Raw genomic sequence first — 110,401 nt, forward strand, 5'->3', positions numbered from 1 at the left:
CTCGGCCAGGCGCGTACGGGCCTGGGTCAGGGCTTGTCGGTGGCCATCAAGGGCTTCGCGCAGCTCGGCTAGTTCGGCTGGATCTGTGACCTGCGCGCTGTCGCCCGGATCGGTGGGCGGCACGAACTCGGCGACTGTCCGGCGGCCCTCGATCGCATCGTGGAACCAGAGACCGAGCTTGTAGCAGATCCGTACGGCGGCCAGCGCACGTGCGGTGTCGAAAAGGTGCCGGTGGGCGGCCGTGTTCCGGTCGCGGCGCAGTTGGTCGAAGTCCTCACGAATTCCGCTGATGAGAACGCCGGCCCTGGTCAGCGCATTGAGACGGTCGACCTGGCGATCGCCCTCGACCTGCATGCCGATGCGTGCGACAAGTTCTTCGGCAAGGACCTCGCCAAACTGGCCTGCCTGGACCAGAGACGAATTTGGATTTGTGAAAACGGTCGTCTCAGCGAGCGCGCCATAGATCGACAGCAGTGCATGATGGCGGTACAGGAGTCCAAAGTTCGGGGATCCCTTGCCGAAGTCACGAAGCCGGTCGTCCACGTGGTCCCTTCCTGCCCCGTATGAGCGCCAACCTGAACCTACGGAGGCTATCTAGACGCCGTGCTGGTACCTAGATGGGTGAACCGTAGGGGTGTTCGATCTTAGTCAAGTGATCGGTCCACAGGCGGAGCTTCGTTACGGATTGCCGCTGAGCCAAATGGTTTCGTACTCCACGAAGCCTGTCTCGCAGTGTCTGAGACGAGTGCTCACCGCACACTGCATCGACAGCACCCTGCTGGGGCTCAAGTGGGGCTCCACTGTCTTTAGATGAGCCTCTAGTGCTGAAGTCGAACTGTCTACTGGCTCACTACTCGCAACCGCAGTAGAAAACAAAAGAGACGGCTGGCTCGGGAAGTCAAACCTTGTAGGTGTCTTCGAGTACCAACCGTCTGGATGTTGATGTTGCCTTGGTGTGTGCCCCCGGCAGGATTCGAACCTGCGACACCCGCTTTAGGAGAGCGGTGCTCTATCCCCTGAGCTACGAGGGCATGTACTGCCAGGCGCAGCCTACCGGGTGACGCGAGCCGCCCGAGCGCGAGGTCGCAAGTCACACCCGGGCGGACCAAGCGGCCGGCCCCGAATGCCCCGAACGGCGGTTGCGCGCCAGGCGCTCCAAGATCGGCGGCCGGACAGCGACAGTGGCCGTCCAGTGACACTCGACCTGCGGATCCGACAGGGAGCGGCGACACTCGACCCAGGCAAAACAGGGTCTGAATCGACGCCTAGATCGACACAGATGACCCGCGTGGGTCACTCGTACGTGTCTGGTTTCGAAACCCTGAACAACAGTAGGTAATCTTCGTTAACGGGACGCGAGACGCCGCTCCCCCGGCTGCCGGAGGGCTTCGTTGATCAAGCTCATGTTCGCCGACGACGAGGAACTGGTCCGTTCGGGCCTGCGTGCCATGATGTCGGGCGCTGCCGATATCGAGATCGTGGGCGAGGCGAGCGACGGGAGATCAGCGGTCGAGGTCGCCCGGAGGTACCACCCCGACGTCGCGTTGCTCGACATCAAGATGCGGGCGCCTGACGACGGCATTCGCGCGCTGCGGGCCATCCTCGCCCTGCCGGATCCGCCGACCGTGGCCATGTTGACCACGTTCGACATCGACGACTACGTCAGTCTCGCGCTCAGGCTCGGGGCCAACGGCTTCCTCCTCAAGGACATCGACCCGGCGGCTCTCCTGCGAGCAGTGAGGGACCTGGCCCGCGGCGGCGCGGTGCTCGACCCCGGCGTCGCGGCGCGCATGGTGCAGTCGCACCGGGACGAGCAGCGGGCCGCGCAGCCGGCGCGCAAGCTGCTCGCGTCGCTGTCCGAGCGGGAGCGCGAGGTCGTCGGGCTGATCGGGCAGGGGCTGTCCAACGCCGAGATCGGCGGCCGCCTCCACCTGTCCGAGGCCACGGTCAAGGGCTACGTCTCGGCCGTCCTGTCCAAGATCGGCGCGGCGAACCGGGTGCAGGCCGCGCTGCTGGCCTACCGCGGTGGCCTGCTCGACCAGTAATGATCCTCACCGCCCTCGAGTTCCTCGGCTTGATCGCGTTCGCCGCTTCGGGGGCGCTCGCGGCGGTGCGGTCCAGGTTGGACGTCTTCGGGGTCGTGGTCGTCGGGTTGACGACCGCGCTCGGTGGCGGGGTCATCCGCGACGTCCTGCTCGGGATCACGCCGCCCACGACCCTGCGGACCTGGCCTTATCTCGCGGTCTGCGGCGGGACCGCGCTGCTCGTGTTCGTCTTCCATCCGCAGATCGCGAAGCTGCGGCGTGCCGTACTCCTCGCCGACGCGCTCGGGCTCGGGGTCTTCGCGACGGCGGGGACCACCATCGCGTTGAACGCGGGCGCCACTCCCTACGCGGCGTGCCTGATCGGCATGACGACGGGTATCGGCGGCGGTGCGGTGCGTGATCTCCTGCTGCGGGAAATCCCGCTCGTGCTGCGGAAGGAGATCTACGCGGTCGCGGCGCTCGCGGGGGCCGTGCTCGTCGTGATCGGTCACGCTCTGCGACTGCCGCCGGGGCCGGTGACGGTGGTAGCAGCCGCCGCCGTCGTGGGGGTCCGGATGCTCGCTTTGTGGCGGAGATGGAACGCACCCGTTGCAAAAGGCCCTGAGACCGGCTGAAACGTCTTCTGGACTGCCGGATTTCCTTTGTTGGTTCTGTGTGTGTTCTTAGGCGAGTCTCAGCACTCTGCGTAAGACTGTCGCCATGCGCATCCTCGTAGTGGACGACGACAGGGCCGTCCGTGAATCACTCAGGCGATCCCTTGAGTTCAACGGGTACCAGGTGGAACTGGCCGGGGACGGCGCGCAGGCCCTGGAAGCGATCATCGCCAACAGACCCGACGCGATGGTCCTCGACGTGATGATGCCGCGGCTCGACGGCCTGGAGGTCGCCCGGAGGCTGCGAAGCACCGGCGACGACCTGCCGATTCTCGTGCTGACCGCGCGGGACACCGTGTCCGACCGCGTCTCCGGCCTCGACGCCGGCGCGGACGACTACTTGCCGAAGCCCTTCGCGCTCGAAGAGCTGCTCGCGCGCCTTCGCGCGCTTCTGCGCCGTGCGATCCCGGATCCGCAGGCTGCCCAGAACGCCGAGGTCCTCTCGTTCGCCGACCTCACCTTGGACCCGGGGACGCGCGAAGTGCGCCGCGCCGGGCGGGAGATCAGTCTCACCAGGACCGAATTCGCCCTGCTGGAGCTGTTCCTCTCGTACCCGAAGCACGTGCTGACCCGCAGCCGGATCCTGGAGGAAGTGTGGGGATACGACTTCCCGACGTCGGGCAACGCGCTGGAGGTCTACGTCGGCTACTTGCGCCGAAAGACCGAGGCTGGGAGCGAACCGAGGCTGATCCACACGGTGCGGGGAGTGGGCTACGTCCTGAGGGAAACCCCGCCGTGACGGAGCCGGTGCCGGTCGTCGACGTATCCGAAAAGGATCCGCGCGGCGACCGCTGGGGCACGCGGCGCTTCTCGCTCCGCGGCCGGGTGACGCTGCTCGCGGCCGCTTCGGTGGCCGGTGCGGTGGCGCTGGTGTCCCTCGGCGCGTACCTCGTCGTGCGCGACAACCTCTACCAGCAGGTGGACGACAACCTGCTGGCCCGCGCGCAGGCCGCGGTCGAATCGCCGCAGGTGCAGACCGAGCTGCAGCAGGTGCCCGGTGCCTTCCTGGCCAGCGCGGACCTGCAGATCGGCCAGCTGACGGTGGGGCAGAAGGTGCGGCTGACCTATCCGCAGTCCGGCAGCCGCCCGCCATACGGCGACGACGAGATCGCCGTCGCCTCCGGGGACAAGGCGTTCTCCCTGCGCACCGACCCGAAGACCGACAGCCGGGTCGTCGCCCTCCCGCAGGGCGCCGGTCAGGCGATGGTGCTCGCGCAGTCGCTCGGCCCGACCAAGCGCACCCTGAACGAGCTTTCCGTGGTCCTGTTCCTGATCGGCGGCGCCGGGATCCTGGTCGCCGCGGCGGCGGGAACGGCCGTCGCGAGAGCGGGGCTGAGGCCGGTCGACCGGCTCACGTCGGCGGCGGAACGCGTCGCCACCACGGGTGACCTGCGGCCGATCCCGGTCAGCGGCGACGACGAACTCGCCCGCCTTACCCAGAGTTTCAACACGATGCTGGGCACGGTCGCCGAATCGCAGGAACGCCAACGACAACTCGTCGCGGACGCCGGACACGAACTCCGCACCCCGCTGACGTCGCTGCGGACGAACCTGGAGCTCCTCCTGTCCGCGAGCAGGCCGGGCGCGCGGACGCTGTCCGACGAGGACCGCAGCGACATCGAGGCCGACATCCGCGGCCAGCTCGACGAGCTGACCCAGCTGATCGGCGACCTCGTCGAACTCGCGCGCCAGGACGAGCCGCGGATCGAGCACGAGCGGGTCGAGATGGTCGACGTCGTCGAGCGCGCGCTGGACCGGGCGCGCCGCCGCGCGGGCGAGATCGAGTTCGACGTCTCGCTCCAGCCGTGGGTGCTGACCGGCGACACCAGCGCACTGGAGCGTGCGGTGCTGAACCTGCTGGACAACGCGGTGAAGTTCTCGCCGGAGGGGTCGACGGTCGGGGTCCGGCTGTACCCGGTCGGCGACGGCACGGCGGTGCTCGAAGTCGAGGACTCCGGGCCGGGGATCGCCGACGAGGACCTGCCGAAGGTGTTCGACCGCTTCTACCGCTCGTCGGAGGCGCGGACGCTGCCCGGTTCCGGGCTCGGTCTGGCCATCGTCCAGCACGCGGCGCAACGGCACGGCGGTGACGTCTACGCGGGCCGCGCGGCCACCGGTGGTGCGCTGATGACCTTGCGGCTCCCGGGAGCCCCGGCCTGACGGGTGATTACTCTGACGGGTGATGAGCACCGAGAACGCGCCTGAGATGCCGCCCCGCCGTCTGCTGTGGACACTGCTGGTGGCCGCGGTGCTGCTGGCCGCGGACCAGCTGACCAAATGGTGGGCCGTCGACGCCCTCACCGGACACGCGCCGATCCCGGTGATCGGCGACTTCATCCGGTTCCGGCTGCTCTACAACCCGGGCGCGGCGTTCTCGCTGGGCGCGAATTCCACCTGGATCTTCGCGATCCTGGCCGCGGTCGCGGTGGTCGCGCTGCTGTGGATCTCGCGCAAGGTCCGTTCGGCGGGCTGGGCGATCTCGCTCGGGCTGCTGCTCGGCGGCGCGACGACGCACCTGGGCGACCGCCTGTTCCGCGAGCCCGGTTTCGCGCGCGGTCACGTCGTCGACTTCATCGACTACAACGGCTGGTTCGTCGGCAACGTCGCCGACATCGCGCTGTTCTTCGGCGCGGTCTCGCTTTTCGTGCTGAGCTTCCGCGGCGTCCCGATCGAGGGCGTCAAGGAGACGGCCGAGGAGTAACGAGACAGAACTCGTTCCCTTCGGGATCCGCGAGCACGACCAACCCGTCTTCGGGTTGTGCGAGTACGCGCGCGCCCAAGGCGACGAGCCGTTCGACGCTGTCTCCCGTCAGGTCCAGATGCACGCGGTTCTTGACGACCTTGGATTCCGGCACCAGGTTGAAGAAGAGCCGCGGCCCCGACGCCGCTTCGACCAACACCGAAGGGTCGTCTTCAGGGCCGGAAAACCCCAGCGAACGAAGGCGATCAAGCTCCTCTTCGTCATAGGGTGCGACTTCGTAGCCGTCGAGCGCGGCCGCCCAGAAACGGGCGAGCGAAGCCGGATGCCGGCAGTCGAAGACGACGTCGCGAAGCCTGGCCATGGCCTCATGGTGGCAGGCTGCACGGCTCGTCGCGCCATGTTTGATCGCGTAGGATTTTGTGTGGTTGAACTAGTGTAGTCATCGGAGGATTCGTGCTCGCGCGGCAGCGACAGGCGGTGATCCTCGAGGAGGCGCGCCGGACCGGGGCGGTCCGGGTCAGCGATCTCGTCGTGAGGCTCGGCGTTTCCGATATGACGGTGCGCCGCGACCTCGACGTGCTCGCGAGCCGCGGCCTGGTCGAGAAGGTCTACGGCGGCGCCACCTCCGTCGTCGGCAAGAGCACCGACGAACCCGGTTTCGAGGCCAAATCCGTGCGCCAGCGCGTGCAGAAGGAGGCCATCGCCGCCCTCGCGGCCGGGCTGGTCCGGCCGGGCACCGCGATCGGCATCTCCGCGGGCACCACCACTTGGACGCTGGCCAGGGCGCTCGACGATATCCCCGGCCTGACGATCGTCACGAACTCCATCCAGGTCGCCGACGTGCTGCGCGGCGCGAACCAGCCGGATCGCACGGTCGTCCTCACCGGCGGTGTCCGCACCCCGTCGGACGCGCTGGTCGGTCCGGTCGCCGTGCAGAGCCTGCGGTCGCTGCACCTGGACGTCGTGTTCCTCGGCGTACACGGGATGGCCGACGGCCCCGGCTTCACCACGCCGAACCTCACCGAATCCGAGACCGACCGCGCGCTGGTCGAAGCGGGCCGCAAACTGGTCGTGCTGGCCGACCACACCAAATGGGGCATCGTCGGGATCTCCACCATCGCCGGGCTCGAAGAGGCCGACGTGGTCGTCTCGGACGACGGTTTGTCCGACAACGCAAGGGAAACGCTCGCCGAGCAGGCGGGTGAGCTGATGATCGCCGAAACGGCGGAGACGGCTGAGGCCGAAGAAGCCTGATAAGCAGCGCGCCACCCGCCGATGGGGCCATACTTCATGTGCGATGCACAGCTTTGGCTCAGGAACTTCTCAGGACCATCCCGCAAGGTGAAGACATGACCGAGAACGACGCCGAGAAGGCGCGGCCCGCCGGCGATCGGCCGGACGCGGAGCAGAGCGCGAACTGGGCGGCTCAGCCCGCGCCGCAACAGCCTGACGCGACCGGCCTCGGCGGCCATGCCACTCCGCACACCGGAGCGCAGCAGGCCTACCCCGCGGAGCAGCAGCAGTACAACCCGTGGTCGCCTCAAGCCCAGCAGACACAGGCCCAGCAGACGCAGGAGCACCAGGCGCAGGGACAGTACACCCAGGGCCACCAGATCCCCGGCCAGCAGACGCCGTTCACCCAGCCGGGTCCGTCGGTCTACGCGGTCCCGCAGCAGCGCCAGGCGCAGAAGTCCACCTCGGGCAAGCTGCTCGCCGGTGTCGCGGCGATCGCGCTCGTCGTCGGCGGCGTCGCGGGCGGCACGGTCGGCTACCTGACCGGTGACGGGTCCGGCGGTTCCGCCGTGAACGCGCTCGACGCGCCGAAGCCGGCCCAGCAGACGGGCAACCTGCCCGCCGGTTCGGTCGAATCCGTGGCGCAGAAGCTGTCGCCGAGCGTGGTCGAGCTGCAGGTGTCCGGCCGGTCGGGTGCGGGCGAGGGCTCCGGCTTCGTGCTCAGCACCGACGGTTACGTGCTGACCAACAACCACGTCGTCGAGGTCGCCGCCGGTGGCGGGCAGATCCAGGCGGTGTTCCAGGACGGCAAGAAGGGCACGGCGACGGTCGTCGGCCGCGACCCCACGACGGATATCGCCGTGGTGAAGGTCAGCGGTGTCAGCGGCCTGACCCCGGTCGAGCTCGGCCGCTCCGACGACCTGCGGGTCGGCCAGCCGGTGGTCGCGATCGGTTCGCCGTTCGAGCTGACGGGCACGGTCACCTCGGGCATCGTCAGCGCGCTGAACCGGCCGGTGAGCGCCGGTGGCAACGGCGACCAGACCACGGTGATGTCGGCGGTGCAGACCGACGCGGCGATCAACCCCGGCAACTCGGGCGGCCCGCTCGCGAACATGGCCGGCCAGGTCATCGGCATCAACTCGGCGATCTACAGCCCGAAGTCCGCGCAAGGCCAGGGCGGTGAGACCGGCGGCAACGTCGGCATCGGCTTCGCGATCCCGATCGACCAGGCGCGCCGCACGGCCGACGACATCATCAACACCGGCCAGGCGACGCAGACCTTCATCGGCGCGCGAGTGCAGACGGCGCCGACCGGCGGAGCGCAGCTCGGTGAGATCTCGCCGGGCAGCCCCGCGGAGAAGGCGGGCCTCAAGTCCGGCGACGTCGTGACGAAGCTGGATGACCGGTCGATCCCCAACGCGGACGCGCTCGTCGCCGAGATCCGCACCAGGGCACCGAACGACAAGGTGAAGTTCACCCTCAGCGGGGACAAGGTCATCGAGGTGACCCTCGGCGGCCAGCCCGTCACCCCGAACTAAGAGACGCTCGGCCGCAGTGCGCGGCCGAGACCAGCTCCGGCTCGAACCCCCAGCGGGCCGGACCCAAGAGGCCACGTGCGACCGGCTGCCAATCCCGGTCGCGCGTGGCCCCTTTTACTGCGTCTTACGCCTGAGGAACACGGCCAAGAGCACACCGAGCCAGACGACCGCCAGGGTGACGAGCAGGCCGGTGACGGTGTCGGCGTCGTGCAGGCCAGGGTTCCGCGCGCCGCCGAACGGCCGCCACAGCAACGGGAACGCGAGCAACGTCAGGACACCGGTGAGCACCGCGCCCGTTTTGACCGGGGTTTTCCAACGGTCCGGGAGGAATCTGCTCAGCGTGAAACCCACGGCTCCGACCAGCGGGGCGACCAGCAGGTCGTGGACCAGCGGACCGCCGGCGAGCCAGCCGAGCGTCCCGAAGACGTCCGGGCGCAGCGGGAAAGCGTACTCGGAGAACAGCACCGCGCCCCACGCGAGCGCGGCGAGGCCGGGCAGGAACAGCAGCAGCCGCAACGTCTTCACAGCGTCTCCAAGCGGGTGACCCATTTCGTCTGCAGGACACCGGGCCGGTTCGGGGCGATGATCCGGCACGGGAAGCCATGGTCGGCGTCGAGTACTTCACCGTTGAGCTCCAAAGCCAGCAGGGTGAGTTCGTCCGCGGTGTGCTCGCCGGGGAGATCGCTGATCCCGTACGGCCCAGCCTTCTCCAGGGAGAACACGCGGACCGGCGTGCCCGGTGTGCTCCCGGCGTGCCGCAGCAGGTCCGGCAGGGAGACGCCGCTCCAGTGCGCGGATTCGCTCCATCCCTCGACGCACGCGATCGGCAGTTCCGCCGAAGTTCTCGGCAGGGCACGGAGTTCGTCCAGCGAATAGGTATTCGTGCCGCTCGGCGTCACCACCGTGAGCCGCCAGTTCGGGTCTCTCGCCGTGGCCAGGACACCGGCCGCCTCGGCGGTCCGGTTCACCGGCAACCCTTGCGGTCCCTTGCCGCTCCGCCAGGACAACCCGGAAACGTTACGCAGCAACGGAACCGTCGCTCCAGCCGTCGCCACGACGGCGACGCCTGCGGCCAGCCAGGTCGTCCGGAGGAAGGCTCGCCGCGATGGTTCTGGCTTCGTTGTGAGCGAGCGGCGAACGATGGGGAGCTTCACCGCGATGTGCACCAGGATCGAGCCGATCGCCACCCACGCGACCGCGTAGTGCAGCTGCGGGAAGTAGAAGTTCCACGGATAGTTCTGCGCGACGTTGAACAGGCCGGTGACGAGTTCGAAAAAGGCGGCCGCGGAAAGCACGAGGATCGACAGGCGTTCGAGCGCGTGCGGCAGCGACCGGATCACCGGACGCTCGAAGAGTTTCGGGTAGACACTCCAGAGTTTGGCCAGCAGCAACGGAATCGACGCGATCCCGGAGACCACGTGCGTGCCCTGGGTGACCCGGTACAGCCAGACCGGACGGCTCGGCCAGCCGAACCACGACGGCGGATGCTGGATGAGATGGCTGAGCAGGCCGGTGACGAAACACAGGGTGAGGGTGACGGCGAGGGCGAGCCCGATCCGGGACGTCACGCGCTCCGAAGGCGTGTTCATGCTTTCTCCAGGCAAGCGAACCAGCGGTGACCGTGGCTGGTGGACCAGGCGACGCGGAACGCGGTGCGGGCGGCGAGGTCCGCGATCGCCTCGACACCGACCCACGCCCAGGTGAACCACGCGCCGTCCTCGGGCCGCAGCCGGACCCGGTCCTGGCGGAGGCCGCGGCCGGGCGGGTCGAGTTCGACGAGCACGGTCCCGCTCTCGGTGAGCAGTTCCGCCATCCGCGTCAGGAGGCGGTGCGGATCGCCGCCGATGCCGATGTTCCCGTCTGCCAGCAAAACGTGCCGCCAGCGTCCTTCGCCGGGAAGCCGGTCGAAGACGTCTCGATGGAGCGCGGCGGCGCCCCGGTCGTGGGTGAGCCGCACGGCGGTGGCGGAGATGTCGACGCCGAGCGCGGCGACCCCGCGTTCGGACAGCGCGGCGGTGAGCCTGCCGGGGCCGCAGCCGACGTCGAGAGTCGGGCCGTCGCAAGCGTCGAGGAGGACTTCGTCGCCCTCGCAGGGGATGGCCGTCCAGCGGTCCACCGGCAGGTCGACGCGTTCGCCGGTCGCCAGTTCCAGCCAGCAGCGGTGGCCGAGCAGGCCGCGGTCGAAGGCGGTCACCGGACTTCGGCCACCGCTCGGGCGAACCGGCCGTGTGGTGCCACTTCGGCGACCCGGCGTGCGTCCGCGATCGTGTCCACATCGGACAGTATGGGTAGGTGTCCTGGAGAAAGCCCTGCTTCGGTCAGCGCGCGCAGGGTCTGCCGCCCGGTGTCGTCACGCGACATCGGGACCCCGGCCAGAGCTTTGGCGTGTAATGGGTCCTTGAGTCCCAGAGCCCACCAGCCGCCGTCTTCGGCAGGCCCGAGCACCGAGTCTTCGGTCCGGCTCGCCGCTTGAGCCAGGAGTGCCGGGGTGACCTGCGGGGTGTCCATCCCGATCTGCAGCACCGATTCCCCGGGGCGAGGGGCGTCCGCGTGCGCGTTGACGAGCCGCATGTCGAAACCTTCACCGCGCTGGGGGATCACCTCCGCTTTTCGGAGTGCCGCGGCGATTTCCTTGCCGCGGGCGGCTTCGCCGAGTTCGCCGGTCATGGCGACGACCACGCGCGCGTCCGGGGTCGCGAGGGCGGCGTCGAGGGTGTCGAGCAGTGAGGCGGCCGCGATCCCGGCTGCCTGTTCCGCTGTCGCGGACGGGCACAACCGCGTCTTCGCGAAACCGGGCACAGGCGCTTTGGCGACGATGAGCAGGCAGAAGGTCATCGGCTCAGCACCCGCCCGAAATCCCGTGCGGCGCGCAGGGTGCCCCGCAACGAGCCGGAGACCTTCGACTTCGTGCCTTTCGCGCGTTCGCCGTACGACACGTCGAATTCGGTGACCCGCCAGCCCGCGCGCCTCGCCTTGATCAGCAGTTCGAGCGGGTAGCCGAAGGCGCGATCGGTGACGCCGAGATCGAGGAGCGCCTGTCGCCGGACGGCCCGCAGCGGCGCGATGTCCCGGACCGGCAATCCCTTGTACCGCAACAACGACGAGATCAGCGCGTTCCCGGCTCTCGCGTGCCATGGCCAGACTCCCGGCCCGGACGACACCCGCCGCCCGACCGCCAGATCCGCGTCCGCGAGGCCGCGGACGAGCATCGGAAGTTCGGCGAGATCGAGAGAGCCGTCGGCATCGGCGAAGCAGACGACGTCCGCCGTCGCCGCTTCCAGCCCGGCGTGCACCGCGGCGCCGTAGCCGCGCCGGGATTCGTGGACGACCTTCGCCCCGAGCCCGGCCGCGATCTCGGCGGAACCGTCCGTGGAGCCGTTGTCGACCACGATCGCCCGATACCGCTCGGGCAGCGCCGCCAGTACGCCGGGCAGGGCGCCGGCCTCGTCGAGACAGGGGAGCACGACGTCAACCTGGTCATCGTTCACGCAACGCACGTTAAATCCGGGATGGACGGACGAAAACCCTTGCCGTGCTTACCGAATCATGACGTCGGCGAAGTCCTTACCGAGTTCTGACGGATCCCGCGTTCAGCCCGATGGGCGCGGGGAACGCGGTTATGGTGCCGGTGATGTCCACTGTCACCGCCCCTTCACGTACCGGTCGCCGGGCCGATCTGATCGCCGTGGGGCTGGCGATGCTCGTGGTCGCCGCCGCGATCGGCGTCGGCCTCTACTACAACCGGCCCGGTTCCGGCGTGGTGATCTACGCGTTCGCGCCGCCGCTGTTCGGTTTGTGGCTGCCGCATGTGGGGCCGGGTTCGGTCGCCGCCGTCGTGCTCGCGCTGCTGGTCGTCACCAAAGGTCCCTCGCTCGCCGCCCGGCTGCGATGGCGCCCGCTGCTCGCACTCGGCTACGTGACCGCGCTGGCGTGGACGTTCTCGCTGGCGATGATCGACGGCTGGGCGCGCGGTTTCACCGGCAGGCTCACCACCGAACACGAGTACCTGCACGAGGTCCCGGGGATCACCGACATCCCGAAGATGCTGAACGAATTCTCCTCGCGAATCCTGGACTTCCAGCCGGCTTCGTGGACGACGCACGTTTCCGGGCATCCGCCGGGCGCGACGCTGGTCTTCGTCTGGCTCGACAGACTCGGCCTGCAGGGCGGCGCGTGGGCGTCGACGGTCGTCGTGCTGGCCGGTTGCCTGGCCGTGGTCGCGGTGCCGGTGACGCTCGCCGCGCTGGGCCGGGAGGACGCCGCCAGGACGGTCCTGCCGTTCGCGGTGCTCACTCCGGGCGCGATCTGGATCGGGGTGTCCGCGGACGGGCTCTTCGCGGGGGTCACGGCGACCGGGATCGCGCTGCTGGCGCTCGCCAAGCGACGGCGGATCCTCGCGCTCCCCGGTGGTCTGCTGCTCGGGTTCGGGCTCTTTCTCTCCTACGGTCTCGTGCTGCTGGCCGTGCTCGTGCTGGCCGTTGTCATGCTCACCCGCGAGTGGCGGATCCTGCTCCTCGCCACGGCGGGTGTGGCCGTGGTCGTCGTGGCGTTCGCGCTGGCGGGTTTCTGGTGGCTCGACGGCTATCACCTGGTCGTCGAGCGCTACTACCAGGGGATCGCCACGCTGCGCCCGTACTCCTACTGGGTGTGGGCGGATATCGCGGCGGTGTTGATCGCGATCGGCCCCGCCGTGATCGCCGGGACGCGACGGGCCGGCGCGGACTTCCTCGCCGAGCCGAAACGGTCGTTCCGTGAGCCGGTCACGCTGATCGTGCTGGCCGCGGTGCTGACGATCGCTTTCGCCGACCTGTCCGGCCTGTCGAAGGCCGAGGTCGAACGCATCTGGCTACCGTTCGAGGTGTGGCTGCTGCCCGCGGTGGCGCTGCTGCCGTCGAAGGGGCGGCGGTGGTGGCTCGCCGCGTCGGCGGCCACGGCGCTGGTGGTGAACCATCTGGTGCTGACGAGCTGGTGAGGTGGATGGCATGACAGAGCAGGGCCGGGTGCTCGTCGTCGACGACGACGAGACCGTGCGGGACGTCGTCCGGCGGTATCTGGAGGTCGCGGGCTTCGAGGTCGACGTCGCCGGGGACGGCACCGAGGGGCTGCGGCTGTTCTCCACGACCGGGCCGGACCTCGTGGTCCTCGACGTCATGATGCCCGGGCTCAACGGGCTCGAGGTCTGCCGTCGGCTGCGGCAGGTGAGCCAGGTGCCGGTCGTGATGCTGACGGCGCTCGGCGAGGAGGAGAACCGGATCGCCGGACTCCAGCTCGGCGCCGACGACTACGTCACGAAACCGTTCAGCCCCAAGGAACTCGCGTTGCGGGTGGCGTCGGTGCTGCGGCGGGCGCGGATGCCGCGGCCCGAACCGGCCGCCCGCGTGATCACCGACGGAGACCTCGCGTTGCAGATGTCGGCGCGGCAGGCGGCCCTCGGCGGCGTGGAACTTCCCCTGACCAGCCGGGAATTCGATCTGCTCGCGTTCTTCCTCACCCATCCCGGAGTGGCGTTCTCCCGCGCCGACCTGCTGGAGAAGGTCTGGGGCTGGGACTTCGGCGACCAGTCCACGGTGACCGTCCACGTCAGACGGTTGCGGGAGAAGATCGAGAAGGACCCGGCGAAACCCGTCCGCGTCGCCACCGTATGGGGCGTCGGCTACCGGTACGACCCGGTGCGGCGATGATCGGCTCCGGGGAGTCGCTCGGCGAGATGCTGGCCCACGCCTGGCACATCCTGCCGTTCGCGCTGATGTTCGCGCTGCCGGTGGTGCTGCTCGGCGGGCTGGCGTTGTACCTGCTCCGGCACGGTTCGCTCGCCAGCACGATGACGATCCTCGTTTTGATCCCGGTGTTCGCGACGCTGATCGCGGTGCTCGGCATCAGCGGGTTCATGTTCACCCCGGCGCTGACCACGATGACCCTGGTCTGTCTGCTGGTCGCGCTCGTGACCGTGCCGGCGGCGCTCGTGCTCGGCCGCGCGATCGCGCGCCGCAGTGTGTGGGAACGGGAGGCACGGGAACGGGAGCGCGCGGCCGAGGCGTCGCGGCGCGAACTGGTCGCGTGGATCAGCCATGATCTGCGGAGCCCGCTGGCCGGGATCCAGGCGATGGCCGAGGCCGTCGCGGACGGCGTCGTCGCCGACCCGATCGAGGTCACCGGCTACGCGCGGCGGATCAGCGGGGAGACCACGCGGTTGTCCGGCATGGTCGGCGACCTGTTCGAGCTTTCGCGGATCACCGCGGGCGCGCTGCAGCTGACGATGGCCGCGGTGCCGCTGCGCGACGTCGTGAGCGACGCCGTCGCCGCGCAGGCGCCGCTCGCCGAGCAGAAACGCGTACGCATGATCGAATACGCCAACGTGTGGCCGGTCGTTTCCGGCAGCGACCCGGAACTGGCGCGGATCGTGCGCAACCTGGTGTCCAACGCGGTGCGGCACACCCCGCCGGACGGGACGGTGGCCGTCCAGATCGGCATCGAGGGCGGAGAGGCGCTGCTCGCGGTTTCCGACGGCTGCGGCGGGATCCCCGACGACGAAATCGGCCGCGTCTTCGACGTCGCGTTCCGCGGGACGAGGGCTCGGACGCCCGAACGAGGTGGGCTGGCGAGCGGCGGCGGACTCGGCCTCGCGATCGCGAAAGGCCTGGTGGAAGCCCATCGCGGCCGGATCGGCGTCCAGAACCACGGACCCGGCTGCCGGTTCGAGGTCCGGCTTCCGCTCGCCATGCCCTGACGTGTCAGCGGCGTGTCACCGCGGTGTCAGCGTGGACGGCGATCGTTGCCGCCATGACCACTTCAGCGAAGCGATTCTTCCGACGGGCGACGATCACCGCGGTGGCGGCCGCGCTGCTGGCCGGCGTCACCCCTGGCCTCGCCGCCGCGGACAGCGGACGGGACCGGCCGGACCTGCGGGCGATGGCCGAGGAGATCGTCGCCTCCGGTTTCGCCGGCGCGCAGCTGCGGGTGCACGACCCGCGAGGTGACTGGACCGGCAGCGCCGGGGTGCGCGAGCTGGGCTCGGCCGCCAAGCCGCCGACCAACGGACGGTTCCGGATCGGCAGCAACACCAAGACCTTCGTGGCCACCGTCGTGCTGCAACTGGTCGGGGAGGGCAAGATCGGCCTGGACGCGCCGGTGGCCGGGTACCTGCCCGAGTTCGGCCTCGACCGGCGGATCACGGTGCGGATGTTGTTGCAGCACACCAGCGGCTTGTTCGACTACACCGGCGCGATGCTGCCCGACGGCACGATCGTGCCGGGAATCCCCTTGACGGGCAAGGAGTTCCTGGACAACCGGTATCACACCTACCAGCCGGAGGAGCTGGTGCGTTTCGGCCTGTCCAAGCCGCCGCTGTTCGCGCCGGGCACGGACTGGACGTACACGAACATCAACTACGTCCTGGCCGGGCTGGTGATCGAGAAGGTCACCGGCCGTCCGTACGGCGACGAGCTCCAGCGGCGGATCTTCCGGCCGCTCGGGCTCCGGGACACCGTGGTTCCCGGCACCTGGCCGGGCATCCCCGGGCCGCATGCCCACGGCTACTACCGCTACGAGGAGAAGCCCGGCCAGTGGAAGACGGTCGACATCACGAACCAGAACCCGTCGTGGGCGTCCAGCGCCGGTGAGCTGATCTCGACCACGAAGGACCTCCACACGTTCTTCTCCGGGCTGCTGGACGGAAAGCTGCTGCCCGCCCCGCTGCTCGCCGAGATGCGCAAACCGCACCCGAAGGGCGGCTACGGACTCGGCCTGTACGTCCAGGAAGCGAGCTGCGGCACCGTCCTCAAGGGAATGGGCGGTTTCCACGGCTTTGGAACGGTCATGGCCGGCACGGCCGACGGCAGCCGGACCTTCGAGCTGTCCATGACCTACGGCGACTCGGCGGCCGATCTGGGGCAGGCCTACAACAAGGCGGACCAGCTGCTCACCGACAAGGTGCTGTGCGGCAAGTAGGTCAGAGCCGCAGGAACCCCATGTCCGGGAAGTGGGCCGGCGCGATGATCGCGCCGGTCTCTTCCGCTTCGGCGAGAAAGCGTTGCCGGGTACGGAGAGCGAGATCGGGGTCGACGTCGCCGAGGAAACCGACCCGCGAGTCCGTCAACTGCGCGGGAGTGTGCAGGACGTCGCCGAGCAGCAGCAGACGCTCGTCGTCCGCGGTGATGTCGAGGACGTAGTGGCCGGGCGTGTGTCCCGGAGCGTGCCGCGCCACGATCCCGGGCGCGATCTCGACGGCGTCGCCGCTGATCGCCTCGGTCAGCCCCGCGCCGCGGGCGGTCTCCATCCCGACGCGGCTCCATTCGCCCGTCCCGGCGGGCGCGATCAGCGCGTCCCAGTCGAGCCGGCCGAAGACGACCTGGGCACCGGGGAAGGTCAGGTCGCCTTCGGGGGCGATCCAGCCGATGTGGTCGTTGTGCAGGTGGGTGAGGAAGACGGTGTCGATCTCGTCCACCGGGCATCCGGCCTTGTCCAGCGCGGCGGCGAGGTCGCCACCCGTGCCCATCGGCGGCGTCGGATCGCCCTTGGCGGGCGTCATCCCCGGCGGAAAGGCGAATTCGCGCGGGCCGAGGCCGGTGTCGACGAGGATCGTGCGGCCGTTGCCGCGGATCAGGTACGCGCCGGTCGGGACGTGCACGGTGCCGTCCTCGTCGAAGACGTCCCGGTGGGCTTCGGGGTCGAGACCGGGGAAAAACGCGAGCGGCAGCCGGATCAGGCCGTCCCCGATCGCTTCGATCTCGATGTCTCCGACGGTGATGCCCACCAAAACCCCCAAAAAAGTCGATTCCGTTGCCGGGAACGACAACCGGCCGGGGGCCCGGTCTGTTCCCGGTTTCAGTAACCGACCGGTTCCCGCAGCTCAGCGGTGGCGAAACCGGCGATGCCTTCGGCGAAACCCGTTCGCGCGGTGAAGCCGAGCAACCGCCGGGCACGGGCGGGATCCGCGACGACATGCCGGACGTCGGCGGGCCGGGCCCCACCGGCGATCTTCGGGGCAGGCCCGGCACAGGCCTTCGCCAGCTCTTCGGCGAGTTCGCCGACGGAGTGGGGTTGCCCGGAGCAGATGTTCAGCGGAGTCAGGTCGCCTTCGGGCCCGTCGGTGCTCAGCGCCAGGACGTTCGCCCTCGCCACGTCGTGGACGTGCACGAAGTCGCGCTGCTGCTTGCCATCCTCCAGCACGATCGGCGCTTCGCCGCGCAGAAGCGAGGAACGGAACAGCGACGCGACACCCGCGTACGGCGTGTTCTGCGGCATCCGCGGACCGTAGACGTTGTGATAGCGCAGGGCCCAGACCGTTCCGCCGGTCTGACGGGCCCACGCCGCCGCCAGATGTTCCTGCGCGAGCTTGGTGGCCGCGTAGGTGCTCCGCGGCCGCAGCGGCGCGTCTTCGGGGACCAGCCGCCAGCCGAGCTCGGCGCCGCAAGCCGCGCACGTGGGCTCGAAGTGTCCGCCATCCACATCGGACTGTTTCCGCGGCGACGGCGCGACGATGCCGTGGACGGCGCACTCGTAGCGACCCTCGCCGTAGACGACCATCGACGAGGCGAGCACCAGTTTCCGGACTTTCGCCCGGTGCATGGCCGCGAGCAGCACGGCGGTCCCGTAGTCGTTGTTCAGCGCGTACGACGGGGCGTCGGACGGATCGACCCCGTGCCCGACGACGGCCGCCTGATGGCAGACCGCGTCGACACCGTCCAGCAGTTCCGCGACCAGCTCCGTGTCGGTGACGTCGCCCCGAAGGAACCGGTGACGGCCGGTGTACCCGGGCGGGCGCGGCGAACCGTGCGCGGTGCCGAGGAGGTTGTCGAGGACGACGACCTCGTGGCCTTCGTCGGACAGCAGATCGGCCACGTGGGAGCCGATGAACCCGGCCCCGCCGGTTATCAGTGTTCGCACCACTCCGACGCTAGGGGCGTTTTCCGGCGGTGGACCCGGATCACCGGCTCACGTCAGGGAATCGTCACAACTACGCGGCACCGCCGGAGCGAAGATCAGCCGAAACCGGATACGGTGTGCCTATGGAACGGAGCGCACAACGGCTGGGCCGCGCACTGGTGGTCATCGTGGACGATCGCGTCGCCCACGGCGAACACGAGGACAACACGGGACCGTTGGTCACGGAGCTGCTCGAAGAGGCCGGGTTCATCGTCGACGGCGTCGTCGTGGTCGAGGCCGAGACGGCCGCGATCCGCAACGCGCTCAACACCGCGGTGATCGGCGGCGCCGACCTGGTGATCACCGTCGGCGGCACCGGGGTCTCCCCGCGCGACCGCACACCCGACGCGACGGCCGGTGTGCTCGACCGCCCGATCCCGGGCATCGGCGAGGCACTGCGCGCGTCCGGTCTCGCCGCCGGCGCGGTGGACGCGGGCATCTCCCGGGGGCTCGTCGGCGTCTCCGGCAGCACGCTGGTGGTCAACCTCGCGGGTTCCCGCGCGGCCGTCCGCGACGGCATGGCGACGCTCTCGTCGCTGGTGCCGTACGTGATCGACGAGCTGTCCGGGCTCGAAGAGGCCTAGTTCTTCGGGGCGGGTCCGGGCTCTGTCCCGGGCTCGCCCTTTTTGTCGTGGTGCAGCACTCCTTCCACCTTTTCGGTGACCTGGCCGATCTTGTCCTCGAACCGGCCACCGGTGACCTTGTTCGCCCCGGCCGACGCCGCCGAGACACCCTTGGCCGCGACGTCGCCCGCCTTCTCGGCCAGCGGCCCGGCCTTCTCGCGGACTTCGCCCGCGACCTCTTCCGCTTTGTGGATGGCCTGCGCGGCCAGCCCCTTCGCTTTGTCGACAATGCTCATGCGCTGATGGTCCCACCGGTCGGGGTACCTCGCGACCGGTGCGAAAATGGACGTCATGCCAGGTGAAGACGAGGACAAGCGCTCCGCCGCGGCGGCGAAACGACGGGTCGACGAGATCTTCGGCGACGTCCTGCCGGACACGACCTCCGACGAGCGAGAGCCGGGGCAGCGCACCCCGGACTCCGACTCGTGGTTCTTGGAGAACCGGCCGCCTCATCACGACCGGTGAACCGGGTCAGCTCTGGCGGTTCTGCTGCGCGCGCAGCAGGTCCCGGATTTCGGTGAGCAGTTCGACGTCGGTCGGCTCTGCCGGGCCTGCCTCCTCGCCGCGCTTGCGCCGCTCCTGGACGTGCTTGACCGGCAGCACGATCACGAAGTAGACGACGGCCGCGACCAGCACGAAGTTGATCGCCGCGTTGATCACGCCGCCGAAGTCGAGGAACGTGGCGTCGTTCTCGGCCAGGATGTTGAACCCCAGCCCCTTGGCGGCGTCCGACCCGCCGATGGTGTTGATCAACGGTTTGATCAGGCCGTTCGTGAAGGCCGTGACGATCGCGGTGAACGCGGCGCCGATGACCACCGCGACCGCGAGGTCGACGACGTTCCCGCGCATCAGGAAGTCCTTGAAACCCTTGAGCAAGTCGCTCTCCTCTTCACCTGGGACGGTTCGCCGACCGTCCCTTTCCATACCGGGGGGACGCAGGCGCCCGCCGCCATAGGGCAGGCGCGAGCTAGCGGAGGGTAACCGTTATGGACCGTTCCAGCGAGGTGGCCGCGACTCGTGTCGCGATCGCGGAAGGCAGGGAAAGCAGCACCAAAGGTCCCTTGCTCCCGGCGCCGGGAGCGGTCGGATCCCGGGCACCCTGTTCGCCGACGGCGGCCACGACGGCCATGCTGGCCAGCACAGATGCTTCGCGTCCGGCTTCGGCAGCCGCGACGACGTCGACGCGCTGGCCCGGCCTGAGCAGTTCCGAGACGCCGGCGTCGGCGAGCCGCACTGGGACAGTTGAACTCTCGGGATCACCCGATCCGGGGATGTCCGCGTCCAGCAGCCGGACGTCGGTCAGCGGTTCACCCGCCCTCGCGGCACCGACGAGCAGCCGTCCCTCCACGGAGGCGGGCAGGCCGGTGGCGCCCTGTGGACGGACGTCGTCCGGGAAGTCGACGAGTTCGAGGTCGGTGGCGCGCAGCACCGACCCGGCCGGGAGGTCATGGGCGGAGACCACGGTCGCGGTGCCGGGCGCGCCGCGTGCGGACTCCGGCAGGAAGAGCGCGACCAGGCCGCTGAGCAGCAGGGACAGGGCAAGCCAGCGGCGCATCAGCCGCGCGGGCCTGCCGCGGAGTCTTCGCAGGACGGGCAGATCGTGGAACACGGGATTCCCCCTCGTCGATCGGTGATGATCTCGACGCTAGGGGCGACACGCGGCCCTGGAAAGAACGAAAACCCCCGGCTGTGGATAACCGGGGGCCTGTGGACAACTCGGGACGTCAGGAAGCGGCGGCGGCCGTTTTCGTGGTACCCGTGGAGGAGGATGCCGGGCTCTTGGTCTCCGACTTGGACTCGGTCTTCGACTCCGACTTCGTCTCGGTCTTGGTCGGGGCCGCGGTCGTGTTGGCCTTCGAGTCGCGCGAATCGTTGCGGTAGAACCCGCTGCCCTTGAAGACCACGCCGACCGAGCTGAAGACCTTGCGAAGCGGGCCCGAGCACTGCGGGCACACGGTCAAGCTCGCGTCGGAGAACGACTGCACGGCCTCGAAAGCGTGGTCGCATTCCTTGCAGGCGTATTGGTAGGTGGGCACTGCTGCTCCTTCGTGCATTGGCACTCAGCCGACAAGAGTGCTAACGCCTAACGGTACCGGGGCATTCCGACGCAGGTCAAACAAGGTTTCCCAAGGTCACATGACGCCCTGGTCACGGCCTATCGTCCCGAAGGCCTTTCGAGGCAGGATGGCGTGAAGACCATCGTGGAGGAGCGCGTCCGGATGAGTGAGTTGCGAGATCTGCTGGCCGGCGTCGCCGCCCGCGTCGCCCACTACCGCGAAAACGTCGCCGACGCCCCGGTCTTCCCGGACGACACGACGGGCGTCCGGGAAAAACTCGGCGAACTGCCCGAGAAACCCGTCCTGCCCGCCGACGTGATCCGGCGGCTGGCCGACGCCGTCGAGCCGGCGCTGGTGGCGAACACCGGGCCGAGGTACTTCGGTTTCGTCACCGGTGGCGCGCTCGACGCCGCGACCGCGGCCGACATGCTGGCGACCGGTTGGGACCAGCCCGCGTTCAACCAGGTCACCTCGCCCGCCGCCGCGATCGTCGAGGAAGTGGCGGGCGAATGGCTCAAGGAGGTCCTCGGCATCCCGGCCGGTGCCTCCTTCGGCTTCGTGACCGGCGGACAGGGCGCGAACACGGTCGGCCTCGCCGCCGCCCGGCATCACGTGCTGGCGCGGGCCGGATGGGACGTCGAGCGCCGGGGGCTGCAGGGGGCGCCGCCTCTACGGGTCGTCGCCGGAGAGGAGCGGCACGCGTCGATCGACCGGTCGCTCCGCTTGCTCGGCCTGGGCACCGACGCCGTGCGGTCGGTGCGCGCGAACGGACAGGGCGCCATCGACATCGCCGATCTCGAGCGGACGCTCGACGGGCCCGCAATCGTTTGCCTTCAGGCCGGGAACGTGAACACCGGTGCTTTCGACGATTTCGCCGCCGCGACGGAGATCGCCCACCGGCACGACGCGTGGGTCCACGTCGACGGCGCGTTCGGGCTCTGGGCGGCCGCCGCTCCCACACTCAGGCGATGGACCACCGGACTGGCGGCGGCCGACTCCTGGGCGGTTGACGGGCACAAGTGGCTCAACGTCCCGTACGACAGCGGCTACGCTTTCTGCGCCCACCCCGAGTCGCACAGGGCCGCCATGGCGGTCACCGCCGCATACCTGACCGGTCAGGGTGACGGCGGCGTGAGAGCGCCGGGTGACTTCGTGCCGGAGTCGTCCCGCCGGGCGCGAGGATTCGCGACGTGGGCCGCGCTCAGCGAACTCGGCCGGGAGGGGATCGCCGAGATGGTCGAGCGGTGCTGCGCGCTGGCGAGGAGGTTCGCCGAGAAACTCGAAGCGTGCGAAGGCGTCACCGTCGTGAACGACGTGGTGCTGAACCAGGTGCTCGTCGCCTTCGACGGCGAAACGGACCGCGTCGTGGGAACCCTCCAGCGATCCGGCGAGTGCTGGATGGGCGCGACCACCTGGCGCGGACGGCGCCTGATGCGCATCTCCGTGTCCAACTGGAGCACGACCGAAGCGGACGTCGATCGCAGTGTCGAGGCGATCAAGGCGGCCTGGAAGAGCGATCAGGAATCGAGAAGCGTCGAGAACCGGTCTCACCTAGCGTGACCGTCATGGACATCGCCATTCACGGGAGCTTCCTCCCGCAGACCGACCCCGAAGCCGCACTGGCCTTCTACCGCGACCTCCTCGGCTTCGAGGTGCGCAACGACGTCGGCTACGACGGCATGCGCTGGCTCACCGTCGGCCCGCCGGGACAGCCCGTGTCGATCGTGCTGCACCCGCCCGCCGTCGACCCGGGTATCACCGACGACGAACGCCGGGTGATCAGCGAGATGATGGCCAAGGGCACCTACGCGGGGATCCTGTTCTCCTCCGACGATCTCGACGGCCTCTTCAAGCACCTGCAGGAGGCGGGCGCCGAGATCATCCAGGAGCCGACCGACCAGCCGTACGGCCTGCGTGACGGGGCCGTCCGTGACCCGTCCGGGAACCTGATCCGTATCCAGCAGCGCGTCTGAATTCACCGGGTGCGGGCGCGGACGTGGATCCGCTCGCCCTGTTCACCGAAGAGGCTGAGCACCTCGACCCGCCCGCGGCCGGTGGCGCCGAACCAATGCGGCGTCCGGCAGTCGAATTCGGCGGCCTCGCCGGGGCCGAGCACGACGTCCTGGTCGCCGAGCACGAGCCGCAACCTGCCTCGCAGCACGTAGAGCCATTCGCGGCCGCCGTGCGTTCGGGTGCGGGGCTCGTCGTCGCTCGCCGGGATCGTCATCTTGTAGGCGCGGGGCCCGTCCTCATGCCGGGTGAGCGGGATGAGCACCCGGCCGTCCGAAGGCGCTTCGAGCACCCTCGGTGAGGCGACGATCTCGTCGACGCGCAGGCCCAGCGCGGCGATCACCGGCAGCAATAGTTCAAGGCTCGGCTTGCGCTGTCCGGATTCGAGGCGGGACAGGGTGCTGGTGGAGATGCCGGTGGCGCGGCTGAGCTCCACCAGCGTCGTGCCCTTCTTCTCCCTGGCGCGGCGCAGCCGGGGCGCGATCAGTTCGATCGCCGCGGTGACGGCGGGTTGGCTCTCCATACGGCCAGCACAGCAGCTCGTCCCGGTTCTGGCAAAGTTCTTTGCCGAAACAGCCAGAATCTCCCGATGCTGGCGCCATGATCGAGACGAAACGCCTTCCCGCCGGGGTCTACCTCCTCGCCTTCAGCCTGTTCGCGATGGGGAGCGCCGAGTTCCTCATGGCCGGGGTCCTGCCCTCGGTTGCAGCCGATCTCGGCGTCTCCCTGTCCTCCGCGGGCGCGCTCATCACCGCGTTCGCCCTCGGTGTCGTCCTCGGCGGTCCGCCGTTCGCCGTGCTGAGCCTGAAATGGCCGCGGCGTACGGCGTTGATGACCACACAGGCCGTCTTCGCCGCCGCCATCGCCGTCGGCCTGCTCGCCGACGACTACTGGCTCCTCCTGGTCACCAGGTTCGTCGCCGGTCTCGCCTACGCCGGCTTCTTCGCGGTCGCAGCCGTGACCGCGATCAGCCTGGTGACGCCTGACCGCAACGCCCGCGCCTCCGGCGTCGTCGTCACCGGGCTCAGCATCGCGATGGTGGCCGGGGGGCCGGCGGGAACCCTGCTGAGCAACCTCACCGACTGGACCGGTGGCTTCTGGGGCGTCGTGACGCTGACCGTCGTGGGCGTGATCGCGTGCGCCGTCGGCCTGCCCGCGACCGCGCCTTCGGCGGAACCCAGCCTTTCGGGGGAGCTGCGCGCCATGCGGACGCCACGCCTTTGGGGCGTCTACGCGATCACCATCCTGAGCACCGCCGCGTACATGGTGTCCTTCAACTACCTGGCGGCGATGCTCGCGGACGTCGTTCCCGCGGTCTGGATCCCCGCGGTCCTCGCCTTGTTCGGGATCGGCGCCTTCGCCGGACTGTCGATCGGTGGCCGGATTTCCGACCGTCGTCCGCACCACGCGTTGCTCGGCGGCGGCGCCGGCATCGCGGTCTTCTCGGTGATGCTCGCCCTGTTCGCCACTTCCGTCTGGGTCGTCGTGCCGACGGTGTTCCTGCTGGGCGTCGTGGCCTTCGTGCTCAATCCGGCGCTCTACGGGCGGGTGTTCACGATCGCTGCTTCCGCCCCGACCCTCGCCGGTGCGACCACGGTCTCGGCCTTCCAGCTGGGCATCAGCCTCACCCCGGCCTTCGCCGCCGGGGCGCTGAATCTGGGTGCTTCGCTGGCCGCCATCCCGTGGATCGGTGCTGGTTTGGCGCTGATCACGGTGGCGCTTGTGCTCGTTTGCTAGCATGCGAGCATGGCTCAGGTCGGGAAACGGCAATTCAACGTCTATCTGCCGCCCGACCTCATCAAGCGGGTGAAGCACGCCTCCGTCGACGCCGACGAGTCACTCTCGTCGTTCGTCGAACGGGTGCTGGAGGAGTACCTGTTGCGGACCAGTGAGGAACGCGAGCGATGAAGATCATGCCGATCCGCTACAGCGCGGACGTCGAGGCCATGACGCGGTTCTACGAGGTGCTCGGCCTGCGGACCGGGCCGGTGTCGCGCCCCGGAGGCTGGGTCGAGATGCCCGCCGAGGCCGGGATGCTGGCCATCCACCGGTCGTCCGGCGACGACGTGGGCCGCTGCGAGCTGGCCTTCGAGGTCGACGAGCCGCTGGAAGACGTGGCGGAACGCCTGCGGACAGCCGGATTCGATCCTGGGCCGCCGATGGACGAGGGCTTCGGTCACTCTCTGCGTGTCCAGGATCCGGACGGGGTCTGGGTGCAGCTGAACCGGTACGACCGAGATCTCTACACATGACGGGAGTCCGGCTGGCGGTCGGCATCGTCGCGCTGGAGTTCGCGGCCGCCGTCACCGGTTTCGTCGCCTCCACCTTGCTGCCCGTCGTCGCCGCCGATCTCGACGCGAGGAACGACCTCGGACTCCTGATCGCCGGCTCGACGCTGGGCCTGTTCGTCGCGCTTCCCTTGGCGAGCAGGGTTCTCGCCCGGCTGGGCCCTCGCGGCACGCTCGCCGCCGGGATGATCGCCTACCTCGGCGGGCTCGGCTTGGCCGCGTCGGCGCGGACGGCGTGGATGTTCGCCCTCGGCCAGTTCTCCGCCGGGCTCGCCAGCGGGTTGCTGGCGATTTTCGGTGTCAGCTCGGCGATCCGGCATCTCGACGACCGGCTGCGGATCCGCGTGATCGCGGCGTCTTCGGCGATGTGGATCCTGCCCGCCCTGATCGGTCCGGCCGCGACCCTCGGCCTGGAACATCTCGTCGGCTGGCGGTGGACCCTGCTGCTGCCGGTGCCGTTCGTCCTTTTCGGACGGTTGCTGATCGTGCGCGCCGCCCGCGGTGACGCCCCCGATGCCGCTTCACGGCCCTTGCTGTGGACGCTGTCGGTGCCGCTGGGAGCCGCGATCGTCGTGTTCAGCGCGGGTTTCTGGCCGTTCGCGCTCGCCGGGGCGGCGATCACCGTCGTCGGGACGGTCGCGATCCTGCCGCCGGGCACCGCGCGGCTCCGGCCGGGAACCCCCGCCGCGCTCGGCGCGATGGTGTTGTTCGCGATCGGCTATTTCGGCGCGGACAGCCTGATCACCGTCCTCCTGACGAGCGTTTTCCAGGTGAGTCTCGGGCAGGCGGCGATCGTCCTGAGCGCCGCCCCGCTCGGCTGGGCGGTGACCAGCCTCGTGGCGGCCAAGTTCCCCTCGGCACGCTTCCCTGTCGTAGGCCTGAGCCTGACCGCCCTCGGCACCGCGGCCGTGGCCTTCGGTGGTTCGTTCGCCACGGCCCTCGTCGCCTGGGTCGTCGCCGGAATCGGCGTCGGGCTCGCGTACCCGGGCCTGTACCTCAGGGCCACGACGGCGGACGCGAGCGGTTTCACCGCCGCGGAACTCGCGACCGCCGTCATCACCGCGGAATGCGTCGGGCAATTGCTGGGCAGGGCCGTCGGTGGCGCTTTGAGCTCATCCGGCACCGGTTTGCTGGCCTCGTACGGGCTTTTCGCGGCCGCCCTGGCGGCGGCCGCGTTCGCCGCGAGCCGTCAGTCGATAAGGACGTTCTTGTAGAACAGGTTCGCGTAGCGGTTGATGTTGTCCATGCTGCTCCGCGACCCGAAGCCCATGTACAGCCGGGTTTCCCCGGCCAGGCTCCGGTAGATCCCGAGCCCCTCCGGCTCGCGGAACACCAGAGACTGGCCCGCCTTGGTCAGCGCGCGGCTCTTCACCGTGCCCGTGTTCATGTCGATGCAGGTGACGTAGGAGTTGATGTCGGCGGGATCCGCGTGGCCCGTACCGTCCAATGTGTACAGATACTGGCCGTAGATGGTGTACCCCTGGAAGGTCACCGGCACGGTGGACAGCGCGGGCTGAGCGAAATGCGCCAACGGCGAGCTGAAGTTCCCGGCGGCCGCGGAGGCGAGCGGGTAGACGCTGTAGAACATCTTGCCGCCCTCCTTGCGGCGGACTGCGATCCGCTTGTTGATCGGATCGGTGGCGCAAGTGATCGTGTCGCTGCCGGTGAGGAACTTCTTCACCGATGGCGTGCCACCGTTGACGAACTTGAACCGGGCCAGCGCCGTCCCGCGCCCTGCACTAGTCGGTCCGTCCGAGTCGCATTCCATCCAGATGTAGGAGTCGGTACCCACCGGTTCGACGCCGATCGACACCCCGTGCCCGGCGTTGTTCAAATGCATCGAACCCTGGATCTCGCCGGAGAAGTTGACCTGGGTGATGCACAGGTCGTCACCGGTCCCGCCGTTGCGGGCGTTCACGATGAAGATGCGCACGTTCTGGTTGTCGAAGGCGAAACCCTGCATCACGTGGTGCGACTCGTGCAGGATCTTGCTGCGGAACTCGTCGTAGGACGGCTTGGTGAGGTCGAACCGCTTGGACGCCGGCACGGCGGCCGAAGCAGGCGCGGCGAACACCGCGCCGGTACCGAGCAGCGCCGTCGTCGCGGCGAGACCACCGCCGGCGCGCAGCAGCGAACGCCGGGAGAACGGGGATCGGACGGGATCCGGGGGCACCTGCTCGGACATGGGCGCTCGCCTTCGTCGGGTTTCGCGGTCCGATCGAAGGTTCTTCACGCTCGTACAAGATTCGTACAAGCCGACTGCGCGACAACTAAAAAGGGTCTTCCCAATTCCTTGGGAAGACCCTTTCGAACTGTGGAGCTGAGGGGAATCGAACCCCTGACCTTCTCGATGCGAACGAGACGCGCTACCAACTGCGCTACAGCCCCTGGTGAAGCTTGCCCCTGCGTTTGAGGCTCCATGAGCTTAGCAGTGGCTCTGGAGGCTCAAACGCAGGGGGGTCACTCTCCGGAGGCCCGCCGGAAAGGCCTGGTCCCGGGCTCGTCGAGCTCGTGGAAGGCCGGGTCCTCGTCGTCGAGGTCGACGACGACGGCTTGGCGCCGGAGGCGGGACATCGGGGACGGCTTGCGTTCCACGACGGCCGGGCGTTCGGTGGCGACGACCTCGATGTCCTCACGGGACTCGTGCGCATCGTGGTCTTCGTCGATCGCCGGGCGGCGCGGGGCGCGGGTGTTGTTGAAGCGGGCGAGGCGGCGCTGCCGGATCTCGTTCTCGATGCGGACCTGGCGGCGGAGGTACACGAGGTAGCCGATGAGGACGGCGTCGACGACACCGTTGGCCCACCAGACCGTCGGGGTCAGGAAGCCGGCGACGGCCGCGGTGGTGACCACCAGCACCAGGAGCGCGATGACGACCCGCTGCCGGAACGCGTACTTGGCGCGGGCGGCGATGTCCGCCGCTTCCGGGTCGAATCCGCCCCGGCCGGGCCGGTAGCCCGTGCCTTGGCGTTCTCTTTCCGGGCGAGCCGTGTGCGAGGGCTGGGGAAGCGGTTCGGCTTCCGGTGCCTCGTCTTCGAGGTCGGCGTCGAGCTCCGCCTCGAGTTCGGCCAGGTCGTCTTCTACCGATGGTTCCGTGTTTTCCGCCATCGCGAACTCCTCCGGTCCCTCGTGGCGTGTGCTCCCGCTCCGCACGACTCGCGCCGCCAAGGCCGAGTCCGTCGTCCGTGCGACCTGCTGGCGCTTGCGGGCGACCATGGGCACGAGAACGACGAGCCATGCCGCTGCGAGCGCGACGATGATCAACGAACTGGGCATCTCCCGTCACCTCCCCCGATCCACTGCTGTAGTCACGCTAGCCACAACAGTCACACACGCCGCGCAGACTCGCCGGTTTCGATCACGGAAAATGCATCACCAAATTAGGTGAATCTCACAGCTTGTGGTAACGCGGTCACCGGAACGGCCCCGTAACGGGGTCAAACGCGCTCCGCGAGGCCCTTCGAGACGAGCCGTGAGACCAGTCCGTCACCGGTCTCCTCCTTGGTGACGGCGTAGCAGAAATGGTCCCGCCAGCCACCCGCGACGTCGAGATAACGTTCGAAAAGTCCCTCTTGCCGATAGCCCGCTTTGGCGAGAACCCGCAGGCTGGGGGTGTTTTCGGGACGGACGGTCGCCTCGAGGCGGTGCAGTCCGCCGAAGTCGAAGACGTGGTCGGTGACGAGGGCGACGGCGCCGGTCGCGACGCCGCCGCGGACGATGTCCGATGACACCCAGTAGCCGATCCAGGCCGATCGGAGCGACGCCCGGATGACGTTACCCACAGTGATCTGTCCGGCGAAGCGTCCATCCACCGTGATGGTGAACGGGAGACATTGACCGCGCCTGGCCAAGCCGCGCAATGCCAGCCACTGGGACGGCCATGACCAATACGCGTTGCGGTCCGGCCATGGCCCGATGCCGGTCGGTTCCCACATTTCCAGGTGCTCGCGGTCGCGCAGCCGGACGCGGCTCCACTCGCCGGCGTCACGGAGGCGGACCGGCCGGACGGCGAGGATCCCGGCGGGCACCCGGAGCGGGCCCAACTTCGCGGGCCAGCCCGGATGCCTGCTCTCGATCGGATACGCGACGCCGGAAATCGGTGCGCCCATTACGCCCGCTGGGCCAGGAAGGTCACCTTGACCTGCTCGCCCGCGGCGACCTCGGTGAGGTCTTCGTCGATGTTGATCAGACAGTTCGCTTCGGCCAGCGACGCGAGCAGATGCGCGCCGGAGGTGCCGAGCGGCTGCACCAGGTACTCGCCGTTGCCCTCGTCGCGCAGCAGTTGCCCGCGCAGGAACCCTTTCCGGCCCTTGGTCGAGGTGATCGGGGAGAGCAGCCGCGCGCCGACGATCCGGCGGTGCGGGTTGCGGGTGCCGCGCGCGGCGCGGATCAGCGGGCGGACCAGCACCTCGAACACGACCAGCGCGCTCATCGGATTGCCGGGGATCAGGAACGTCGGGACCGAGTCGGGACCGAGCCTGCCGAAACCCTGCACGGAGCCGGGGTGCATGGCGACGCGGGTCATGTCGATGTGGCCGAGATCGGACAGCGCGGCGTGCACTTCGTCACCCGCGCTCCCGCCGCCGCCGCCCGCGACGACGACGATCTCCGACATCAGCAGACGGCCTTCGACGACCTCTCGCAGGCGTTTCGGGTCGCCGGGGACGATGCCGACGCGGCTCACCTCGGCGCCCGCGTCCCGAGCGGCCGCGGACAGCGCGTAGGAGTTGACGTCGTAGACCTGCCCGACCGACGGGGTGCGGTCGATGTCGACCAGTTCGTCGCCGACGGAAACGATCGAAACGCGGGGCCGCGGGTAGACCAGCACCTTCGCGCGGCCGACCGCGGCGAGCAGGCCGACCTGGGCCGAGCCGATGGTGTCGCCCTTGCGCACGGCGACGTCGCCGATCTGCACGTCTTCACCGGTCCGGCGCACGTAACCGGCCGACGGCACCGACCGGTGCACGGTAACCTTGGCCTGGTGGCCGTCGGTGTAGGCGGTCGGGATGACGGCGTCGGCGAGCGTGGGCAGCGGCGCGCCGGTGTCGACTCGCACGGCCTGTCCCGGCTGCAACCGCCGCGGCTGGCGGGAACCGGCGGCGATCTCGCCGACCACCGGCAACTGCACCGGCTCCTGGCCCGCGGAGCGGACGTCGACGCTACGCACCGCGTAACCGTCGACGGCGGCTTGGTCGAAACCGGGCAGCGCGTGCTCGGCGACGACCTCTTCCGCGCACAGGAGGCCCTGGGCCTCGGAGATGGCGACCCGGACCGGACGCGGGCGTACCGCGGCGTCCAGCGTCAGGGAGATCTGATCCTCGACGGAACGGAACTGTCCCGCGTCTTCGGTCTCGGCCGCTTCGGCGATGGGTTCCGTCATGGCTGGGGGAGCTCGATCCGTTCGTTCGACCAGGCACACGTCGAAGGCCCGTCGGTGAACTGAAGTTCACCACCGTTACCAGGAGTGATGCGGTCCGAAGCCGCGGAAATCGCCCGATCGGGCAAGCTCCTCGTGGTCCGTGCCGCCGGGGTGGTCGCTGCGCCTGTCATAGGCGTGAAGCCTAACCTGACCACGTGGTCGAGCCCGGCAATGAACACCTGAGCAAAACGGAGTGGCGTTCCCGGATAACCGCCGAACGACGTTCGCAGGTGTCGGAAGAGCATGCGCGGGAGGCGGTTGCACTCGCCGTGGCCGCCGCTCGGCTGCCCGGTGAGGTCGTGTGCGCCTATGTTCCGTTCGGCACCGAACCGGGGTCGACGTCGCTGCTTGATCAACTTCTCGACCAGGGCAAACGGGTACTGCTGCCGATCGTCCCCGACGTGCCGGGCCCACTCGAGTGGGCCGCCTACGAGGACTCGTCGAGCCTCGGGCCGGGACGGCTGCGGGGGTTGCTCGAGCCGACCGGGCGCCGCCTCGGTCCCGACACGCTGGGGACGGCCGATCTGGTGCTGATCCCCGCGCTCGCCGTCGACGACGCGGGCGTCCGGCTCGGCCGCGGCGCCGGGTACTACGACCGGTCGCTCTCCTTCGCCGCGCCCGGCGCGGCGCTGATCGCCGTCGTCCGGGACGCCGAACTCGTGCGCGAGTTGCCCGCGGAACCGCATGACGTCCGCATGACCGGGGTACTGACCCCGGAGCAGGGCCTGGCGCCGCGCCCGGTAATAGACTGACGCCCCGACGCAGTGGTTCAGAAAGGGCACAATGAGCTCTGAAGCGCACCTGTCCGATCATTTCGCCGAAACGCTGTCGAAAATGCGTTCCGCGGGCGCCCACCCCATGGAGCTGGCCGCCCTGCGACGGCGTCTCGAGCAGCTGACCGAACCCGGCGCCGGTGAATTGCCGGGAAACGAACTCGAACCTCTCGATGACATCAGCAGGCTCGTGGATCTGCCGGAGCCGGACGCCGAAGAAGCGCGCCGGGTGCTGGACCGCACCGCCGTCCTGAAGCTCAACGGCGGGCTCGGCACGAGCATGGGGCTCACCGGGCCGAAATCGCTGCTGGAGATCAAACCGGGGAAGACGTTCCTCGACGTCATCGCCATGCAGGTGCTTTCGACCCGGGAGAAGTACAACGCGCGGCTCCCGCTGATCCTGATGAATTCGGCAGGCACGCGCGAACCTTCGCTCGAGTTGTTGAAAAAGTATCCCGATCTCGCCGACGACGTCATCCCGGCCGACTTCCTGCAGGGACGCGAACCGAAGATCACCGCCGACGGACGGCCCGCCGACTGGCCCGCGAACCCGGAGCTCGAATGGTGCCCGCCGGGACACGGCGACATCTACGTCGCGCTCGCGGTGAGCGGGATGCTCCAAACCCTGCTGGCGGAGGGAATCCGCTGGTGTTTCGTGTCCAACTCCGACAACCTCGGCGCGCTCCCGGACGCCCGGATCGCGGCGTGGCTCGCGAAAGAGGACATCCCGTTCGCGATGGAGACGGTGCTCGGCACCGCCGCCGACCGCAAGGGCGGGCATCTCGCGCGGCGCGCCGGCCGGATCGTCCTGCGTGAATCGGCGCAGGTCCCCGACGGGGACGACTCGTTCGGCGATGTCGGCAAATGGCGGTTCTACAACACGAACAACATCTGGGTCGACCTCGAACGGCTGAAGGCGCTCCAGGACGCAGACCCGGCGGCGCCGCATCTGCCGCTGATCGTGAACCGGAAGACCGTCGATCCCGCCGACTCCGCCAGCACGCCGGTGATCCAGCTCGAAACGGCGATGGGCGCGGCGATCGGCTCGGTCGAGGGGGCGCGGGCCATCGAGATCCCGCGGACCCGGTTCGCGCCGGTCAAGACCACCGACGATCTGCTGGTCGTCCGGTCCGACGCGTACGTGCTCGACGACGGCGGGGAGATGGTCCCGGAGTTCACCACCACCCCGCCGGTCGTGTCGCTGAGCAAGGAGTTCTACAAGCTCCTTCCGGACTTCGAGGAGCGCATCCCGGCCGCGCCTTCGCTCAAGGAGTGCACGAGCCTCGCGGTGGACGGTGATGTCACCTTCGGCAAGAACGTCGTCGTCCGCGGCGATGTGAAGATCACCGGGCCGAAAACCATCCCGGACGGCGAAGTCCTCTAGTCCCGCTGGGCGATGAACACGTACTCGCGTCCTGGACGGTCGGGGGCGTCCCGGACGTCCAGGACGCGAAAACCGTGTTCCGCCAGCAAGGACTCCAGGTCTTCGCGTTCGCGGAACCACAACGTCGAGTCCGAGGTGACGACCTCGCCGTCGGAGAACCGATAGCTGTACCGGAACGACACGAACGGGAGGTTCACCTCGGTGACCTCGCGCCACTGCTCGACCTCGCCGACGCCCGGGACGTCGATGGTGTCGTGTGCCGTGTCGGCCGCCCAGTCCTCCCATGCCCGGCGTCCGGGGCGCCGGATCTCGAAGACCAGATGACCACCCGGCACCAGCGCGGCGTGGATGCCTTCGAGGGTCCGGCTCCATTCGTCGTCGGTCAGGAAGACCTGGGCCACGTTCCCGGTCATCACCGCGAGATCGGCTCCCACGTCACCCGCCGCCTTCGCGTCACCATGGATCCAGGTGATCTTCCCTTCCGGGTCCTTGGCCTTCGCGACGTCGAGTGACGCCTTCGCGGGATCGACACCGACGACCTCGATCCCGCGCTCAGCCAGGAGAACGGCCAGACAGCCGGTGCCACATCCGACATCGAGCACTCTCTTCGCCCCGAGTTCGCCGATGATGGCGAGGTAGTGGTCCAGGTCGTCGCGAGCGCCGTCGAAGGCGTCGTAGATCGGGGCGAGCCGGGCGTGGGCGAAGAGCGCGTCAGGCATTCGGCGACGATAGTTCCGGTACGCGTTCCGGAGCCACGGATTTACGGCCGCGCCGCCAGGCCCGTTCTCCCAGCAGCGCCAGGAAAGCGGGCAACAGTACGCCGCGGACCAGTGTGGCGTCGATCAGGACGGCGACCGCCATCCCTACCCCCATCATCTTGTACTCGATCGCGCTCAACGTGATGAAGACGCTGAACACGCCGACCATGATCACCGCCGCGCCGCTGACCACGCCGGCGCTCGTGCCGGTGCCGCGGACGATCGCGGCGATGGCGCCTTCCGCCCGGCGTTCACGGATCCGGCTGAGGATGAAGATGTGGTAGTCCATGCTCAGCCCGAGCAGCAGGACGAACATGAACATCGGCAGCCAGCCGACGACCCCGCCGTACGGGGTGAATCCCAGCAGGGAAGCGAAATGGCCGTCCTGGAAGATCCAGGTGAGCACGCCGTAGGCCGCGCCGATCGACAGCAGGTTCAGCACGATCGACACGATCGCCACCGGGACCGACCGGAAAACCAGCAGCAGCAACACGAACGCCGCCAGCAGGACGAACCCGAAGACCAGCGGCATCCGTTCGATCACCCGGTCGGCGAAGTCGCGGGCATTCGCCGTCCGGCCGGACACGGCGTACTCGACGCCGTCCACCTTCCCGATCGTCTCGGGGAGTACTTCGGTGCGCAGTTTCGCGAGCGCCGCATCGGAATCCGCGTCGCGGCCGGCGCCGGAGAGCGGGACCCGGACGACCACGGCCTCGTCGACACCGCCGACAGCGATGGGTTTGTTCAGCACGCCCGATGTTTCCCCGATCCGCCGTTCGAGATCGGTGATCGCCGACCGCAGGGCCGGGCTGTCGACCGGGCCGCCGTTCTGGGCCGTCAGCACCACCGTGGCGGGGTAGACCACGCCCGGGAAGGCCTCCTGGGTGCGGACGGCGGCGTCGATCGTGGGCATCGACTTCGGCAGGCTCTCCGCCGGTGTCGGGTCCTGCAGGCGCATGCCGAGCGCGGGCAGCGTGAGCAGGATCAGCAACGCGGCTCCCAGCCCGCCCCACAACGCCGGCCGCCGGGTGACCACGCGGGCGGTCGCGGACCAGAACCGCGATTTCTCCGCCGTGGTGCGCCGTTTGCCGGGCCAGGGAATCCGGCCGCGATCGACCTTGTCGCCCAGCAGCGAGAGCAGCGCGGGCAGCACGGTGACCGAGCCGAGGACGGCGAGGCCGACCACGAACGCCGTGCTGATCGCGAGACCGGTGAAGTTGTCGAGCCCGGTGAGCACCAGCCCGCTCACACACAGGACGACCGTGAGCCCGGAGACGACCACGACGTGCCCGGACGTCCGTGCCGCGATGCGGGTCGCGGCGTCGATCGAGTGCCCGCGCGCGCGTTCTTCCCGTTGCCGCCTCAGGAAGAACAGCGAGTAGTCGACGCCGACCGCCATCCCGATGAGCAGGGTGATCACCGTCGTCGCGCTGTTGATCGGAGTGAAGTCGTCGACGACCGACAGGAAGCCGAACGTCGCCGCGACACTCGTGCCCGCCAGCAGCAACGGGACCGACGCGGCGACCAGCGCCCCGAAGACGACCAGCAGGATCACCAGCGTCAGCGGCAGGGAAAGGAGCTCCGAGCGTTTGACGTCCTCCCGGATGCCCTTGTCGACCACGGACGACAGGCTCAGATCCCCGGACTGGCTCAACCGGACCGAAGGATGCCGGGCGACGACCTCGGCCACTCGCGCCGTCGCGGTCTCGAAGTTCGGGCGGATGTCCTTCTCCCCGCCCGCGATCGAAAACCCGACGAGCCCCGACGTGCCGTCCGCCGAGATCCGCTCGGCGCCTCCGTCGGCCAGCGGTGAGCGGACGTCGGCGACCGAGCCGCCCGTGGTGAGCGTGGTGACCAGGTCTTCGGTCGCCCGCCGGAGTTCTTCGTTCGCGGCGAACGGCGGCGAGCCGGGTTCCTTCGCCTCGACGAGGACGTTCTCGCGCAACGGGTCGAAGGTGTTCTGGGTGTTCAAAGCGGTCTGGGCGCGGCCGGACTCGCCGGGATCGGTGCTCCGGCGGCTTTCACCGTCCAGCAGGATTCCCGACAGCAGGGCGACGGCCACGAGGGCGACCCAGCCGACGAGGGTGACCGCGCGATGCCGGATGGACCAGGCGGCGGTCTTTTCGGGCAGCATGAACTACAGTCCTTTACGTGAAGGAGTGAGATGCCTCGGGCGAGGTTTTTGCTTCTTCTTTCCTGGGCCGTCGAGTTGCCGCTCGGCGGCCCAGGGTCTTTCACCGGTGGTCAGTCGACCTCCTTGAGGATCCGCTCGACCGTGCCCACGCTCTTCTGGAGATCCGCGAGACGTCCGTCGAGTTCGGTCAGCTTGCGTTCGGCCTCTTCCTGCGCCTGGACGGCTTTCTCGGCGAGCCTGCGGTATTCCTGCTCGCGCGCGAGCGCGCCCCTGGCCCGGATGGTCGCGCCGAACTGCCACACGACCACCGTGATCACCACGGTGAGGAACACGAAGATGCCGATCAGCCCGGCGACCTCCTGCCATTGATGCCAGTTCACGATCGTTCCCCCTCGTCACCCGGTACCGGTGTGCTCAGCGTCGTCGCCGCGGCGGCGATGGTCTCCGGGCTCAGCTCGACCAGGAACGGTTTCACCTCGTAGAACTTCATCGCCTTCCCGTCCTCCGACAGCTCCAGTTCGGCCGACACGAGCCCGGCCGCCTCCAGTTTGCGCAGGTGGAGCTGCAGCAGCGCCCGGCTGATGCCGAGCTCTCGCGCCAGCTGGCTGACATACGCGCGCTCCGCACGCAGTGCCGCGACGATCCGCAGCCGGTGCGGATTCGCCAGCGCCCCCAGCAGCCGCAGCAGCTCGTCGCCGGACGGTCCGGTGGCGGTCATGCCGAGCTCCTGCACATGCCAAAGAAATCTAGCAGGTGCTGGCTTCGTCTACCAGGTGCTCGAGCCAAGCGTTCGGCTCCGTGTAGACGCCGACGTCCAGCGCCGAGGAGGCGAGCACCGGCGCGATCCCACCCGGCACGGCCGTGAGACCGTCCTGGAGTTCGACGCCGGTCCACGCCTGCCACTGGGCGAAGGTGCCGGTGACCGTCATCGCGAACGGCGCCACCTTCACGAACCGGGCGCCGAGCCGTTCGTGCGTGCGCAGCCACGGATCCTCTGGCAGCCCATCCGCGCGACGGCGGGCGACGTAGTCCTCAAAGGACAGTTCTGGTTCGTTCTCCTTCCCGGCCGGACGAACCGGCACGACGAGTTTGCGCATACCTGTCTCCGAAGCGCGCTTCTTCAACGCTTCCAAGGCTTTTGTGGCCAGGCCGCCGCCACGGCGGCCTGGCGCGACCATCACTTCGAGTGCGATCAACGTATTCGTCTCACGGGAGCTCAGCAGGTCTTCCGCGGCCCAGATCAGGGCGGCGTCCCAGCCGTGGTCCGGCAGCTCCGGGCGTTCGGCGGTCGGGAAGCCGACCGGGACGGCGGCGGTTCTCGCGACGGGAACACCGTCTTCCAGCAGTACGAGGAAGTATTCCGGCCAGCGGGCGGCCAGGTGGGACGACTTCGCCAGCAGGCCCGCCAGGCCGTGCTGGAGGAATTCGCCGCCGACGCCGCCGAGGGCGAGCGCGGGCTCGCGCAGTTCGGGACGGGTGGCCAGGTCTTCGATCACGATCATGTCCTCAGTAGACCCGAGGACACGCGATTCTCACGAGGCGGTTTTCCGGCAGGGGAAGACGACGATCACGACGCCGAGGTGGGCCCGACGGTGCCCTGTCACTTACGGTGGTTCGGCGGAACTTCGATCTTCACGGTGCCTGCGAAGGTCAGGCGTGTGCAGCGGATGCGGTACTGATCAGCGCACCGGCAGCGCGCGGCGCCGTCCGGCGATTCCGGTGGTGTTGAGGTTGGCGCGCTCGCCGGCGGAGTGACCGTCGAGGTAGCCGCTGCCGGACAGCCGCCTCGGCGGAGCTGAGCGCAGATCGCCGTATTGCTCATCGTACGCCTGTTTGACCATCGCCGTCCGATCCCGGATCACCAGTTCGGCCGAGCGGTGACCGGCGGCGGCCGTATGGGTCCTGGCCGCGGTGTCCTCACTGTTGCGAAGCCGTTCGTAGACCGCGCCGGAGAATCCGTGCAGCCACGTCCGCCGGTACGCGGCCAGCGATTCGCCCGCGAACACGCGGTTCTCCGGACGGACCCTGGTCAGCTGGGTGGTCGCCTGCAGCAGCAGGCTCGTGTACAGCAGTTCCGTCCGCTCCAGATCGGAGCGGAAACCGAACACCGTCACCGCGGTGACCGATTGGCCGAGCCGGTGCAGGAGGGCCCGGCAGCGCAGCGGATGCGCGATGTTGGTGAGCAGCCCCGCCTTGTCCCGGCTGTACGGGTTGTCGATCGGGATCTTGACCTGGGTGATCTCGTCGGCGGTCGCCCCGGAGGCGGCCAGCAACGCCTGATCGATGCCGTACCTGGCGATCAGTTCGGCGGCCTTGGTGTTGTACGACTCGGCTTCGGCCTCGGTGACCGCCGGGTCCTCCGCCTTCGCGAGGAGTTTCCGGACGCGCGCGAGCAGCGTGTCATGGTCGGGCATGGTCCTCCTTCCTGATTGGGTTGGAGCGGATCAATCTAGGAGAGAGGTCCGACAATATTCGGGCGATCGGTCCGGATCCCGGTGAGGGGGCGGTATGTCGGTCGACGTGTCGGTGGTCGGTTCCGGCCCGAACGGGCTCGCGGCGGCGGTCCTGCTGGTCAGGGTGGGACTGACGGTCGAGGTGCACGAGGCGGCGGACGAGATCGGCGGCGGGACACGCACGGCTGCGCTGTTCGACGACGAGGTCCGTCACGACATCTGCGCGACCGGGCATCCGCTGGCCGCGGCGTCTCCGTTCTTCCGCTGGTTCGGCCTCGCCGAGCACGGTGTCGACCTTCTGCGGCCGGAGATCGCGTACGCGCATCCCCTTGGCGGTGACCGGGCCGGTCTCGCGTACGAAGACCTCGACCGGACCTGTGACGCCCTCGGCGCGGACGGCCCCCGGTGGCGCCGCCTGATGGGTCCGCTGGCCGAACGCAGCCGCGAAGTGGCCGACCTGATGCTCGGCGACCTTCGCCATCCGCCTCGCGATCCGCGAGCGGCCGCCCTTCTCCCGGCCAGGATCGCGTTGCTCGCGTCCGGTTCGGAGTGCCGCCTGTTCACCAGTCCGGAAGCGCCCGCGCTGCTCGCCGGGGTTTCCGCGCACGTGATGAGCCGCCAGCCCTCACTCGCCGCGGCCGGCGCGACATTGCTGCTCAGCCACCTCGCGCACGCGACGGGCTGGCCGATCGCCCGCGGTGGAAGCCAGGCCATCACCGAGGCACTCGCCGCCGATCTCCGTGCGCGCGGCGGACGGATCCACACCGGCAGCCGGATCACCGACCTGCGGCGATTGTCGAAGTCGCGCACGGTGATCCTCGACATCGCCCCGCGTGGTTTCCTCGAAATCGCCGGCGATCTGCTGCCGCCGCGATACCGGAAGGCGCTGGAGGCCTATCGCTACGGACCCGGCGCGGCGAAGGTCGACTTCCTGGTGTCCGAGCCGGTTCCGTGGGCGGCGCCGGAGGTCGGCAAGGCGGGCACCGTCCATCTCGGAGGCCCGCGAGACGCGGTGTACGCCGCCGAAAACGCCATCGTGCGCGGGGAAGATCCGGACGACCGGTTCGTGCTCGTGTCGGATCCGATGGCGATCGACCCGTCCCGCGGGTTGCCGGGCAAGCGACCGGTGTGGGCGTATTGCCATGTGCCGCATGGGGATCCGCGAGACGTCACCGATCTCGTCCGGCGGCGCATCGAACGGTTCGCGCCCGGATTCTCCGACACGATCCTGGCGAGCCGTTGTGTCACCGCGCCGGAATTGGCGGCTTACAACGCGAACTACCCCGGCGGCGACGTCGCGGCGGGCGCGGTGAATCTGCGGCAGGTGCTCGGCAGGCCGGTGGCCCGGTGGAATCCGCATCGGACTCCGCTCGGCGGTGTCTTCCTGTGCTCGGCCGCGACGGCCCCTGGCCCCGGCGTGCACGGGATGGGCGGCTGGTACGCCGCGAAATCCGTGCTGGGGAAGGATTTCGAACGCGTGGTTCAGGCCAGGTAGGCGTCCAACGTGACGGCCAGCGCCCGCTCCGGTGACGGCGCGAAGCTCGCGCCCGCCAGCCCGCCCCAGAGCCACAACTGGGCGAGGCCGTGCAGCGACGCCCATAGCGACGACGCGAGCAGCCGCGGATCGGTCGCGGGATGCCAGCCGCCTTCCTGCACGTCCTCGACCAACGCGGCGAAGAAGTCGAACACCGCGCTGCTCACCCGCGTGAGCTCGGGATCGTCCGGATCGATGAGATCGCGGCGGAACATCAGCTCGAACATCGCCGGATTGGCCAGCGCGAAATCGAGATAGCCGTGGCAGGCCGCGATGAGCCGCTCTCGGGGTGTCCCGGCCGGCAGGTCGGCGCCGCGTTCCAGCAGCTCGACGTAGCCGCGGGTGGCGACCGCTGAAAGCAAGGCCGCGCGGCCGGTGAAATGCCGCAGCGGCGCGCCGTGCGAGACGCCCGCGGCCTTGGCGATCCCGCGCAGCGTCACGGCGCCGACGCCTTCCTCGGCCAGCAGGGTCGCCGCGGTGTCGATCAGGCGGGTTCGGGCGCCCACGACCGGGTCTCCTCGAGAACGGGCAGGAGGTCGGGACGTTTCGGCAGGAAGCCGTCGCCCGGCTGGCGGCCGATGAGCCGGTTGCGGAACCGGCTGACCGCGACCGGGAAGACCTCCCTGGTCAGCCAGCGCACATCCGCGCGCAGGCCGGGACGTCCGGCCGAACCGGGCAGCGGCGCGAGCCAGGCCGGGTCGTGGGTGACGTCGAGCTTGCCGAGCACGTGCCCGGCCAGACGCCGGTGACCCTGTTCGGACAGGTGCAGCCGATCCGGGCCGAAGTAGCGGGAATCGTGTGCCGCGTCGTCCGGCCAGAGGTCGACCAGCGTCGCGCCGTAGCTGACGGACGCCTCGCGGACGGCGTCGTTCAGCGCGACGATGCGCGGGCGCATGCGGTGCCCCATCGGCATGCGGTGGGAGATGTCGCTGAGGGTGAAGGTGACGACCCGCGGCGCGATCTCGGTGCAGGCGCGGATGGCCGTGTCGACGCGGCGGGCGACCGTGCGCGCGTCCCAGCCCCGGCTCATCACGTCGTTGCCGCCGCCGAACAAAGCGATCAGATCGGGCTGGAGCCTGGTCGCCGCCGGGGTCTGCTCGGCGTGGATCTGGTCGAGCCTGCGCCCGCGGACCGCGAGATTGGCGTAACGGAAACCGGGCTCTTCCTCGGCGAGCCGATGCGCGACGAAGTCGGCCCAGCCTCGGTAGAAACCGCCCGACGGATGCGGATCGGCCAGCCCTTCGGCGCAGCTGTCGCCGAGCGCGACGAAACGTTGGTAGCCCATCCAGATCTCCGTAACCGCGAGTTCACCTTGTAGACACTGTCTATCAAACTGATGTAGACGCTGTCTACTAGCGGTCGAGACGGTTCCGATGGGTGAAGGCGACGGCGCGCCGCGGATCGCCGTCCGGGAGCACCCGGCACAGCGCGTCGACGATCTCCAAGTCGTCGGCGCCGCACGGGGTCTCCCAGTACGACCACAGCGCCGCCGCGTCCCCGCTGCCGAGCACAACCCGACGGACCGACGCGGTGACGGCCTCACGCTCCTCGCGCACGGCGGGCGACTCCGATTCGGCCAGCAGCGGACCGCGGAACGCCTCCGCCGCGGCCGTGACGTCGCCGCGTTTGAGTGCCGCGCGGACCCGCAGGAAGTCGGCGTCCACGTCGGCGGACAGCCGGTACGGCCGCGTCTGCACGATGTCCGAGCCGAGTTGCGTCCGAAGCCGGTGGATCTCCGCGCGCACGGTCACCGGATTGCCGCTCTCGCCGTAGAGCAGCAGGGCCAGACGCTCCGCCGAGAGGCCGCCGGGGTTCAGTGCGAGCAGCGTGAGGATCTCCGCGTGCCGCAAGGTGAACGGCACCTCGCGACCGTCCACTGTGGTCGATGGTGGGCCGTCGGTGAGGAACTCCAGCGCCAGCCGCGGACGCCGCGAAGCACCCCGGTTCCGCAGGCGCAGCAGGTAGCCCTCGCTCAACGGCTCGACCGTGCCCAGCCGCCCGTCGGGCAGGGTGACCGCGCCGCCGCCGGGCCGGATGTCCACAGTGGAGGGAAGGTCGCCGCAGGATTCGGCCGCCAGCACGCGGCCCTTCGCCGAGAGGAGGGCGCCCGGCGCGCCGCGCAACGCTTCCAGATGAGTCATGTTCGCGGCCCGCAGCCGCTCGTCGCGCATCGCGAGCCGGGCCCGCAGCTGGCCTTCGGCGAGCTGGGCTGCCGCCGTGACCAGCGCGAGCATCGCGGGATGGACCGTCCGCAGCGGACCGCTGACGTCGATCGAACCGAGCAGCGCGCCGGTCTCCGGATCGCGCACGGGCGCCGCCGCGCAGGTCCAGCCGTGATAGGTCCGCACCAGGTGCTCGGCCGAGTAGATCTGCACCGGCTCCCCGGTGGCGAGCGTGGTGCCCATCGCGTTCGTCCCGATGACGTCCTCGCTCCAGCGTGTGCCTTCGGCGAGCATCACGTCGTCCGCGCGCCGGAGCACGCCCGCGGCGCCTTCCCGCCACAGGATGTGCCCGGCCGCGTCGGTCACGATCATCATGTGCTCGGCGTCGTCGGCGATGCTCACCAGCGTCTGCCGCAGGATCGGCAGCACCGGCGCCAGCGGATGCTCGTCGCGCAGCCCGTTCACCTCGCCGGAGTCGTAGACCAGCGGGGCGACGCCGGTGTCCGGATCGACGTGCGCGGCGAGCGAGCGATTCCACGAGGCGGACACGATCGACCTGGGGGAACGCGGCGCGGGAACCCCGGAGAGGACGGCGTCGTGGACGTCCTTCAGCAGCCGCGCGTACGCCTGAGGGTCACGCGGCGACGACTCTCCAGCGGGCCGCTCTGCCACGTTTCCGAGAATAGGTGACCGGGCTCACTTCGTTGCAACGTGCGTGCAACCTCACCCGCCCTAGCTTCGCCGTCATCCGTCACCCCTAGCGATGAGGCAGGAAAGATGGCCAAGTACGCGGCACCGAACACCGAAGGCAGCGTCGTCAGCTACGAGTCGCGCTACGACCACTACATCGGAGGCGAGTACGTACCGCCCGCGAGCGGTCAGTACTTCGAGAACCCGACCCCGGTGACCGGACAGGTGTTCACCGAGGTCGCCCGCGGCACCGCCGCCGACATCGACCGCGCGCTCGACGCGGCCGAGGGAGCGGCCGCGGCGTGGGGCCGGACGTCGGTGGACGAGCGCGCGAACGTGCTGCTCCGGATCGCCGACCGGATGGAGCAGAACCTCGAAGCGATCGCCGTCGCCGAATCGTGGGAGAACGGCAAACCGGTCCGCGAGACCCTCGCGGCCGACATCCCGCTGGCCATCGACCACTTCCGTTACTTCGCCGGTGCCCTGCGCGCCCAGGAGGGCGGCATCTCCCAGATCGACGACAACACCGTCGCGTACCACTTCCACGAGCCGCTCGGCGTCGTCGGCCAGATCATCCCGTGGAACTTCCCGCTGCTGATGGCGGTCTGGAAGCTCGCGCCCGCGCTGGCCGCCGGCAACGCGATCGTGCTGAAGCCCGCCGAGCAGACCCCGGCGTCGATCCACCTGCTGATGTCGCTCATCGGCGACCTGATCCCGCCGGGCGTGCTGAACATCGTCAACGGTTTCGGCGTCGAGGCGGGCAAGCCGCTCGCGTCGAGCAATCGGGTGCGGAAGGTCGCGTTCACCGGCGAGACCACCACCGGACGGCTGATCCTGCAGTACGCCAGCGAGAACATCATCCCGGTCACCGTCGAACTCGGCGGCAAGAGCCCGAACATCTTCTTCGATGACGTCGCCGCGGCCAACGACGCGTTCTACGACAAGGCGCAGGAGGGGTTCGCGCTCTTCGCGCTGAACCAGGGCGAGGTCTGCACCTGCCCGTCACGGGCGCTGATCCAGTCCGGCATCTACGACCGGTTCCTCGGCGACGCCGTCGAGCGGGTCAAGAAGATCAAGCAGGGGCACCCGCTCGACACCGAGACGCAGATCGGCGCACAGGCCTCGAACGACCAGCTGGAGAAGATCCTTTCCTACATCGACATCGGTCAGAAGGAAGGCGCGAAGATCCTCACCGGCGGTGAGCGCAGCGACCTCGGCGGCGAACTGTCCGGCGGGTACTACGTGCAGCCGACGGTCTTCGAGGGCGACAACAAGATGCGGATCTTCCAGGAGGAGATCTTCGGCCCGGTCGTCTCGGTGGCCAGGTTCGACGACTACGCCGACGCGCTGAAGATCGCCAACGACACGCTGTACGGCCTCGGCGCCGGTGTCTGGTCGCGCGACGGCAACACCGCCTACCGCGCCGGCCGTGACATCCAGGCGGGCCGGGTGTGGGTCAACAACTACCACGCGTACCCGGCGCACGCGGCCTTCGGCGGCTACAAGGCGTCCGGGATCGGGCGCGAGAACCACAAGATGATGCTGGACCACTACCAGCAGACCAAGAACATGCTGGTGTCCTATTCGGACAGTGCGCTCGGGTTCTTCTGATGGCCGAGCGGGTCGGCTTGACACCGGCCGCCGCGGATCTGCTGCGGCGGCTGGTGTCACGCAGGGGACCGGTGATGTTCCACCAGTCCGGCGGATGCTGCGACGGGAGCGCCCCGATGTGTTACCCGGCGGGCGAATTCCGCACCGGGGCGTCCGACGTCCACCTTGGTGACCTGAGCGTCGACGGAATCGACGACGTTCCGGTGTGGATGTCGGGTCCCCAGTTCGAGTACTGGAAGCACACGCATCTGACCATCGACGTCGTCCCCGGCCGGGGGAGCGGATTCTCCTTGGAGGCGCCCGAAGGGGTCCGCTTCCTGGTCCGGTCGAGGTTGTTCAGCGACGAGGAGTCGGCTGAGCTGAACGGCCCAGCAACGCGATGAGCCGTGCGCCCGGCCCGGCGTCCGGCGGTGCCTCGACAGCGTGGTCGAAGGCGCCGCCGGGCCCGCGCACCGGTTCGACGTCGGGATAGCGGCTCGCCACCTTCAACGCGGCCGTCGCGAGTTCGTCGTCCCAGCGGTGCTCACGGCCCAGGGCGGTGTTGAGATCCCAGTCGTGGGTGAGCGTGTCGACGAACAGCACGGCCATCGCGTTCTTTCCGGGGAGCGGGCCGAAGTTGCCGAAATCGAAGGTCTTCTCCAGCGCTTCGGTGTCGAAGGCCGCGAGGAACTCGGCGGAGCTCTCTTCGTAGGACTTGGCGAGGTCGTCGTCGGCCGACGGCCGGGTCTTCATCGGGTGGCCGGTCGCCTCCGCGGTGCGGGAGTCGTGCCCCTCGATCAGGTGTTTCACGATGTCACGGACGGTCCACTCGGCGCAGGGGGTCGAGCGGTCCCAGTCGTCCGCGCCGATTCCGGCGATCGTGTCCTTGGTTGCTTGATGGGCCCGGGTGGTGAGTGCGATGAGATCCATGGCGGCAATGTATACGAACGGTCGTGCTATCTTCTAGGTGTGAGCACTCTCGAAGTGAACGAGGTCTTCGTCGGGCGTCCGTCCGTGCTGGGGACGAAGCGTGACGTGCCGGTGTACAGCGCCATCGCGAAATCGCGGGTGGAGACGCCGTTCCTGGAATTGGACGAGATCAATCTGGCCGGCGACGACCAGGCCGATCGCACCGTCCACGGCGGTGTCGACAAGGCGGTGTACGTCTATCCGGCGACGCACTACGCGGCCTGGGCGGAGCAGGGGTTCCCGGTGTCGGCGGGGATTTCGGGGAGAACGCCTCGGTGACGGGCGCCGACGAGTACGACGTCCGGGTCGGTGACGTCTGGGCCTGGGGAGACGCGCTGGTCCAGGTCTCGCAGCCGCGGACGCCGTGCTTCAAACTCGCGATGAAGACCGGGCGCAAGGACGTCATCCCGGCGATGATCGATTCCGGTCGCAGCGGCTGGTACCTGCGGGTGCTGCGGACGGGCGTGGTGCCCACGTCGGGACGCATGACGCTCGAAGAACGCGATCCGGTGAATCCGACGATCGCCGAGGTGTACGTCGCGTCGTTCACCAACGTCGCCCAGCTCGACGACGAGCGCCGGGACGCGTACTGGGCGCTGCTGGACCGGGTGCTCGCGGCGCCGGCGCTTTCCCGGCAGTACCGTGACGGCCTGGCATCGGCGAAGAGGCGGCGAGAGGAACGGAATGCCGGTTGACGGCCGGGTGGCCCGCGGTGACGCGACGAGGCGGATCGTGCTTCGGCGCGCCGTCGACATCGCGTCCGTCGAGGGGCTCGACGGGTTGTCCCTCGGCAGGCTCGCCACCGAACTCGAATTGAGCAAATCCGGGGTGTTCGCCCTGTTCGGTTCCAAGGAGGAGCTGCAGCTCGCGGCGGTCGAGACGGCGAGCGCGATCTTCGCGGAGAACGTCGTCGAGCCGACGCTGGAGGTCGAGCAGGGGATCGCGCGGTTGCGCGCGTTGTGCGCGAACTGGCTCGACTACTCGGAACGCCGCGTGTTCCCGGGCGGCTGTTTCTTCTTCAACACCGGCGCCGAATTCGACGCGCGGACCGGCCGGGTGCACGACGCGGTCGCGAACGCGAGCCGGGCCTTCGCCCAGTTCATCCGGTCCACCGCGATCGAGGCGCGGAAGGCCGGGCACCTGCGTGAGTCCGTCGACGTGAACCGGCTGGCCTTCGAACTGAACGCGCTGGGGCGGGCCGCGAACGCCGATTCGGTGATGTTCGGCGGTACCGAGCCGTACGCGCTCGCTCGGGCCGCCATCACCGCCCGCCTCGACGCCGCGGCCGTGCAATGAACGGTCCGTTCCTTGCAAATTTCGCGAGGAACGGACCGTTCATGGCGCGCTACTTCCAGTCGACCTGCGCGGACCGGTAGAAGTCGATGCCCTGCTGAACCCACCGCGGGCTCTGCTTCGCCAGCCGGAGCCGATAGGCGTCCCAGGTCCGGGAATCCTTCGGCGACCACCCGATCTCGGCGTAACCCGGCAGCCTCGGGAACGCCATGAACTCGATGTGGTCACTGGTGATCAGCGTTTCCGACCACAACGGCGCCTCGACGCCGATGACGTTCTTCTCCGTCACACCCTGCAGGTACGTGGCCGGATCCCAGTCGTACCCGGTCTTGACCTCGATCAGGCCGGCCCAGCTGAGCCCGAGCGGCGTCCCGGCGTGGTACTTCATGTCCAGGTACGCCTTGTTCGCGGGCGACATCAGGATCTTGTTGCCCCGGGCCGCGGCCGCGGCGACGTTCGCGTCGGTACCCGTCGTGCCCCAGAACTGCGGGACGGCCGAAACCGGCGGGTTCGTCTTGGCGATGTCGTGCCAGCCGGTGATCGTCTTGCCGTACTTCGCGACGATCGGGTGCACCTTCGTGGCGAAGGTCTGGTAGTCCTCCGGGGAGGTCGAGTGCGCCTCGTCGCCACCGATGTTGATGTACTTCCCAGGGGTGATCGCCGACAGTTCGCGGATGACGTCGTCCACGAACTTGTAGGTGATGTCCTTGCCGATGCACAGCGAGCTGTAGCCGACCTCGATGTCCGTGCGCGGCGGTATCGGCTTGCCGTCGCAGTTCAGTTCGGCGTAGGAGTGCTGGGCCGCGTTGGTGTGCCCCGGCATGTCGATCTCGGGAACGATCGTGATGTGCCGCGAAGCCGCGTAGCGCACCAGGTCCTTGTACTGCTCCTGCGTGTAGTAGCCACCGGGAGCGCCGCCGACGGCTGTCTGGCCGCCCACGGTCGCCAGCTTCGGCCAGCTCTTGATCTCGATCCGCCAGCCCTGGTCGTCGCTCAGGTGGAGGTGGAGATTGTTGATCTTGTACTGCGCGATCTGGTCGATGTACAGCTTGACCTGATCCGGCGTGAAGAAGTGCCGGGCGACGTCGAGCATCGCGCTGCGGTAGCCGAAGCGCGGGTAGTCGAGCACTGTGCCGCCCGAGACCACCCACGAACGCTTCTTGACGGTCTTCGACTCGATTTCGGACGGGAACAGCTGGCGTAGCGTCTGCACGCCGAGGAACAGGCCCTCGTCGGTGTTCGCCTTCAAGGTCACGCCGGAGGGCGACACCTTGAGCTGGTAGCCCTCGCTGCCGACGCGGCCGCTCGCGTGACCGGTTTCGAGCGAGATGGCGGGGCCGCCGCCGCGGTGGCCGCTGACGACGGGCAGCCGGTAGCCGGTGGCCGGCCGGAGCAGGCCTGCCAGGTACTCGGCGACCTGCTTGCCTTCGCGGTCGGTGCGGATGACGGTCGCGGGGCTGAGGCGGAAGTTCGCGCGGGGGTCGGGTTTCGCGTCGACCGGCGCGGGGACGACGTCGGTGACGGTCCGTTCGGCCTTCGCGTGCTGTCCCGCGCTCGCCGTGGCGGGCAGCCCGAGCGTCACGAGGCTCAGGACGGCCACGCCGAGCACGGTTCTGGACAGGCGTTTACTCATGGAGCACCTCCGGTCGGGGTACCTGGAGACTCTCTGCTTCTAGAGGTATAGACCAATAGGGCAAACACGACAACACCCGATCGGACCAGTACGCCGTACCGATCACCGGTCACTCGCCGCGCAGAACCGCTTTCAGGGCATCGAGAACGCTCGCGTCCTCGATCGTCGAGGGCACCTGTTCGTCGCGGCCGTCGGCGATCCCGCGCATGGTCTTGCGCAGGATCTTCCCGGACCGCGTCTTCGGCAGCGCGTCCACAATGGACACGTCGCGGAAGGCGGCGACCGGGCCGATGTCGCGCCGCACCAGCGCGACCAATTCGGCCTTGAGGGTCTCGGCGTCGACGTCGGTTCCCGACTTCAGCACCACGAAACCGCGTGGAAGCTGCCCCTTCAGCTGGTCCCGGACCCCGATCACGGCGCATTCGGCGACGGCGGGATGCGACGCCAGCACGGCCTCCATCGAACCGGTCGAAAGCCGGTGCCCCGCGACGTTGATGACGTCGTCGGTGCGACCCATGACGAACAGATAGCCGTCTTCGTCGACGTATCCGGAGTCACCCGTCAGGTAGTGGCCTTCATACCGCGAAAGGTACGCCTCGCGATACCGCTCGTCGTCCTGCCACAACGTCGGCAGCGATCCCGGAGGGAGCGGCAGTTTGATGGCGATGGCGCCTTCGCGCCCGGCGGGCAGGGGGTCGCCCGCCTGGTCCAGGATCCGCACGTCCCAGCCCGGCACCGGTTTCGTCGCGGAACCGGGTTTCACCGGCATCGGTTCCAAACCGCGTGGATTCGCCGCGATCGGCCAGCCGGTCTCCGTCTGCCACCAGTGGTCGATCACCGGCACGCCGAGCTTGTCGTGCGCCCAGTGATAGGTCTCCGGATCGAGTCGTTCACCGGCCATGAACAACGTCTTGAATCCGCTGAGCTGGTATTTTCCGATTTCGATGCCGTCCGGATCGACCTTCTTGATCGCTCGTAGCGCGGTCGGCGCGGTGAACAACGCCTTCACCTCGTGATCGGAAATGACGCGCCAGAACGCGCCGGCGTCCGGGGTTCCGACCGGTTTGCCCTCGTACATGACCGTCGTCGCCCCGATCAGGAGCGGCGCGTACACGATGTAGGAATGGCCGACGACCCAGCCGACGTCGGACGCCGTCCACCAGACGTCGCCGGGCTGGATGTCGTAGATCGCGCCCATCGACCAGGCCAGCGCGACCGCGTGCCCGCCGGTGTCGCGCACGACGCCCTTCGGCTTCCCCGTGGTGCCGGAGGTGTAGAGGATGTACAGCGGGTCGGTGGCCGCGACCGGTACCGGATCGGCGGGGGAGGCCTTCGCGACCAGCTCGGCCCAGTCGGCGTCGCGCTCACCCAGCACGGCGCGGGCGCGCTCCCGCTGCAGCACCACGACCTTGTCCGGCTGGTGGGCGGTTCCAGAGAGCGCCTCGTCGATGATCGGCTTGTACTCCACGATCCGCGTCGGTTCGATTCCGCACGACGCCGCGACGATGACCTTGGGTTTCGCGTCCTCGATCCGCGCCGCGAGCTCCTTCGGCGCGAAGCCGCCGAAAACGACCGAATGCACCGCGCCGAGCCGGGCGCACGCGAGCATCGCGACCGCCGCTTCGGGGACCATCGGCATGTACACGATGACGCGGTCGCCCTTCCCGACGCCGAGGGAGGCGAGGGCGCCGGCGAAGCGCGCGACTTCGTCCAGCAGTTCCGCGTAGGTGAACCGGCGAACCGAATCGGTGACGGGCGAATCCCAGATCAGCGCGGGCTGCTCGCCGCGGCCGTCCCGCACGTGCCGGTCGAGTGCGTTGAACGCCGTGTTGAGCTCGCCGTCCGGGAACCAGCGGTAGAAGGGCGCCTTCGACGCGTCGAGTGCCTGCGTCGGCGTGCGGGTCCAGTCGATCGCCTGCGCGGCTTCGAGCCAGAAACCCTCCGGGTCTTCGAGGCTCCGCTGGTACGACTCGGCGTGCATCGAATGCTCCTTCGCGTTCGGGTACCGGACCATCATGGACTTCCGGACCGGCCGATGCCTGGTGGTAACGGCGGAGAGACGCCCGCGACAACCCGGCAACCCTGTGAGGGCATGGAGCGTCCTAAGCTGGACTAGGGGGAAAACCGCCGGAAACGGCCTCGACGAGCGAGGGGAGCAGGGTCCATGGGACTAGCGAGCGCGCTGCTTTCGTTCGCGCACAGCCTGTTCGGGCCAGGGATCTGGCCTGGGGACTGGGTGTGGGCGACGAGCACCGCGGGAGCGCTGGTCGCGCTGCTGCCCGCACTGGGAGCGATGATCGTCGCGATCATCCGCAAAGGCACCGGCAACCGCTACGACGTGGTGACCCTGTCGGTCTTCGGCGGGATCGGCGTCGTCGCCGTCTTCCTGCTGCCGTGGCTGCTGGCCACCGGGGTTTCGCAGACGTACCAGGAGGCCGCGTCCAAATCGGGCGGTCAATCCGGCTTCTCCGCCAGTGATCTGGCGACCTACAACGCCGACTACAGCCCGCTGATCGGCAAGCAGAGCGAGTACCTCGGCCGCGGCCAGAACGTGTACGAGGTCCTGTTCTACCCGAACGGGATGCAGCTCAGTTACATCTTCTACCTGATCCTGCTGGTCGGGCTGCCCGCGCTGTCGCTGCTGTTCGTGATGCTGCAGGCACGCACCGCGTTCCGCCGCGGCCCGAAGTGGCCTTCGCGGTTCTTCTGGATCCCGTTCGTGCTGATGGTGCTGGCGAGCGTCGGCATGGGCGCGAACACGGCCGTGCACTTCTGGCTCGGGTTCCTGCCGTTCAGCGTGCTGGGCCTGATCCCGGTCGCGCTCGTCGGTCCGCCGCCGTGGTCGGTGATCAACCGGCCCGACCCGCAGCCCCGGCAGAAGGTGGAGCCGTACCGCCCGGAGCCGCCCGCCCCGAAGCCGCAACCGCAACTGCCGCCCCCGCCCGCCAAGCAGTACCCGGCGACCGCGCTGGCACAGGCGCCCGAACCTCCCGCGCTGGCCGCGGCCCCGGGCCCGATCCCGCCGCCCCCTGGTTCGCGTAACTCCGGTGGCAGCCGCTACAAGCGCGTCCGGCGGCTCGGCCACGGTGGCTTCGGCACGGTCTGGGAAGCGGTCGACACTCAGCTCAACCGCACCGTCGCGCTGAAGATCGCGCACGCGCCGGACCGGGACACCGAGGAACGGATGCAGCGCGAGGCCCGTGCGCTGGCCGTGGTTAACCACCCCAACTGTGTAAAGGTGTACGACCTCGTCGAGGAGCCCGACGGGCTCGCGCTGGTGATGGAGTACCTCGAAGGGCGCTCCCTGGCCGAAATCGTCGATTCGCAGGGCCCGCTCGACGACATCGCCGCCGGACGGCTCTGGTCGACCATGGCGGGCGCGCTCGCGGCGGCGCACGAGAAGGGCGTGCTGCACCGGGACCTGAAGCCGTCGAACATCATCCTCGACCGCAACGGGCTCGCGCACCTGATCGACTTCGGCATCGCCCGCAGCCAGGGCGACTCGAAGATGACCGCGACCGGGATGATGATCGGCACGCCGGACTTCGTCGCGCCCGAGCAGGCGATGGGCTCACCGGCCAGCCCGGCGTCGGACGCCTGGCAGCTCGCCGCGACGGTCAGCTACGCGCTCTCCGGTCAACCGCCGCGCGGCACCCGGGAGACCCCGATGGCCGCGCTGATGGCCGCCGCCCGCGCCGAACCGGTGTCGAAACTGCCGAACCGCAGCGCCCACGCCCGGATCCTCATCGCGTCGCTCGACCAGGAGCCCCGCCGCCGCCCGACGCTCACCGCCGTGCGGCGCGACGTCGAAGGCTGGCTCGCCCGGGCGGGCAAGTCGCCGGACGGCCCGGTGACGCAGATCGTGACGCGTCGCCCTCCGCAGCCCCACCAGCAGCCGCAGCCTCAACGCCACCCGCGCTGACCTGCGAAAAGAGAGCAAGGGACCTTTGCTACCACTTATCTCGACATCGAGACAGGTGGTAGCAAAGGTCCCTTGCTCTCTCAGTCGACGATGACCCAGGTCCCGCCCTGCCAGGCCATGGTGAAAGTCTTGGGCTGAGCCGCCATCATCGCGATCTGCGGCGCGATCGCGCCCGGCGGGACGACGACCTTGTCCGGCCCCTTGCTCTGCAGCTTCGCCCGGTCGACACGGGTGGCCTTCAGCTTCTTCACGTCGTCGGCCGAGAGCATCCCGAACTGCATGGGGGTGAGCTGACGGCACTCCTTCATCCCGCCGTCGAACGCCGGCCCGGTGATCCGGCAGACGGTTTCGAGGTCCTTTTCGCCCAGCGCGTGGTGGTACTGCTCCATCACGCTCGCGGCGCCGTCGGGCGTGTGCGCCACCGCGCCACCGGCGGTGGGTGTGGTGGCCTCGGAGGCGGTCGTCGAAGGACGCGAAGCACTGGCTTGTGTCGTGCTGGTGGCCGGCGCTTCGGAAGTGCTCGGAACGGCCGAGGACTGCGGCGCCGCGGTTCCCGGCGTCTGCTCTTCACACCCCGCGATCAAGAACAACGCAGCGGCCGCGCAGGCCGCTCCGAGCGGTCGGATCGTCATGATGCCCCCTGTAGAGCTGCTGTCGACCAGCGAAGAGTAACAACTCGGGGGCAAGTGTCACACTTGAATCGGGAAAATCACGAGGTGGTGGGCCGGGCCGTGGTCACTTCCAGGACGGAAGCCACAGCTCGGCGTTCCAGTGCTCGTTCGTGATCGCGTTGCCGTTCAGGATCGGCCACAACCAGGCGAAGTTGGCCACGACGAGTCCCACGTAGAGGGCGACGACGAGCAGTCCGGTGCCCCGCCGCTCGAATCCGCGTTTCGCGCCCCCGAGGATCTGCCCGAGGACCAGTGTCAGTCCGAGTACCAGGAACGGCGCCAGCGGCGTCGCGTAGAAGTAGTACATCTGGCGGTCGAGGTTGGTGAACCACGGCAGGAACCCGGCGAGGTAGCCGACGAGTACGGCGGCATAGCGCCAGTCCGCGCGGAAGACCGACCGCCACACGCTCCAGCCGAGCATCGGCAGCGCCAGCCACCACATCGCCGGTGTCCCGATCAGCATCGTCGCCCGCACACAGGTCGACTCGCCGCAGCCGGTCGCGTCCGTGCCGCCCGCGTACGCGTAGAGCATCGGCCGCAGCCCCATCGGCCAGGTCCACGGCTTCGACTCCCACGGATGCGGCTTGTCCTTGGGTGTCACCAGGTTCGCGTGGAAGTCGAGCACGTTCATCGAATAGTCGCCGAGCGACCGCAACGCGGGCGGCATCCAGGCCCAGAAACCGGGATCGATGTCCTTGATCGCCACGTAGTTGCGGTCGGTCGCGGTCTCGCTCGCGAACCAGGCCCAGTAGCAGGCGAGATACACCAGGATCGGGATGACGACGATCGCCCACAGCGCGGGCAGCACGTCACGGCGCAGCGTGCCGACCCACGGTCGCCGCACCCCCGCGGCCCGGCGCGCGGCGACGTCGAAGAAGACGGTGAGCAGGCCGAACGCGGCGATGTAGTAGAGCGCCGACCATTTGACGCCGAAGGTCAGCCCGATCATCAGGCCGCCGGCGAACCGCCACCACCGGAAACCCAGCTTCGGGCCGAACCGTGATTCGTCGATCCAGCCTTCGCGGACGGCCACGGCGAGCCGTCGCCGCACCTGGTCGCGGTCGCACAGCAGGCAGGCGAACGCGGCGAGCACGAACAACGCGATGAAGATGTCGAGCATGCCCATGCGTGACTGCAGGTGCAGGACGCCGTCACTGATCACCAGGATCCCGGCGACCGCGCCGAGCAGTGTCGACCGCGTGAGCCGCCGGGCGATCCGGATGGTGAGGAGCACGATCAGCGTGCCTGCCAGCGCCGGCATGATCCGCCAGCCCCAGGCGTTGTAGCCGAACAGCCATTCGCCGATCGCGATGAGATGCTTCGCCAACGGCGGGTGGACGATCAGCTCGTAGCCGTAGTTGTCCTCGTAACCGCCGTTGCGCAGCATCTGCCACGCCTGCGGGACGTAGTGCTTCTCGTCGAAGACGGGGGTGCCCTTGTCCGTGGGCGTTCCCAGGTTCTGGATCCGGACGATGCCGCCGATGAGCGTCAGCACCAGCGTGACGATCCAGCCGCGCAGGCGGTCCGTCGGCATGCCGCGGCCGAGGAGGGTGGCCTCCCGGTCGTTCGGTGGCCTGAGCGCGTCGACCGGATCCGGCCGCACGCTCTCGTTGTCACGGGTCAGCAGTGCGGTCACGGGGCATGATCCTACGGGCGGAAGAGTGAACTCGGTGTCCGGATCTGCGAACCGGTTAACCTTCGGGAATGACCGAAGGACGCCTCGTGCTGGCAGCCACCCCGCTCGGAGACGTCCGTGACGCTTCGCCGCGCCTGTCCGAAGCCCTCGCGACGGCCGACGTGATCGCCGCCGAAGACACCCGGCGCCTGCGCTCCCTCACCGCGGCCCTCGAGGTTTCGCCTGTCGGGCGCGTCGTCAGCTTTTACGAAGACGTCGAGACGGCCCGTCTGCCGAAACTACTCGAATCGCTTCAAGCCGGTGAGACGGTGCTCCTGGTGACCGACGCGGGGATGCCGAGCGTCTCGGATCCCGGATTCCGCCTGGTCGCGGCCTGTGTCGAGGCGGAGATCGCCGTGACCTGCCTGCCCGGCCCGTCCGCGGTGACCACGGCGCTCGCGCTGTCCGGCCTGCCCTGCGACCGTTTCTGTTTCGAAGGTTTCGCTCCGCGCAAGCCCGGTGAACGGGCGAAATGGCTCGGTTCGTTGAAGGACGAGCCCCGTACGGCCGTGTTCTTCGAATCTCCGCATCGCCTCGCGAGCACGCTCGCCGACGCCGCCGAAGTCTTGGGCCCCGAGCGTCGTGCCGCCGTCTGCCGCGAATTGACCAAAACCTATGAAGAGGTCAAACGCGGCAATCTTCCGGATTTGGCCACTTGGGCCGCCGAGGGGGTCAAGGGTGAGATCACCGTCGTCCTCGCGGGCGCGCCACCGCGCTCGGTGAGTGTCGAGGAGCTGGTCTCGGAGGTCTCTTCGCGGGTCTCGGCAGGTGAACGCCTCAAGTCCGCCGCCGCCGAGGTCGCCGAGGCGGCCGGGGTGTCGAAGAAGGAGCTCTACGACGCTGTTCTCGCTTCCCGCAAGCGCTAGGACAGCAAAGCCGTCACGGCCGCGTGCGCCTTTCCGGCATCGGGCTCGTCGCCGGTGATGACATCGGTGTAGATGAAGGACTCGCCGATCCGCACCAGTAGATAGGCCAGATCTTCGACCGGCAGGGGCGGAGTGAGCCGCCCGGCCTCGACCTCTTCGTCCAGGAACTCGCGCATCTTCGCGATCGCGCGACTCTGCACCACGCTGGCCTTCGTCGTCAGGATCCGCAACGCCCGCTCGGGCTCGTTGCGCAGGAACTCCCGGAACGGTTTCGAGCCGTTCACGGTGCGGACGAAGGTGCCGACGAGCTCTGCGATCCCTGCCGCGCCGCGCCCGAGCTTGCCGGAAGACCGCGCTTCGAAGACCTCCACGGTCATCGACCACAGGATTTCGCCGAGCAGCTGATCCCGGCCGCCGACCCAGCGGTGCAGGGTCGCCCGGCTGATCCCGAGCTCACTCGCCAGTTCACCCATGTCCACGCGGCGCCCCTCCAGGAAGCGGGCGCGCGCGATCGTGAACGCGCGCAGGGCGTCCGGGCGCGGCGAAGTCAGCTGGCGTTCGAGTGCGGTTTCGATGAGTGAAACATATCACGCGATGTCTCGTGCATGAGACATATGCAAGAATGTCTCATCTCGACGAGGAGGAAGCGGATGCGCGCAGTACAGGTGACCGAGTTCGGCGGACCCGAGGTGCTCAACCTCGTCGACCTTCCCGATCCCGTCCCCGGCCCAGGTCAGCGGCTGGTCGAGGTCGACCGGATCGGCATCAACTACGCCGACACCCACCAGGCCGAGAACTCGTACCTCGCGCCGAGCAAGCTCCCGCTCGTCCCCGGTGGTGAGGTCGTCGGCCGCACCGCCGACGGCAAGCGGATCGTCGCGCTGCTCAACGGCGGTGGCGGCTACGCCGAGCGTGCGGTGGCCGACGACGTCACCAGCTACGACGTTCCCGACGGCGTCGACGACCTGACCGCGCTCTCCTTCATCGTCCAGGGCACCACGGCTTCGCTCCTGCTGCGAAAGAGCGCCCACCTCGAACCCGGCGAAACCGTCGTCGTGCACGCGGCCGCCGGCGGGGTCGGCTCCATCGCCGTGCAGCTCGCGAAAGCCTGGGGAGCGAGCCGGGTCATCGCGACCGCCAGCAGTGAGGAGAAGCGCGCCCTCGCTCTCGAACTGGGCGCCGACGTCGCCATCGATTCACGGGCCGAGAACATGACCGACGCGCTCCGCGAGGCGAACGGCGGCAAACGCGTCGACATCGTGCTCGACATGACCGGCGGCGCGGTCACGGACCAGAGCATCGCGGCCCTCGCGCCGTTCGGCCGTCTCGCGTTCTACGGCATGGCCAGCCGCGAGAACCCGAAGCCGATCGAAGCCCGCAACCTGCTCGGGCACAGCACCACCGTGGCCGGGATGTGGCTGCCGCACGCGTTCAAACTCCCCGGCAACGTCTTCGGCCGCGCGCTCGACGAGCTCTTCGAGCTGGCCCTCGCGGGCCGGGTCCGCGCTGTCGCCGGGGGCGAGTACGCGCTGTCCGACGCGCGCGCCGCCCACGAGGCCCTGCGCTCGCGCGGCACGATGGGCAAGCTGCTGCTGGACCCCACCAAGTAGTCAGCCGAGCAGGCGCTCCAGCGGAGCGGACTTGTGCAGGCATTCCTGCCATTCCGCGTCGCTGTCGGAGTCGGCGGTGATCCCGCCGCCGACTCCGAGCGCGATCGTGTCTTCGTGGATTTCGAAGGTTCTGATCGCGACGTTCAGTTCCAGCCCGGCGATCGGCGAAGCGAGCCCGATCGCGCCGGTGTAGACGCCGCGCGCGGTGGGCTCCAGCTCGGCGATCAGGTCCAGTGCCCGGATCTTCGGCGCGCCCGTCACCGAACCCGGCGGGAACGTGGCCGCGAGCAGTGCCGCGTCGTCGATCCCGTCGGCGAGCGATCCCTCCACAGTGGACTCCAGATGCCACACGCCCGGCGCGGGCCGGACCGCGAGCAGTTCGGGGACCCGGACGCTGCCGGTGGTGCACACCCGGCCGAGATCGTTGCGGACGAGATCGGTGATCATCACGTTCTCGGCGACGTCCTTGGTGGATTCCCGAAGGCGTCGCGCGAGGTGTTCGTCGGCGGCGTCCCGTCGCGGCAGGGTGCCCTTGATCGGCGTCGACCGGACGCTTCGCCCATGCCTGGCAAGGAAAAGCTCAGGGGAGAACGAGACGACCGAGCCCCAGTCGCCGGCGAGGAAAGCCGCCCGGCGGGCTCCCAAACGACGCACGCCTTCGGCGAACAACGCGATCGGATCGCCCGTGAACCTCCCGCCGAAGCGGGCGCAGATATTCGCCTGGAAGAGCTCGCCGGCTTCGATCGCGTGCACGCACGCCTTGACGGCGTCGTAGTGCTCCGAAGGAAGTGGCCGCGACAACGGACCGGAACTCCAGGTCGTCGTTTCGGGAAGCTCGGCGAGCGCGGATTCCACCGCGGACACCTCGTCGATCGGATCCGGATCGCCGTCGGGGACCAGGGCTTCGAACCACCACGTCCCGTCCGTGTCCAGCCGGAGGACTCGGTCGACCCAGCCCCACGCGGCCGGCGGGAGCGCACCGGAACGGCCCGAGGGGTCGGTCAGGTCGTAACTCAGGTAACCGAACCAGCCGCCCCCGACCGCACCAGGCACCGCGTCACGAACGTCAGACATCCGAGTGGGAATCGAGAACGCTTCGGCCACGTTATGGACAGGAGTCAGGGAAGCGTTCAGCGCGATGACCGCGCGCGAAGAGAACCACTCTCCGCAAAGCGCGGCGGGCGGTGCGAGTCCGAGCTTCCCGGCGCGTGCGCCGAGGACCGCCAGTGCCCGTTCGGGCCCGACGTCGGTCCGCAGCTTCCGGCACATCAACCGCACGCGACATTGTCGCCGTTCGACTGGCCGGAAAAGCAACCCGCGCCCCTCGGAAAGTGAGATCCGCGACCACCTGGTGACGTCGTGCGCATCCCTCGTCACGCAGCGGAAACTACAAGAGCACGTCGGTCAGTTTGAAGGGATAGACCACGGCGTCCTGCGCGATCGGTCCGTCCACTCCGGGCAGCCCGGCGCCGAAACCGTGCTGATGCAATCCCAGCCGCGAGTGGAACCAGCCCGGTCTTCCCGGGATCTCGTTGTGCCTGACCAGCCACAACACCACTTCGCTGTCCGCCCACTTGTCCGGTCGCAACCGGTTCGTCCAGCAGTCGAGCCCCGCGTACACCAGGACCCGTTCGATACGCGCCGCGTGCCTGACGTGTTTGATCCACGCCTTGATGAACCGGTCGTCGACGCTGGGCGCCTCCACTTCGAGCGCGGGCGCGAGCGAACCGGGCGCGAAGGCGCCGAGCGCACTCGCCGTCCGCACGAAATGGTCGGCTTGGTCATGGACGGCGCCAGGACGTGCGTAGTGCCGCGCGCCGGTGTGGATACCGGCATGCTGCGCGCCGGTCAGATTGCGTTCCGCCGCGGCGTCCCGCCAGTTGGTATTCTCAGTGACGGTGACCGACGCGAACCGGATGTCGGCGCCGCGCACCGCCGCCCAGTCCTTCACCGTCTCACGGTGGGACAGGGTGACGCCGTGCTCGCCTTCCGGATCCAGCAAACCCACCTGCCTCGAATTTCGCCCCAGTACGACCGAAAGGTCACCATACGTCCGCGGAGCGGCCGCAAGGTGACCTTTCGGTACAGCGTGTCTCAGGCGTTTTCGCGTTGGAACGTCCGCGAGCCCCACCAGATGGCCAGAACGGCCATGACCAGCACCACGACACTCCCCGTGAACAGCGCGTCCATCGAGAAGTCGCCGCGGAAACTGTTCCGCTCGACATCCACCACATGCCGGAACGGATTGATACGGGAAATCGTGTACAGCCAATCCGGCGCCGAGCCCGCGGTGATCGGGATCAGGATTCCGGAAAGCAGCAGCAGCGGCATGAGAACCGCGTTGAGCAAAGCCGGGAAGGCGTCTTCGCTCTTGAGGGTCAACGCCAGCGCGTACGAGCACGACGCCAGCGTGACCGACAGAAGGAAGACGATCACCAGGCTGACCACGACGCCGCTGAACGGCGCGTTTAGGTCGAAGACCAGATACGCCAGCGCGATGATGAGCAGAGCCTGGACGACGGTCTGCAGCGCGTTGGCGAGAACCTTGCCCAGCAACAACGCCACCCGGCTCACCGGTGTGACCCGCATCCGCTCCACCACGCCCGAGTGGTACTCCGCGAGGAGCCCGAACCCGACGAAAGAGGCGCCGAACAGCGCGAGCTGCGCGATGATCGCCGGAGTGAAGATCATCCAGCCGTCCACATCGGACAGCCCTTGCGCGTTGAGCGCCTTCACCAGAAGCGGCCCGAAGAAGAACAAATAGAGGAGCGGCTGCATGATGCCGATGGCCAGCCACGTCGGGTTGCGCAACGCCGTTAGCATGTCGCGGCGGAAGATCAACCAAGTGTCATGCAACATGCGTGGCCTCCTTCGTGTCGGCTTCGACCGGCTCGCTCTCTTCGGCGTCGCGCAAGCTCCTGCCCGTCAGAGCCAGGAAGACGTCGTCGAGTGTCGGCCGGTGCACCTGCATGGAGGTCATCGCGATGCCACGCGCGTCGAGCGCCCGCAGCAGTTCGGGCATCGCGGTGTCGCCGCGCGGCACCCGGAAACGCACGGTGCCGTCGGCGACGGTCATTTCGTGCGCCCCTTCGAGGCGGCCCGCGACCTCCGCGGTCTCCTCCGCCGAATCCGGTGACACCCCGATGACGACACCGTCGCCGGAAACCCTCGCTTTCAACGAGTCCGGTGTGCCTTCGGCGACGATCTTCCCGTCGTCGATGACGATCAGCCGGTCGGAGAGCGCGTCGGCTTCGTCGAGGTAGTGCGTGGTCAGGAAGACCGTGACCCCATGCTCGTCGCGCAGCCTGCGGATGTGGTCCCACAGGTTCGCCCGGCTCTGCGGGTCGAGCCCCGTCGACGGCTCGTCGAGGAAGACGAGCCCTGGCGAGTGGATCAGCCCGAGCGCGATGTCGAGCCGTCGGCGTTGCCCACCCGACAGCGTCGCGGTCGTCCGCTGGTCGAGCCCGGCCAGGTCCAGTTGCTCGGCGAGGACGGCTCCGCGCGCGAGCGCGTCCTCCTTGCTCATCCGGTACAGCCTGCCCTGGAACTCGATCTCCTCGACGACCTTGCTCGCCGGCGCGGTGCCGCCGCCCTGAGCGACGTAGCCGATTCGCCGGCGCACCCCCAGCGGGTCGGCGAGCAGGTCGCAGCCGCCGACCGTCGCCTCGCCGGCGGTGGGCTTGAGCAGCGTGGTCAGCATGCGAAGGGTCGTGGTCTTCCCCGCGCCGTTCGGTCCGAGGAAGCCGACCAGTTCCCCGGCCGACACGTCGAGGTCGACGCCCTTGACGGCGTGGACCTCGCCCCCATTGCGGCCCTTGCGGCGGAACCGCCGCTCAAGGCCGCGTGCCTTGATCATGTCTACTCCTTTCGGTGCGCAGCTAGTCAAGTTTGACTAGTGGCTGGACGCACTTTGCCCTAGGAGTCGTTCCGTAGTCAAATTTGATTACGTGGGCGGCGCGCCGAACACGGCTTCGTCGTCCGCACCTTCGCCCGCCATCACGTACTCGCCGGCTTCGAGACGGCCGATGAGATCCCTCATCCAGGTCACGTTCGCATCCGCGTGCACGCTCCACAGGCGGTACAGCTCGCTCACGTGGGGAGGTTTCCCCAGATCGACGGCGTGTTCGCGGGCGTAATGGGTCGATTGGGCGTGCGCTTCCATATTCGCCAGCTGCTGTTTCAGCAACGCCAGCACCTGTGCGCGGGGCAGCGTCGGCATGAAGATGACCGCTGCCGAGAGCGAGTACCCGGTGGCGTCGTCGCTCGACAACGCCCTGCCGAGTTGCACGACGAACTCGGTTTCGCCGTCTTCGGTCAGTCTGTACGCGACCCTGTCGGGCCCGCCGTCCGCTTCCAGGTCCTCGACCTGTTCCAGAAGGCCTTCGGTGGTCATCTTTTTCAGCGCGTGGTAAATCGAACCCGGCTGGACATTGCCCCACTTGTCGGCCGCCCACGAGAGAAGCTCGCGCCGGACCTGGTAGCCGTGAGCCTTGCCGTACATGCGCACGACACCCAGCACCAGCAGACGCGTGGCGGACACCGAGGCCTCCGATCCTCTCCCGGACAACAATGCCTTAGACGACGTCCGTAGGCTAAACAAGCATGAGCACCCCAGTGTTGACTGCGGTGGCCTGGCCCTACGCCAACGGCCCCCGCCACATCGGCCACGTGTCCGGATTCGGCGTCCCGTCCGACGTCTTCTCCCGCTACCAGCGAATGGCCGGCAACCGGGTGCTCATGGTGTCCGGTACCGACGAACACGGCACCCCGATCACCGTCCAGGCCGACAAAGAAGGCATGACCTCCCAGCAGACGGCCGACAAGTACACCCGCCAGATCGGCCAGGACCTGCAAGGGCTCGGCCTCACCTACGACCTGTTCACTCGCACCACCACGGGTAACCACGCCGAGGTCACGCAGCAGATCTTCCTCGCGCTGCATCGCAACGGTTATGTCGTTCCCAAGACGACCCGGGGCGCGATCAGCCCCTCGACCGGCCGCACCCTGCCCGACCGGTACATCGAGGGCACCTGCCCGATCTGCGGCTACGACGGCGCGCGCGGTGACCAGTGCGACAACTGCGGCAATCAGCTCGACGCGGCCGAGCTGATCAACCCGAAGTCCCGGATCAACGGTGAAACGCCGAAGTTCGTCGAGACCGAGCACTACTTCCTCGACCTGACCGCGTTCGTCGACACCCTGGGCAAATGGCTGTCCAGCAAGACCGACTGGCGCCCGAACGTCCTCAACTTCACGAAGAACCTGATCGACGACATGCGGCCGCGGCCGATCACCCGCGATCTCGACTGGGGCGTGAAGATCCCGCTGGACGGCTGGCGCGACCAGCCGCTCAAGCGCTTCTACGTCTGGTTCGACGCGGTCATCGGCTACTTCTCGGCGAGCGTCGAGTGGGCACGCCGGACCGGCAACCCGGACGCCTGGCAGGAGTGGTGGAGCAACCCGGACGCCCGCTCCTACTACTTCATGGGCAAGGACAACATCACCTTCCACGCCCAGATCTGGCCCGCTCTGCTCTTCGGGCACAACGGCGAGGGCGACCGAGGCGGCGTGCCCGGGAAGTACGGCAAGCTGCACCTGCCCGACGAGATCGTTTCCAGCGAGTTCCTCACGATGAGCGGCTCGAAGTTCTCGACCTCGCGCGGCACGGTCATCTACGTCCACGACTTCCTGCGCGACTTCGGTCCGGACACGCTGCGGTACTTCATCTCCGTCGCGGGCCCCGAGACCCAGGACACCGACTTCACCTGGGACGAGTTCGTCCGCCGGACGAACTTCGAACTGGCCAACGAGTGGGGCAACCTCGTCAACCGGTCCATTTCGATGGCGCACAAGAACGTCGGAGCCATCCCGCGTCCCGACGCCCCCACGGCCGCCGACGAGGAGCTCAAGGAGCTCTCTCGCAAGGCGTTCGACACCGCCGGTGCCCACCTGCAGCGGTCTCGGTTCAAGGCGGCGGCGAGCGAGGCCATGCGCGTCGTTACCGCGGCCAACCGGTACCTCTCGGACCAGGAGCCGTGGAAGCTCAAGGACGACCCCGCGCGGCGCGACAGCGTTCTGCACACCGCCCTGCAGGTGGTCTCCGACGCCAACACGCTGCTGACCCCCTTCCTGCCCCACTCGGCGCAGAAGGTGCACGAGGCGCTCGGTGGCACCGGCGTCTGGGCGGCCCAGCCTGAGCTTCAGGAAGTCGAGGACCTCGACATCCCGGGCCGGATCAACCCCATCCTCACCGGGGACTACAAGGCCGAGCAGGCGCGCTGGAAGTCCGTGCCGATCGAGGTCGGCAAGCCGCTGGAGAAGCCGACCCCGCTGTTCGCCAAGCTGGACCCGGAACTCGGCGAGACCGGTCCTGAATGGGCACCGATCTCGAAATGAGCAACTGATGGGTGCGGAGAAGAAGGAGCCGCCGCCGATCCCGGACAGGTTGCCGGTCTCGGTGGTGGACGCGCACACCCACCTAGACGCGTGCGGCGCGGTCACCGCGGCTGATGTGACAGCCATGGTCGACCGCGCCGAACGCGCCGGCGTGTCGCGGGTGATCACCGTCGCGGACGATCTCGCGGCCGCTCGCTGGGCCGCGCAAGCGTCCACTTGGGACCCTCGGGTGTGGGCCGCCGTCGCGATCCATCCCACGCGCACCAAGGAATTCGGCGAAGCCGAGAAATCCGAAGTGGAGAGTCTCGCGAAACAGTCCAGAGTGGTCGCGGTCGGCGAAACCGGCCTCGACTACTACTGGGACTATTCGCCCCACGACGCCCAGCAGGACGCCTTCCGGTGGCATATCGATCTCGCCAAGCGCATCGGCAAGCCGCTGATGATCCATGATCGAGACGCTCACGACGACGTCCTCCGGATTCTCGAGGAAGAGGGAGCGCCCGAGCAGGTCGTCTTCCACTGTTTCTCGGGGGACGAGCAGGTCGCTCGCCGCTGTGTCGATGCCGGATACGTGCTGTCCTTCGCCGGGACGGTCAGCTTCCGCAACGCACGAGGGCTCCATGAGGCGGCGCGGATCGTTCCGGCAGACCAATACCTCGTCGAAACGGACGCTCCGTTCCTGACCCCGCATCCGTTCCGTGGGCGGCCCAACGAGCCCTACTGCGCTGCCTACACGGTTCGGCATCTCGCCACGCTAAGGGGCGAGGCGGTGCACGAGGTGGCCGAGTCGGTGCGAAAGACCGCTGAGCGGGTCTTCCGTTTGCCGACAGTCACGGCCGGTTGAACGGATTGCGACATTAGTGATCAGCAATGGTCCACTCTGATGAGTGACCAACGTCACGACACTCCGGGCGGTGTTTGCGCAACCCGGCGAGGTTCGTTACTGTCCCGTGATCGTGCCGGTCGGTGCCCGCTCAAGCGGTCTCCGGCTGTTACTCCCACAGTCACGTCAGTGCACGTCGGGGAAGCGGAACCAGGAGCGGTACGGCCTGGAACCGTGACGATGGCGCTGGCTGCGGGTGTCGGACTTCTAGAGGTGTGCCGAAGAGTGCATCGAGACGAAGGACGTAGTGGAGCGGTTGTCGAGCTCCTCGACGTCTTGGGAAAGGGAACGACCCAGTGACTGGTAGCAGTAGGCAGGATGGCTCGCGCCTCGGCGCAGAGACGAACACCTTCGCTTCCGCCGGCTCGGTCGCCGTGCTCGACCGCGACACCCACTACGGCGAGCTCGAGTACTCCGACGATCCGCGCATCACGCACCAGGACGTCCTGGCCGCGCTCGGCCCCGACGCCGACGCCCTGATGGCCGAGATCGACGTCGACGTCGACGAGCTGATCCGCCTCATCAGCGCCGAGACCACCATGCTCCCGCCGATCGTCATTCCGGACGAGCTGGCCGAAGACCGCACCGCGGGCGCGCCGATGAAGGCCGCGACCAAGGACGAGGTCATTTCGAACTCGACCCGCGTCTGGAAGAAGCGGTTCCTCAAGGGGACCGTCATGGCGGTGCTGCTCACCCTCGGCGGTGGCGGCGCGGCCGCGATGGCGATGAACAAGAGCGTCACGCTCGACGTCGACGGCAAGCAGCAGACGGTCCACAGCTTCGGTGACACCGTCGGCGAGGTCCTCGAAGACGCCGGTCTCTCGGTCGGCGCGCACGACTCGCTCTCGCCCTCGCCTCAGGCCGAGGTGGGCGACGGCGGCGTCATCAAGCTGGAGCGCGGTCGCAAGCTGAACCTGATCGTCGACGGCGCACCGCAGCAGGAGTCCTGGGTCCGCGCGACCAACCTCGGCGACGCGCTGAACCAGCTCGGCCGCGCCGACCTCGCCAAGGCCGGCACCTGGACCTCGCTCCCGCAGAACGGTGAGCTGCCCCTCGAAGGCGCCACCGTCGAGGTCAAGACCCTCAAGAACGTCACGGTCTACGACGGCGCGAACGAACCGCGCAAGGTGCAGACCAACTCGGTCACCACCAAGGAATTCCTCGGTGAGCTCCGGATGACCCTCGGCCCGGACGACGAGGCCGTCGGCGGTCTCGACGTCAAGCTGGTCGACGGCGCCGAGGTCCACATCAGCCGGACCGGCGTCACCATGGTCAAGCAGAACGAGGAAATCGCGCCGCCCGAGCAGAAGGTCGACGACCCGGAGCTCGAAAAGGGCAAGACCAAGGTCGAGGACCCGGGTACCCCGGGCCAGAAGACCGTGACCTACAAGGTCACCAAGCGCAACGGCAAAGAGGTCGGTCGCGAGAAGGTCTCGGAAGAGGTCATCACCGAGGCCAAGCCCAAGATCGTCAAGGTCGGTACCAAGAAGCCCGCCGACCCGGTCATCGGAGACGCCGGAGCCTGGGACCGCATCGCTCAGTGCGAGTCGACCGGCAACTGGGCCGCCAACACCGGCAACGGCTACTACGGTGGCCTGCAGTTCAACAAGAGCACCTGGGACGCCTACGGTGGCGAGCAGTACGCCGCGTACCCGCACCAGGCCAGCAAGGCCCAGCAGATCGCTGTCGCCGAGAAGGTTCGCGAGGACCGCGGCGGTTATGGCGCGTGGCCGCACTGCGGCAAGAAGGCCTGACGCCGGATCACCCTCCTTTCCTGAAGGTCACCATGTGGGTTCTGCCCGCACGGTGGCCTTCAGGCCGTTAGAGGCCTCTGAGGCTGTGTCGCGTTCCCCGGTCTCGGTCTCGACAGCCGTGCCCACCAACGAGGGGGACGCATGTGGGCGACATTCCGGGTTCGTCCAGCTGCGGTGCCCTCTCGAACGTCTTCCTCGCCGCGGTGAGGGCTGTGGTGGCCCTGTGGCGGCGCCTGGGTGGGCTTTGGGTGGGTTGTAGGCCCGTTGTCGGGCTGTGCGGGCCGAGGCTCCTCAGCGACCCGTTCCGAGGTCTGCCGGGGCAGGGGGATGTCAGGGCCGGCCTCCGCGAGATCGACGATCTCCGCGAACGCGTCGCCGCGTCTCTCCGCCGGCGCACGGTCGTCGGCTTCTTCGCCGGGAGCCGGATACGCCCGCGGCACCAGGAGCGCGTTCAGGCGGGCGCCTGTCTCGGGATCGAGATCGCCGCGCATGTCCCAGCGACCGGTCCGCTTTTGGCGTAACCAGAATTCGCTTCGCTGACGTTTCGGTCCGGGCTCATCTTTGGGCTTTCCATCCGGGTCGTGTCGTGCGAGCAGGTCGGTGCCCGCCATCGTGACGTCGCGTGGTCTCGCGACGCCTGCGAGGTCGACAAGGCCCTTCTCGGCCTCGTGCCGTTCGTCCGCGTCGACGTGGTCGGGCAGCCTCTTCATGACAGTGACGATTCGGTCGATGCCGGCCTCGGCCAACGCGCCGGTGCCGGCCGAGATGCCGGTCAAGGGTGCGACGGGGTCGATCGACGTGCCGTCGCGCGCCCGTCTCGAATTGAGCGCGAGCGCTCTATCGGCAACTTTGTTGGCCTCGGCGCGAGGCACACGAGCCACATGCTCGTAGAAGACGGCGATCGAGTTGTATCCGTAGAGGTCTCGGACCCCACGTGACTCGATCTCGGCCAGGATCTGGCCGACCTCGGCGAACAGACGTCGCCCTTCGCGTAGCCGTGTCTGCAACTCATCGAGGAGCAGCTCGGCGTCACCTTCCGGCAGGTTGAGCGGGAAGGCCTTGGGAATGTTTGTGCTGGTCATCCCTCGATTGTCGAGGCAGATTCGAACGAATGCACGGTATCGATCGGGTGGATGATCACTACGCTCCGGCTGCGCTGACCTGCGCCGATCACACGGGAGTGGGATACGTGCCGGTTCGGAAAAGCCATACGGATGGTGGGGGCGGGATCACGGCTCCGTGCTCGAGTGGATCATCCGGTCCCACTCCTCGCGGAGCACCCCGTAGACGACGGAGTCGTGCACGCCCCCGGACCAGCGGCGAGCGCGTCGGAACCGGCCTTCTTCGACGAATCCCAGCCGCCTGCCGACGGCGATCATCCCTGGGTTCCCCGAGAACGTGGCGAAGTCCAGGCGAAGGGTGTCGGTGCGGGCGAACAGGTAGGTCGTCCACAAGCGCAAGGCCTCAGTGCCGTAGCCACCGCCCCAGTACTGCTCGTCGTAGATCACCAGTCCCATCCGTCGCCAGTCGGTCTGCCTGCTTTCCCAATACCAGCTGACCCTGCCGATCAACCGGTCGTCCCTCAGGTCGCATACGGCGAGGCTGGTGCGGGGATCGGATGGCTCGGCCTTTGCAGTGGTGAGTTCGCGTGCCGTCGAGTCGGCGGCCGCCGCGGTCGGAGCGCCGAAGTACGGCCCGTTCGTCTCGTGCCAAGGCCGCGCGGGATCGAGTAAGCCGCGCAGCGGTCGGAGGTCACTCGGCCTCCAGTCGCGCAGTCGAACCTTCTCGCCTTCGAGTACGACGTCGTCCACCGGCCAATCGTGGCCTACCGGGGCTGGTTACGATCGTCGGGTGATTGAACTGCTCGGTCCTGCGGAGATCAGGGCGCTGGCGGCCGAGCTGGACGTACGTCCGACCAAGAAGCTCGGCCAGAACTTCGTGCACGATCCCAACACGGTGCGACGTATCGTCGACCTTTCGGGGGTCGGCGAAGGCGACGTCGTGCTGGAGGTCGGGCCGGGCCTCGGCTCGTTGACCCTCGGCCTGCTCGCGACCGGCGCCGAGGTCGTCGCGGTCGAAATCGATCCCGTGCTGGCGGGGCGCTTGCCGAACACCGCGGCCGAACGGGGCGGGGCCGAACGGCTGACGGTCGTCGGCGCGGACGCGCTGCGGATCACAGCGGACGACCTGCCCGCGCGTCCGACGGCGCTCGTGGCGAATCTGCCGTACAACGTCGCGGTTCCGGTCGTGCTTCACCTCCTTGCCGAGCTGCCGTCGCTGACCAGTGGCCTCGTGATGGTCCAGATCGAGGTCGCGGACCGGATGGCGGCCGGCCCCGGGAGCCGGACTTACGGCGTGCCGAGCGTCAAACTCGCCTGGTACGGAAAGGCGCGCAAGGTCGCCGCCGTGCCTCGAGCGGTGTTCTGGCCTGTTCCGAACGTGGACTCCGCTCTTGTCGCTTTCGAGCGGGGCGACGCGGTGTCGTCCGTGGAACGGGAGAAGTTGTTCGCGGTGGTCGACGCCGCCTTCTCCCAGCGACGGAAGACTCTGCGTGCCGCGTTGGCGTCATGGGCCGGTTCCGCCGAACGCGCGGGGGAACTGCTCGAGAAGGCGGGTATCGATCCCAAGACGCGCGGTGAGCAGCTGGATGTTCACCAGTTCGCGCGGATCGCCGCGGCTGTCGGCTGACCAACTGCCCGAGGTGTGACCGGCGCCGCGCGGACGTCCGCCGGGCCAGGTCAGCACGAGTGCGTAAGTCTTCTTCTCGATCCGTGTAAGCCGGCATCGTCTTAGCAGGTAGCGCGCCTGACGCAAGTCGGAGGCGCCTACTTCAGTTCCATTATATGGACACCCGATCCTGTATAATGGACGCGACCAGACGTGTGATCTGCGCCTACGCGCTTGCTTTCATCCAGTGGGATCGGTTTTACTCAGTGGGCCATCCCGAGCGACTGAGAGACCTGGCTCGCCGAAGTCGCAGCAACCACCCTCCACAGGGCAGGTGCTACAGCCAGGACCGATGGAGGCTGTGCCTAATGAACAGGGTCACCCACCCGCTCCTGCTGACCAGGCGACGTGTCGTCGATGAAGGTCGCCGCACGGTAAGTGCGTGTCGACGCTCCACCGTTACTGCCTGAGTCCTTTTCGCCTTTACCTCTGAAACCCGTCCGTTCCCGGACGGTCACTCGGTGACGGTCGGCGCGCTCGAAAGATGCAGCGCCCCATTCGCATGGAGCCTCTCGTGATCACTGTCGAAAACCTGTCCAAATCCTTTCCCCTCAACGGAAATCCCGTCGTCGCGCTGCGCGATGTGAGCGTGGACATCCAAGCGGGCTCGCTGTTCGGAGTCGTCGGCCCGGCCGGTTCCGGCAAGTCGACCCTCGCTCGTTGCATCGGTCTTCAGGAGCGTCCCGACCGCGGCGTCGTCCGCCTCGACGGGCTCAACACCGGGACCCTCGACGGACGCCGTCTGCGGGAGATCCGGCGGCAGGTCGGCGTCGTGAGCACCAAACCGGAATTGCTTGCCGAGCGCACCATCGCCGGCAACATCGCTTCGCCGCTCGAACAGCTCGGTCTCGACGGGCCGCAGCGTCGCAACCGGGTCGGCAATCTGCTGGACCTGGTCGGCCTCACCCCGCGGGCGGGGCAGCGGCCGGGCGAACTGTCCGAAGGGCAGCTGCGCCGGGTGGCCATCGCCAAGGCGCTGGCCGCCGGGCCGTCCGTGCTCTTGGCCGACGACCCGACCGCGGGTGTGCAGTCCGAAGAGTCCGGTGCGGTTCTGACCGTGCTCGACCGAGCGCGTGCCGAGCTCGGAGTCACCGTGCTGCTCACCACGCCCGACGCCGGCGTCGTGCGCCGTGTCTGCGACGACGTCGCGGTTCTGGAGGCCGGGGCGATCGTCGAGCGTGGAACCGTGCTCGACCTGGTCTCCGACCCGAACAGCCGGACCGCGCAGGCGCTGCTTCCCGCGATCGAGACCGGGCGGGCGCAGGCCTCGAAGTACGACCGCGCGGTGGATGTCGTGCTCGTCGGCTTCGCCTCGGTCGGCGCGCTGCTCCCGGAGGCCGCCGGTCGCTTCGACGTCGAACTCGCCACGATCGGCGGCGGCCTGACCCGGATCGGCGACACGCCGGTGGGCCGGTTCCGTCTCGGTGTGCGCGGTGAACGCGCGGACGCCGCGCTCGCCTGGATCGCCGAACGTGGCGGCCACGTGACCCACCCGGTCCGCGGACCGCAGGGTGTCGCTGCCTGATTCCTCCGCGAACGGGCCGCTCAGGACGAAAACCGTCCGGGGCGGCCCGTTCGTGTGTCCGACTCGTCCTGTTCTCTTTTCTCCTGGTGACAGCGCAAGCGGAGCGGCCACGTAGGCTTGACGGGTGCTCGCCGTCGTACCGCCCCCAGTGACCGTCAGGGTTCCCGCCAAGGTCAACCTGCACCTGTCGGTCGGTGACGTACGCCCGGACGGCTACCACGAGCTGGTGACCGTGTTCCAGGCGCTTTCCTTGACCGACGAGGTGACCGTAGCGGTCACCGAGGACCCCGGCGTCGAGGTCTACGGCGAAGGCGAAGGCTCCGTACCGACGGGGGCGAACAATCTCGCTTGGAAGGCCGCTCAGGCGCTGGCGGCCCACGTCGGCAAGGCGGACGGCGAGTCCAAGGTCAGGGTGGTGCTGCGCAAAGGCATTCCGGTAGCGGGCGGGATGGCCGGGGGCAGCGCCGACGCGGCCGCGACCCTGGTGGGACTCGCGTCGCTCTGGAAGCTCGACATCTCCCGGGACGAACTGGCGGGTATCGCCGCGAAGCTCGGCAGCGATGTCCCGTTCGCTCTCTACGGCGGGACAGCGTTGGGCACCGGCCGAGGTGAGCAACTGGTGCCGGTCCTGTCGCGGCACACCTTCCATTGGGTCCTGGCCTTCGACCAGCGTGGTCTTTCGACTCCGAGGGTGTTCGGCGAGCTGGACAAGCTGCGTGAAGAGGGCAGCCCGCCGCGGATCGGTTCGCACACTCCGGTGGTCGAGGCGTTGGCCTCCGGTGACCCGCGGCAACTGGCGCTGCTTCTCGGCAACGACCTGCAGGCGGCCGCCGTCTCGTTGCGGCCGGGGCTGCGCCGCACCTTGCGGGCCGGGGTGAACGCGGGCGCGCTCGCCGGCACCGTCTCCGGATCCGGGCCGACATGTGCCTTTCTGTGCGCGGATGCCCAGTCGGCCGTCGAGGTCGCCGCGGAGCTGTCCGGTGCGGGTGTCTGCCGCACGGTGCGCGTCGCACACGGGCCGGTGCCCGGAGCCCGGCTGGTCGGCGGCGACGACGCGCCGCGGCCGTCACCGCCGCGGGTGCACGCGTGAGGGTGTCCGAAAAGGACACCGACTAATTCGTTGTGGTGCAAGCTTTTCGGAAAGGATCGGCTGAGGCATGGCCAACTTGGTCAACCTGGAGTCGGTGAGCAAGTCCTTCGGGGTGCGCCCGCTGCTCGACGGTGTTTCGCTCGGTGTGGCGGAGGGGCAGCGTATCGGTGTCGTCGGTCTCAACGGGGGTGGGAAGACGACGCTGCTGGAGGTTCTCGCGGGAATCAGCGAGCCGGATACGGGACGGGTCAGTCAGGTCCGTGGCCTGCGGATGGCCGTCGTCACCCAGCGGACCGAGCTCCCCGCCGGCAGCACCGTCGGAGATGTCGTGCTGGAGCGCTACGGCGCCGAGCACGAGTGGGCCGCTGACGCACGAGTCCGGTCCATTATGGACGGTCTCGGGATCACCGCTCTCGGCCTCGAGAAGGAAACGGCGAACCTGTCCGGTGGCGAACGCCGCCGGGTGGCGCTGGCCGCCGCTCTGACCGGTGAACTGGACCTCGTCGTCCTCGACGAGCCGACCAACCACCTGGATGTCGAAGGCGTGCGCTGGCTCGCGGATCACCTGCTGAACCGCAAGATCGCGGTCGTGGTCGTCACGCACGACCGGTGGTTCCTCGACACGGTCGCGAGCCTGACCTGGGAGGTCACCAACGGTCGCGTCGAGCAGTACGAAGGCGGGTACGCGGACTGGATCTTCGCGCGAGCGGAACGGGCGAGGCTGGCGGCGACGGCCGAGGAAAAGCGGCAGAACCTGGCGCGTAAAGAGCTCGCGTGGCTGCGTCGGGGCCCGCAGGCCAGGACCTCGAAGCCGCGCTACCGGGTCGAGGCGGCGGAGGCGCTGATCTCCGACGTGCCGGAGCCGCGTGATTCGGTCGAGCTGCAGGCGTTCGCGCGCCGGCGGCTGGGGAAGACCGTGCTGGAGATCGAGGACGCCACGTTGACCGTCGGCGACCGCACCCTGCTCGATCACGTCACCTGGCGGATCGGGCCCGGCGACCGGGTCGGTCTGGTCGGCGTCAACGGGTCGGGCAAAACGACGCTCCTCAAGCTGCTCGGTGGCGACAAGGAGCCCGAGACGGGCCGGCGCATCCAGGGCAAGACGGTCAGCCTCGCGCACTTGCGGCAGGAACTCGACGACCTGCCGGGCGATCTGCGCGTGCTGCAGGCGATCGAAGAGGTGTCCGGCCGGGTCGTGTTCGGAAAGCAGGAGCTCACCGCTTCGCAGCTCGCCGAAAAGCTGGGGTTCCCCGCGGCGAGGCAGTGGACACCGGTCGAAGACCTTTCCGGTGGTGAACGGCGCCGCCTGCAGCTGTGCCGGCTTCTGATGGCCGAGCCCAACGTGCTGTTGCTCGACGAACCGACGAACGATCTCGACATCGACACCTTGCAGCAGCTCGAAGACCTGCTGGATTCCTGGCCGGGCAGCCTTGTCGTCGTCTCGCACGACCGGTACCTGGTGGAACGCGTCTGCGACACGATCGTGGCCTTGTTCGGCGACGGGCAGGTGACCCACTTGCCGGGCGGGATCGAGGAGTACCTGGACCGGCGCGCGAAGAGCCTCGAAAAGGCCGGCAGTGACCGGAAGGCAGGCAACGCGCAGGTCTCCGCGCCCAAGAAGAGCGCCGCGGAGCAGCGTGCCGCGCAAAAGGAGCTGTCCCGTCTGGAACGCAAGCTCGATCAGCTGCACACGAAGGAGGAGAAACTCCATGCGGCGCTGTTGGCCGCGGCGACCGATCCGACGAAGCTCATCGAGCTGAACACCGAATTGAAGGCCGTCGAAACGGAGAAAGAGGAGGTCGAAGCCCAGTGGCTCGAGACCTCCGAAGCGATCGAATGAGTTCGCTCGACGGCGCGCGGGTCTTCCAGCGAGGACAGTAGTGTGACGCGCATGAGTCGGTTCGTGGACACGCTCGTCGCCACCGCGGCGGGGCGAGGTCAGCAGCGGGGAATGGTCACCGGGGAGCCCAAGGAGCCGATTCGGCGGACCTGGGCCGAGATCCACGAGCAGGCCAAGCGGGTCGCCGGGGGTCTGGTGGCGGCCGGGCTGGAGCCCGGCAAAGCGGTCGCGGTCCTGGCGGCGGCGCCGTCACTGATCGCGCCGACGGTTCAGGCGGTTTGGCTCGCCGGCGGCAGCGTGACGATGCTGCACCAGCCGACGCAGCGCACCGACCTCGCGGAATGGGCCGAGGACACCGTTCGCGTGCTGCGGATGATCGGTTCCGGCCTGGTTCTGCTCGGCGAGCCGTTCGACCAGCTGGCGCCGGTCCTCACCGAGCATGGCATCGCCTTCCAGGTCATCACCGAACTGCTCGAGGCGGAGCCGCTGGCGGAGCCCGTGCCGACGGCCGAGTCGGACACGGCGCTCCTGCAGCTGACCAGTGGGTCGACGGCCGACCCGAAGGCCGTTCAGATCACCTACGGGAACCTGTATTCGAACGTCAAGGCGATGGTCGATCGGGCCGAGTTCGACTTCGACGTCGACGTGATGGTCTCGTGGCTGCCCACCTTCCACGACATGGGGATGGTCGGCTTCCTGACGGTCCCGATGACGTTCGGCGTCGAACTCGTCAAGATCACGCCGCTCGAGTTCCTGTCGGGGCCGTTGATCTGGCCGCAGCTGATCAGCAAGTACAACGGCACGACCACGGCCGCGCCGAACTTCGCGTACGCGATCGTGGGCAAGCGGATGGCCCGTGTCGAGGACGACAACGCGTACGACCTCTCGAAGCTTCGGATCGCGTTGAACGGCGCCGAGCCGATCGATGAAACGGCCGTGCAGACGTTCGTCGATGCCGGGGCACGGTTCAAGATGCCCGCCGAATGCGTCTTCCCGGCGTACGGCATGGCGGAGGCGACTCTCGCGGTTTCGTTCGCGCCGTTGTTCACCGGTTTGACGCTGGACGTCGTCGAGGCCGACGCGCTCGAGACGGACAACCGGGCGGTGCCGGTCCCCGAGGGCGACCCGCGCCGCGGGACCGACCAGGTCCGGTCCTTCGCGGTGCTCGGGCCGCCTCTCGACGGGCTGGAAGCCGAGATCGTCGACGACAAGGGAACTGTGCTCGGGGAGCGCGAGGTCGGGGAGATCCGCCTGCGCGGCGAGGCCGTGACGCCGGGGTACCTGACCATGGAAGGTCCGCTCGCGACACAGGACGAGGACGGCTGGCTGCTCACCGGCGACCTCGGTTACCTGGTCGACGGCATGATCGTGATCTGCGGCCGTCGCAAGGACGTCATCATCATGGGCGGCCGGAACCTGTACCCGACCGACATCGAACGGGCGGCGACTTCGGTCGAAGGGGTGCGGGCCGGGAACGCCGTGGCCGTGCGGCTCGACGCCGGCAGCCGACGGGAACGGTTCGCCGTCGTCGTCGAATCGAAACTCGCCGGGGACCCGGAGACGGAGAAGGCCCTGGCGAAGGAGGTTGCGGCCAAGGTGCGCGGCGCCGTCGACATGCGGCCCTTCGCCGTTGTGGTGCTCCCTGCGGGGAGCCTGCCGAAGACGCCCTCGGGCAAGGTGAAGCGGGCCGCGACCGCCGTCCAGTTCGCGGACAAGATCGCCAAGAACGCGGCGACCAGCTGATACGAAAGGGCCGGGCCGCGAGACTCGCGGCCCGGCCCTTCCGCGGCACCTCCCGTTGGTCAGCGGCGTCGCCAGAGTGGCTTGCGGTTATGGGTGTGTTCCAGGGCAGGCGCTATGTAGTAGCCGGAGGACTGGGACATCCCGGCCAGCGTTCCCTCGACGTCGCGCAAGAACGCGTCGACGGCTGCCGGGTCGTAGCCTCGTTTCGAAAGCGGTGCTTTGGCGAACGCCACGTTGTGGACGTCCGAAACCGTCAGATCGTCGTCGCCGTCGAGAGTCGCCGCGACCCGTTCGAGGAAGGCGTCGACAGCGGGTTCGTGGTAACCACGGGCGCCGATCGGCGCCCTGTCGAATTGCCGGGTTCTGGCCTCGAACGCGGTGACGGGCACTAGCGCTCCCGCAGGGACTCGACAGGACCGCGGTCCGGAACGGCGCGTTCGGCGGTGGCCTCGTCCTCTTCACGGGCGCCGGGCAGGCGGAGCGCGTGCTGTCCGGTCCGGTGGGCGAGCTGACCCTCGACCTTGTCGAGGAAATCGTCGACTTCGCGTTCGTCGTAGCCGCGCTTCCCGATCAACGGACGCGAGAACATGACGTGATGGACCTCGGCGGCCGTCAGGTCGTCCCGGTCCGAGAGCGTGTCGGCGATCCGTTCCAGGAACGCGTCGACCTCGTGTTTGGCGTATCCGCGCCGCCCGATCGGGGCGTTCGGAAAAGTGGCGCCGGTGATGTCTTCGGCCGTAAACGACATGAAACTCTCTCCGGTTTCGGTGGGGAATGCGATCTCCGCATTCCGTCCTAACGGGTTTGAGAGTTCCCCGGAAGAGTTCGCGCTATTCCACGACTCGATCAGGGGCGTGGTGAAACGCCTTCGAGTGACGAGGCGTAACGCACCGCCATGTGAGCGGATTCACCCAGCGTGGAAGGTGTTCTGGGCCGCCGCGAGACCGGTGCTGATGAGCGCTTCAACAGCGTCGGCGCAACGATCGATCTCGAAAGCGAGCTCTTTGCGTTCGACCGTAGAGAAGTCTTTCAGCACGAAATCAGCCGGATCCTGGCGCCCTGGAGGCCTGCCGACGCCGAAACGAACACGGTAGTAGTCCTTCGTGCCCAGGGACTTGGTGATCGAGCGGAGACCGTTGTGGCCGTTGTCGCCACCACCCAGCTTCATCTTGAGCGCGCCGAAGTCGACGTCCAGCTCGTCGTGGACGACCACGACACCCGCCGGGGGGATCTTGTAGAACCTGGCCGCGCCGACCACCGGGCCGCCCGAGAGGTTCATGTACGAACGCGGTTTGACCAGCACCACCCGCTGGCCTGCCAGCCTGCCTTCGAGGACTTCAGCGCCGCTCTTGTGGGCTTTGAACTTGCCGCCGACGCGGCCGGCCAGTTCGTCGAGCACCATGAAGCCGACGTTGTGCCTGTTGCCCGCGTATTGGGGGCCGGGATTGCCGAGGCCGGCGAGCAGGATCTGCTCGCCGGCCCCGGGAAGTACTGCTTCGGTCACATCGGTGACTTTATTCGGCGTCCTCGGCGGGGGTCTCCGCAGCCTCGGCCTCTTCGCCCTCGAGGGCGGACTCGGACGGCGCCTCGTTCACGGCGACGACCAGCGCCTCGGCGTCGGTGACCAGGGTGGCGCCCTGCGGCAGGGTGACCTGCGAGGCGAGGATCTGGGTGCCGGCTTCGACGCCCTCGACCGAGACCTCGACCTGCTCGGGGATGTGCAGCGCCTCGACCTCGACCTGAAGGGTGTCGAGGTCGGTGGTGACCAGGGTGCCCGGGCCCGCGGTGCCGGTGACGACGACCGGGACGTCGACGGTGACCTTCTCGCCGCGGCGGACGACCAGCAGGTCGACGTGCTCGATGTAGTTCTTCAGCGGGTGGACGACGATGGTCTTCGTCAGCGCCAGCTCGCTCTTGCCTTCGAGCTCGAGGGTGATGACGGCGTTGCTGCCGTTCTCACGCACGACGCGGGCGAACTCGAGGGCGGGCAGGGCGTAGTGGCGCGGGTCCGAGCCGTGCCCGTACAGCACCGCGGGGATCTTGCCGGCACGACGCGTGCGACGCGCGGCACCCTTGCCGAATTCGGTGCGGGGCTCGACGGACAGGCTTACCTCGGACACGGTGTAGCACTCCTTCAATTCACCAACATGTTCAGCGAAAGCATGCTGAGGTGGGGATGGTTCGGGCGGTTCGGGTGTTCGGCGGCGAATTCCACAGGCGTGCTCGACCGCGTGTGGCCACTCAAGCCGCCGCGTCGATCACGTCGGGCACCAGGTGCTCACGGAACCCGCCTCGCCGAGACCGGGAAAGTGTAGACCAAGCGGTCGTGCCGGGGTCCCGCCGGGTGGCTCGTTCAGATGACAAGTCGGTGACAGCTGCTTCGGGAACCCGCGGATGCGGTGGTGCGCGACCCCTTTTCTAGGGTGTGATCTCCTCGCACTCGAGACAAGGGGGCGGAATGGCGGCACGACGGTCGAGGATCGGCGCGATCGCCGCGTTGTGCTGCCTCGTGGCCGGTTGCGACGTCGCGATCGACGGGGCCGCGGGGATCTCGCCCGCCGAGCAGCAGCGGGTGGACCGGCGTGCCGAGCAGCGCGGCGCTGTCGAAAGTGCCCTGAAGGCGCTTGAGCAGGCTCCGGCCGTTGTATACAAGTCGACGATCAAGGACGCTGCCGGCAAACCCGCCGAATTGCAGTTCCGGATCACCCGCAACGGCAGCGCGCACGGCGCGTTGCCGGTCGACGGCCAAGCCATCCAGGTCGTGGCCGCGGACAAACAGCTGTACCTCTCGGCGACGCCGGAGTATTGGAAGGCGCACGGCCTCGGCAACAGCGACCAATACGGCACCAACTGGGTCCGTACCGACGGCTCGGACCTGCCGGTGAACGCCGTCGAGGTGCTCAGCCCGCGCAAGGCCGCGTCGACACTGAGGACCGCGGTGTCCGCGATGGACCCGCTGACCGACCCTGTCCGGTCGAAGTTGCCGGACGGGACCGAGGTCTACGACATCGGCAGTGGGCTCGGCGCACTGCGTGTGACCACCGCGGCGCCGCACCGCATCGTCAGTTTCGCGCCTTCCCTCGTCGCCGCGGCGGGCGGTAAGACGCTCGGTGCCGAGATGCGGGTCGAACCGCTCGCCGGGGACGCGCTCAAGAAGCTCCAGACCGATCTGGACGGCGCGATCGGGGGAATCGGGCAGCCGTTCGACGCGCTCACCCAGGTGAGTGTCAGCGTCGTCAACGACAAGCTGGACTGCACGGACTTCGTCGGAACCTGCCGGGCGACCATCGACGTCGCCAACACCGTCATCGGCGGCGTGAGCGGGACGCCCGTGCATCTGACGCTGACCGTCGATTTCACCGCGCAATCCCTCGGCGCACAGAGCTGCACGGCGGCCGCCGACGCGGCACCCGGAGCCACGACGAGCATGACCTGCGAGGTCAAGTTCAAGCTGCCGAATCGGAACGCCAGTTACCAGGTGCAGGCGAAGCCGTCGGCGCGCGGCGAGGTTCGGGCGCCGGTCGACGTCAACGCCGTCCGCGAGAAGCTCAAGTCCGAGTTCGCCGCGCTGGGTGGCTGACCTGCACACTCACCTCGGGGTGCGTTGCATACGTTGAAGTAGCCGATCTTGCGTTCTTAGCATCGGCGTGGTCGCCGATGAAAAGGGAGAAACGCGATGGCGAAGTTGGTTGTGTTCGGTGGAACCGGGTACGCGGGCGGAAAGATCGCCGCAGAGGCGCGCGGCCGCGGTCACGAGGTGCTGGCGGTGTCGAGGAACGCGGAAGGCGAGGGCACCAGGGCGGGCTCGCTCTACGACGAGGCCTTCCTGGCCGACGTCGCCAAGGGCGCGGATGTCCTGGTCATCGCGGTTCACGGGCAGAGCGGTCTGCTCGAAGCGGTGCCCTCGATCGCCCAGGTCGCGAAGGACAACGGCGCGCGGATCGGGGTCGTCGGCGGGGCCGGCAGCCTGAACGTGGCCGAGGGCGGGCCGCGTCTGATCGACACCCCCGAGTTCCCGGACGAGTACAAGGGCGAGGCGGGTGCGCACGCCGAGGTGCTGGAGGCGTTCCGGAAGCTTCCCGAGGACGTCGACTGGTTCTACCTCAGCCCGGCCGCCGAGTTCGGCGCGTGGGCCGAGGGCGAGCGGACCGGCGAGTTCCGGCTCGGCGGAGACGTGCTCCTGACCGACGAAAACGGTGGATCGAAGATCAGCGGCGCCGACTACGCGATCGCGTTCGTCGACGAGATCGACAAGCCGGAGCGCCGCCGTCAGCGTTTCTGCGTCGCTTACTGACCGGACAGTTCCTTCACGACCGGCGCGAACGTTTCCAGCATCGGCTCGAACACCGTGATGTAGGAGAAGCCGTATCGTTCGCGACGCTCCTGGAGCTGCCGGACCATCTCGCCGGTGGTCCCGAACAGCAATTGGGGCGTTTCGAGCAGGGTGTCGACGTCGAGGCCGTCCTGGTCTTTGACTTCTTCACGCCAGGACTCCGCGGCCGCGCGCCGGTCGTCCGTGACCACGACCCGCTGGACGAGCATGTTCAGTTCGGGATCCCGGTCGTTCGCGTGTGAGCGGAAGAAGGCGACGCGCTCGTCCATGCGTTCGGCGTCGTCGAGCCGGAAGGTTCCCGGCGGCTTTCCCGGTGCTTGACGAAGGCCCGCGAAGCCGGCGATGTCGGCTTCGCGGGCGGCGAGGGAGAGCACGCCGTCGCTGTTGCCCGCGAGGAGCAGCGGCGGGGGCGTGATCCCTTCGGCGGCGAAGTGTTCGCGCAGGTAATCAAGGCTCTTGGCGAGGTACTCGATACGTTCCTTGGCCGGGGTCCAGGGCAGGCCGGCATCGTCGAATTCCGATTTCATGTGACCGGAGCCGAGACCGAGGTCCAGCCGATCGCCGGTCATCTTCACCGTCGTGACGACGTCGCGCGCGAAGAGCGCGAAGTTGTAGAAGGGCACGTTGGAGACGAGAGTGCCGACGCGGGGCCGTTGGGTCACCGCGGCGGCCATGGTCAGCGCCGGGAAAGGCGAGTTCCGTCCTGAGCCGAGATGATCCGGCACGGAGATGACGTCGTATCCGAGGACCTCGACGCGGCGGCATTTCGCGACCCAGTTTTCGCGGTTCTCGGCGCCCCACAGGTTCACGCCGAACTTGAATTTCCCCATGTCGGAAACCTAGCCAGGTGGGGAGGCCGGGCGCGCGTCGTTTCGCGACGAGCCGAAAACGAAGCAAGGGACCTTTGCTACCACTCTCTCGGAGAGCGATAGCAAAGGTCCCTTGCTTCCTCGTGGATCAGGCGTTGCCGTCGAAGAGGGACGTGACCGACCCGTCCTCGAAGACCTGCTGGATCGCCTGCGCCAGCAGCGGCGCGATGGACAGCACGGTCAGCCCGGGGAACCGCTTCTCCTCCGGGATCGGCAGCGTGTTGGTGACGATCACCTCGCGCGCCTTGCAGTTCGACAGCCGCTCGGTGGCGGGGTCGGACAGGATGCCGTGCGTCGAGGCGATGACGACGTCGGCCGCGCCTTCGTCGAGCAGGGCCTCGGTGGCCTTCACGATCGTGCCACCGGTGTCGATCATGTCGTCGATCAGCACGCACAGCTGACCGCGGACCTTGCCGACGACGCGGTTGGCGACGGCCTGGTTCGGCTTGTCCGGGTCGCGGGTCTTGTGGATGAAGGCGATCGGCCGGTCACCCAGCTGCGCCGCCCACTTCTCGGCGAGCCGCACGCGGCCCGAGTCCGGCGAGACGACGGTGATGTTCTCGTCCTGGTAGGTCTTGTTGATGTGCGCAGCCAGCACGTTCTGCGCGAGCAGGTGGTCGACGGGACCGTCGAAGAAGCCCTGGATCTGCGCGGTGTGCAGGTCGACCGTCATGATCCGGTCGGCGCCGGCGGTCTTGAACAGGTCCGCGATCAGGCGCGCGGAGATCGGCTCGCGGCCCTTGTGCTTCTTGTCCTGCCGCGCGTACGGGTAGAACGGCATGATCACGGTGATCCGCTTGGCGCTCGCGCGCTTGAGGGCGTCCACCATGATCAGCTGCTCCATCACCCACTCGTTGATGGGCGCCGGGTGGCTCTGGATCACGAACGCGTCGGCCCCGCGCACCGACTCGTTGAACCGGACGAAGATCTCTCCGTTGGCGAAGTTGTGCGCGGTCTGCGGAACGATCGCGATGTTGAGGTGCCTGGCCACCTCTTCGGCGAGTTCCGGGTGCGCGCGCCCGGAGAACAGCATCAGGTTCTTCTTCGGTGTTCCGGACTTCGAGCTCATGCTGGCGACTCCCCGTCGTTTCCCTTATTTGAATCGGACACGGCGGTGGTGTCCTGCTTCGCGGCGGAAGCTGCTTCCGCCGCGGGTGTGCCCGGCCTGCGCCGGGACACCCAGTCTTCGATGTTGCGCTGCGGCCCGGTGGAGACGGCGAGCGCGCCCGGGGGCACGTCTTGCCTGATCACGGTGCCTGCCCCACTGTAGGCGCCATCGCCGATGGTCACCGGGGCGACGAACGTGTTGTCCGCGCCGAGCCGCACATGGGAGCCGATCGTGGTGTGGTGCTTGTTCACGCCGTCGTAGTTCACGAAGACGCTGGAACACCCGATGTTGCTGTTCTCGCCGATGGTCGCGTCGCCGACGTAGGTCAGGTGCGGAACCTTCGTCCCGGCGCCGATGTCGGCGTTCTTCGTCTCGACGAAAGCGCCGAGTTTGCCCTTGGTCCCCAGTTTGGAGCCGGGACGCAGGTAGGTGAACGGGCCGACCTTCACGCCGTCGCCCAATTCCGAATCGGAACCGTGTGTCCGCACTACCGACGCGCCCGCGCCGACGGTGACGTTCTCCAGAGTGCTGTCCGGGCCGATCTGCGAGCCTTCGCCGACCGACGTCGAGCCCTTCAGCTGGACACCGGGTTCGATGACGACGTCGCGCGACAGGGTCACGCCCGCGTCGATCCAGGTGCTCGCCGGGTCGACGACCGTGACGCCCGCCCGCTGCCAGCCGCGGACGATCCGGCGGTTCAGCTCGGCGCCGAGGACGGAGAGCTGGACGCGGTCGTTGACGCCTTCGGTCACCCACGGGTCGTCGATGACCAGCGCGCCGACGCCCTTGCCGTCGCCGCGGGCGATGCCGAGGACGTCGGTGAGGTAGAGCTCGCCCTGCGCGTTGTCGGTCGAAAGCTTCGAAAGCCCGTCGACCAGGACCGACGCGTCGAAGGCGTAGACGCCGGAATTGATTTCGGCGATTTCGTGCTGTTCGGGGGTGGCGTCCTTCTGCTCGACGATCGAGGTGACGACGCCGTTTTCGTCGCGGATGATCCGGCCGTACCCGGTCGGGTTCTCGACGACCGCGGTCAGCACGGTGACCGCGTTGCCGGTGGAGGTGTGCTCGGCGACCAGGGAAGCGAGCGTTTCGGTGTCGAGCAGCGGGACGTCGCCGTAGCTGACGACGACGGTGCCGGTCAGTCCGGCGGGCAGCGCCGAGAGCGCGCACGAGACGGCGTGCCCGGTGCCCTTCTGCTCCTCCTGGACGGCCGTGACGACCTCGCGGCCGAGCGCCTCGCCGACCTTCGCCAGCCGGGCGCCGACCGAGTCGCGGCCGTGGCCGATGACCACGACCAGGTGCTCCGGGTTCAGTCCCGCGGCGGCCCGCACCGCGTGCTCGACCAACGGGCGGCCGGCGATCGGGTGCAGCACCTTCGGGGTGGACGAGCGCATGCGGGTGCCCTCACCCGCGGCGAGGATCAACGTGCTCAGCGGGCCGGTCACAGCACTCCCAACATTTCACCAACGGTGGTTGTCGGGCATTGATCCTACGTGGGCTGCTCGGCGTCCCACGCGGGGTCGGTCGGAGCATCCTCGCCGGGCCATCCGGTCACCGGATCGATGGCCATCGAGTTCACCGACGAAACCTGGTTCCCGCCGCCGCGTTTCGCCTGGTACATGGCCGCATCGGCGCGGGCGAGGACTTGCTCGGCCCGCTCCTGCGGCCGGAGCGAGACAAGGCCGACGGAGAGGGTGACGCCGTGCGAAAGATGGTGCGGCAAAGATGCGACGGCATTCACAGAACGACCCAGCGCCTGCTTCGCCGCGGACGCCGGAGCCCCAGGTAGAAGCACGATGAACTCGTCTCCGCCGTAGCGGGCGACGACGTCGTCGCCGCGAAGGGCGTCGCGCAGCGTGCTCGCGATGACACGGAGCACGTTGTCACCTTCGGCGTGCGACTGCTTGTCGTTCACGTCCTTGAATCCGTCGAGGTCGACCAGCGCGACCGCGAGCGGCTGGGCGTCGGCGGACGACGCCAGCGAACGCAGCTTTTCGTCGAGCGCGCGCCGGTTCGGCAAGCCGGTGAGCGGATCCTGCAACGCCTGCTGGGTGATGGCGCCGTGCTCGGCGGAGAGCCGCTCGTGCTCCCGGCGCGCGTTGAGCGTGGCGATCTGCGATTCCCGCAGCGACCACATCTCCGTTTCCAGGATGGTCGCGTAGTCGATCAGCGACTGGCTCGCCCCGGACGCGTAGTCCGGCGTGGTGTCGAGCCTGGCCAGCTCGCGGGCGAGGTTCAACCGCATCGACGGCAGCGAGCCCTCTTCGTTGTCCTCGCGGACCTCTTTGAGCACCTGAAGCGCGTCTTCGCGGCGGCCGTCGTTGTCCAGGCAGCGGGCCAGCGCGATGGCGATGATCTCGCGTTCGTGCGGGAACACCAGTTCCGGATGCAGCAGCGAGGTCAGCCGCTCGATATGCGACGAATCGGGCGATGCCAGCGCGGCCGCGGCGGCGAGCACGCCGACCTGGTCGATCGCGGGCACCCCGGCCTTGCGCGGGAACAGCGACTCGGTGAACGGGCCCTCGGCGGCCTGGGCCATCGACGCCGCGGTGCGGAATTTGTCCGCTCCCTCGTCGTACCGCTCGATGCGTTCGAGGCGCAGGCCCCAGCCCAGCAGCATCTTGACCCGGTTGATCAGCTGGAGCGCGATCTCGTGCGGGCTCGCGCTGTCGCGGATCGCCTGCGCGGCGCGGGCGATGGCCTCCTCGGCCGCCTCGTAGACGCCCAGCTGGTTCAGCACCAGCCAGCAGTCGACCAGGGTCGTGGACAGCATGCGGTCCCAGTTGCGCCTGCCGATCTGACGGTCCGGGACGGCGGAATCGTCGAGGATGGCCAGTGCCCTGGCGATCTCGGTGAGGGCGGCGTCCTCCTGCTTGGCGATCACCAGCCGACGGCCGCGCATGGCGTGGGCGTCGGCCCGCATCAGCGCGAGACCGTGCCGCCGGGTGTGCGCGAGCATCTCGTCGAGCCTGGGTTCGGCTTCGGCGGCGAGACCGCGGGTGACCAGCCTGGCCGCCGCGGAGTACCGCAGCAGCTGGGCGACCAGCAGGGGTTCGCCGCGGCGTTGCGTCTCGTCGAGGAGTTCGTCGAGGCTGGTGATGATGTCCAGCTGCTCGGCGAAGGAGACGCGCTGTATGGCCGCACCGAGTTCGCGCGCGCGACCGTAGAGCCAGGCGTCGGACATCTCCGCAAGCGCCGGCCGCCTGCCACTGGTCGTCGCGTCCTCGGTCAGCCGCACACACCCCCACCGTTGAAAACGCCGCTGGTCATCTGTTCGTCTGCTCCGCCGCCAGGATTCGAACCTGAACTGTCAGAACCAAAATCTGAAGTGCTGCCGATTACACTACGGCGGATCGATCCTGGTCAGGATAGCCATGTCGGGGACGTCCACGTGCGCCCGGGGGTGGCGTCACCGTCGCGGGCACTCCACAGGGGACCAAACCTCCTGTACCGTAACTTACGGCATCGTAGGTAAGGTCACCCTTAGGGAAGCCCTGGGGGTTGCGCATAGAAAAGAAGTGACTGCATGACGGCTACCCTGGACCGTTCCCAGAAGCCCGCGAAGGGCCCCAAGCCGGTAATCGAAGGACATCGATCGAGCGGTGTGCAGCTCTCGGTCTACCTCGGGGTCATCTTCCCGCTCGCCGCGTTGCTCGCGGCCGTCCCGTTCGCCTGGGGCTGGGGACTGACCTGGGTCGACGTCGGCCTGTTCGTGGTCTTCTACGCGATCAGCGGACTCGGCATCACCGTCTCGTACCACCGCTACTTCACGCACGGCTCGTTCAAGGCCAAGCCGTGGCTGCGCGTCGCGATGGCGATCGCCGGCAGCATGGCCGTCCAGGGCCCCGTGATCACCTGGGTCGCCGACCACCGGCGTCACCACGCCTTCTCCGACCGCGACGGCGACCCGCATTCGCCGTGGCTGTTCGGCACCTCGCCGGTCGCCATCGCCAAGGGGTTCTGGCACGCGCACATGGGCTGGCTGTTCGACCGCGACCAGACCAATGCGGAGCGCTTCGCGCCGGACCTGGTGAAGGATCCGGCCATCAAGAAGGTCGACGACCTGTTCTGGCTGTGGAGCCTGCTCACCCTGGTGCTGCCCGCCATCCTCGGTGGACTGATCACCTGGTCGTTCTGGGGCGCGGTGACCGCGTTCTTCTGGGCCGGGCTGGTGCGGGTCTGCGTGCTGCACCACGTGACCTGGTCGGTCAACTCGGTCTGCCACATGATCGGCGAGCGCCCGTTCGCGGCCCGCGACAAGTCGGCCAACTTCTGGCCGCTGGCGATCTTCTCCTTCGGCGAGTCGTGGCACAACCTGCACCACGCCGACCCGACCTCGGCGCGGCACGGTGTGCAGCGCGGTCAGATCGACATTTCCGCGCGTCTCATCTGGATGTTCGAGAAGTTCGGCTGGGCCTACGACGTGCGCTGGCCGACCCCGCAGCGTCTCGCGCGCATCGCGACCGAAAGCAAATAGCGAGGTCGCGTTAGTCTTCTGCGATGGCGGGGAGAAGGCGGACCAAACGTGAAGCGGTCACCGGGGCGCGTCCTGTCGCCCCGGTGGCCCGGGTGCGGATGACGGGGACCGAGCGCAGACAGCAGCTGCTCAACGTCGCCAGGGCCCTTTTCGCGGAGAAGGGTTTCGAAGGAACGTCCATCGAGGAGATCGCGCACCGCGCGAACGTCTCCAAACCGGTGGTGTACGAGCACTTCGGCGGCAAGGAAGGCATCTACGCCGTCGTCGTCGACCGCGAGACGCAGCTGCTGCTCGACCGGATGGTCTCCACCCTCCACGGTGGACACCCGCGGGTGATGCTGGAGCAGGCGGCGATCGCGTTGCTCTCCTACGTCGAAGACTCGCACGACGGCTTCCGCATCCTGGTGCGGGATTCGCCGGTCGCGAGTTCGACGGGCACGTTCTCGACGGTGCTGAACGACATCGCCAGCCAGGTCGAGCACATTCTCGCGCAGCAGTTCGCCGCCCGGGGCTACGACGAGAAGCTGGCCGCGCTGTACGCGCAGGCGCTCGTCGGGATGGTGGCGCTCACCGGGCAGTGGTGGCTCGACGCCCGGAAGCCGAAGCGCGACGAGGTCGCCGCGCATCTGGTCAACCTGGCGTGGAACGGTCTGTCCAATTTGGAGCACAAGCCTAAGCTGCGGCTGTACTGAGAGCTGCGTCGCGCGGCAGTAACGTTTCCCCGGTGCCGAGCGCTAGCCCCCGTAGAGATCAACTACCTGGGGGAAGCACCGTGGAGAACTATCCCGCGCCCGCCGTCGAACAGATGGTGCCGCAGAAGAAGAGAACGTGGCTGAAGCCCGTCATCCGCTTGGGCATCTTCGGCGTCATCGCCCTGATCGTATTCTTCGTCGCGAATCCGTTCACGGCGTCGAGCACCGAGGTCGGCGCTTGTCTCAAGGGCGACGTCAACAACGCCGACAGCGTCGAAAAGTCCGAATGCGGAACTCCGGACGCGAATTTCAAGGTCGTCGGGAAGCAGGAGAACAAGTCGGAACTCGGGCTCAGGCTCTCGGGTGGATCCGAGTGCGACGACTATCCGACGACCGACGCGTACTTCTTCCAGGGAAAGCGCGGGGCCACCGACGGCACCTTGCTCTGCCTGGAAGACCTGAAGAACCCGGGCGAGCGGGCGCCGGTCGTCGGTGACTGTCTTCCGGATGGCGTGGTCGACGCGAAGAAGCTCACGAAGGCGGACTGCGCGACAGCGCGGTACAAGGTCCTCGCCATCGAGAAGAGCGCGACCTTCCTCATCGACGGCAGCACGGTGTGCACCCAGGTGCCGTCGACCGACGAGAAGATCCAGTGGCAGCGGTCCGGCGGCACGCTTCCGCAGTCGCGGGTGCTGTGCCTGGACGACCTCAAGAAGTAGCGGTCAGCGCAGGAGGCCGGTCTCCCGCAGATGGTCGAAGATGATCTTTCCGACCGCGGAGACCCGCTCCCTGTCCTCGTAACCCAGCCACACGATTTCCTCGATTTCGCTGCTGGGCGCCGGTGTTCCGCTGAATTCGGCGAAATAGCAGGTCGCCCGGACCACGAGACCTGACGCGTGGCCATCGGCTTGAGCCTCGAACGATCCGGCGGGCTCTATGGTCGCCGGATCGATCTCGACGTTCAACTCTTCGCGGACTTCGCGGACCAGTGTCTCCGCGTCGGATTCACCGGGTTCACGCTTGCCGCCGGGCAGGTAGAACACGGTTTTGCCACGCGAACGGGCGCCGAGGACACGGCCGTCCTGGAAGTGCAGCCAGGCGATCTTGTCGATCATGGTTCAGCCCAGTGCTGCGGCGGTCTCGGCGGTCGTGAGCACTTCGCCCAGCCGCGGGAACACCTTCGTGATCGCGGATTCGTGGGAGATCGCGGCGATGCCCGCCATCGCGTCCGAAACGGCGATGGTCTCGTAGTCGTGGTCGATCGCGGCCCGCAGCGTCGACTCGACGCCGTATTCCGTGGCGATCCCGGCGAGCACCAGCGTCTTCACGCCGAGCCCGCGCAGGAGTTCGTCGAGTCCGGTGCGGTAGAACGCGCCGATCGTGTTCTTCGTGATCAGGTGCTCGCCGTCGCGAGGCGTCAGTTCGGCGACCAGTTCGCTGCCGGGCGGTTGCTCGTCGACGTTCGGCCGATGTGCCCGCACATGGACGATCGGCGAGCCGGCCGCGCTGAAGGCGTCTCGCAGCAGGACGGCGTTCGATACGACTTCGGTGCCTTCGATCGGGACGGTCTCCAGCGCGACGATCCGGGTCTGGAGGTCGATCAGGACGAGCGCCGTCGTCGCCGGGTCGATCTTCGTCATGGGGGAAGCCTAGTGGCCCTATGCTGCGGACATGGGGCAGAGCAGGGAAGTAGTGATCACCGGCGGCGGAACGGGAATCGGCTACGCGGTCGCGGCGGCGTTCGCGGCGCGGGGTGACCGGGTGACGATCACCGGGCGTCGCGAACAGGTCCTCACCGAGGCCGCCACGTTGCTCGGCGCGAACCCGGTCCCGTTCGACGCGGCCGATCCGGCGGCGGTGGAACGGGCGCTGGCCGAATTGCCGGAGCGCGTCGACGTGCTGGTCAACAACGCGGGCGGGAACACCGACTTCCGCAACGGGCGGGCCGAGGACCTGAAGTCGTTCGCCGCGAACTGGCAGGCCAATCTCGACGCGAACGTGTTCACCGCCGTGCTGGTCACCCGTGCCTTGCGGGAAAGGCTCGCCGACGGGGCGCGGATCGTCACCATCGGCTCGATCGCCGCGCGCACCGGGGCGGGTTCCTACGGCGCCGCCAAGGCCGCGCTGGAGGCGTGGAACGTCGACGTGGCAAGGGAATTCGGGCCGCGGGGGATCACCGCGAACATCGTCGCGCCCGGGCTGGTCGGCGACACCGAGTTCTTCCAGGGCAAGCTCTCCGACGAGCGCCGGGCGTGGCTGATCGGCAACACGCTGACCAAACGCGCCGGCGAGCCCGCGGACGTCGCCGAAGTGGTCACCTTCCTGGCGAGCCCGGAGGCGCGGCACGTCACCGGGCAGATCATCCACGTCAACGGCGGCGCGCACCTCGGGCGCTAAGCGCCGGGCGTGACCTTCAGCAGTTTGTCGTCCTGGCCTTCCGAAGTGGTGATGTAGAGGGCGCCGTCCGGGCCGCTGCGGACGGCGCGCAGCCTGCCGAACTTGTCGTCGAACTCCGGCGGCAGCGTCACTTCGGTGACCTTGCCCGCGTCGTCGAGGCGGAACAGCAGGAGTTTCTGCCCCTTCAGTGCGGTCACGGCGAGCGAACCTTCGAGCGCTCCCCACTGCGATCCGGTGAGGAACTCGGCGCCGCAGATCGCTTCGGTGATTTCGCCGGTTGTCCACAGAGGACCGACGGCGTCCGGGAAGCGCTGCTTGTCGGTCATCGGGACGCTTTCGTCGTAGCTGGTCTCGGTGCCGCCCTTGGACGGGTCCCAGCCGTAGTTCCCGCCCGCGGTCTCCAGGTTGACCTCGTCGTCGATGGTCGGCCCGTGCTCCGCGGTGAACACCTGCCCGGTGCCCGGGCGGACCGTGACGCCCTGGACGTTGCGGTGCCCGTAGGTGAACACGCGCTGTTCGTTCGGGTTCGCGGATTTCGCGAACGGGTTGTCCGGCAACGCGTTCCCGGTCTTCGCGTCGATGCGCAGCACCTTGCCGCCGAGGCTCGTCCGGTCCTGCGGGTGCTGCGGGCGGGCGGTGTCCCCGGTGCCGACGAGCAGCGCGCCGTCCGCGCCGAACGCGGGGCGGCAGCCGGAATGCCTGCCGCTGGGGTTCACCGGCAGCCCGGTCAGCAGATCCTTGACCTTCGTGGCGCTCGCGCCGTCGTCCGAAAGCCGCCAGGTGACCAGCCGGATGTCGACGGCCTTGTCGCCCTCCTTGTGGGTCTGGCAGGTGATGAACTCGCGCGACGTCGCGAAGTCCTTGCTGATCACCATCCCCATAAGGCCGCCTTCGCCGCGGACGTGGACGTCGGAGAAGTCCGCGGCGACGTCACGCTTCGCGCCTCCCTCGATCAGGGCCAGCTTCCCGGGGCGCTGGGTGACGAGGATCTTCCCGTCCGGCAGGAAACCGACGTCCCAGCCGTGTTCGAGCCCGGCCGTCACCTGCTCGACCTTCAGCTTCGACACCGCGGGCTTCGAGGTGACCGGAGGTGCGCTCTGCACCGTCTCGCTCGACGCCCCGGAACAGGCCGTGACCAGCAAGGACAGGGAAGCGAACGCGACGACGGCGGAAGTGCGCATGACATCAGCATGCCACCGTGCTCAACCGCCCGCGCGAACCAAACCGCTTTCGTAGGCGAACACGACCGCGTGCACACGGTCGCGCAGCGAGAGCTTCGAGAGGATCCGGCCGACGTGGGTCTTCACGGTCGTCTCCCCGATGTAGAGCTTCGCGGCGATTTCGGAGTTCGTCAGGCCGCGGGCGATGAGCGAGAGGACGTCCTTCTCGCGTTCGGTCAGCGTTTCGAGCCGCGCGCTCTCACCGGAGTCGCGGTCGTCGGCCAGATAGCGGTCGAGCAGCCGTTTCGTCACCGAAGGGGAGACCATCGAATCGCCGCGGAGGACGCCCCGGATCGCCACGAGGATCTCGTCGGCGGGCGCGTCCTTGACGAGGAAGCCGCTGGCACCGGCACGCAGCGCGGCATACGCGTACTCGTCGAGATCGAACGTGGTGATCATCAGGACCCGGGTGTCCGGAAGCGACCGGCAGATCCGCTCGGTCGCCGCGACGCCGTCGAGCACGGGCATCCGGACGTCCATCAGGACCAGATCCGGCCGCAGCTTCTCGGCGGCTTCGACCGCTTCGGCGCCGTTGGTCGCTTCGCCCGCGACGGTCAGGTCGTCCTGGCTGGTGACGATCATCCCCATCCCGACCCGGACCAGCTCCTGGTCGTCGCAGATCAGCACCTTCACCGCCGTCATCCCGCCTCCACCACCAGCTTCGCGGCGACCCGGTAGCCACCGTCGCGGGTCGGTCCGGTGTCGAGGGTGCCGTGGAACATCTCGACGCGCTGGGTCATGCCGGCGATCCCCCGGCCGGACGACGGGAGCCGCGGCGCGACGGGTTCGCTCCCGCCCGTGTTCGTCACCTCGATCCGGACGTTCCGGCGGTGCCCACCGTGCCCGAAATCGATCTCGACCTGGCCGCTCGCATCCCCCGGCGCGTGTTTGATCATGTTGGTCAGCGACTCCTGGACGATGCGGTACGCCTGCAGCGCGGCGCTCGGCGGCAACCCTTCGGCGTCCCCGGTGACCTGGAGATCCACGTCCCGTCCGCTCGCGCTGACCTGCGCGACCAGGTCGCGAAGCTCCGCGACGGTCGGCTGCGGGCTTCGGGCGGCTTCGCCGGCATGGAGGACTTCCAGCAGACGGCGCAGTTCGGCGAGCGCGTCCCGGCCCGCCTTGCCGATCGTGTCGAGTGTCCGGTCGACGACCTCGGGATCCTTGTCGCGCATGAGTTTCGCGCCCTCCGCGTTGATCACGATGACGCTCACGCTGTGTGCGAGGACGTCGTGCAGTTCGCGGGCGATGCGGGTGCGTTCCTCGGCGACGGCGGCCCGGGCGCGGGCCTCCTGTTCGGACGCGGCCAGCTCCGCCTTCGTCGCTTCCTCCGCCGAAAGCCGTTGCCGCGCACGGAAGAACTCGCCGAGCGCCCACGCCGCGACGTGCAACGGGATCGTCGCGCCGATGGCGAGCCAGGCGCCCTGTTCGGTGGTGACTCCCCAGGCGAGACCCCACGCGACGTCGAGGGTGACGATCGCGGCGGCGATCAGCGCGGCGAACCGGCGGTTTCCCGCGCGGACCAGCGTGTAGAGCGCGACGGCCATGGCCAGCTCGCCGCGGCCGCGGTCGTAGGCCCAGAGCTCCGTGGCGTACTGCGCGGTCACCCCGGCGACGATCAGCACCGCCACGATCTCGGGATGGCGCCGCCGCCAGAGCAGCGGGAGGAGGAAGAGGTACGGCACCAGCAGGACGGCCTTGGGGACGGACGACGATCCGGTCGGCGCGAGGAAGACGAACCACGCGTACAGGGGAAGGTCGGTCATCCACGGGCGGGCGCGGAGCCGGTCGAGCAGCCTTTGCACCGTTCGAACGTAACCCCGCCCGGCACAAGAGCGCGTCGTCCTGGGGTACTCCCGGGGTCCTCCCACGGGAGGACGAAACCGGCCGTCGAAGCCGACGCGGGGCCACGAAGCGCGTTCCTAGCGTCGGGGACATGTCGATCACCAGGGAATTCCTCCGCCATCCCGTCCTGACCGGAGCCGTCGCGGCCAGCTCCCCCAAACTGGCGGAGGCCATGACCGCGGGCCTCGGGCTGGAGAGCGCCAGGCTCGTCGTCGAGCTCGGCCCCGGGACCGGGGTGTTCACCGGCGCCGTCGTCCGCCGTCTGCCACCGGGCGCGCGGCTGATCGCGGTCGAGATCAATCCGCGGCTGGCGCGGGAACTGCGGTCGCGGTACGGGGACGTCGAGGTCGTCGAGGGTTCCGCCGAGAACCTGCTTTCGTATGTGGACGAGGCCGCCGACGTCGTGGTCTCCGGGCTGCCGTGGACGGTCATGCCCGGCGAACGGCAGCTGCGGATCCTCGACCAGGTGACGGAGATCCTCGCCCCGCACGGACGGTTCACGACCTTCGCCTACGCGCACGCGGCCTGGACGACGCCCGCCCGCCGGTTCGCCGCGGCGCTGCGGGACCGGTTCGCGGTGACCGGCCGGACCCCGTTGGTCTGGCCGAACCTGCCGCCCGCCTTCGTGCACCGCGCGGCTTTGCCGCAGAAATCCGGGAGGCGTCGTGGACAGCCTGTTGCGGCCGCTTCTTGAGTCGCCGCCCGCGCTCGTCTACCTCGTCTGCGGCACGCTGATCTTCCTGGAAACCGCGCTGTTGCCGGGAATCGTGCTGCCGACGTTGTCCAGCCTGCTGCTGATGGGGTTCCTCGCCGGACGGGGCACGCTCGACCTGCCACTGGCGTTGACGGTCGCGATCGGAGCGGCCGTGGCGGGCGACCAGATCGCCTTCCTGGAGGGGCGGAGGCTGGGCCCGCGGCTGCGGACCACGCGGTTCGGGCGGCGGTTCGGCCGGGATCGGTGGGACCGCGTGGAGCGGGCCGTCGCCCGGTACGGCGTGCCTGCCGTGATCGCCGGCCGCTGCCTGGCCGGGGTGCGGACCGTGGTGCCGCGCGTCGCGGGAGCGGCGGAGATGCCGTACCGGCGGTTCGTGCCGGGCAGCGTCTGCGCGGCCGTGCTGTGGGCGTGCGCCGAACTGTTCCTGGGCCACGCGGGCGCCTGGGTCAACGGGTGAGGATCGCCGCCGTCTCGGCGTCGGCGGGGAGGAAGGTCTCCAGTTTCAATTCCGAAACCGTGACGTCGGCCGCGGTCGCGAACGTCGTGATGGCCGTGATCAGCCGCAGTTCGCCCGCCGAAGTGGCCAGGCGCATCGGCACCGCGAAACCGAGGTGATCGGGCCCCGGCGGGCCGGGAGCCGGGACGTAACCTTCGAGTTCGGTCAGCAGCGCGGTGAGCCGCTCGTCGGGCGCGTGCGCGATCTCCTGCGTCAACCGTTCCAGGATGTGCCGGGCCCAGTCCGCGAGGTTGCGCACTCGCGGGGCCATCCCCTTCGGATGCAGCGCGAGCCGCAGGGTGTTGACCGGTTCCTCCAGCAGCTCCGGTGCCACGTCCTCGAACAGCAGGTCGAGCGCGTCGTTGCGGGCGACGAGCACGCCGTAGCGGTCGACCACGATGGCCGGATACGGACGGTGCCCGTCGAGCAGCCGCCGCATACCGTCGAGGACCGGCCGCAGGCTCGGATCGTCCAATTCCGTTTCGGGGAAACCGGGAGCGAACCCGGCCGCGAGCAGCAGGCCGTTGCGTTCACGAAGGGGCAGTTCGAGGGATTCGGCGACGCGCAGCACCAGGCCGCGGCCGGGGATCGACCGGCCGCCTTCCAGGAAACTCACGTGCCGTTGAGTGGTCCCGGCCCGGATCGCCAGCTCCAGCTGGGAAAGCCGTCGTCGTTCGCGCCAGCCCCGGAGCGCGGGGCCGAATCCGGAAACCATGGCCGCCATCTTGGCCGAGACGACGGCGGCGTCGCCATTCCCTCGAAGGAATTGAGACGATTCCCCGCCGCGGAGAAGCTTCCGGCATGAAATACGGTCTGGTCGTCCCCACTTATCGGTCCATCCTCGACGCCGGGCGCACCGCGCCGGAAATGGTCGCCATCGCGGTCGAAGCCGAACGCCTGGGCTTCGATTCGGTCTGGGTCGGGGACACGCTCGCGAAGGCGCCCATCGATTCCTTGACGTTGCTCGGCGCGTTCGCCGCCAGAACCGAGCGGGTCACCCTCGGCACCGCCGCGCTGTTGCCGGCGTTGCGGGATCCGATCCTTTCCGCGAACGCGATCCTGTCGCTCGACCTGCTCAGCCAGGGCCGTGTCACGCTCGGCGTCGGTGCCGGATTCGCGGGTCGCAGCGAACCCGAGTTCGCCTTCACCCGGGTCCCGTGGGAACGCCGCCGCGCCCGCCTCGACGACATCGTCGCGTTGTGGCGGCACGTCTGGAGCGGGAAGAGCGGCCCGTTCCACGGCGACGTTCTGCACTACGACGCCCTGCCGGAGTACCCCGAGCCGCATCGTCCCGGTGGTCCGCCGGTGTGGCTGGCCGCCTTCACCCCGGGCGCGCTGAAGCGTGCGGGACGGCTCTACGACGGCTGGTTGCCGTACCCGCCCGACGTCGCGGACTACACCGACGGCCTCGCGAAGATCCGCGAAGCCGCCGTACGCCCTGTGACACCGGCGTTGTTCGCGACAGTGCTCATCGAGGAGGACCCGATCAGGGCACGAGAGCGGCTGGAGGACTACGCGCAGCGGAACTACGGCGTCCCGCTGGACTTCGTCGAGAAGATCCAGATGCAGATCGCGGGCAGCGCGGAGCAGGTCGCCGACCGGTTGCGCGAATACCGGGACGCGGGCGCCGAACACGTGCTGATCCGCATCGCGACGCAGGAACCGGCCGAGTTCGACGAGCAGCTCCCGAAGGTCTTCGACGCCCTGCCCCGGTAATCGCGCGGCGGACTGTCGGTGCCCCCACGTAGGCTGGGACGGTGACAAACGCTCCATTGTCCGGACTCCTTCATTCCATCCTTCCCGATCCGGCCCTTCGCGGGGTCGTAGAGCGGGCCGGTGCCCCGGTGCTCGAACTCCAGGGCGCGATCGCCACCCGCCAGCTGGTCGCCGGTGCCCTCGCCGCGGACGAGGGCGCCGGCCGCCCCGTGCTCGCGGTGACCGCCACCGGCCGCGAGGCGGACGAATTGACCGCTTCCCTGAAGTCGTTCCTCGGCGAAGGCGCCGTCGTCGACTTCCCGTCCTGGGAGACGCTGCCGCACGAGCGGCTGTCCCCGCGGGCGGACACCGTCGGGCGGCGGCTGGAGGTGCTGCACCGGCTCAAGACGGGCTCGGACGGGTTGCGCGTCGTCGTCGCGACCGTCCGCAGCCTGATCCAGCCGATGGCGCCCGGGCTCGGTTCGCTCGCCCCGATCGACCTGGTCGTCGGCGAGGAGCAGAGCTTCGAAGGGCTGCTGGAGCGGCTGGTCGAGCTCGCGTACACGCGGGTGGACATGGTCGAGAAGCGCGGCGAGTTCGCCGTGCGCGGCGGCATCCTCGACCTGTTCGGGCCGACGGCGCAGCATCCGGTACGGGTCGAGTTCTGGGGCGACGAGGTCAGCGAGATCCGCGCGTTCGCGGTGTCCGACCAGCGGTCGCTGCCGGGCGAGATCCAGCACGTCAGCGCGCCGCCGTGCCGTGAGTTGCTGCTCACCGAGCCGGTCCGGGCGAAGGCCGCCGAGCTCGCGACGACGTACGAGGCCGACGCGCAGCTCACCGAGATGCTCACCAAACTCTCCGGCGGGGTCCCCGTCGAGGGCATGGAGGCGCTCATCCCCGTGCTGTGCGAGGGCGAGCTGGACCTGCTGACCGACGCGATGCCCCAGGGCACGCACGTACTGCTGGCCGATCCGGAGAAGATCCGCGCCCGCGCGGCCGACCTGGTCCGCACCGGGCAGGAGTTCCTCGAAGCGTCCTGGACGACGGCCGCCGCGGGCGGTCAGGCGCCGATCGACCTCGGCGCGTCCGCGTACCGGGACCTCGCGGAGATCGCGAAGCACGCTCAGGAGACGAAGCGTCCTTGGTGGACGTTGACGCAGCTCGCGAGCGACGATCCCGACGTCTACCGCGTCTCGATCGAGGCCGCGCCGAACTACCGCGGCGAGGTCGAGCGCGCGACGACCGATCTGCGCGCCCACACGGCCGCGGGCGGGACGGCCGTGCTCGTCGTCGCCGGGCACGGTACCGCGGCCCGCGCCGTCGAGCAGCTGTCGGCGGGAGAGGTGCCCGCGTCGCTCGCCGAAGGCATCACAGGTCCGCTGACGCCGGGCGTCGTGACGGTGACGTGCGGCGGTCTGTCGGACGGTTTCGTCTCGCCGGAGCGCGCCCTCGTCGTACTGTCCGAATCGGACCTCACCGGTCGCGGCTCGGGCGCCGGGACGTCCACAAAGGACTTCAGCACCAAGATGCCGTCGCGGCGCCGCAACGCCGTCGACCCGCTCGCCCTCAAGGCGGGCGACTACGTCGTGCACGACCAGCACGGCATCGGCCGGTTCGTCGAAATGGTGCAGCGCACGGTCGCCGGCGCGACCCGCGAGTACCTGCTGCTGGAGTACGCCTCCTCCAAACGCGGGCATCCGGGGGACCGGCTGTTCGTCCCGACCGACCAGCTCGACGAGGTCTCCCGCTACGTCGGCGGCGAGCTGCCCACACTGAACAAGCTCGGCGGGTCGGACTGGAAGAACACCAAGGCCAAGGCGAAGAAGGCGGTCAAGGAGATCGCCGCCGAACTCGTGCAGCTCTACGCCGCGCGGCAGGCCGCGCCCGGGCACGCGTTCGCGCAGGACACCCCGTGGCAGGGCGAACTCGAGGACGCCTTCCCGTTCACCGAGACCAACGACCAGCTCGCCGCGATCGACGAGGTCAAGGCGGATATGGAACGCGGCGTCCCGATGGACCGCGTCATCTGCGGCGACGTGGGCTACGGCAAGACCGAAATCGCCGTGCGCGCGGCGTTCAAGGCGGTGCAGGACGGCAAGCAGGTCGCGGTGCTGGTGCCCACGACCCTGCTCGCGCAGCAGCACCTCAACACCTTCACCGAACGGATGAGTTCGTTCCCGGTGAAGATCAAGGGGCTCTCGCGCTTCACCTCGAAGCCGGAGTCGGACGCGATCCTCGAACAGCTCGCTTCGGGCGACGTCGACATCGTGATCGGCACGCATCGCCTGCTGCAGACCGGGATCCGGTACAAGGATCTCGGCCTGGTGATCGTCGACGAGGAGCAGCGGTTCGGCGTCGAGCACAAGGAGCACATCAAGGCGCTGCGGACGCACGTCGACGTGCTGACCATGTCGGCCACGCCGATCCCGCGGACACTGGAGATGTCGCTCGCCGGCATCCGCGAGATGTCCACGATCCTGACCCCGCCCGAGGACAGGCACCCGATCCTGACCTACGTCGGCGCGTACGACGACAAGCAGGTCGGCGCCGCGATCCGGCGCGAGCTGCTGCGTGACGGCCAGGTCTTCTACGTGCACAACAGGGTTTCCTCGATCGAGAAGGCCGCGAAGCGCATTCGCGAGCTGGTGCCGGAGGCGCGCGTCGTCACCGCGCATGGGCAGATGAACGAGGAGAAACTCGAGAAGATCATCCAGGGTTTCTGGGAGAACGAGTACGACGTGCTCGTCTGCACCACGATCGTCGAGACCGGGCTGGACATCTCGAACGCGAACACGCTGCTGGTGGAGCGCGGTGACCTGCTGGGGCTCGCGCAGCTGCACCAGTTGCGCGGCCGGGTCGGGCGTGGGCGCGAGCGCGGATACGCGTACTTCCTTTATCCGCCGGAGGCCCCGCTCACCGAGACGGCGCACGACCGGCTCGCGACCATCGCCCAGAACACCGAGCTGGGCGCGGGTATGGCCGTCGCGATGAAGGACCTGGAGATCCGCGGGGCGGGCAACATCCTCGGTGCGGAGCAGTCCGGGCATATCGCGGGAGTCGGGTTCGATCTGTACGTGCGGCTCGTCGGTGAAGCGGTCGACGCGTTCCGCCGGCACGCGGGCGCGGAGACCTCCGAAGAGGAGGAGCTCGCCGAAGTCCGCGTGGATCTCCCGGTGGACGCGCACATCCCGCACGACTACGTGCCGGGCGAGCGGCTGCGGCTGGAGGCGTACCGCAAGATCGCGGCCGCCCCCGACCAGGCCGGGCTCGACGCCGTCCGCGAGGAACTGATCGACCGCTACGGTCAGCCGCCCGCCCCGGTGCGAAGGCTGCTCGCGGTCGCCGCGTTCCGGCACACCTGCCGCGCGGCGGGGGTCACCGAGGTCGCCGTCCAGGGCACGTCGATCCGGTTCGCGCCGCTGCCGCTGGCGGATTCGCAGCTGGTGCGGCTGAAGCGCTTGTACCCCAAGGCTCTCTACAAGGCGGTGACGAACACGGTTTCCGTGCCGAAGCCGACGGAGGGCCCGGCGGGTGGCCGCATGGGCGCCCCGGCGCTGCGCGACGAGGAGCTGCTGGACTGGTGCGCGAAGCTGCTGACGAATCTGATGAAGTCACCGGCGCCCGTCGCGTGAGCCGAGCTCGAATCGCGACTTATGACCTGGTTCTCTCGCCGGGGCCGGTATGAGAGGGTAGGCCCTGTGATGCGGATCATGGGGCGCCGTCGCGCGCTGGTCGGGGTTCTTGCCGGTTCTCTCCTTCTCGCCGGATGCAACGCCGGTCCCGGGCAGGTCGGTGCCGCGGTGATCATCGAGGGCAAGACCGTCTCGGTGGATCGCGTGCAGCAGCTGATCGACAAGGCCGTCCGTGAGCACCCGTACGGGCAGCAGCTCGCCCGTGAGCACAAGCTCGACCTCGTCGGCCGCGAGATCGTGCGCCAGGAGATCCTGCACGACCTCACCGAGCGCGCCGCTCAGCGGGAAGGCGTCCGGGTCGACGAGTCCCTCGTCGTGAACGCGCTGCAGAAGGACCCGCTGGCCAAGCCGATGGAGGCCAACCCGCAGGACGACCCCGCGCTGAGCGTCCAGCAGCTCGTGGCGCGGGTGCGGGACCACCGTGATGCCCTGGTCGACGCGGCGCTGCAGACCCAGCTCGCGATGAAGTACCTGGACAAGCTCACCGTCACGTTCGATTTCAGCTCGGTCTCCTCGACCGACGCCACCGGTTCCGACGCGGACAAGCTGCGCGAGCAGGCGATCGAGAAGGCCCGGAAGTTCGCCGCGTCGCCGAACGCGGCCGCCGAGCTGATCGCTCAGGACCAGCAGACCGCCGACACGCAGGCGGGCACCGGCCAGAAGCTGCCCGCGATGCAGTCGCCCGCGACCGCGGCCACCGTCCTGTTCGGTCTCGAACCCAACACCGTCGCCGCTTTCCAGCCGACACCGCAGCAGCCGCTTTGGGTCGTCGTCGTGGTGCGCGAGCGGACCGCCGACAAGCCCGTCGCGTCGGATCAGGCTGCGCAGCCGACCGCTCAGCAGCTGGCAGGAGTGGGTATCCGGCTCCTGCAGCCGTACCTCGACCAGGTCGACCTCAAGGTGAACCCGCGCTACGGCGTGTGGGATGTTGTGGGCATGGACCTCGCGCCCAACGAAGCTTCGAAGAAGGGCATCGTGCTGCCTGTGCACGGTGCCGCGCCGCGAAACCCGTGACCACTGCCGTCGTCGTGATCGCCCGCGGGGCGACACTGCCCGCCGCGGCACTCCCGATCCTCCGAAGCAGCGCCGCCGTGTATGCGGCTTCCGATGTCGATGCCGGCGTTTTCGGGGTGCCCGCGCTCGGTGACACACAGGAGCGCGACCTCGTGCTCATCGCGGGTTCGCGCCGGGAAGCGAAGGCCGCGGCCCTGATCAGGTCGGGGGCGCGGGTGATCGAAGCGCCCGTTCCGCCGCTGGTCGAGGCCGCCGAGGTGATGGACCGCCTGCGTTCGCCGGGCGGATGTCCGTGGGACGCCGTCCAGACGCACGAGTCGCTGCGTCAGTACCTGGTCGAGGAGACCTACGAGCTGCTCGACGCGATCGAGGAGGGCGACAGGGCCGCGTTGCGCGAGGAACTCGGCGACGTCCTGCTCCAGGTGCTGTTCCACGCGCGTGTCGCCGTCGAGGACGCGGCCGATCCGTTCGGGATCGACGAGGTCGCGTCCGGACTGGTCGCGAAACTCGTCGGACGTCATCCGCATATATTCAGTGACGCTCCCCGGGTCGAGACGGTCAGCGACCAGAACCTCAAATGGGAAGAACTGAAACAGGCCGAGAAGAGCCGTCAGTCCATTGTGGACGGCGTCGCGCTCGGGCAGCCCGCCGTCGCGCTCGCCGGGAAGCTCGGCCAGCGCAGCGGCCGGGCCGGGATCCCGCTCGACCTGTTCCCCGACGGCGCCGAGGCGGCGGCCCAGCTGTTCCGGGTGGCCGCGACCGCGCGCCGGGCGGGGATCGATCCCGAAGGTGAGCTCCGCGCCGTCGCGAAGCGGTTCGCGCGCGACATCCGGGACGCCGAACAGGCCGCGCGGGACGCCGGTCTGGAGCCGACGACGCTCGAAGCCGACGGCTGGCGCAAGTTCTGGCCGACCTCCTGAAGACCGCTCCGCTGTGATGCGGAACACAATCGGGTGAGAACCCTTTCGGTGATCTCGGCGTCTTGCCGGATGTGAAGGGAACGGAACCGGACGAAGAGCAGCTCGTCCGCCGCACCGCCAAGGGCGACCGCGCGGCGTTCGAGGAGCTCTACCGCCGCACGTCGCCGTGGCTGGCCGTGCGCCTGCGCCGTCGCTGCGCCGACGAACAGATCGTCGCCGAGGTGATGCAGGAGACCTACCTCGCGGTCTGGCGCGCGGCGGGCGCGTTCGCCGGTTCGGCCGTCGGCGGAAGCGCCGTCGGCTGGCTGTGGACGATCGCCGCGAGGCGGCTGGTCGACGCCTTCCGCCGCCGGGCGAAGTTCGCGCAGCCGCTGCCGGTCGCGGAAACGGCCGTTTCACCCGCGGCCGAGGACGAGGCGCTGGCCGGTGCGGTCGGTGACCACGTCGGTGACGCGCTGCGACGGCTCGCTCCCGAACTCCGTCAGGTCCTGCAGGCCATGGTGCTCGACGGACTGACCGTCCGCGAGACCGCGGTCCTGCTCGGGGTGCCGGAGGGAACCGTTAAGACCCGCGCCAGGCGGGCTCGGATCGCGATGCGGGAGGCGCTGTCGTGAACAAGGAACACGTGTCCGAACAGCTTCTCACCGGTTACGTCCTCGGCGACGACGATTTGGCCGGTGATGAGGTCTGGGCGGTCGAAGCCCATCTCGAATCGTGTGCGGAATGCCGGGGGAGGCTGTCCGCGATCAGCCTGCCGTCGGTGTCGGCGCTGGTGGACGACGTCTGGGCCGGGCTGGGGCCGAAACTCGCCGAAGCGGGGCCGAGCCCGATGCGGAGGCGGTGGGCGCCACGGCTGCACACCTGGGTGACGCCGGTGATGCTGCCGTGGCTGGTGATGATCCTGCTGATCCCGGCGATCGGCTTCCTGCTGGACGCGGTCGGGTTCACCGGGAGCGAGGACTACTCGTTCGTCCAGCTGTTCTCGCCGGTCCTGCCGGTGCTCGGGGTGGCTGTGTCGTGGGCGAAGGGACTGGATCCCGCGTACGAACTCGTCACTTCGACACCGAGGGCCGGTCTCTACCTGCTGCTCCGCCGGACGACGGCGGTCCTCGCCGTGGTCTTGCCGATCCAGGGCCTTTCGAGCTGGCTCGGCGGTGGCGGCTTCGGGCTCGGTCTCCTGCCCAGCCTGGCCTTCACCACCGGGACGCTCGCGCTCGGCGGGGTGATCGGGGTGGTGCGGGCGGCCTATGTCCTTTCCGGGGTCTGGGTGGCGGTGATCCTGGCGCCCGCGGTGGCTTCGCAAGGGCGTGCCACCGCGCTCGAACCCCGGCTGCTCCCGGTGTGGGGCGTGATCTTCGCGGTGACCGCGGTCGTGGTGGTGCTCCGGCGGAGCGTCTTCGGCCTGCTCACCGGATCCGGACGATGAACGAAGGGGAGAACATGATGCGTGCTGTCGGGGCCGCGGAGGTCGCGCCGACGACCTACGCGTGGCAGATCAAGGCGGAGGGGCTGAAGGTCCGCGTCGGCAAACGCAAGTTCGCCGTGAACGGGCTCGACCTGGAGCTTGGCACGGGGGTGCACGGTCTGCTCGGCCCGAACGGGGCCGGGAAGACCACGTTGATCCGGGCACTGGCGACGGTGCTCCGGCCGGCGGAGGGAGGGCTGGCGCTGCTCGGTGAATCCGTCGGGGGGTTCACCGATCAGCGCCGCCTGCGCCGCCGCATCGGCTACCTGCCGCAGAATTTCGGTTTCTACAAGCGATTCACCGTCCGCGAGTTCGTCGAGTACATCGCCTGGCTGAAGGAAATGGCGGGAGAGGACATCCCGGCGGCGGTGCAGCGGTCGATCGAACGCGTCGGCCTCGCCGACCGCGCCGACGATCGGATGAAGACCCTGTCCGGCGGAATGGTGCGGCGGGTCGGGATCGCGCAGGCGATCGTGAACGATCCGGACATCCTCCTGCTGGACGAGCCGACCGCCGGACTCGATCCGGCGCAACGCGTGCGGTTCCGTGAGCTCATGCAGGAACTGGGCCGGGACGCCTGCGTCGTCGTCTCGACGCATCTCGTCGAGGACGTCGCGACGGCCTGCACCGACGTCGTCCTGTTCGCAAACGGGAAGCTCGTCTTCCAGGGCACTCCGGACGAACTGGTCGCGGCCGGGAGCGAGGAGCACGTCGGCGACAGCCCGATCGAGCGCGGTTATTCGGCGCTGCTGGGGCATGAGCCGGGGAAGGGGAACTGGTGAAAACGCGCGTCCTGCGGACCGAAGTCCGCCGTTCCATCGCCCCTTGGGCCACGCTCGCGATCCTCGTCGTCGCGTTCGGTTTCCTCTATTCGTTCAGTGGCCCGTGGACGAAGCCGCCGCTCGCCTGGGACGAGCACTGGACGCACGCCGCGGAGTGGAGCCGATTCCTGCTGGTGTTCCTGTGGCCGATCGCGATCGGCGCCGGAATCATCCAAGGTATGCGCGACAGCCGGTCCGGCACGGTCGAACTCATGACCACCATGCCGCGCCCCGGCTGGCAGCGGGCCGCGAAACTCGCCGGTGCGCTGGGCGGCCTTCTGGTGCTGGGCTTCCTGCTGATCTTCGCCGTCGGTGCCGTCCAATCCGCTTTCAACGGCGGGTTCTTCACCTTCGGCTGGCTGCCGATCGTCGTGGTCGGTGTGCTCGCGATGCTCGCGGGAGCCTGGATCGGGCTCGGGATCGGCCGGTTGCTGCCGCATCCGCTGACCGCGCCCGCGGTCGCCGTCGCCGCTTTCGTGGTCGTGCTCCTGTTCCAGTTCGCCGGGGCGGAGGGCAGTGTGCTGGCCGGGATCGTGCCGTTCCGGATCTCCTTGCTCTCTCCCGCGATGGACGTCGTCAGGGATCCGTTCAAGACCACAGCGGGATGGATGGATCTCGGGCAGGGGGTCTGGCTCGCCGGACTGGCCGTGACCGGATTCCTCCTGCTGGCCGCCCGCTCCAAGCCTGCGAAGTGGCTCGCCGTCGTCCCCGCCTTGGCGGCGGCCGTGATCGCCTTGCCCGTTCTTCCCGGCAGTACGGCCGAAGCCGAGGTCTCCGACCCGGCCGCGACCGAGATGGTCTGCGACGGCCCGGTCTGCGTTCCCCGCATGCTCGAAGCCGAACTGCCACGCCTCGCCGCGCCGGGCAAGGAAGCGTTGCGGCTGTTGGGAACCTTGCCGGACGCGCCGGTCAAGGTCGCGGCGCTGGACCGGCGGCTGGGCTACGACGAGGTGCCGCCGCGTGCCGCCGGCACCGTCTACGTGGACCTGGTGGATTGGTCCATCCGTTCGGTCCTGAATTCGGACGACATGACGCGGACGCTGGTCGCCGGCTCCGGGACGCCGACCTGTTACAGCCTTCAAGGCGTCAACGAGTCCTTTTTGGACGAACTCACCGCGCGGTCGATCTCGTCGAGCTGGTTCCTCGGCGAGTGGAAGGTGACCGGGGCTTCCTGGCTGAGCGACGACACGAAGAACGAGGTCGTGCGGAAGTGGGAGACCTTCCGTGCCCTTCCGCCCGATGTGCAGCGGGAGCGGATCATCGCGCAGCGGCAGGCCGGCTTGACCTGCCAGGGCAACCAGCTCGACGTCCTCCTCGGCGGCGCCCGATGAGGTGGGCGGTGCTGTACGCGCGCTCGCGCGCCATGCCCGCGTCCTTCGCGGGGCTGGCGGTGAGCATGGCCGTGATCTGGTTCCTCGCGCGGGACCACTGGACGAGGTTCCCGGTCTCCCTGGCGCTCCTGGTGGCGATCTCGGTGACCGCCATCGGCCTCAGCGGGCAGGACGCCGACCTCGACCGGACCGCCGCGATCCGCTGGGCACCTCGCCGCGTCCTGCATCTCCTGCTGATCGGCGGCCTCGGCGCCGGTGCCGCGCTGCTGCCGCGGTTGTGGGAGGCGGAGCGGGTCCCGGTGGAGATCATCGTGCGGAACGCGGGCGGGTTGCTCGGTCTCGCGGGGATCGCCGCGGTGTTGTTCGGCGGGGCCTTCGGGTGGACGTTGCCGCTGTTCGGCTTCGCGGTCACGTTCCTGGTCTGGGCCACCACGTCGAGCACGGAGAGCGCGCAGCTGGTGATCACGTGGCTCTTCCAGCCCGCCGGTGTCGCGGAAGCCACGTGGACCGCCGTGGTGCTCGCCGTGGCGGGCCTGGTGAGCTACGCGGTCTTCGGTAACCGCCGCTGAAATGTCATGAAAGGGTCGTTCCTGACGGGAAACGTCAGGAACGACCCTTTCATGACATCCGAAGGGCTCAGACGTCCCGGTTGTGCGGAACGAGATCGAGCAGATCGTGGTCCGGGTCGTCGACACCGAGGCTGATGATCCGCGACGGGTGGATCCGGATCACCGCGCCGTCGAACGGCCCGTCGGCCGTGCGGGCACCGGTGAGCGCCTCCGCCCGGCCGCGGATCTCGAGACAGCGGATCCTCGGCGGGTCCTGTGAAGGCATGTCGTCCACCACGAACGCGGCCCGCCCGTTCGCGGCCACGTTCCGGAACTTCTTGCTCTTCGCCAGTTCGTAGCCGGTGATGTCGATCGTCTTCGTCTCGGTGTTGTAGACGTAGCCGACCGGGCTGACCTGCAGCGTTCCGTCCGGCTGCGCCGTCGCGAGCCGTCCGAGCGCTTGGGTGGCGAGGTAGTCGAGTTCCGCTTCACTGAACATGGGGCCAGTGTCCGACCTCCACTTGACTGGAGGTCAACTGCTTTCACCGAAGTCCGTGAGACCGGTTTCCCAGTCGACTTCTTAAGCCGAATGGGTCATCGCCCGGAAGTGTGGCGAAGTAACCTGACCGGGTGGCTGAAACCGCCCAGAGCACCGAAGCGCCGGAGCACCCTGCCCGCCCTCTGCCGCCGTACGTGCCCAGGCTCGCCTTCGCGGGCGGGCTCGTGCTCACCGGCGTGGTGCTGATCATGACGGTCGGGGTGAACCGGCCGGGCGGGGAGGAGCCGCCTCCGGCACCTCAGCCCCAGCCCGCGCTCGCGGTTCCCGATCAGAAGCCGCAGCCCGGGGTGGCGACGCCGCGCGCCGGGCTCGCCGCGCCGCCCGACCGGCCCACCGTTTCCGACGCGGCCGAATTGGAGACCTGGGCGAAACGGGTGGCCGCGAAGACCCGGCTCTCCGTCACCGATCTGTCCGCCTATGGCCGGGCCGAGATGTGGCTCCGGCGGCAGAAGCCGGGCTGTCATCTCTCGTGGGCGACCCTCGCGGGCATCTCCCACGTCGAGACGGCGCAGGGCAGGCCCGGCCCGATCACGCTCTCGCCCGAGATCTGGGCCAAGCACTCCGCCCGCGCCAGGAGCGACGGCAAGCAGCCGGATCCGAAGGACCTCGACGACGCCGCCTTCGCCACCGGCCGCTACCTCTGCGCCGCCGGCGACGACGTCGCCACCCCGGACGGCTGGTGGAAGTCGATGCGGGTGTTCAACCCCGCGGTGCCCTACGTCCAGGAAGTCTTCAGCGCGGCCGACACCTACGCGGACGCCAGCGTCGCGCCCTGATCTTCGAGCACCAGATCGAAGTTGAGCGCCGACGCCATCCGGTAGGCGTCGCCCGCCGCGACGACGAGCTGCGCCATCGGATCGACGACGTTCCCCGCCGCCCAGACCCCGTCCACGTTCGTGCGCCCCTGTGCGTCCACCGCGATCGAGCCGCTTTCGGTACGGGCGCAGCCGACTTGGGCGAGCAGCCGGTCGTGCGGGACGAACTTCGGGCCGACGAACACGACGTCGCGTTCGACGAATTCGCCGTCGACGAGCCGGACACCGGTCAACCGGTCGTTTTCGACGGCGAGCTCGGACACCTTCCCGTCGACGATCCGGATGCCCAGCCCGGTCAGCTTCGCCCGGTCTTCGGCCGAGATCTGCTGGGTATGCGTGAAGAAGGTCAGGTCCTTGCTCCACTGCCAGACGATCAGCGCCTGGTGGATCGCCTTCTCGGACGTGGCGAGCACGCCGAACCGCTGATCGCGCACCTCCCAGCCGTGGCAGTACGGGCAGTGCAGCACGTCGGTGCCGAAGCGTTCCGCGACGCCGGGGACGTCCGGCAGTTCGTCGGCCAGCCCGGTGGTCACCACGATCCGGCGACCGCCGACGACCCGCCCGCTCGCCAGTTCCACCGCCTTGTCGTGCCGCAGCCGGTGGACGACGTCGTCGATGAGCTCGACGCCGTACGCGCGGACTTCGTCACGGCCTATCTCCAGTAGTTCTTTGGGCGGGATGCCGTCCCTGGTCAGGAAACCGTGGGCGTGCGCGGCGGGCGCGTTGCGCGGGGTGCCGCCGTCGATCACGGCCACCTTGCGCCGTGCCCTGCCCAGCACCAAGGCCGCGCTGAGCCCCGCCACGCCGCCACCGATGATCACCACGTCGAATTCGTTCATGGTCCCGAGCATCCGGATTTCTTCGAGGATTGGCAAAGTTCATTGCCGATTTGGCAAACTGGGGGCATGGAGGACATCGAACGGCGGCTCGCCGAGGTCGGCCCGAAGCTCAAGGCCCTGCGCAAGGAACGCGGCACCACCCTCTCCGCGCTCTCGGAGGCGACGGGGATCTCCGCCAGCACGCTCTCGCGGCTCGAATCGGGCACGCGGAAGGCCACGCTGGAGCTGCTGCTCACGCTCTCGGCGGCGCATCAGGTCCCGCTCGACGAACTGGTCGGCGAACCCGAACCCGCCGATCCGCGGGTCCGGATGAAGGCGCAGAAGTTCGGCCGGTTCACCGCGTGGGCGCTGACCGCGCAGCCGGGCCAGCCGCAGGCGTTCAAACTGCTGATCCCGGTCGAGGACATCGAGCCGGTGCAGCGCACCCACGAGGGTTACGAATGGATGTACGTCCTCAGTGGACGGTTGCGGGCGTTGCTCGGCGACCGCGACTTCACGATGGGTCCCGGCGAGGCGGCGGAGTTCGACACGCGGGTGCCGCACTGGTTCGGCAGCGCGGGGCCGGGGCCGGTGGAACTGCTGGTGCTCTTCGGCAAACAGGGCGAACGGGCGCATCTGCGCGCCAGGTCGAAATGAGGCGCCCGGTCAGTCGCGCAACGCGATCCGCGCGCTGACCTCGCTGATCGCCTCCAGATACTCCGGGATCGGGTGCATCGCCGACGCGATCCGCATCTGCGCGAGCGCCTCGGTCAACCGGCCGAGGCGCTGGAGGGTCCGTCCGAGTACGAACCGCGCGTAATGATCGGTGGGATCCAGCTCCAGCACCCGGGTGAAGGCACGCTCCGCCCGCCGCAACTGTGCGGAGTAGAAGTACGCGCGGCCAGCCAGCAACTGAACGCTCGGTTTGTCGGTTTCGTGTTCCAGCAAGGGCTCGAGTGCTTTGAGGGCGTCGAGCGGTCTGCGGCTTTCGACCAGCGCCTCCGCCTGCCGGAAGGCGCGGAACCGTGACTCGCCGGACGGGTCCGGGCCGGGTTCTGGGGCGGGTTCGGCATCCATCATGGTCCGCTCCACGATACGCCTGGGCAGGGCCGATCTCGACTGCTGAAACGGTCATGGTGGACTGTCCTGCCATGAGCGGTACCGAAGCGGATAGGCCCGAAACCGAGCCCGGATACCTCGGGCTCGCGCCATACCTTTACTACGCCGACGCCACCGAGGCGGTCGCGTGGCTGGTCAGAGTGTTCGGGTTCACCGAGGAAGTGCGCTTCGCCGACGCCTCCGGAGAGGTGTTCCAGGCCACGTTGTGCGCCGGCCCGGCCAAGATCCAGCTGGCCGGGGTCGGCCCCGAGTATTGGCAGGCGAAGGGCGTCGACGGTCCGGTCGGGCAGCTGAACATCGTCTACGTCGCCGACGCCGACGCGCAATACGAGCGGGTCCGGGCCGCCCTGGGCGACGACGTCGACATCGACGCTCCCCAGGACCAGCCGTACGGCGCCCGCGTGTTCACCGTCTCCGACATCGGCGGCAACAGCTGGACCTTCTGGCAGCAGTTCTCCGACACCGTCGAGCTTCCGTCGGGCTGGAAGGAAGTCCGGGCGGACGAACCAGCCGCGGAATAGTCTGGTCAGGGCGTGCTGTGGCGCGTGCCTCCAACGGGTGAACTGCGGTGACGGCTAGGCTGGGCCCGGTCACCGCAGGCACAACCCACATGAGGAGCATGGCGTGGCGCTCATCGAGCAGGTAGGCGCTCGCGAGATTCTGGACTCGCGAGGCAACCCGACGGTCGAAGTGGAGGTGGCTCTCGACGACGGCACGCTGGCGCGGGCCGCGGTCCCCTCGGGTGCGTCCACCGGCGAACACGAAGCCGTCGAGCTGCGTGACGGCGACACCGGCCGGTACAACGGCAAGGGTGTCGAGCGCGCGGTCGCGGCCGTCCTGGACGAGATCGGCCCGGACCTGGTCGGCACCGACGCCGTCGACCAGCGCATCGTCGACCAGAAGCTGGTCGACCTCGACGGCACGCCGGCGAAGTCCCGCCTGGGCGCGAACGCCATCCTCGGCGTTTCGCTCGCCGTCGCGAAGGCCGCCGCGGAGTCGGCCGAGCTGGAGCTGTTCCGCTACCTCGGCGGGCCGAACGCGCACGTGCTGCCGGTGCCGATGCTGAACATCCTCAACGGTGGCGCGCACGCCGACACCGATGTCGACATCCAGGAATTCATGATCGCGCCGATCGGCGCCGAGTCGTTCCGCGAGGCCCTGCGCTGGGGCACCGAGGTCTACCACTCGCTGAAGTCGGTCCTGAAGGGCCGCGGCCTGGCGACCGGCCTCGGCGACGAAGGCGGCTTCGCGCCCAGCCTGAAGAACAACCGCGAAGCGCTCGACCTGATCCTTCAGGCGATCGAGAAGGCCGGGTACGCCCCGGGCCGTGACGTCGCGCTCGCGCTCGATGTCGCCGCGACGGAGTTTTTCTCCGACGGCGCGTACACCTTCGAAGGCGCGAAGAAGAGCGCCGAGCAGATGTCCGCCTACTACGGCGAGCTCGTCCGCGACTACCCGCTCGTGTCCATCGAGGACCCGCTGAGCGAGGACGACTGGGACGGCTGGGTCCAGCTGACCACCGAGATCGGCGAGAAGGTCCAGCTGGTCGGTGACGACCTGTTCGTCACCAACCCGGACCGTCTCGAAGAGGGCATCACCCGCCGCGCCGCCAACGCGCTGCTGGTGAAGGTCAACCAGATCGGCACCCTGTCGGAGACCCTCGACGCGATCTCGCTGGCCACCTCCTACGGCTACAAGTCGATGATGAGCCACCGGTCCGGTGAGACCGAGGACACCTTCATCGCCGACCTCGCCGTCGCGACCGGTGTCGGCCAGATCAAGACCGGCGCCCCGGCGCGCGGCGAGCGGATCGCCAAGTACAACCAGCTGCTCCGCATCGAGGAGACCCTCGCCGACGCGGCTCGCTACGCCGGCGACCTCGCGTTCCCGCGGTTCAGCCCGGAGGGGTGAGTCGGAAGTGTCTTTTGATCTTTTGAAGTCGCGCCTTTTGGCCGTAAGGCCCCGCTATCGCGATGGCGGGGCGCCCTTCACGTGCTCAGTGGGCTTCAAGGCGGAACGCCGCGCCCCGGCAGCGCGATCGCGGTCGGCGCGATAAAGATGATGGCGGACCGGGGGAGGGCGCGGACGACGACCCGTCGTAGCGGCGGGCGCGCGAGCGGTGGCGGCTCCAGCAGGGGCCGCCGGCCGGAGCGTGCCCGTCGCACGACGACGACGGAGGTCCGCGCCCGAACCCGGCTGCGCCGCAGCCTGGCGGCGAAACGGGCATCGGGTGCCGCGAAGGTGCTCGGCATGTCCACCACCCGCCGGGCCGCGGTGGTGGCGATCGTGGTGTGCGCGCTCGCGTTCACCATCGCCGTCCCGCTGCGCACGTACCTCAGCCAGAAGTCCGAGGTGAACGAACAGCAGCAACTGCAGTCCGAACTGCAGCGCAGCGTCACCCAGCTGGAAGGCCGCAAGGCCGAGCTGAGCGACCCGGCGCAGATCGAGGCCGAGGCCCGTAAGCGGTTCGGTTTCGTGAAGCCCGGGGAGACGCCGTACATCGTGCAGCTCCCCGAGGACAAGGCGCCCGAGCAGGGGCAGCCGCAAGGTCAGCAGCCGGTGCCCGCGGGCTCCTGGTACGAGAAGCTGTGGGATCAGGTCGCGGGTGGCTGAAGCGCCCCCTTTAGCCTTATGGGTGTGAACAGCACGGAAAAGTCTTCCTTCGAGCCCGTGACCGACGCCGACCGCGAGATCATCGCGGAACAGCTCGGCCGGGCACCCCGTGCGCTGCGCGCCGTCGCCGCGCGCTGCCCGAGCGGCCACCCGTCGGTCGTGCAGACCAGCCCACGCCTCGACGACGGCACGCCGTTCCCCACGCTCTACTACTTGACCTGCCCGAAGCTGACTTCCATGGTCGGCACGCTCGAAGCGTCCGGGCTGATGAAGGAG

General features: G+C 68.8%; 118 protein-coding genes, 3 tRNA genes, 1 pseudogene and 1 riboswitch (2 of these 123 cut by a window edge). Of the genes and pseudogenes, 61 read left to right on the forward strand and 61 right to left on the reverse strand.

The window, feature by feature from the left end:
- Positions 1–543 carry the beginning of a DEAD/DEAH box helicase family protein gene (locus tag DMC61_RS32245; protein WP_125693976.1) on the reverse strand. Its footprint begins 3,018 nt before the window's first position, so only the first 543 of its 3,561 coding nucleotides appear in the window; the start codon lies at positions 541–543; its stop codon lies beyond the left edge, outside the window.
- Positions 544–958: 415 nt separating this feature from the next.
- Positions 959–1,031, reverse strand: a tRNA-Arg gene (locus DMC61_RS32250).
- A 360-nt stretch (positions 1,032–1,391) separates the two neighbouring features.
- Between DMC61_RS32250 and DMC61_RS32255 the strand changes: the two genes are divergently transcribed.
- The 5 genes from DMC61_RS32255 to lspA all read left to right on the forward strand — a co-directional run bounded on the left by DMC61_RS32255 (position 1,392) and on the right by lspA (position 5,399).
- Positions 1,392–2,045, forward strand: coding sequence for a response regulator transcription factor (locus DMC61_RS32255; RefSeq protein ID WP_005155565.1), 654 nt, complete (start codon positions 1,392–1,394; stop codon positions 2,043–2,045).
- The gene (locus tag DMC61_RS32260; protein WP_125693978.1) at positions 2,045–2,659 is read left to right on the forward strand and encodes a trimeric intracellular cation channel family protein; all 615 of its coding nucleotides are present in this window, start codon (positions 2,045–2,047) and stop codon (positions 2,657–2,659) included. The genes DMC61_RS32255 and DMC61_RS32260 overlap by 1 nt, the downstream gene beginning before the upstream one ends.
- An 85-nt stretch (positions 2,660–2,744) precedes the next feature.
- Positions 2,745–3,437: a response regulator transcription factor gene (locus tag DMC61_RS32265; protein WP_016337389.1), complete on the forward strand. Its 693-nt coding sequence runs from the start codon at positions 2,745–2,747 to the stop codon at positions 3,435–3,437.
- On the forward strand, positions 3,434–4,858 hold the full coding sequence (locus DMC61_RS32270; protein WP_016337388.1) for a HAMP domain-containing sensor histidine kinase: 1,425 nt from the start codon (positions 3,434–3,436) through the stop codon (positions 4,856–4,858). Before DMC61_RS32265 ends, DMC61_RS32270 begins: the two co-directional genes overlap by 4 nt.
- Before the next feature lie 22 nt (positions 4,859–4,880).
- Positions 4,881–5,399, forward strand: a complete 519-nt coding sequence (gene lspA, locus DMC61_RS32275; protein WP_125693980.1) for a signal peptidase II — start codon at positions 4,881–4,883, stop codon at positions 5,397–5,399.
- On the opposite strand, the gene DMC61_RS32280 is transcribed toward lspA, so the two are convergent.
- On the reverse strand, positions 5,377–5,760 hold the full coding sequence (locus DMC61_RS32280; protein WP_125693981.1) for a VOC family protein: 384 nt from the start codon (positions 5,758–5,760) through the stop codon (positions 5,377–5,379). The genes lspA and DMC61_RS32280 overlap by 23 nt on opposite strands.
- A gap of 92 nt (positions 5,761–5,852) precedes the next feature.
- On the opposite strand from DMC61_RS32280, the gene DMC61_RS32285 reads away from it, so the two are divergent.
- Positions 5,853–6,653, forward strand: coding sequence for a DeoR/GlpR family DNA-binding transcription regulator (locus tag DMC61_RS32285; RefSeq protein ID WP_125693983.1), 801 nt, complete (start codon positions 5,853–5,855; stop codon positions 6,651–6,653).
- Between the two features lie 95 nt (positions 6,654–6,748).
- Positions 6,749–8,170 carry a S1C family serine protease gene (locus tag DMC61_RS32290; protein ID WP_125693985.1) on the forward strand — a complete coding sequence of 474 codons (1,422 nt, stop codon included), beginning with the start codon at positions 6,749–6,751 and terminating at the stop codon, positions 8,168–8,170.
- A gap of 114 nt (positions 8,171–8,284) precedes the next feature.
- Here DMC61_RS32290 and DMC61_RS32295 read toward each other — a convergent pair whose 3' ends face one another.
- The 5 genes from DMC61_RS32295 to DMC61_RS32315 are packed head-to-tail and all read right to left on the reverse strand — an operon-like array spanning position 8,285 to position 11,658.
- Positions 8,285–8,695 (reverse strand): hypothetical protein, encoded by a 411-nt coding sequence (locus DMC61_RS32295; protein ID WP_125693987.1) that lies wholly within the window; start codon positions 8,693–8,695, stop codon positions 8,285–8,287.
- Positions 8,692–9,759, reverse strand: coding sequence for a molybdopterin-dependent oxidoreductase (locus DMC61_RS32300; RefSeq protein WP_125693989.1), 1,068 nt, complete (start codon positions 9,757–9,759; stop codon positions 8,692–8,694). Before DMC61_RS32300 ends, DMC61_RS32295 begins: the two co-directional genes overlap by 4 nt.
- On the reverse strand, positions 9,756–10,364 hold the full coding sequence (locus tag DMC61_RS32305) for a class I SAM-dependent methyltransferase (protein WP_125693991.1): 609 nt from the start codon (positions 10,362–10,364) through the stop codon (positions 9,756–9,758). The genes DMC61_RS32300 and DMC61_RS32305 overlap by 4 nt, the downstream gene beginning before the upstream one ends.
- Positions 10,361–11,005: a DUF2064 domain-containing protein gene (locus DMC61_RS32310; RefSeq protein ID WP_125693993.1), complete on the reverse strand. Its 645-nt coding sequence runs from the start codon at positions 11,003–11,005 to the stop codon at positions 10,361–10,363. The genes DMC61_RS32305 and DMC61_RS32310 overlap by 4 nt, the downstream gene beginning before the upstream one ends.
- The gene (locus DMC61_RS32315) at positions 11,002–11,658 is read right to left on the reverse strand and encodes a glycosyltransferase family 2 protein (protein WP_125693995.1); all 657 of its coding nucleotides are present in this window, start codon (positions 11,656–11,658) and stop codon (positions 11,002–11,004) included. Before DMC61_RS32315 ends, DMC61_RS32310 begins: the two co-directional genes overlap by 4 nt.
- Positions 11,659–11,789: 131 nt before the next feature.
- Between DMC61_RS32315 and DMC61_RS32320 the strand changes: the two genes are divergently transcribed.
- From DMC61_RS32320 to DMC61_RS32335, 4 genes are read left to right on the forward strand one after another with little or no spacing between them, the layout of a single operon-like run.
- A complete protein-coding gene (locus DMC61_RS32320; RefSeq protein ID WP_125693997.1) occupies positions 11,790–13,142 on the forward strand; it encodes a hypothetical protein in 1,353 nt (450 codons plus the stop codon).
- Positions 13,143–13,152: 10 nt separating this feature from the next.
- The gene (locus DMC61_RS32325) at positions 13,153–13,851 is read left to right on the forward strand and encodes a response regulator transcription factor (protein WP_016337376.1); all 699 of its coding nucleotides are present in this window, start codon (positions 13,153–13,155) and stop codon (positions 13,849–13,851) included.
- Positions 13,848–14,897 carry a sensor histidine kinase KdpD gene (locus tag DMC61_RS32330; protein WP_125693999.1) on the forward strand — a complete coding sequence of 350 codons (1,050 nt, stop codon included), beginning with the start codon at positions 13,848–13,850 and terminating at the stop codon, positions 14,895–14,897. The genes DMC61_RS32325 and DMC61_RS32330 overlap by 4 nt, the downstream gene beginning before the upstream one ends.
- 53 nt (positions 14,898–14,950) lie before the next feature.
- Positions 14,951–16,117, forward strand: a complete 1,167-nt coding sequence (locus tag DMC61_RS32335) for a serine hydrolase (RefSeq protein WP_125694001.1) — start codon at positions 14,951–14,953, stop codon at positions 16,115–16,117.
- Between the two features lies 1 nt (position 16,118).
- On the opposite strand, the gene DMC61_RS32340 is transcribed toward DMC61_RS32335, so the two are convergent.
- Together DMC61_RS32340 and DMC61_RS32345 are read right to left on the reverse strand one after the other, a co-directional pair.
- Entirely contained in the window at positions 16,119–16,922 is an 804-nt protein-coding gene (locus DMC61_RS32340) for an MBL fold metallo-hydrolase (protein WP_125694003.1), read from the reverse strand.
- A 71-nt stretch (positions 16,923–16,993) separates the two neighbouring features.
- Positions 16,994–18,055, reverse strand: a complete 1,062-nt coding sequence (locus DMC61_RS32345; RefSeq protein WP_125694005.1) for an NAD-dependent epimerase/dehydratase family protein — start codon at positions 18,053–18,055, stop codon at positions 16,994–16,996.
- A gap of 122 nt (positions 18,056–18,177) precedes the next feature.
- Here DMC61_RS32345 and DMC61_RS32350 point away from each other — a divergent pair, with 122 nt between their 5' ends.
- Positions 18,178–18,678: a molybdenum cofactor biosynthesis protein B gene (locus DMC61_RS32350; protein ID WP_005155592.1), complete on the forward strand. Its 501-nt coding sequence runs from the start codon at positions 18,178–18,180 to the stop codon at positions 18,676–18,678.
- Here DMC61_RS32350 and DMC61_RS32355 read toward each other — a convergent pair.
- On the reverse strand, positions 18,675–18,953 hold the full coding sequence (locus tag DMC61_RS32355; RefSeq protein WP_016337371.1) for a hypothetical protein: 279 nt from the start codon (positions 18,951–18,953) through the stop codon (positions 18,675–18,677). The genes DMC61_RS32350 and DMC61_RS32355 overlap by 4 nt on opposite strands.
- Positions 18,954–19,008: 55 nt before the next feature.
- Here DMC61_RS32355 and DMC61_RS32360 point away from each other — a divergent pair, with 55 nt between their 5' ends.
- Positions 19,009–19,182 (forward strand): hypothetical protein, encoded by a 174-nt coding sequence (locus tag DMC61_RS32360; RefSeq protein ID WP_172843561.1) that lies wholly within the window; start codon positions 19,009–19,011, stop codon positions 19,180–19,182.
- A 6-nt stretch (positions 19,183–19,188) separates the two neighbouring features.
- Here DMC61_RS32360 and mscL read toward each other — a convergent pair whose 3' ends face one another.
- The 3 genes from mscL to DMC61_RS32375 form a co-directional block, all read right to left on the reverse strand.
- The gene (gene mscL / locus DMC61_RS32365; RefSeq protein WP_016337369.1) at positions 19,189–19,593 is read right to left on the reverse strand and encodes a large-conductance mechanosensitive channel protein MscL; all 405 of its coding nucleotides are present in this window, start codon (positions 19,591–19,593) and stop codon (positions 19,189–19,191) included.
- Positions 19,594–19,684: 91 nt separating this feature from the next.
- Complete coding sequence (locus tag DMC61_RS32370) at positions 19,685–20,326, reverse strand: SAF domain-containing protein (protein WP_125694009.1); 642 nt, start codon at positions 20,324–20,326, stop codon at positions 19,685–19,687.
- 115 nt (positions 20,327–20,441) lie between these two features.
- The gene (locus tag DMC61_RS32375) at positions 20,442–20,753 is read right to left on the reverse strand and encodes an FmdB family zinc ribbon protein (protein WP_125694011.1); all 312 of its coding nucleotides are present in this window, start codon (positions 20,751–20,753) and stop codon (positions 20,442–20,444) included.
- 183 nt (positions 20,754–20,936) lie between these two features.
- Here DMC61_RS32375 and DMC61_RS32380 point away from each other — a divergent pair, with 183 nt between their 5' ends.
- Together DMC61_RS32380 and DMC61_RS32385 are read left to right on the forward strand one after the other, a co-directional pair.
- Positions 20,937–22,334, forward strand: coding sequence for an aminotransferase class V-fold PLP-dependent enzyme (locus DMC61_RS32380; protein WP_125694013.1), 1,398 nt, complete (start codon positions 20,937–20,939; stop codon positions 22,332–22,334).
- A gap of 5 nt (positions 22,335–22,339) precedes the next feature.
- Positions 22,340–22,747: a VOC family protein gene (locus tag DMC61_RS32385; RefSeq protein WP_038522339.1), complete on the forward strand. Its 408-nt coding sequence runs from the start codon at positions 22,340–22,342 to the stop codon at positions 22,745–22,747.
- Positions 22,748–22,749: 2 nt separating this feature from the next.
- Here DMC61_RS32385 and DMC61_RS32390 read toward each other — a convergent pair whose 3' ends face one another.
- Positions 22,750–23,307 (reverse strand): helix-turn-helix domain-containing protein, encoded by a 558-nt coding sequence (locus tag DMC61_RS32390; RefSeq protein WP_016337364.1) that lies wholly within the window; start codon positions 23,305–23,307, stop codon positions 22,750–22,752.
- A 77-nt stretch (positions 23,308–23,384) separates the two neighbouring features.
- On the opposite strand from DMC61_RS32390, the gene DMC61_RS32395 reads away from it, so the two are divergent.
- The 4 genes from DMC61_RS32395 to DMC61_RS32410 are packed head-to-tail and all read left to right on the forward strand — an operon-like array spanning position 23,385 to position 26,286.
- The gene (locus tag DMC61_RS32395; RefSeq protein ID WP_125694015.1) at positions 23,385–24,521 is read left to right on the forward strand and encodes an MFS transporter; all 1,137 of its coding nucleotides are present in this window, start codon (positions 23,385–23,387) and stop codon (positions 24,519–24,521) included.
- A 9-nt stretch (positions 24,522–24,530) separates the two neighbouring features.
- Positions 24,531–24,692 (forward strand): CopG family transcriptional regulator, encoded by a 162-nt coding sequence (locus DMC61_RS32400; protein ID WP_125694017.1) that lies wholly within the window; start codon positions 24,531–24,533, stop codon positions 24,690–24,692.
- A complete protein-coding gene (locus DMC61_RS32405) occupies positions 24,689–25,036 on the forward strand; it encodes a VOC family protein (RefSeq protein ID WP_125694019.1) in 348 nt (115 codons plus the stop codon). Before DMC61_RS32400 ends, DMC61_RS32405 begins: the two co-directional genes overlap by 4 nt.
- Positions 25,033–26,286: an MFS transporter gene (locus DMC61_RS32410; RefSeq protein ID WP_125694020.1), complete on the forward strand. Its 1,254-nt coding sequence runs from the start codon at positions 25,033–25,035 to the stop codon at positions 26,284–26,286. The genes DMC61_RS32405 and DMC61_RS32410 overlap by 4 nt, the downstream gene beginning before the upstream one ends.
- Here the strand turns inward: DMC61_RS32410 and DMC61_RS32415 are convergent.
- The 5 genes from DMC61_RS32415 to glp all read right to left on the reverse strand — a co-directional run bounded on the left by DMC61_RS32415 (position 26,262) and on the right by glp (position 30,449).
- The gene (locus DMC61_RS32415) at positions 26,262–27,257 is read right to left on the reverse strand and encodes a teichoic acid biosynthesis protein C (RefSeq protein WP_125694022.1); all 996 of its coding nucleotides are present in this window, start codon (positions 27,255–27,257) and stop codon (positions 26,262–26,264) included. The two genes, DMC61_RS32410 and DMC61_RS32415, sit on opposite strands and share 25 nt — an antisense overlap.
- Positions 27,258–27,387: 130 nt before the next feature.
- Positions 27,388–27,460, reverse strand: a tRNA-Ala gene (locus tag DMC61_RS32420).
- A gap of 72 nt (positions 27,461–27,532) precedes the next feature.
- Complete coding sequence (gene glpR / locus DMC61_RS32425) at positions 27,533–28,345, reverse strand: gephyrin-like molybdotransferase receptor GlpR (RefSeq protein ID WP_125694024.1); 813 nt, start codon at positions 28,343–28,345, stop codon at positions 27,533–27,535.
- Positions 28,346–28,506: 161 nt separating this feature from the next.
- On the reverse strand, positions 28,507–29,178 hold the full coding sequence (locus DMC61_RS32430; protein WP_063273173.1) for a GNAT family N-acetyltransferase: 672 nt from the start codon (positions 29,176–29,178) through the stop codon (positions 28,507–28,509).
- A complete protein-coding gene (gene glp, locus DMC61_RS32435; RefSeq protein ID WP_125694025.1) occupies positions 29,178–30,449 on the reverse strand; it encodes a gephyrin-like molybdotransferase Glp in 1,272 nt (423 codons plus the stop codon). The genes DMC61_RS32430 and glp overlap by 1 nt, the downstream gene beginning before the upstream one ends.
- A gap of 218 nt (positions 30,450–30,667) precedes the next feature.
- Between glp and DMC61_RS32440 the strand changes: the two genes are divergently transcribed.
- Positions 30,668–31,240 carry a 5-formyltetrahydrofolate cyclo-ligase gene (locus tag DMC61_RS32440; RefSeq protein ID WP_125694298.1) on the forward strand — a complete coding sequence of 191 codons (573 nt, stop codon included), beginning with the start codon at positions 30,668–30,670 and terminating at the stop codon, positions 31,238–31,240.
- Positions 31,241–31,271: 31 nt separating this feature from the next.
- Positions 31,272–32,645 carry a UTP--glucose-1-phosphate uridylyltransferase gene (locus DMC61_RS32445; RefSeq protein ID WP_125694027.1) on the forward strand — a complete coding sequence of 458 codons (1,374 nt, stop codon included), beginning with the start codon at positions 31,272–31,274 and terminating at the stop codon, positions 32,643–32,645.
- Here DMC61_RS32445 and DMC61_RS32450 read toward each other — a convergent pair.
- The 6 genes from DMC61_RS32450 to DMC61_RS32475 form a co-directional block, all read right to left on the reverse strand.
- A complete protein-coding gene (locus DMC61_RS32450) occupies positions 32,642–33,364 on the reverse strand; it encodes a bifunctional 2-polyprenyl-6-hydroxyphenol methylase/3-demethylubiquinol 3-O-methyltransferase UbiG (protein ID WP_125694029.1) in 723 nt (240 codons plus the stop codon). The two genes, DMC61_RS32445 and DMC61_RS32450, sit on opposite strands and share 4 nt — an antisense overlap.
- Positions 33,357–35,537 (reverse strand): MMPL family transporter, encoded by a 2,181-nt coding sequence (locus DMC61_RS32455; RefSeq protein WP_125694031.1) that lies wholly within the window; start codon positions 35,535–35,537, stop codon positions 33,357–33,359. The genes DMC61_RS32450 and DMC61_RS32455 overlap by 8 nt, the downstream gene beginning before the upstream one ends.
- Positions 35,538–35,647: 110 nt before the next feature.
- The gene (locus DMC61_RS32460) at positions 35,648–35,917 is read right to left on the reverse strand and encodes a hypothetical protein (RefSeq protein ID WP_125694033.1); all 270 of its coding nucleotides are present in this window, start codon (positions 35,915–35,917) and stop codon (positions 35,648–35,650) included.
- Positions 35,914–36,255: a metalloregulator ArsR/SmtB family transcription factor gene (locus DMC61_RS32465; RefSeq protein WP_125694035.1), complete on the reverse strand. Its 342-nt coding sequence runs from the start codon at positions 36,253–36,255 to the stop codon at positions 35,914–35,916. Before DMC61_RS32465 ends, DMC61_RS32460 begins: the two co-directional genes overlap by 4 nt.
- A 28-nt stretch (positions 36,256–36,283) precedes the next feature.
- On the reverse strand, positions 36,284–37,039 hold the full coding sequence (locus tag DMC61_RS32470) for a GNAT family N-acetyltransferase (protein ID WP_125694037.1): 756 nt from the start codon (positions 37,037–37,039) through the stop codon (positions 36,284–36,286).
- Between the two features lie 177 nt (positions 37,040–37,216).
- Positions 37,217–37,951, reverse strand: coding sequence for a DUF2786 domain-containing protein (locus tag DMC61_RS32475; RefSeq protein WP_125694039.1), 735 nt, complete (start codon positions 37,949–37,951; stop codon positions 37,217–37,219).
- A 94-nt stretch (positions 37,952–38,045) separates the two neighbouring features.
- On the opposite strand from DMC61_RS32475, the gene DMC61_RS32480 reads away from it, so the two are divergent.
- On the forward strand, positions 38,046–39,485 hold the full coding sequence (locus DMC61_RS32480) for an NAD(P)/FAD-dependent oxidoreductase (RefSeq protein ID WP_125694041.1): 1,440 nt from the start codon (positions 38,046–38,048) through the stop codon (positions 39,483–39,485).
- Here the strand turns inward: DMC61_RS32480 and DMC61_RS32485 are convergent.
- The 3 genes from DMC61_RS32485 to DMC61_RS32495 form a co-directional block, all read right to left on the reverse strand.
- Entirely contained in the window at positions 39,473–40,030 is a 558-nt protein-coding gene (locus DMC61_RS32485) for a TetR/AcrR family transcriptional regulator (protein WP_125694043.1), read from the reverse strand. The two genes, DMC61_RS32480 and DMC61_RS32485, sit on opposite strands and share 13 nt — an antisense overlap.
- The gene (locus DMC61_RS32490; protein ID WP_125694045.1) at positions 40,009–40,809 is read right to left on the reverse strand and encodes an SGNH/GDSL hydrolase family protein; all 801 of its coding nucleotides are present in this window, start codon (positions 40,807–40,809) and stop codon (positions 40,009–40,011) included. Before DMC61_RS32490 ends, DMC61_RS32485 begins: the two co-directional genes overlap by 22 nt.
- Positions 40,810–40,876: 67 nt before the next feature.
- Complete coding sequence (locus tag DMC61_RS32495) at positions 40,877–42,358, reverse strand: helix-turn-helix domain-containing protein (RefSeq protein WP_125694047.1); 1,482 nt, start codon at positions 42,356–42,358, stop codon at positions 40,877–40,879.
- A gap of 105 nt (positions 42,359–42,463) precedes the next feature.
- On the opposite strand from DMC61_RS32495, the gene DMC61_RS32500 reads away from it, so the two are divergent.
- Both DMC61_RS32500 and DMC61_RS32505 read left to right on the forward strand, forming a co-directional pair.
- The gene (locus DMC61_RS32500) at positions 42,464–43,987 is read left to right on the forward strand and encodes an aldehyde dehydrogenase family protein (RefSeq protein WP_037340578.1); all 1,524 of its coding nucleotides are present in this window, start codon (positions 42,464–42,466) and stop codon (positions 43,985–43,987) included.
- The gene (locus DMC61_RS32505) at positions 43,987–44,370 is read left to right on the forward strand and encodes a DUF779 domain-containing protein (RefSeq protein WP_125694049.1); all 384 of its coding nucleotides are present in this window, start codon (positions 43,987–43,989) and stop codon (positions 44,368–44,370) included. The genes DMC61_RS32500 and DMC61_RS32505 overlap by 1 nt, the downstream gene beginning before the upstream one ends.
- Here DMC61_RS32505 and DMC61_RS32510 read toward each other — a convergent pair.
- Complete coding sequence (locus DMC61_RS32510) at positions 44,324–44,896, reverse strand: TIGR03086 family metal-binding protein (protein ID WP_125694051.1); 573 nt, start codon at positions 44,894–44,896, stop codon at positions 44,324–44,326. The two genes, DMC61_RS32505 and DMC61_RS32510, sit on opposite strands and share 47 nt — an antisense overlap.
- 39 nt (positions 44,897–44,935) lie before the next feature.
- Between DMC61_RS32510 and DMC61_RS32515 the strand changes: the two are divergent.
- A pseudogene (locus DMC61_RS32515) lies at positions 44,936–45,630 on the forward strand (MOSC domain-containing protein).
- Entirely contained in the window at positions 45,620–46,231 is a 612-nt protein-coding gene (locus DMC61_RS32520) for a TetR/AcrR family transcriptional regulator (protein ID WP_125694053.1), read from the forward strand. Before DMC61_RS32515 ends, DMC61_RS32520 begins: the two are co-directional and overlap by 11 nt.
- Positions 46,232–46,280: 49 nt before the next feature.
- Here DMC61_RS32520 and DMC61_RS32525 read toward each other — a convergent pair whose 3' ends face one another.
- Entirely contained in the window at positions 46,281–47,861 is a 1,581-nt protein-coding gene (locus DMC61_RS32525; RefSeq protein WP_125694055.1) for a family 20 glycosylhydrolase, read from the reverse strand.
- Between the two features lie 109 nt (positions 47,862–47,970).
- Positions 47,971–49,878 (reverse strand): propionyl-CoA synthetase, encoded by a 1,908-nt coding sequence (locus DMC61_RS32530; RefSeq protein ID WP_125694057.1) that lies wholly within the window; start codon positions 49,876–49,878, stop codon positions 47,971–47,973.
- A gap of 147 nt (positions 49,879–50,025) precedes the next feature.
- Here DMC61_RS32530 and DMC61_RS32535 point away from each other — a divergent pair, with 147 nt between their 5' ends.
- Positions 50,026–51,783 carry a serine/threonine-protein kinase gene (locus tag DMC61_RS32535; RefSeq protein ID WP_125694059.1) on the forward strand — a complete coding sequence of 586 codons (1,758 nt, stop codon included), beginning with the start codon at positions 50,026–50,028 and terminating at the stop codon, positions 51,781–51,783.
- 80 nt (positions 51,784–51,863) lie between these two features.
- Here the strand turns inward: DMC61_RS32535 and DMC61_RS32540 are convergent, their stop codons facing one another.
- On the reverse strand, positions 51,864–52,205 hold the full coding sequence (locus DMC61_RS32540) for a hypothetical protein (protein WP_016337334.1): 342 nt from the start codon (positions 52,203–52,205) through the stop codon (positions 51,864–51,866).
- Between the two features lie 22 nt (positions 52,206–52,227).
- On the opposite strand from DMC61_RS32540, the gene DMC61_RS32545 reads away from it, so the two are divergent.
- Positions 52,228–52,455: a hypothetical protein gene (locus tag DMC61_RS32545; protein WP_125694061.1), complete on the forward strand. Its 228-nt coding sequence runs from the start codon at positions 52,228–52,230 to the stop codon at positions 52,453–52,455.
- Positions 52,456–52,518: 63 nt separating this feature from the next.
- Here the strand turns inward: DMC61_RS32545 and DMC61_RS32550 are convergent, their stop codons facing one another.
- Complete coding sequence (locus tag DMC61_RS32550) at positions 52,519–54,090, reverse strand: dolichyl-phosphate-mannose--protein mannosyltransferase (protein WP_125694063.1); 1,572 nt, start codon at positions 54,088–54,090, stop codon at positions 52,519–52,521.
- A gap of 68 nt (positions 54,091–54,158) precedes the next feature.
- Between DMC61_RS32550 and rsmI the strand changes: the two genes are divergently transcribed.
- Positions 54,159–54,995, forward strand: coding sequence for a 16S rRNA (cytidine(1402)-2'-O)-methyltransferase (gene rsmI, locus DMC61_RS32555; RefSeq protein WP_125694065.1), 837 nt, complete (start codon positions 54,159–54,161; stop codon positions 54,993–54,995).
- On the opposite strand, the gene DMC61_RS32560 is transcribed toward rsmI, so the two are convergent.
- Positions 54,992–55,468, reverse strand: coding sequence for a QsdR family transcriptional regulator (locus DMC61_RS32560; protein WP_233595041.1), 477 nt, complete (start codon positions 55,466–55,468; stop codon positions 54,992–54,994). The two genes, rsmI and DMC61_RS32560, sit on opposite strands and share 4 nt — an antisense overlap.
- 177 nt (positions 55,469–55,645) lie before the next feature.
- On the opposite strand from DMC61_RS32560, the gene DMC61_RS32565 reads away from it, so the two are divergent.
- Positions 55,646–56,605 carry a zinc-binding dehydrogenase gene (locus tag DMC61_RS32565; RefSeq protein ID WP_125694069.1) on the forward strand — a complete coding sequence of 320 codons (960 nt, stop codon included), beginning with the start codon at positions 55,646–55,648 and terminating at the stop codon, positions 56,603–56,605.
- Here the strand turns inward: DMC61_RS32565 and DMC61_RS32570 are convergent, their stop codons facing one another.
- The 5 genes from DMC61_RS32570 to DMC61_RS32590 form a co-directional block, all read right to left on the reverse strand.
- On the reverse strand, positions 56,606–57,883 hold the full coding sequence (locus tag DMC61_RS32570) for an aminodeoxychorismate synthase component I (protein WP_125694071.1): 1,278 nt from the start codon (positions 57,881–57,883) through the stop codon (positions 56,606–56,608).
- A gap of 109 nt (positions 57,884–57,992) precedes the next feature.
- Positions 57,993–58,607, reverse strand: coding sequence for a glycoside hydrolase family 25 protein (locus DMC61_RS32575; RefSeq protein WP_125694300.1), 615 nt, complete (start codon positions 58,605–58,607; stop codon positions 57,993–57,995).
- Positions 58,608–58,699: 92 nt separating this feature from the next.
- Entirely contained in the window at positions 58,700–59,464 is a 765-nt protein-coding gene (locus DMC61_RS32580; RefSeq protein WP_125694073.1) for an ABC transporter permease, read from the reverse strand.
- The gene (locus DMC61_RS32585) at positions 59,454–60,461 is read right to left on the reverse strand and encodes an ATP-binding cassette domain-containing protein (protein WP_125694074.1); all 1,008 of its coding nucleotides are present in this window, start codon (positions 60,459–60,461) and stop codon (positions 59,454–59,456) included. The genes DMC61_RS32580 and DMC61_RS32585 overlap by 11 nt, the downstream gene beginning before the upstream one ends.
- A gap of 87 nt (positions 60,462–60,548) precedes the next feature.
- On the reverse strand, positions 60,549–61,145 hold the full coding sequence (locus tag DMC61_RS32590; protein WP_125694076.1) for a PadR family transcriptional regulator: 597 nt from the start codon (positions 61,143–61,145) through the stop codon (positions 60,549–60,551).
- Positions 61,146–61,207: 62 nt separating this feature from the next.
- Here DMC61_RS32590 and metG point away from each other — a divergent pair, with 62 nt between their 5' ends.
- From metG to DMC61_RS32605, 3 genes are all read left to right on the forward strand, one after another.
- Positions 61,208–63,001, forward strand: coding sequence for a methionine--tRNA ligase (metG, locus tag DMC61_RS32595; protein ID WP_199750150.1), 1,794 nt, complete (start codon positions 61,208–61,210; stop codon positions 62,999–63,001).
- Between the two features lie 7 nt (positions 63,002–63,008).
- Positions 63,009–63,845: a TatD family hydrolase gene (locus DMC61_RS32600; RefSeq protein WP_125694078.1), complete on the forward strand. Its 837-nt coding sequence runs from the start codon at positions 63,009–63,011 to the stop codon at positions 63,843–63,845.
- Between the two features lie 413 nt (positions 63,846–64,258).
- Positions 64,259–65,638 carry a resuscitation-promoting factor gene (locus DMC61_RS32605; protein WP_043848394.1) on the forward strand — a complete coding sequence of 460 codons (1,380 nt, stop codon included), beginning with the start codon at positions 64,259–64,261 and terminating at the stop codon, positions 65,636–65,638.
- Between the two features lie 59 nt (positions 65,639–65,697).
- On the opposite strand, the gene DMC61_RS32610 is transcribed toward DMC61_RS32605, so the two are convergent.
- Positions 65,698–66,720, reverse strand: a complete 1,023-nt coding sequence (locus DMC61_RS32610; RefSeq protein ID WP_125694080.1) for a DUF222 domain-containing protein — start codon at positions 66,718–66,720, stop codon at positions 65,698–65,700.
- A gap of 147 nt (positions 66,721–66,867) precedes the next feature.
- Positions 66,868–67,449, reverse strand: a complete 582-nt coding sequence (locus DMC61_RS32615; RefSeq protein WP_125694082.1) for a GNAT family N-acetyltransferase — start codon at positions 67,447–67,449, stop codon at positions 66,868–66,870.
- Between the two features lie 40 nt (positions 67,450–67,489).
- Between DMC61_RS32615 and rsmA the strand changes: the two genes are divergently transcribed.
- The 5 genes from rsmA (at position 67,490) to DMC61_RS32640 (ending at position 74,563) form a co-directional block, all read left to right on the forward strand.
- Positions 67,490–68,326: a 16S rRNA (adenine(1518)-N(6)/adenine(1519)-N(6))-dimethyltransferase RsmA gene (gene rsmA, locus DMC61_RS32620; RefSeq protein ID WP_125694084.1), complete on the forward strand. Its 837-nt coding sequence runs from the start codon at positions 67,490–67,492 to the stop codon at positions 68,324–68,326.
- A gap of 247 nt (positions 68,327–68,573) precedes the next feature.
- Positions 68,574–68,664: riboswitch (SAM riboswitch) on the forward strand.
- Between the two features lie 215 nt (positions 68,665–68,879).
- Positions 68,880–69,890, forward strand: coding sequence for a methionine ABC transporter ATP-binding protein (locus DMC61_RS32625; RefSeq protein ID WP_043849178.1), 1,011 nt, complete (start codon positions 68,880–68,882; stop codon positions 69,888–69,890).
- Positions 69,891–70,014: 124 nt separating this feature from the next.
- Positions 70,015–70,980: a 4-(cytidine 5'-diphospho)-2-C-methyl-D-erythritol kinase gene (locus DMC61_RS32630; protein ID WP_007028772.1), complete on the forward strand. Its 966-nt coding sequence runs from the start codon at positions 70,015–70,017 to the stop codon at positions 70,978–70,980.
- 67 nt (positions 70,981–71,047) lie between these two features.
- The gene (locus DMC61_RS32635; RefSeq protein ID WP_125694086.1) at positions 71,048–72,820 is read left to right on the forward strand and encodes an ABC-F family ATP-binding cassette domain-containing protein; all 1,773 of its coding nucleotides are present in this window, start codon (positions 71,048–71,050) and stop codon (positions 72,818–72,820) included.
- Between the two features lie 51 nt (positions 72,821–72,871).
- Complete coding sequence (locus DMC61_RS32640; RefSeq protein WP_125694088.1) at positions 72,872–74,563, forward strand: fatty acyl-AMP ligase; 1,692 nt, start codon at positions 72,872–72,874, stop codon at positions 74,561–74,563.
- Between the two features lie 59 nt (positions 74,564–74,622).
- Here the strand turns inward: DMC61_RS32640 and DMC61_RS32645 are convergent, their stop codons facing one another.
- The 4 genes from DMC61_RS32645 to DMC61_RS32660 form a co-directional block, all read right to left on the reverse strand.
- On the reverse strand, positions 74,623–74,952 hold the full coding sequence (locus DMC61_RS32645) for a DivIVA domain-containing protein (protein WP_016337312.1): 330 nt from the start codon (positions 74,950–74,952) through the stop codon (positions 74,623–74,625).
- Positions 74,952–75,311: a DivIVA domain-containing protein gene (locus DMC61_RS32650; RefSeq protein WP_016337311.1), complete on the reverse strand. Its 360-nt coding sequence runs from the start codon at positions 75,309–75,311 to the stop codon at positions 74,952–74,954. The genes DMC61_RS32645 and DMC61_RS32650 overlap by 1 nt, the downstream gene beginning before the upstream one ends.
- Positions 75,312–75,470: 159 nt before the next feature.
- Entirely contained in the window at positions 75,471–76,067 is a 597-nt protein-coding gene (pth, locus tag DMC61_RS32655) for an aminoacyl-tRNA hydrolase (RefSeq protein WP_016337310.1), read from the reverse strand.
- Positions 76,068–76,077: 10 nt separating this feature from the next.
- Complete coding sequence (locus tag DMC61_RS32660; protein ID WP_016337309.1) at positions 76,078–76,683, reverse strand: 50S ribosomal protein L25/general stress protein Ctc; 606 nt, start codon at positions 76,681–76,683, stop codon at positions 76,078–76,080.
- Between the two features lie 338 nt (positions 76,684–77,021).
- Here DMC61_RS32660 and DMC61_RS32665 point away from each other — a divergent pair, with 338 nt between their 5' ends.
- Together DMC61_RS32665 and DMC61_RS32670 are read left to right on the forward strand one after the other, a co-directional pair.
- A complete protein-coding gene (locus DMC61_RS32665; protein WP_125694090.1) occupies positions 77,022–78,143 on the forward strand; it encodes a hypothetical protein in 1,122 nt (373 codons plus the stop codon).
- 96 nt (positions 78,144–78,239) lie between these two features.
- Positions 78,240–78,857, forward strand: a complete 618-nt coding sequence (locus tag DMC61_RS32670) for an NAD(P)-dependent oxidoreductase (protein WP_016337307.1) — start codon at positions 78,240–78,242, stop codon at positions 78,855–78,857.
- Here DMC61_RS32670 and DMC61_RS32675 read toward each other — a convergent pair.
- The 5 genes from DMC61_RS32675 to DMC61_RS32695 all read right to left on the reverse strand — a co-directional run bounded on the left by DMC61_RS32675 (position 78,851) and on the right by DMC61_RS32695 (position 84,226).
- Positions 78,851–79,726 carry a TIGR03621 family F420-dependent LLM class oxidoreductase gene (locus DMC61_RS32675; protein WP_125694092.1) on the reverse strand — a complete coding sequence of 292 codons (876 nt, stop codon included), beginning with the start codon at positions 79,724–79,726 and terminating at the stop codon, positions 78,851–78,853. The genes DMC61_RS32670 and DMC61_RS32675 overlap by 7 nt on opposite strands.
- Positions 79,727–79,853: 127 nt before the next feature.
- A complete protein-coding gene (locus tag DMC61_RS32680; RefSeq protein ID WP_016337305.1) occupies positions 79,854–80,834 on the reverse strand; it encodes a ribose-phosphate diphosphokinase in 981 nt (326 codons plus the stop codon).
- Complete coding sequence (glmU, locus tag DMC61_RS32685; RefSeq protein WP_125694094.1) at positions 80,831–82,318, reverse strand: bifunctional UDP-N-acetylglucosamine diphosphorylase/glucosamine-1-phosphate N-acetyltransferase GlmU; 1,488 nt, start codon at positions 82,316–82,318, stop codon at positions 80,831–80,833. Before glmU ends, DMC61_RS32680 begins: the two co-directional genes overlap by 4 nt.
- A gap of 44 nt (positions 82,319–82,362) precedes the next feature.
- Positions 82,363–84,111 carry a diguanylate cyclase gene (locus DMC61_RS32690; RefSeq protein WP_016337303.1) on the reverse strand — a complete coding sequence of 583 codons (1,749 nt, stop codon included), beginning with the start codon at positions 84,109–84,111 and terminating at the stop codon, positions 82,363–82,365.
- A 43-nt stretch (positions 84,112–84,154) separates the two neighbouring features.
- A tRNA-Gln gene (locus DMC61_RS32695) sits at positions 84,155–84,226 on the reverse strand.
- A 173-nt stretch (positions 84,227–84,399) separates the two neighbouring features.
- Here DMC61_RS32695 and DMC61_RS32700 point away from each other — a divergent pair.
- The 3 genes from DMC61_RS32700 to DMC61_RS32710 all read left to right on the forward strand — a co-directional run bounded on the left by DMC61_RS32700 (position 84,400) and on the right by DMC61_RS32710 (position 86,761).
- The gene (locus tag DMC61_RS32700) at positions 84,400–85,350 is read left to right on the forward strand and encodes an acyl-CoA desaturase (protein WP_125694096.1); all 951 of its coding nucleotides are present in this window, start codon (positions 84,400–84,402) and stop codon (positions 85,348–85,350) included.
- A gap of 98 nt (positions 85,351–85,448) precedes the next feature.
- Positions 85,449–86,042 carry a TetR/AcrR family transcriptional regulator gene (locus DMC61_RS32705; RefSeq protein WP_037318732.1) on the forward strand — a complete coding sequence of 198 codons (594 nt, stop codon included), beginning with the start codon at positions 85,449–85,451 and terminating at the stop codon, positions 86,040–86,042.
- Between the two features lie 80 nt (positions 86,043–86,122).
- Positions 86,123–86,761 carry a hypothetical protein gene (locus DMC61_RS32710; protein ID WP_125694098.1) on the forward strand — a complete coding sequence of 213 codons (639 nt, stop codon included), beginning with the start codon at positions 86,123–86,125 and terminating at the stop codon, positions 86,759–86,761.
- Between the two features lie 3 nt (positions 86,762–86,764).
- On the opposite strand, the gene DMC61_RS32715 is transcribed toward DMC61_RS32710, so the two are convergent.
- Entirely contained in the window at positions 86,765–87,157 is a 393-nt protein-coding gene (locus DMC61_RS32715) for an NUDIX domain-containing protein (RefSeq protein ID WP_125694100.1), read from the reverse strand.
- Between the two features lie 3 nt (positions 87,158–87,160).
- A complete protein-coding gene (locus tag DMC61_RS32720) occupies positions 87,161–87,682 on the reverse strand; it encodes an isochorismatase family protein (RefSeq protein ID WP_125694102.1) in 522 nt (173 codons plus the stop codon).
- Positions 87,683–87,713: 31 nt separating this feature from the next.
- Between DMC61_RS32720 and DMC61_RS32725 the strand changes: the two genes are divergently transcribed.
- Positions 87,714–88,439, forward strand: coding sequence for an SDR family NAD(P)-dependent oxidoreductase (locus DMC61_RS32725; RefSeq protein WP_125694104.1), 726 nt, complete (start codon positions 87,714–87,716; stop codon positions 88,437–88,439).
- Here the strand turns inward: DMC61_RS32725 and DMC61_RS32730 are convergent.
- The 3 genes from DMC61_RS32730 to DMC61_RS32740 are packed head-to-tail and all read right to left on the reverse strand — an operon-like array spanning position 88,436 to position 91,464.
- Positions 88,436–89,620, reverse strand: coding sequence for a sorbosone dehydrogenase family protein (locus DMC61_RS32730; RefSeq protein ID WP_125694106.1), 1,185 nt, complete (start codon positions 89,618–89,620; stop codon positions 88,436–88,438). The two genes, DMC61_RS32725 and DMC61_RS32730, sit on opposite strands and share 4 nt — an antisense overlap.
- 21 nt (positions 89,621–89,641) lie before the next feature.
- The gene (locus DMC61_RS32735; protein WP_016337295.1) at positions 89,642–90,301 is read right to left on the reverse strand and encodes a response regulator transcription factor; all 660 of its coding nucleotides are present in this window, start codon (positions 90,299–90,301) and stop codon (positions 89,642–89,644) included.
- Positions 90,298–91,464 carry a sensor histidine kinase gene (locus DMC61_RS32740; RefSeq protein ID WP_125694108.1) on the reverse strand — a complete coding sequence of 389 codons (1,167 nt, stop codon included), beginning with the start codon at positions 91,462–91,464 and terminating at the stop codon, positions 90,298–90,300. The genes DMC61_RS32735 and DMC61_RS32740 overlap by 4 nt, the downstream gene beginning before the upstream one ends.
- A 131-nt stretch (positions 91,465–91,595) precedes the next feature.
- Between DMC61_RS32740 and DMC61_RS32745 the strand changes: the two genes are divergently transcribed.
- Together DMC61_RS32745 and DMC61_RS32750 are read left to right on the forward strand one after the other, a co-directional pair.
- Positions 91,596–92,198, forward strand: coding sequence for a class I SAM-dependent methyltransferase (locus DMC61_RS32745; protein ID WP_125694110.1), 603 nt, complete (start codon positions 91,596–91,598; stop codon positions 92,196–92,198).
- The gene (locus DMC61_RS32750) at positions 92,170–92,676 is read left to right on the forward strand and encodes a DedA family protein (RefSeq protein WP_125694112.1); all 507 of its coding nucleotides are present in this window, start codon (positions 92,170–92,172) and stop codon (positions 92,674–92,676) included. Before DMC61_RS32745 ends, DMC61_RS32750 begins: the two co-directional genes overlap by 29 nt.
- Here the strand turns inward: DMC61_RS32750 and DMC61_RS32755 are convergent.
- Entirely contained in the window at positions 92,666–93,430 is a 765-nt protein-coding gene (locus tag DMC61_RS32755; protein WP_125694114.1) for a helix-turn-helix transcriptional regulator, read from the reverse strand. The genes DMC61_RS32750 and DMC61_RS32755 overlap by 11 nt on opposite strands.
- Positions 93,431–93,516: 86 nt before the next feature.
- Here DMC61_RS32755 and DMC61_RS32760 point away from each other — a divergent pair, with 86 nt between their 5' ends.
- The 9 genes from DMC61_RS32760 to DMC61_RS32800 all read left to right on the forward strand — a co-directional run bounded on the left by DMC61_RS32760 (position 93,517) and on the right by DMC61_RS32800 (position 104,222).
- Positions 93,517–94,431, forward strand: coding sequence for an LLM class flavin-dependent oxidoreductase (locus DMC61_RS32760; RefSeq protein ID WP_125694116.1), 915 nt, complete (start codon positions 93,517–93,519; stop codon positions 94,429–94,431).
- A 56-nt stretch (positions 94,432–94,487) separates the two neighbouring features.
- Entirely contained in the window at positions 94,488–98,042 is a 3,555-nt protein-coding gene (mfd, locus tag DMC61_RS32765) for a transcription-repair coupling factor (RefSeq protein ID WP_125694304.1), read from the forward strand.
- A 69-nt stretch (positions 98,043–98,111) separates the two neighbouring features.
- Entirely contained in the window at positions 98,112–99,116 is a 1,005-nt protein-coding gene (locus tag DMC61_RS32770) for a hypothetical protein (protein ID WP_043848391.1), read from the forward strand.
- Positions 99,113–100,036, forward strand: a complete 924-nt coding sequence (locus DMC61_RS32775; RefSeq protein ID WP_125694118.1) for a MazG family protein — start codon at positions 99,113–99,115, stop codon at positions 100,034–100,036. Before DMC61_RS32770 ends, DMC61_RS32775 begins: the two co-directional genes overlap by 4 nt.
- Before the next feature lie 71 nt (positions 100,037–100,107).
- Entirely contained in the window at positions 100,108–100,650 is a 543-nt protein-coding gene (locus DMC61_RS32780) for an RNA polymerase sigma factor (RefSeq protein ID WP_016337286.1), read from the forward strand.
- Positions 100,647–101,462 carry a zf-HC2 domain-containing protein gene (locus tag DMC61_RS32785; RefSeq protein ID WP_125694125.1) on the forward strand — a complete coding sequence of 272 codons (816 nt, stop codon included), beginning with the start codon at positions 100,647–100,649 and terminating at the stop codon, positions 101,460–101,462. Before DMC61_RS32780 ends, DMC61_RS32785 begins: the two co-directional genes overlap by 4 nt.
- A gap of 17 nt (positions 101,463–101,479) precedes the next feature.
- Positions 101,480–102,283: an ABC transporter ATP-binding protein gene (locus DMC61_RS32790; protein WP_125694127.1), complete on the forward strand. Its 804-nt coding sequence runs from the start codon at positions 101,480–101,482 to the stop codon at positions 102,281–102,283.
- Positions 102,280–103,653 carry a hypothetical protein gene (locus tag DMC61_RS32795; protein WP_125694129.1) on the forward strand — a complete coding sequence of 458 codons (1,374 nt, stop codon included), beginning with the start codon at positions 102,280–102,282 and terminating at the stop codon, positions 103,651–103,653. The genes DMC61_RS32790 and DMC61_RS32795 overlap by 4 nt, the downstream gene beginning before the upstream one ends.
- 8 nt (positions 103,654–103,661) lie before the next feature.
- Positions 103,662–104,222, forward strand: a complete 561-nt coding sequence (locus DMC61_RS32800) for a hypothetical protein (RefSeq protein WP_125694131.1) — start codon at positions 103,662–103,664, stop codon at positions 104,220–104,222.
- 67 nt (positions 104,223–104,289) lie between these two features.
- On the opposite strand, the gene DMC61_RS32805 is transcribed toward DMC61_RS32800, so the two are convergent.
- Complete coding sequence (locus tag DMC61_RS32805) at positions 104,290–104,700, reverse strand: PPOX class F420-dependent oxidoreductase (protein WP_125694133.1); 411 nt, start codon at positions 104,698–104,700, stop codon at positions 104,290–104,292.
- 131 nt (positions 104,701–104,831) lie between these two features.
- Between DMC61_RS32805 and DMC61_RS32810 the strand changes: the two genes are divergently transcribed.
- Positions 104,832–105,536 (forward strand): murein transglycosylase, encoded by a 705-nt coding sequence (locus tag DMC61_RS32810; protein ID WP_125694135.1) that lies wholly within the window; start codon positions 104,832–104,834, stop codon positions 105,534–105,536.
- Here DMC61_RS32810 and DMC61_RS32815 read toward each other — a convergent pair.
- A complete protein-coding gene (locus DMC61_RS32815; protein WP_233595037.1) occupies positions 105,509–106,414 on the reverse strand; it encodes an NAD(P)/FAD-dependent oxidoreductase in 906 nt (301 codons plus the stop codon). The genes DMC61_RS32810 and DMC61_RS32815 overlap by 28 nt on opposite strands.
- Positions 106,415–106,480: 66 nt before the next feature.
- Here DMC61_RS32815 and DMC61_RS32820 point away from each other — a divergent pair, with 66 nt between their 5' ends.
- Positions 106,481–107,050, forward strand: coding sequence for a helix-turn-helix domain-containing protein (locus tag DMC61_RS32820; RefSeq protein ID WP_007028810.1), 570 nt, complete (start codon positions 106,481–106,483; stop codon positions 107,048–107,050).
- Positions 107,051–107,059: 9 nt separating this feature from the next.
- Here DMC61_RS32820 and DMC61_RS32825 read toward each other — a convergent pair whose 3' ends face one another.
- Positions 107,060–107,473: a tetratricopeptide repeat protein gene (locus DMC61_RS32825; RefSeq protein ID WP_125694140.1), complete on the reverse strand. Its 414-nt coding sequence runs from the start codon at positions 107,471–107,473 to the stop codon at positions 107,060–107,062.
- Between the two features lie 71 nt (positions 107,474–107,544).
- Here DMC61_RS32825 and DMC61_RS32830 point away from each other — a divergent pair, with 71 nt between their 5' ends.
- The gene (locus tag DMC61_RS32830; protein WP_125694142.1) at positions 107,545–108,033 is read left to right on the forward strand and encodes a VOC family protein; all 489 of its coding nucleotides are present in this window, start codon (positions 107,545–107,547) and stop codon (positions 108,031–108,033) included.
- Between the two features lie 103 nt (positions 108,034–108,136).
- On the forward strand, positions 108,137–109,423 hold the full coding sequence (gene eno, locus DMC61_RS32835) for a phosphopyruvate hydratase (RefSeq protein WP_016337276.1): 1,287 nt from the start codon (positions 108,137–108,139) through the stop codon (positions 109,421–109,423).
- A gap of 95 nt (positions 109,424–109,518) precedes the next feature.
- On the opposite strand, the gene DMC61_RS32840 is transcribed toward eno, so the two are convergent.
- Positions 109,519–109,764, reverse strand: a complete 246-nt coding sequence (locus DMC61_RS32840) for a hypothetical protein (RefSeq protein WP_125694144.1) — start codon at positions 109,762–109,764, stop codon at positions 109,519–109,521.
- Here DMC61_RS32840 and DMC61_RS32845 point away from each other — a divergent pair.
- Together DMC61_RS32845 and DMC61_RS32850 are read left to right on the forward strand one after the other, a co-directional pair.
- Positions 109,763–110,125, forward strand: a complete 363-nt coding sequence (locus tag DMC61_RS32845) for a septum formation initiator family protein (protein WP_123799156.1) — start codon at positions 109,763–109,765, stop codon at positions 110,123–110,125. The two genes, DMC61_RS32840 and DMC61_RS32845, sit on opposite strands and share 2 nt — an antisense overlap.
- An 18-nt stretch (positions 110,126–110,143) precedes the next feature.
- A protein-coding gene (locus DMC61_RS32850) for a DUF501 domain-containing protein (protein WP_016337274.1) crosses the window boundary here: on the forward strand, positions 110,144–110,401 show its start. The gene runs 258 nt beyond the window's last position; 258 of the gene's 516 nt are visible here — the first part of the coding sequence; the start codon lies at positions 110,144–110,146; the stop codon falls past the right edge of the window.

This window comes from Amycolatopsis sp. WAC 04169, from assembly GCF_003947535.1.
In the GTDB taxonomy this organism is placed as follows: domain Bacteria; phylum Actinomycetota; class Actinomycetes; order Mycobacteriales; family Pseudonocardiaceae; genus Amycolatopsis; species Amycolatopsis keratiniphila.

Bases quoted from the DNA above. Each gene is read 5' to 3' on its own strand.
- DMC61_RS32260 (WP_125693978.1), top strand. From the start codon at position 2,045: ATGATCCTCACCGCCCTCGAGTTCCTCGGCTTGATCGCGTTCGCCGCT.
- DMC61_RS32265 (WP_016337389.1), top strand. From the start codon at position 2,745: ATGCGCATCCTCGTAGTGGACGACGACAGGGCCGTCCGTGAATCACTC.
- lspA (WP_125693980.1), top strand. From the start codon at position 4,881: ATGAGCACCGAGAACGCGCCTGAGATGCCGCCCCGCCGTCTGCTGTGG.
- DMC61_RS32280 (WP_125693981.1), bottom strand. From the start codon at position 5,760: ATGGCCAGGCTTCGCGACGTCGTCTTCGACTGCCGGCATCCGGCTTCG.
- DMC61_RS32290 (WP_125693985.1), top strand. From the start codon at position 6,749: ATGACCGAGAACGACGCCGAGAAGGCGCGGCCCGCCGGCGATCGGCCG.
- DMC61_RS32300 (WP_125693989.1), bottom strand. From the start codon at position 9,759: ATGAACACGCCTTCGGAGCGCGTGACGTCCCGGATCGGGCTCGCCCTC.
- DMC61_RS32310 (WP_125693993.1), bottom strand. From the start codon at position 11,005: ATGACCTTCTGCCTGCTCATCGTCGCCAAAGCGCCTGTGCCCGGTTTC.
- DMC61_RS32320 (WP_125693997.1), top strand. From the start codon at position 11,790: ATGGTGCCGGTGATGTCCACTGTCACCGCCCCTTCACGTACCGGTCGC.
- DMC61_RS32325 (WP_016337376.1), top strand. From the start codon at position 13,153: ATGACAGAGCAGGGCCGGGTGCTCGTCGTCGACGACGACGAGACCGTG.
- DMC61_RS32330 (WP_125693999.1), top strand. From the start codon at position 13,848: ATGATCGGCTCCGGGGAGTCGCTCGGCGAGATGCTGGCCCACGCCTGG.
- DMC61_RS32335 (WP_125694001.1), top strand. From the start codon at position 14,951: ATGACCACTTCAGCGAAGCGATTCTTCCGACGGGCGACGATCACCGCG.
- DMC61_RS32350 (WP_005155592.1), top strand. From the start codon at position 18,178: ATGGAACGGAGCGCACAACGGCTGGGCCGCGCACTGGTGGTCATCGTG.
- DMC61_RS32355 (WP_016337371.1), bottom strand. From the start codon at position 18,953: ATGAGCATTGTCGACAAAGCGAAGGGGCTGGCCGCGCAGGCCATCCAC.
- DMC61_RS32360 (WP_172843561.1), top strand. From the start codon at position 19,009: ATGCCAGGTGAAGACGAGGACAAGCGCTCCGCCGCGGCGGCGAAACGA.
- DMC61_RS32380 (WP_125694013.1), top strand. From the start codon at position 20,937: ATGAGTGAGTTGCGAGATCTGCTGGCCGGCGTCGCCGCCCGCGTCGCC.
- DMC61_RS32385 (WP_038522339.1), top strand. From the start codon at position 22,340: ATGGACATCGCCATTCACGGGAGCTTCCTCCCGCAGACCGACCCCGAA.
- DMC61_RS32390 (WP_016337364.1), bottom strand. From the start codon at position 23,307: ATGGAGAGCCAACCCGCCGTCACCGCGGCGATCGAACTGATCGCGCCC.
- DMC61_RS32395 (WP_125694015.1), top strand. From the start codon at position 23,385: ATGATCGAGACGAAACGCCTTCCCGCCGGGGTCTACCTCCTCGCCTTC.
- DMC61_RS32400 (WP_125694017.1), top strand. From the start codon at position 24,531: ATGGCTCAGGTCGGGAAACGGCAATTCAACGTCTATCTGCCGCCCGAC.
- DMC61_RS32405 (WP_125694019.1), top strand. From the start codon at position 24,689: ATGAAGATCATGCCGATCCGCTACAGCGCGGACGTCGAGGCCATGACG.
- DMC61_RS32410 (WP_125694020.1), top strand. From the start codon at position 25,033: ATGACGGGAGTCCGGCTGGCGGTCGGCATCGTCGCGCTGGAGTTCGCG.
- DMC61_RS32415 (WP_125694022.1), bottom strand. From the start codon at position 27,257: ATGTCCGAGCAGGTGCCCCCGGATCCCGTCCGATCCCCGTTCTCCCGG.
- glpR (WP_125694024.1), bottom strand. From the start codon at position 28,345: ATGCCCAGTTCGTTGATCATCGTCGCGCTCGCAGCGGCATGGCTCGTC.
- DMC61_RS32430 (WP_063273173.1), bottom strand. From the start codon at position 29,178: ATGGGCGCACCGATTTCCGGCGTCGCGTATCCGATCGAGAGCAGGCAT.
- glp (WP_125694025.1), bottom strand. From the start codon at position 30,449: ATGACGGAACCCATCGCCGAAGCGGCCGAGACCGAAGACGCGGGACAG.
- DMC61_RS32445 (WP_125694027.1), top strand. From the start codon at position 31,272: ATGAGCTCTGAAGCGCACCTGTCCGATCATTTCGCCGAAACGCTGTCG.
- DMC61_RS32450 (WP_125694029.1), bottom strand. From the start codon at position 33,364: ATGCCTGACGCGCTCTTCGCCCACGCCCGGCTCGCCCCGATCTACGAC.
- DMC61_RS32455 (WP_125694031.1), bottom strand. From the start codon at position 35,537: ATGCTGCCCGAAAAGACCGCCGCCTGGTCCATCCGGCATCGCGCGGTC.
- DMC61_RS32465 (WP_125694035.1), bottom strand. From the start codon at position 36,255: ATGACCGCCACCGGACCGTCCGGCGACGAGCTGCTGCGGCTGCTGGGG.
- DMC61_RS32470 (WP_125694037.1), bottom strand. From the start codon at position 37,039: ATGATCGTGATCGAAGACCTGGCCACCCGTCCCGAACTGCGCGAGCCC.
- DMC61_RS32475 (WP_125694039.1), bottom strand. From the start codon at position 37,951: ATGCCCGACCATGACACGCTGCTCGCGCGCGTCCGGAAACTCCTCGCG.
- DMC61_RS32480 (WP_125694041.1), top strand. From the start codon at position 38,046: ATGTCGGTCGACGTGTCGGTGGTCGGTTCCGGCCCGAACGGGCTCGCG.
- DMC61_RS32490 (WP_125694045.1), bottom strand. From the start codon at position 40,809: ATGGGCTACCAACGTTTCGTCGCGCTCGGCGACAGCTGCGCCGAAGGG.
- DMC61_RS32500 (WP_037340578.1), top strand. From the start codon at position 42,464: ATGGCCAAGTACGCGGCACCGAACACCGAAGGCAGCGTCGTCAGCTAC.
- DMC61_RS32505 (WP_125694049.1), top strand. From the start codon at position 43,987: ATGGCCGAGCGGGTCGGCTTGACACCGGCCGCCGCGGATCTGCTGCGG.
- DMC61_RS32510 (WP_125694051.1), bottom strand. From the start codon at position 44,896: ATGGATCTCATCGCACTCACCACCCGGGCCCATCAAGCAACCAAGGAC.
- DMC61_RS32520 (WP_125694053.1), top strand. From the start codon at position 45,620: ATGCCGGTTGACGGCCGGGTGGCCCGCGGTGACGCGACGAGGCGGATC.
- DMC61_RS32525 (WP_125694055.1), bottom strand. From the start codon at position 47,861: ATGAGTAAACGCCTGTCCAGAACCGTGCTCGGCGTGGCCGTCCTGAGC.
- DMC61_RS32530 (WP_125694057.1), bottom strand. From the start codon at position 49,878: ATGATGGTCCGGTACCCGAACGCGAAGGAGCATTCGATGCACGCCGAG.
- DMC61_RS32535 (WP_125694059.1), top strand. From the start codon at position 50,026: ATGGGACTAGCGAGCGCGCTGCTTTCGTTCGCGCACAGCCTGTTCGGG.
- rsmI (WP_125694065.1), top strand. From the start codon at position 54,159: ATGACCGAAGGACGCCTCGTGCTGGCAGCCACCCCGCTCGGAGACGTC.
- DMC61_RS32560 (WP_233595041.1), bottom strand. From the start codon at position 55,468: ATGGGTGAACTGGCGAGTGAGCTCGGGATCAGCCGGGCGACCCTGCAC.
- DMC61_RS32565 (WP_125694069.1), top strand. From the start codon at position 55,646: ATGCGCGCAGTACAGGTGACCGAGTTCGGCGGACCCGAGGTGCTCAAC.
- DMC61_RS32580 (WP_125694073.1), bottom strand. From the start codon at position 59,464: ATGTTGCATGACACTTGGTTGATCTTCCGCCGCGACATGCTAACGGCG.
- DMC61_RS32585 (WP_125694074.1), bottom strand. From the start codon at position 60,461: ATGATCAAGGCACGCGGCCTTGAGCGGCGGTTCCGCCGCAAGGGCCGC.
- metG (WP_199750150.1), top strand. From the start codon at position 61,208: ATGAGCACCCCAGTGTTGACTGCGGTGGCCTGGCCCTACGCCAACGGC.
- DMC61_RS32600 (WP_125694078.1), top strand. From the start codon at position 63,009: ATGGGTGCGGAGAAGAAGGAGCCGCCGCCGATCCCGGACAGGTTGCCG.
- DMC61_RS32610 (WP_125694080.1), bottom strand. From the start codon at position 66,720: ATGACCAGCACAAACATTCCCAAGGCCTTCCCGCTCAACCTGCCGGAA.
- DMC61_RS32635 (WP_125694086.1), top strand. From the start codon at position 71,048: ATGGCCAACTTGGTCAACCTGGAGTCGGTGAGCAAGTCCTTCGGGGTG.
- DMC61_RS32640 (WP_125694088.1), top strand. From the start codon at position 72,872: ATGAGTCGGTTCGTGGACACGCTCGTCGCCACCGCGGCGGGGCGAGGT.
- DMC61_RS32650 (WP_016337311.1), bottom strand. From the start codon at position 75,311: ATGTCGTTTACGGCCGAAGACATCACCGGCGCCACTTTTCCGAACGCC.
- DMC61_RS32665 (WP_125694090.1), top strand. From the start codon at position 77,022: ATGGCGGCACGACGGTCGAGGATCGGCGCGATCGCCGCGTTGTGCTGC.
- DMC61_RS32670 (WP_016337307.1), top strand. From the start codon at position 78,240: ATGGCGAAGTTGGTTGTGTTCGGTGGAACCGGGTACGCGGGCGGAAAG.
- DMC61_RS32675 (WP_125694092.1), bottom strand. From the start codon at position 79,726: ATGGGGAAATTCAAGTTCGGCGTGAACCTGTGGGGCGCCGAGAACCGC.
- DMC61_RS32680 (WP_016337305.1), bottom strand. From the start codon at position 80,834: ATGAGCTCGAAGTCCGGAACACCGAAGAAGAACCTGATGCTGTTCTCC.
- DMC61_RS32700 (WP_125694096.1), top strand. From the start codon at position 84,400: ATGACGGCTACCCTGGACCGTTCCCAGAAGCCCGCGAAGGGCCCCAAG.
- DMC61_RS32705 (WP_037318732.1), top strand. From the start codon at position 85,449: ATGACGGGGACCGAGCGCAGACAGCAGCTGCTCAACGTCGCCAGGGCC.
- DMC61_RS32715 (WP_125694100.1), bottom strand. From the start codon at position 87,157: ATGATCGACAAGATCGCCTGGCTGCACTTCCAGGACGGCCGTGTCCTC.
- DMC61_RS32720 (WP_125694102.1), bottom strand. From the start codon at position 87,682: ATGACGAAGATCGACCCGGCGACGACGGCGCTCGTCCTGATCGACCTC.
- DMC61_RS32725 (WP_125694104.1), top strand. From the start codon at position 87,714: ATGGGGCAGAGCAGGGAAGTAGTGATCACCGGCGGCGGAACGGGAATC.
- DMC61_RS32730 (WP_125694106.1), bottom strand. From the start codon at position 89,620: ATGCGCACTTCCGCCGTCGTCGCGTTCGCTTCCCTGTCCTTGCTGGTC.
- DMC61_RS32735 (WP_016337295.1), bottom strand. From the start codon at position 90,301: ATGACGGCGGTGAAGGTGCTGATCTGCGACGACCAGGAGCTGGTCCGG.
- DMC61_RS32745 (WP_125694110.1), top strand. From the start codon at position 91,596: ATGTCGATCACCAGGGAATTCCTCCGCCATCCCGTCCTGACCGGAGCC.
- DMC61_RS32755 (WP_125694114.1), bottom strand. From the start codon at position 93,430: ATGGTTTCCGGATTCGGCCCCGCGCTCCGGGGCTGGCGCGAACGACGA.
- DMC61_RS32760 (WP_125694116.1), top strand. From the start codon at position 93,517: ATGAAATACGGTCTGGTCGTCCCCACTTATCGGTCCATCCTCGACGCC.
- DMC61_RS32770 (WP_043848391.1), top strand. From the start codon at position 98,112: ATGCGGATCATGGGGCGCCGTCGCGCGCTGGTCGGGGTTCTTGCCGGT.
- DMC61_RS32790 (WP_125694127.1), top strand. From the start codon at position 101,480: ATGCGTGCTGTCGGGGCCGCGGAGGTCGCGCCGACGACCTACGCGTGG.
- DMC61_RS32805 (WP_125694133.1), bottom strand. From the start codon at position 104,700: ATGTTCAGTGAAGCGGAACTCGACTACCTCGCCACCCAAGCGCTCGGA.
- DMC61_RS32815 (WP_233595037.1), bottom strand. From the start codon at position 106,414: ATGAACGAATTCGACGTGGTGATCATCGGTGGCGGCGTGGCGGGGCTC.
- DMC61_RS32820 (WP_007028810.1), top strand. From the start codon at position 106,481: ATGGAGGACATCGAACGGCGGCTCGCCGAGGTCGGCCCGAAGCTCAAG.
- DMC61_RS32825 (WP_125694140.1), bottom strand. From the start codon at position 107,473: ATGATGGATGCCGAACCCGCCCCAGAACCCGGCCCGGACCCGTCCGGC.
- DMC61_RS32830 (WP_125694142.1), top strand. From the start codon at position 107,545: ATGAGCGGTACCGAAGCGGATAGGCCCGAAACCGAGCCCGGATACCTC.
- DMC61_RS32845 (WP_123799156.1), top strand. From the start codon at position 109,763: ATGTCCACCACCCGCCGGGCCGCGGTGGTGGCGATCGTGGTGTGCGCG.
- DMC61_RS32840 (WP_125694144.1), bottom strand. From the start codon at position 109,764: ATGCCGAGCACCTTCGCGGCACCCGATGCCCGTTTCGCCGCCAGGCTG.